This window comes from Aeromonas sp. DNP9, from assembly GCF_001728955.1.
Taxonomy (GTDB): Bacteria; Pseudomonadota; Gammaproteobacteria; order Enterobacterales; family Aeromonadaceae; genus Aeromonas; species Aeromonas veronii.
Genome location: NZ_LYSQ01000008.1, coordinates 57,672 through 160,762, shown reverse-complemented (window position 1 = coordinate 160,762; position 103,091 = coordinate 57,672). Strand labels below are relative to the sequence as shown.

General features: G+C 54.6%; 87 protein-coding genes and 1 pseudogene (1 of these 88 only partly in view). 61 read left to right on the top strand and 27 right to left on the bottom strand.

The window, feature by feature from the left end; translation table 11 throughout:
• Positions 1–247 precede the first annotated feature (247 nt).
• Positions 248–475: a helix-turn-helix transcriptional regulator gene (locus tag A9G06_RS07635; protein WP_081043428.1), complete on the bottom strand. Its 228-nt coding sequence runs from the start codon at positions 473–475 to the stop codon at positions 248–250.
• Positions 476–585: 110 nt separating this feature from the next.
• Here A9G06_RS07635 and A9G06_RS07630 point away from each other — a divergent pair, with 110 nt between their 5' ends.
• The 4 genes and pseudogenes from A9G06_RS07630 (at position 586) to A9G06_RS07620 (ending at position 3,436) form a co-directional block, all read left to right on the top strand.
• Positions 586–825, top strand: coding sequence for a hypothetical protein (locus tag A9G06_RS07630; protein ID WP_042024897.1), 240 nt, complete (start codon positions 586–588; stop codon positions 823–825).
• Positions 826–887: 62 nt separating this feature from the next.
• Positions 888–1,004, top strand: a pseudogene (locus A9G06_RS21895) (IS630 family transposase); the annotation flags it as partial.
• 33 nt (positions 1,005–1,037) lie between these two features.
• Entirely contained in the window at positions 1,038–1,340 is a 303-nt protein-coding gene (locus A9G06_RS07625; protein WP_069554798.1) for a hypothetical protein, read from the top strand.
• A gap of 971 nt (positions 1,341–2,311) precedes the next feature.
• The gene (locus A9G06_RS07620) at positions 2,312–3,436 is read left to right on the top strand and encodes an HD domain-containing phosphohydrolase (protein WP_069554797.1); all 1,125 of its coding nucleotides are present in this window, start codon (positions 2,312–2,314) and stop codon (positions 3,434–3,436) included.
• A 165-nt stretch (positions 3,437–3,601) separates the two neighbouring features.
• Here A9G06_RS07620 and A9G06_RS07615 read toward each other — a convergent pair whose 3' ends face one another.
• The 6 genes from A9G06_RS07615 to A9G06_RS07590 form a co-directional block, all read right to left on the bottom strand.
• Entirely contained in the window at positions 3,602–3,787 is a 186-nt protein-coding gene (locus A9G06_RS07615) for a hypothetical protein (protein WP_069554796.1), read from the bottom strand.
• A gap of 42 nt (positions 3,788–3,829) precedes the next feature.
• A complete protein-coding gene (locus tag A9G06_RS07610) occupies positions 3,830–4,402 on the bottom strand; it encodes a NifB/NifX family molybdenum-iron cluster-binding protein (RefSeq protein ID WP_069554795.1) in 573 nt (190 codons plus the stop codon).
• Positions 4,399–4,713, bottom strand: a complete 315-nt coding sequence (locus A9G06_RS07605; RefSeq protein ID WP_069527472.1) for a DUF134 domain-containing protein — start codon at positions 4,711–4,713, stop codon at positions 4,399–4,401. Before A9G06_RS07605 ends, A9G06_RS07610 begins: the two co-directional genes overlap by 4 nt.
• Positions 4,714–4,927: 214 nt before the next feature.
• On the bottom strand, positions 4,928–6,109 hold the full coding sequence (locus tag A9G06_RS07600) for a dicarboxylate/amino acid:cation symporter (RefSeq protein ID WP_069527471.1): 1,182 nt from the start codon (positions 6,107–6,109) through the stop codon (positions 4,928–4,930).
• A 192-nt stretch (positions 6,110–6,301) separates the two neighbouring features.
• Positions 6,302–6,853, bottom strand: a complete 552-nt coding sequence (locus tag A9G06_RS07595) for a hypothetical protein (protein ID WP_069527469.1) — start codon at positions 6,851–6,853, stop codon at positions 6,302–6,304.
• A 105-nt stretch (positions 6,854–6,958) separates the two neighbouring features.
• Positions 6,959–7,597, bottom strand: coding sequence for a TetR family transcriptional regulator (locus A9G06_RS07590; RefSeq protein ID WP_005359187.1), 639 nt, complete (start codon positions 7,595–7,597; stop codon positions 6,959–6,961).
• Between the two features lie 140 nt (positions 7,598–7,737).
• On the opposite strand from A9G06_RS07590, the gene A9G06_RS07585 reads away from it, so the two are divergent.
• From A9G06_RS07585 to A9G06_RS07445, 34 genes are all read left to right on the top strand, one after another.
• Positions 7,738–8,931: an efflux RND transporter periplasmic adaptor subunit gene (locus tag A9G06_RS07585; protein WP_069554794.1), complete on the top strand. Its 1,194-nt coding sequence runs from the start codon at positions 7,738–7,740 to the stop codon at positions 8,929–8,931.
• 17 nt (positions 8,932–8,948) lie between these two features.
• Positions 8,949–12,098 (top strand): efflux RND transporter permease subunit, encoded by a 3,150-nt coding sequence (locus tag A9G06_RS07580; RefSeq protein WP_069554793.1) that lies wholly within the window; start codon positions 8,949–8,951, stop codon positions 12,096–12,098.
• Positions 12,099–12,675: 577 nt separating this feature from the next.
• On the top strand, positions 12,676–13,761 hold the full coding sequence (rfbB, locus tag A9G06_RS07575) for a dTDP-glucose 4,6-dehydratase (RefSeq protein ID WP_069554792.1): 1,086 nt from the start codon (positions 12,676–12,678) through the stop codon (positions 13,759–13,761).
• Positions 13,761–14,648, top strand: coding sequence for a dTDP-4-dehydrorhamnose reductase (gene rfbD / locus A9G06_RS07570; protein ID WP_069554791.1), 888 nt, complete (start codon positions 13,761–13,763; stop codon positions 14,646–14,648). The genes rfbB and rfbD overlap by 1 nt, the downstream gene beginning before the upstream one ends.
• 112 nt (positions 14,649–14,760) lie before the next feature.
• Positions 14,761–15,639, top strand: a complete 879-nt coding sequence (gene rfbA / locus A9G06_RS07565) for a glucose-1-phosphate thymidylyltransferase RfbA (RefSeq protein WP_069554790.1) — start codon at positions 14,761–14,763, stop codon at positions 15,637–15,639.
• A 61-nt stretch (positions 15,640–15,700) separates the two neighbouring features.
• Entirely contained in the window at positions 15,701–16,249 is a 549-nt protein-coding gene (gene rfbC / locus A9G06_RS07560; protein WP_069554789.1) for a dTDP-4-dehydrorhamnose 3,5-epimerase, read from the top strand.
• Positions 16,249–17,067 (top strand): ABC transporter permease, encoded by an 819-nt coding sequence (locus A9G06_RS21415; protein WP_083243750.1) that lies wholly within the window; start codon positions 16,249–16,251, stop codon positions 17,065–17,067. Before rfbC ends, A9G06_RS21415 begins: the two co-directional genes overlap by 1 nt.
• Positions 17,057–18,397 carry an ABC transporter ATP-binding protein gene (locus tag A9G06_RS07555; RefSeq protein WP_069554788.1) on the top strand — a complete coding sequence of 447 codons (1,341 nt, stop codon included), beginning with the start codon at positions 17,057–17,059 and terminating at the stop codon, positions 18,395–18,397. The genes A9G06_RS21415 and A9G06_RS07555 overlap by 11 nt, the downstream gene beginning before the upstream one ends.
• A complete protein-coding gene (locus A9G06_RS07550; protein ID WP_069554787.1) occupies positions 18,394–20,382 on the top strand; it encodes a methyltransferase in 1,989 nt (662 codons plus the stop codon). Before A9G06_RS07555 ends, A9G06_RS07550 begins: the two co-directional genes overlap by 4 nt.
• Positions 20,383–20,397: 15 nt before the next feature.
• Positions 20,398–22,488 carry a glycosyltransferase gene (locus A9G06_RS21410; RefSeq protein ID WP_083243749.1) on the top strand — a complete coding sequence of 697 codons (2,091 nt, stop codon included), beginning with the start codon at positions 20,398–20,400 and terminating at the stop codon, positions 22,486–22,488.
• A 1-nt stretch (position 22,489) separates the two neighbouring features.
• Entirely contained in the window at positions 22,490–23,584 is a 1,095-nt protein-coding gene (locus A9G06_RS07540; protein WP_069554786.1) for a glycosyltransferase, read from the top strand.
• 304 nt (positions 23,585–23,888) lie between these two features.
• On the top strand, positions 23,889–25,286 hold the full coding sequence (locus tag A9G06_RS21405) for a hypothetical protein (RefSeq protein ID WP_083243748.1): 1,398 nt from the start codon (positions 23,889–23,891) through the stop codon (positions 25,284–25,286).
• A complete protein-coding gene (locus tag A9G06_RS21400; protein WP_083243747.1) occupies positions 25,273–26,373 on the top strand; it encodes an acyltransferase in 1,101 nt (366 codons plus the stop codon). The genes A9G06_RS21405 and A9G06_RS21400 overlap by 14 nt, the downstream gene beginning before the upstream one ends.
• A gap of 46 nt (positions 26,374–26,419) precedes the next feature.
• Positions 26,420–27,559 carry a non-hydrolyzing UDP-N-acetylglucosamine 2-epimerase gene (wecB, locus tag A9G06_RS07535; protein WP_069554785.1) on the top strand — a complete coding sequence of 380 codons (1,140 nt, stop codon included), beginning with the start codon at positions 26,420–26,422 and terminating at the stop codon, positions 27,557–27,559.
• 154 nt (positions 27,560–27,713) lie between these two features.
• Complete coding sequence (locus A9G06_RS07530; protein WP_069554784.1) at positions 27,714–28,520, top strand: glycosyltransferase; 807 nt, start codon at positions 27,714–27,716, stop codon at positions 28,518–28,520.
• Positions 28,520–29,476: an SDR family oxidoreductase gene (locus tag A9G06_RS07525; protein WP_069554783.1), complete on the top strand. Its 957-nt coding sequence runs from the start codon at positions 28,520–28,522 to the stop codon at positions 29,474–29,476. Before A9G06_RS07530 ends, A9G06_RS07525 begins: the two co-directional genes overlap by 1 nt.
• Positions 29,476–30,501, top strand: coding sequence for a glycosyltransferase family 4 protein (locus A9G06_RS07520; RefSeq protein WP_069554782.1), 1,026 nt, complete (start codon positions 29,476–29,478; stop codon positions 30,499–30,501). The genes A9G06_RS07525 and A9G06_RS07520 overlap by 1 nt, the downstream gene beginning before the upstream one ends.
• Complete coding sequence (locus A9G06_RS07515; RefSeq protein ID WP_069554781.1) at positions 30,498–32,483, top strand: nucleoside-diphosphate sugar epimerase/dehydratase; 1,986 nt, start codon at positions 30,498–30,500, stop codon at positions 32,481–32,483. Before A9G06_RS07520 ends, A9G06_RS07515 begins: the two co-directional genes overlap by 4 nt.
• A gap of 771 nt (positions 32,484–33,254) precedes the next feature.
• Positions 33,255–34,277, top strand: coding sequence for an exopolysaccharide biosynthesis polyprenyl glycosylphosphotransferase (locus tag A9G06_RS07510; protein WP_227016188.1), 1,023 nt, complete (start codon positions 33,255–33,257; stop codon positions 34,275–34,277).
• Positions 34,278–34,312: 35 nt separating this feature from the next.
• The gene (locus A9G06_RS21890) at positions 34,313–35,566 is read left to right on the top strand and encodes a hypothetical protein (protein WP_171903381.1); all 1,254 of its coding nucleotides are present in this window, start codon (positions 34,313–34,315) and stop codon (positions 35,564–35,566) included.
• The gene (locus tag A9G06_RS07500; protein ID WP_069554779.1) at positions 35,567–36,397 is read left to right on the top strand and encodes a glycosyltransferase; all 831 of its coding nucleotides are present in this window, start codon (positions 35,567–35,569) and stop codon (positions 36,395–36,397) included. It abuts the gene before it with no gap.
• A 184-nt stretch (positions 36,398–36,581) separates the two neighbouring features.
• The gene (locus A9G06_RS21395; protein WP_216093211.1) at positions 36,582–37,694 is read left to right on the top strand and encodes a hypothetical protein; all 1,113 of its coding nucleotides are present in this window, start codon (positions 36,582–36,584) and stop codon (positions 37,692–37,694) included.
• A 72-nt stretch (positions 37,695–37,766) separates the two neighbouring features.
• Positions 37,767–38,522 carry a glycosyltransferase gene (locus tag A9G06_RS21390; RefSeq protein ID WP_083243745.1) on the top strand — a complete coding sequence of 252 codons (756 nt, stop codon included), beginning with the start codon at positions 37,767–37,769 and terminating at the stop codon, positions 38,520–38,522.
• Between the two features lie 24 nt (positions 38,523–38,546).
• On the top strand, positions 38,547–39,308 hold the full coding sequence (locus A9G06_RS07495; protein WP_253182315.1) for a glycosyltransferase family 2 protein: 762 nt from the start codon (positions 38,547–38,549) through the stop codon (positions 39,306–39,308).
• A 5-nt stretch (positions 39,309–39,313) separates the two neighbouring features.
• Positions 39,314–40,480: a nucleotide sugar dehydrogenase gene (locus A9G06_RS07490; RefSeq protein WP_069554778.1), complete on the top strand. Its 1,167-nt coding sequence runs from the start codon at positions 39,314–39,316 to the stop codon at positions 40,478–40,480.
• Positions 40,481–40,801: 321 nt separating this feature from the next.
• The gene (locus A9G06_RS07485) at positions 40,802–41,917 is read left to right on the top strand and encodes a polysaccharide export protein (protein WP_139126181.1); all 1,116 of its coding nucleotides are present in this window, start codon (positions 40,802–40,804) and stop codon (positions 41,915–41,917) included.
• 235 nt (positions 41,918–42,152) lie between these two features.
• The gene (locus tag A9G06_RS07480; protein ID WP_069554776.1) at positions 42,153–42,581 is read left to right on the top strand and encodes a protein tyrosine phosphatase; all 429 of its coding nucleotides are present in this window, start codon (positions 42,153–42,155) and stop codon (positions 42,579–42,581) included.
• Positions 42,582–42,643: 62 nt separating this feature from the next.
• A complete protein-coding gene (locus A9G06_RS07475) occupies positions 42,644–44,818 on the top strand; it encodes a polysaccharide biosynthesis tyrosine autokinase (RefSeq protein ID WP_069554775.1) in 2,175 nt (724 codons plus the stop codon).
• A 280-nt stretch (positions 44,819–45,098) separates the two neighbouring features.
• Positions 45,099–45,359 (top strand): hypothetical protein, encoded by a 261-nt coding sequence (locus tag A9G06_RS07470; protein WP_069554774.1) that lies wholly within the window; start codon positions 45,099–45,101, stop codon positions 45,357–45,359.
• 57 nt (positions 45,360–45,416) lie between these two features.
• A complete protein-coding gene (locus A9G06_RS07465) occupies positions 45,417–46,061 on the top strand; it encodes a YjbF family lipoprotein (protein ID WP_069554773.1) in 645 nt (214 codons plus the stop codon).
• On the top strand, positions 46,058–46,804 hold the full coding sequence (locus A9G06_RS07460) for a capsule biosynthesis GfcC family protein (protein ID WP_069554772.1): 747 nt from the start codon (positions 46,058–46,060) through the stop codon (positions 46,802–46,804). Before A9G06_RS07465 ends, A9G06_RS07460 begins: the two co-directional genes overlap by 4 nt.
• Positions 46,804–48,915, top strand: coding sequence for a YjbH domain-containing protein (locus A9G06_RS07455; protein WP_069554771.1), 2,112 nt, complete (start codon positions 46,804–46,806; stop codon positions 48,913–48,915). The genes A9G06_RS07460 and A9G06_RS07455 overlap by 1 nt, the downstream gene beginning before the upstream one ends.
• Positions 48,916–49,093: 178 nt before the next feature.
• Positions 49,094–50,749, top strand: coding sequence for a PglL family O-oligosaccharyltransferase (locus A9G06_RS07450; protein ID WP_069554770.1), 1,656 nt, complete (start codon positions 49,094–49,096; stop codon positions 50,747–50,749).
• 557 nt (positions 50,750–51,306) lie between these two features.
• Complete coding sequence (locus A9G06_RS07445; RefSeq protein ID WP_005344269.1) at positions 51,307–51,717, top strand: H-NS family nucleoid-associated regulatory protein; 411 nt, start codon at positions 51,307–51,309, stop codon at positions 51,715–51,717.
• Positions 51,718–52,254: 537 nt separating this feature from the next.
• Here A9G06_RS07445 and A9G06_RS07440 read toward each other — a convergent pair.
• The 6 genes from A9G06_RS07440 to nadK form a co-directional block, all read right to left on the bottom strand.
• Positions 52,255–53,619, bottom strand: coding sequence for an efflux transporter outer membrane subunit (locus tag A9G06_RS07440; RefSeq protein WP_069554769.1), 1,365 nt, complete (start codon positions 53,617–53,619; stop codon positions 52,255–52,257).
• A 1-nt stretch (position 53,620) separates the two neighbouring features.
• Complete coding sequence (locus A9G06_RS07435; RefSeq protein WP_069554768.1) at positions 53,621–55,594, bottom strand: MacB family efflux pump subunit; 1,974 nt, start codon at positions 55,592–55,594, stop codon at positions 53,621–53,623.
• Positions 55,591–56,754 carry a macrolide transporter subunit MacA gene (gene macA / locus A9G06_RS07430; RefSeq protein WP_069554767.1) on the bottom strand — a complete coding sequence of 388 codons (1,164 nt, stop codon included), beginning with the start codon at positions 56,752–56,754 and terminating at the stop codon, positions 55,591–55,593. The genes A9G06_RS07435 and macA overlap by 4 nt, the downstream gene beginning before the upstream one ends.
• Before the next feature lie 248 nt (positions 56,755–57,002).
• Positions 57,003–57,893: a manganese-dependent inorganic pyrophosphatase gene (locus tag A9G06_RS07425; protein WP_069554766.1), complete on the bottom strand. Its 891-nt coding sequence runs from the start codon at positions 57,891–57,893 to the stop codon at positions 57,003–57,005.
• A gap of 328 nt (positions 57,894–58,221) precedes the next feature.
• Positions 58,222–59,886: a DNA repair protein RecN gene (recN, locus tag A9G06_RS07420; RefSeq protein WP_069554765.1), complete on the bottom strand. Its 1,665-nt coding sequence runs from the start codon at positions 59,884–59,886 to the stop codon at positions 58,222–58,224.
• A 250-nt stretch (positions 59,887–60,136) separates the two neighbouring features.
• Entirely contained in the window at positions 60,137–61,021 is an 885-nt protein-coding gene (gene nadK / locus A9G06_RS07415; protein WP_069554764.1) for an NAD(+) kinase, read from the bottom strand.
• Positions 61,022–61,312: 291 nt separating this feature from the next.
• Here nadK and grpE point away from each other — a divergent pair, with 291 nt between their 5' ends.
• The 8 genes from grpE (at position 61,313) to A9G06_RS07375 (ending at position 72,100) form a co-directional block, all read left to right on the top strand.
• The gene (gene grpE, locus A9G06_RS07410) at positions 61,313–61,888 is read left to right on the top strand and encodes a nucleotide exchange factor GrpE (RefSeq protein WP_005338036.1); all 576 of its coding nucleotides are present in this window, start codon (positions 61,313–61,315) and stop codon (positions 61,886–61,888) included.
• Positions 61,889–62,186: 298 nt separating this feature from the next.
• On the top strand, positions 62,187–64,115 hold the full coding sequence (dnaK, locus tag A9G06_RS07405; RefSeq protein WP_005338034.1) for a molecular chaperone DnaK: 1,929 nt from the start codon (positions 62,187–62,189) through the stop codon (positions 64,113–64,115).
• A gap of 101 nt (positions 64,116–64,216) precedes the next feature.
• Positions 64,217–65,359: a molecular chaperone DnaJ gene (dnaJ, locus tag A9G06_RS07400; protein ID WP_005338032.1), complete on the top strand. Its 1,143-nt coding sequence runs from the start codon at positions 64,217–64,219 to the stop codon at positions 65,357–65,359.
• A 262-nt stretch (positions 65,360–65,621) separates the two neighbouring features.
• A complete protein-coding gene (locus tag A9G06_RS07395) occupies positions 65,622–67,127 on the top strand; it encodes a carbohydrate porin (RefSeq protein ID WP_139126179.1) in 1,506 nt (501 codons plus the stop codon).
• A gap of 115 nt (positions 67,128–67,242) precedes the next feature.
• A complete protein-coding gene (locus A9G06_RS07390; protein ID WP_083243751.1) occupies positions 67,243–68,199 on the top strand; it encodes an aminoimidazole riboside kinase in 957 nt (318 codons plus the stop codon).
• An 83-nt stretch (positions 68,200–68,282) separates the two neighbouring features.
• Positions 68,283–69,647: a sucrose-specific PTS transporter subunit IIBC gene (locus tag A9G06_RS07385; protein ID WP_069554762.1), complete on the top strand. Its 1,365-nt coding sequence runs from the start codon at positions 68,283–68,285 to the stop codon at positions 69,645–69,647.
• A complete protein-coding gene (locus A9G06_RS07380; protein WP_069554761.1) occupies positions 69,647–71,062 on the top strand; it encodes a sucrose-6-phosphate hydrolase in 1,416 nt (471 codons plus the stop codon). The genes A9G06_RS07385 and A9G06_RS07380 overlap by 1 nt, the downstream gene beginning before the upstream one ends.
• A gap of 27 nt (positions 71,063–71,089) precedes the next feature.
• Positions 71,090–72,100, top strand: a complete 1,011-nt coding sequence (locus A9G06_RS07375; protein WP_069554760.1) for a LacI family DNA-binding transcriptional regulator — start codon at positions 71,090–71,092, stop codon at positions 72,098–72,100.
• 91 nt (positions 72,101–72,191) lie between these two features.
• On the opposite strand, the gene A9G06_RS07370 is transcribed toward A9G06_RS07375, so the two are convergent.
• The 4 genes from A9G06_RS07370 to A9G06_RS07355 all read right to left on the bottom strand — a co-directional run bounded on the left by A9G06_RS07370 (position 72,192) and on the right by A9G06_RS07355 (position 75,435).
• Positions 72,192–72,920 carry an MgtC/SapB family protein gene (locus A9G06_RS07370; protein ID WP_042080322.1) on the bottom strand — a complete coding sequence of 243 codons (729 nt, stop codon included), beginning with the start codon at positions 72,918–72,920 and terminating at the stop codon, positions 72,192–72,194.
• Between the two features lie 217 nt (positions 72,921–73,137).
• Positions 73,138–73,542: a hypothetical protein gene (locus A9G06_RS07365; RefSeq protein WP_069554759.1), complete on the bottom strand. Its 405-nt coding sequence runs from the start codon at positions 73,540–73,542 to the stop codon at positions 73,138–73,140.
• A 380-nt stretch (positions 73,543–73,922) separates the two neighbouring features.
• Positions 73,923–75,194, bottom strand: a complete 1,272-nt coding sequence (locus A9G06_RS07360; RefSeq protein WP_069554758.1) for an FAD/NAD(P)-binding oxidoreductase — start codon at positions 75,192–75,194, stop codon at positions 73,923–73,925.
• Positions 75,195–75,249: 55 nt separating this feature from the next.
• Complete coding sequence (locus A9G06_RS07355; protein WP_005344304.1) at positions 75,250–75,435, bottom strand: DUF2892 domain-containing protein; 186 nt, start codon at positions 75,433–75,435, stop codon at positions 75,250–75,252.
• A gap of 88 nt (positions 75,436–75,523) precedes the next feature.
• On the opposite strand from A9G06_RS07355, the gene A9G06_RS07350 reads away from it, so the two are divergent.
• The 9 genes from A9G06_RS07350 to A9G06_RS07310 are packed head-to-tail and all read left to right on the top strand — an operon-like array spanning position 75,524 to position 85,249.
• Positions 75,524–75,838: a helix-turn-helix transcriptional regulator gene (locus A9G06_RS07350; RefSeq protein WP_005338008.1), complete on the top strand. Its 315-nt coding sequence runs from the start codon at positions 75,524–75,526 to the stop codon at positions 75,836–75,838.
• Entirely contained in the window at positions 75,838–76,251 is a 414-nt protein-coding gene (locus A9G06_RS07345; RefSeq protein WP_069554757.1) for a YeeE/YedE family protein, read from the top strand. The genes A9G06_RS07350 and A9G06_RS07345 overlap by 1 nt, the downstream gene beginning before the upstream one ends.
• A 13-nt stretch (positions 76,252–76,264) precedes the next feature.
• Positions 76,265–76,735, top strand: a complete 471-nt coding sequence (locus tag A9G06_RS07340; protein WP_069554756.1) for a YeeE/YedE family protein — start codon at positions 76,265–76,267, stop codon at positions 76,733–76,735.
• A 41-nt stretch (positions 76,736–76,776) separates the two neighbouring features.
• Complete coding sequence (locus A9G06_RS07335; protein WP_069554755.1) at positions 76,777–77,817, top strand: efflux RND transporter periplasmic adaptor subunit; 1,041 nt, start codon at positions 76,777–76,779, stop codon at positions 77,815–77,817.
• Positions 77,810–80,986, top strand: coding sequence for an efflux RND transporter permease subunit (locus tag A9G06_RS07330; RefSeq protein WP_069554754.1), 3,177 nt, complete (start codon positions 77,810–77,812; stop codon positions 80,984–80,986). The genes A9G06_RS07335 and A9G06_RS07330 overlap by 8 nt, the downstream gene beginning before the upstream one ends.
• A gap of 27 nt (positions 80,987–81,013) precedes the next feature.
• Positions 81,014–82,153, top strand: coding sequence for an efflux RND transporter periplasmic adaptor subunit (locus tag A9G06_RS07325; RefSeq protein ID WP_069554753.1), 1,140 nt, complete (start codon positions 81,014–81,016; stop codon positions 82,151–82,153).
• On the top strand, positions 82,146–82,835 hold the full coding sequence (locus tag A9G06_RS07320) for an ABC transporter ATP-binding protein (RefSeq protein WP_069554752.1): 690 nt from the start codon (positions 82,146–82,148) through the stop codon (positions 82,833–82,835). Before A9G06_RS07325 ends, A9G06_RS07320 begins: the two co-directional genes overlap by 8 nt.
• Positions 82,836–84,050 (top strand): ABC transporter permease, encoded by a 1,215-nt coding sequence (locus tag A9G06_RS07315; protein WP_069554751.1) that lies wholly within the window; start codon positions 82,836–82,838, stop codon positions 84,048–84,050.
• Positions 84,050–85,249 carry an ABC transporter permease gene (locus A9G06_RS07310; protein ID WP_069554750.1) on the top strand — a complete coding sequence of 400 codons (1,200 nt, stop codon included), beginning with the start codon at positions 84,050–84,052 and terminating at the stop codon, positions 85,247–85,249. The genes A9G06_RS07315 and A9G06_RS07310 overlap by 1 nt, the downstream gene beginning before the upstream one ends.
• A 51-nt stretch (positions 85,250–85,300) precedes the next feature.
• Here A9G06_RS07310 and A9G06_RS07305 read toward each other — a convergent pair whose 3' ends face one another.
• On the bottom strand, positions 85,301–87,763 hold the full coding sequence (locus A9G06_RS07305) for a diguanylate cyclase (RefSeq protein WP_069554749.1): 2,463 nt from the start codon (positions 87,761–87,763) through the stop codon (positions 85,301–85,303).
• Between the two features lie 430 nt (positions 87,764–88,193).
• Here A9G06_RS07305 and A9G06_RS07300 point away from each other — a divergent pair, with 430 nt between their 5' ends.
• Both A9G06_RS07300 and A9G06_RS07295 read left to right on the top strand, forming a co-directional pair.
• Complete coding sequence (locus A9G06_RS07300) at positions 88,194–89,210, top strand: lipoate--protein ligase A (protein ID WP_069554748.1); 1,017 nt, start codon at positions 88,194–88,196, stop codon at positions 89,208–89,210.
• A gap of 218 nt (positions 89,211–89,428) precedes the next feature.
• Positions 89,429–91,123 carry a pyridoxal-dependent decarboxylase gene (locus A9G06_RS07295; RefSeq protein WP_069554747.1) on the top strand — a complete coding sequence of 565 codons (1,695 nt, stop codon included), beginning with the start codon at positions 89,429–89,431 and terminating at the stop codon, positions 91,121–91,123.
• Positions 91,124–91,267: 144 nt separating this feature from the next.
• On the opposite strand, the gene A9G06_RS07290 is transcribed toward A9G06_RS07295, so the two are convergent.
• The 3 genes from A9G06_RS07290 to yiaY all read right to left on the bottom strand — a co-directional run bounded on the left by A9G06_RS07290 (position 91,268) and on the right by yiaY (position 93,695).
• A complete protein-coding gene (locus A9G06_RS07290; RefSeq protein WP_069554746.1) occupies positions 91,268–91,897 on the bottom strand; it encodes an NAD(P)H-binding protein in 630 nt (209 codons plus the stop codon).
• 171 nt (positions 91,898–92,068) lie between these two features.
• The gene (bamE, locus tag A9G06_RS07285) at positions 92,069–92,407 is read right to left on the bottom strand and encodes an outer membrane protein assembly factor BamE (protein WP_069554745.1); all 339 of its coding nucleotides are present in this window, start codon (positions 92,405–92,407) and stop codon (positions 92,069–92,071) included.
• A 136-nt stretch (positions 92,408–92,543) separates the two neighbouring features.
• A complete protein-coding gene (yiaY, locus tag A9G06_RS07280; RefSeq protein WP_069554744.1) occupies positions 92,544–93,695 on the bottom strand; it encodes an L-threonine dehydrogenase in 1,152 nt (383 codons plus the stop codon).
• Between the two features lie 382 nt (positions 93,696–94,077).
• On the opposite strand from yiaY, the gene udp reads away from it, so the two are divergent.
• Complete coding sequence (gene udp, locus A9G06_RS07275; RefSeq protein WP_005337975.1) at positions 94,078–94,833, top strand: uridine phosphorylase; 756 nt, start codon at positions 94,078–94,080, stop codon at positions 94,831–94,833.
• 159 nt (positions 94,834–94,992) lie between these two features.
• On the opposite strand, the gene A9G06_RS07270 is transcribed toward udp, so the two are convergent.
• The gene (locus A9G06_RS07270) at positions 94,993–95,721 is read right to left on the bottom strand and encodes an RluA family pseudouridine synthase (RefSeq protein ID WP_083243742.1); all 729 of its coding nucleotides are present in this window, start codon (positions 95,719–95,721) and stop codon (positions 94,993–94,995) included.
• A 222-nt stretch (positions 95,722–95,943) separates the two neighbouring features.
• Here A9G06_RS07270 and rihA point away from each other — a divergent pair, with 222 nt between their 5' ends.
• Both rihA and A9G06_RS07260 read left to right on the top strand, forming a co-directional pair.
• Positions 95,944–96,879: a pyrimidine-specific ribonucleoside hydrolase RihA gene (gene rihA / locus A9G06_RS07265; RefSeq protein ID WP_069554742.1), complete on the top strand. Its 936-nt coding sequence runs from the start codon at positions 95,944–95,946 to the stop codon at positions 96,877–96,879.
• A gap of 33 nt (positions 96,880–96,912) precedes the next feature.
• On the top strand, positions 96,913–97,380 hold the full coding sequence (locus A9G06_RS07260) for a hypothetical protein (protein ID WP_069554741.1): 468 nt from the start codon (positions 96,913–96,915) through the stop codon (positions 97,378–97,380).
• Positions 97,381–97,481: 101 nt separating this feature from the next.
• On the opposite strand, the gene A9G06_RS07255 is transcribed toward A9G06_RS07260, so the two are convergent.
• From A9G06_RS07255 to A9G06_RS07245, 3 genes are all read right to left on the bottom strand, one after another.
• A complete protein-coding gene (locus A9G06_RS07255; RefSeq protein WP_005344341.1) occupies positions 97,482–97,778 on the bottom strand; it encodes a helix-turn-helix domain-containing protein in 297 nt (98 codons plus the stop codon).
• On the bottom strand, positions 97,775–98,305 hold the full coding sequence (locus A9G06_RS07250) for a DUF1523 family protein (RefSeq protein ID WP_005350438.1): 531 nt from the start codon (positions 98,303–98,305) through the stop codon (positions 97,775–97,777). The genes A9G06_RS07255 and A9G06_RS07250 overlap by 4 nt, the downstream gene beginning before the upstream one ends.
• Before the next feature lie 175 nt (positions 98,306–98,480).
• Positions 98,481–100,103, bottom strand: coding sequence for a methyl-accepting chemotaxis protein (locus tag A9G06_RS07245; RefSeq protein ID WP_069554740.1), 1,623 nt, complete (start codon positions 100,101–100,103; stop codon positions 98,481–98,483).
• Positions 100,104–100,335: 232 nt separating this feature from the next.
• Between A9G06_RS07245 and A9G06_RS07240 the strand changes: the two genes are divergently transcribed.
• On the top strand, positions 100,336–100,968 hold the full coding sequence (locus A9G06_RS07240) for a LysE family translocator (protein ID WP_069554739.1): 633 nt from the start codon (positions 100,336–100,338) through the stop codon (positions 100,966–100,968).
• A gap of 73 nt (positions 100,969–101,041) precedes the next feature.
• On the opposite strand, the gene A9G06_RS07235 is transcribed toward A9G06_RS07240, so the two are convergent.
• Together A9G06_RS07235 and A9G06_RS07230 are read right to left on the bottom strand one after the other, a co-directional pair.
• A complete protein-coding gene (locus A9G06_RS07235) occupies positions 101,042–102,250 on the bottom strand; it encodes a cation:proton antiporter (RefSeq protein ID WP_069554738.1) in 1,209 nt (402 codons plus the stop codon).
• Between the two features lie 32 nt (positions 102,251–102,282).
• On the bottom strand, positions 102,283–103,091 hold the 3' portion of the coding sequence (locus tag A9G06_RS07230; protein ID WP_069554737.1) for a beta-N-acetylglucosaminidase domain-containing protein. The gene runs 295 nt beyond the window's last position; only the last 809 of its 1,104 coding nucleotides appear in the window; its start codon lies beyond the right edge, outside the window — the gene reads right to left on this strand; the stop codon is at positions 102,283–102,285.

The following is a 103,091-nucleotide window of genomic DNA, read 5'->3' as shown; positions in this document are numbered from 1 at the left end:
ACTCTGTGAGGGTCGACGGAGCAACGGATGTAGCGTTTGTGGGCAAACTTCTGGCCGAATGTGACGCATCTCCCTGATGCGTCCGATGACAACGAGTGTGGTTTCGCCTGGCACTGGCTGGAGCTGAAACTGTACCAAACCAGCTCAGGGCGGTTTGTATGCAGTGATAAGGTGAGGTGTTTGGTGTGTTCGAGTTTATTGCAAATCCAGGGCGAGCCATTGGGTAAGAGCAACAGCCATGCTATGGCTATGGCAGCAATGATGCAGGCGAGACCCCAAGGGCCTTTGCGATCAAATAAACTTTTTCAAGGGTTACCCTAGTCTCCCCACGTTCGATTTTTCCCATATGACCACGGTCTATACCAGCAATTAGCGCTAGTTTTTCCTGTTGCATACCTCGTGCAGACCGCAGCTCTCGTACATTTTTACCGAATGCAGTTGCGAGCATCGCCAGCTCAAACTCGTCAGAATCCATTTTATCTCCTCACTAGAGGATCTATGGTCTACGTTATACGGCGTACTGTACACGGCTGTTAGTACACGCATATAATGACACTGCATATAAGCATCATTTCGAGGTGTAAAATGTCCAATCAGCAGATCGTTCTGAGCCAGAATCAAAAAAGTGGCACAGTGACACTAACCTTTCAAGATGCGGATTTCCTAGCCGCAGTAGGAGATTCTTTGAGAGTGGAGTCATTCGTACATGTCACTATCAATCAATCCGTATATGATGAATTTGTTAAGAGCATTATGGTTTCGTTTGTTGCTGAATTTATGGATTTTAAGCAGCAATGGCCGATACCTCAGGAGCTAAGAAAGTGAACAAGTCTCTGACATGATGGAGGGCATTCGGGTCTTTCTCTCAGGGCCATCATTAGTCATGCCTGCTATTCAAGCCAGTCTATAGCCCTTGGGTGAATCATATAGAGCGGCAGTGGCAGACCATCACGCGTAATCATCAATGCAGAGGAGTGGTCAACCTGCGGACTCGATGCAGTTGATTCGCAGATGCTGCATGAATGGAGTAATAAGAGATGAAAATCATGACCAAAAAAGAGGTCGAGGTAATCAGCGATATTCGCTGTGATGTTTGTGAAGAGAGTTGTCAAACAGAAGGGGGTGTTAGCAACATCGAGTTTGGCACATTGAGTGCCCACTGGGGTTATGGAACTCAGCACGATGGCGAAAGGTACGAAGTTCACCTGTGCGAGAGCTGTTTTTTTCAGGCCATAGCAAATCTGAAAGAGCAGCGGCGAGGTGCGCTGATGTTTTCAGAGAAAGGCTATGAACCAGTCGCTGATTTTGGATTGATTAACCGGCACCTTGAACTTATCTGAACAGATTCGATATTGATCTTTGTATACAGTAGAAGCCTGAACAAATCTGGGGGCGTTGAGCCACCCAGCATGCTCATCCCCAAAATATGTACTTTAACGTGGCAAACAACACGATTGCGCCCTCCCAAAAGAGGTTGTTTGTGAGCCAAGTTGCTTCAGCCCTGATGTCTGCCAACGGAAGACCACCGTTCTTCGCTCATCGTGGTTTGCTGTATTTGTGGACTTATTTGTCGCTCATCCTCGTAAAGTAATGCCAACGTAGCCTCAGCTTCTTTGGATTATAACCGGCGCCAATCAGCGTTTTCATCGCCTTATGGGTCTCCATAGAGACGGACGTCATTAAGCACCTTTTTAATATCGGTAAACCCAACATAACATCCTAGCCTAAGCGTTCAGTCAGGATCCCATGCTCGATGCGGCTGAGGAGGTCGAGCACAGCCTGAGCGAGTTCGGGCGTATCCTGATGGCTGAACGGACGAACACCTCCTAGGTAACGGGATATATGATCCTGTGTTGAGAAACATGTCAGTACTACAGCTTGCAGCTCCGGCACCGGTACAGTGATGGGAGCCCGCCAGCACAAGCCTTACTGACAGTATTAGTCATGGATTGGTCTTGTTGCTTTGGGGCAACCCAAGGAGACGAATCCTACTTTGGGGGCCTGTTTTGTGTTGGACATCGCTCAATCACTCTTAGGTGGCTCTTCTTTAAGGGCGCGGATTTTACCGGAATGGTTAACCAAAAACTATACAGCCAGCATGGCAGAACCGAACAATATCTCCGACCAGGCAAGATTGGGTTGCACCAGCAGTCGCTGATGACGCGCCCTTGGTAGGGCTATTGCCTCTGCCATGCAGGCTTGTTGTGGGGAAGCTGCTTTGTTGATTTTTCTGTCAATTTTGACTCTGTGGCGGGGAGAGCGTCAAAGGGAGTCACTATACTTCCATCATGGGGTCCCGTTGGAGAAGGCGATGGAAAGTTCATTTGGCGAAAAAATGCAGAGCGTACATGCCACGCTCAGGCAGCGCTTTGACAAGCTGAGTCGGGTAGCCATCGCGATTTACGATCCCCATACCGATCAGCTCAAGACCTTTGCTCACAGCACCGAGGGGCCCTCGCCACTGGTGCAGTATGAGGTGAAGCTGAGCGATGTCCCCTCCTTGAGTTATCTGGCGGAGCACAAGCAGCCCCGGGTGCTCGGCAATCTGGATGCCCTGCGTGGCTCGGCGTCGGAGCACAGCCGCAAGGTGCTGGAGGCGGGTTATGCCTCCAGCTATACCGAGCCGCTGCTGTTCAACAGCAAGCTGTTTGGCTTTCTGTTTTGCGATGCCATGGAGCCGGGATACTTCGAGGAGCCGATCCGCAGCGAGCTGTCGGCCTATGCCCAGGCGCTGTCGGCCATCATTGCGGTGGAGTTTTTCTCCATCCAGACCCTCGGCGGCGCGCTGACCACGGCGCGGGAGTTCAGCCGTTATCGGGATGAGGAGACCGCCAACCATTTGCACCGAATGTCGGCCTACTCCCGGCTGATCGCCAAGACGCTGGCCCCGACCAGCGGGCTGAGCGATGAGGAGGTGGAGTTTATCTACCTCTTCTCCGAGCTGCACGACATCGGCAAGATCGCGGTGCCGGATGCCATTTTGCTCAAGCCGGGCAAGCTGACTCCGGAAGAGTTCGAGATCATGAAGATCCACCCCGGCAAGGGGCGGGAGATGATCAGCCTGATGATCAACGAGTTTGGTCTCGATGGCATTCATCATACCGACATGCTGACCAATATCATCGCCAGCCATCACGAACGCTTCGACGGCACCGGCTATCCGCTGGGGCTGGCGGGGGAGGCGATCCCGCTGGCGGCGCGCATCGTGACGGTGGCCGATGTGTTTGATGCTCTGACCAGCGAGCGCCCCTACAAGAAGGCATGGCCGTTCGAGACGGCGTTTGCCTATCTGGAGGAGCATGCCGGCAGCCAGTTCGATCCCGCCTGCGTTGCCGCAGCCCTGCAGAACAAGGCCGAGTTTTATGCCATCTATCAGCAGTATCAGGATCCGGCCTGCTCTGCGAGTGTGGCGCCCAGCGGCGCCGAGCCGGGTTGAGCGCGTGTGATGAGCATAAGGGGGAAAGAGGCGGTTCAAGCATGACGAGGAATAAATATAGAGAGGGGGCACCAACAGGTGCCCCCTCTCTTTTATGCGCCTCTCGATTCCACGCGCCCTTATTTTGCCGACCTTCTATCTGTGGCTAGGGCGGCTGCGGTCAGGTTACTTTTTGGGCGTCGGCTCGCTGATCTGGTAGAGGTGATCCGCGCAGGCGCTGGAGCAGCCACAGGGGCGCACCTCTTTATCTTCCCGCTTCTGGGCAAGCTGGTATTGGCGCCACCAGATGATGGTGCCCATGGCCAGGATCAGCACAAACGAGGCGAGCAGGCTAAACAACCAGATGGACATGATCTCTTCTCCTTGATGGTGATGACATGCACGGCGATGGCATCAGTGATGATGGCAGCAACCGCCCTGCTGGTTGGCGCCTTCACTGCCGTGGCAACAAGTATGGCCTTGTCGTGAGCTCTCTGCCTGATTGCCACCACTGGCGCAACAGTGATCGGAGCCACTGTTGCAACCACCATGACAATGGCTATGACTCTGGCCTGCGCCGACGGGCTGGATGGCACGGATAGTCGCCTTGCTCTGATGACGACGAGATGGGCGGCCCTGACTGGCCTCGGTGAGAGGTTGCAGATTGGCGGGGGCCAGCAGCGCGGGCAGCGGCAGGCGGGCAGAGCGGCACTGCAGCACCCGGATATTGGCCGCCAGCAGGCGACTCAGCATCCGCTCGCCGATATTGCGCACCACCACCTGACCCACCTGATAGTGGGCGAGGGCGTCGAGCAGCGCTTGCTTGCCGTGGCAGCCTTCGGCTGCGGCCGGATTGGCCAGGGTGGCGATGACGTTCCCTTCGGGGTTAAGAATTTGCAGCTGCTCGGCACGGGTAAAGTGGCCAGCCAGCAACCCCTGACTCAGCATCAGGGCGCTGTTGCAGGGGATGTTTGTGACAGGATTCATTTCGGCTCTTCTCCACTGGTTGGGTGGTCGGGCTCGGCGGGTTGCATCATCAATGCCTTGCCCAGACTCAGACACTCCACCACCTTGTAGCGCCCTTTTTTCAGGATATTGGCCAGGGTCTGGCGGGAGACCCCCATCACCAGGGCGGCCTCCTGCTGCTGCATTCCTTGAAGGTCGACGAGGCGCAGTGCCTCGAACTCGTCAGGGGCCAGCGTGACCTGTTCCAGCTGATGCATGGGGCGGCCGTTGGGTTTGAAGCAGCTGTTGGCGGGGCGGCCACAGATCTGGCGGGCAATCTTGGGTCTTGGCATGGTGGCTCCTTATTGGCATAAGCCATTTATACGCTCATATGTAGCATATGCCAATAATTTTGTCTGATGCAGAGGGTAGCGCCAGTGCTGTTTACGGCAGAGGGGGGTAAAGAGAAAGACATACAAAAGCAGTGAAGGTGGCAGAAACGACGCAGGCCCGAACATGGTTCGGGCCTGCGGTTTTGCAGAGGATGGTCGGGCAATCCCGGCGAGTTTACGCCTGTTCGGCCTCGGCCACAGGAGCTGCGCTCTCGCTACCGTTGGCGAAGCGATCCGCCCACAGGGCAATCACGCCGTCACCGGTGACGTTGCAGGCGGTGCCGAAGCTGTCTTGCGCCAGATAGAGGGCGATCATCAGGGCGATGGAGGCTTCACCGAAACCGAGCATGGAGGTGAGCAGGCCCAGCGCCGACATCACGCCACCACCCGGGGCGCCCGGGGCGGCGATCATGATCACCCCCAGCATCATGATGAAGGGGAGCATGGTCTCGATGCCCGGAACGGCCAGATGCTCGGAGAGGAACATCACCGCGGTGGCACAGGTGACCAGGGTAATGGTGGAGCCACAGAGGTGAATGGTGGCGCACAGGGGCACAGTAAAGTTGGCGATGCCGTCGCTCACCCCGTTGTTCTTGCTCGATTGCAGGGCGACCGGAATGGTAGCGGCGCTCGACATGGTCCCCAGCGCGGTAAAGTAGGCGGGCAGCATGTTCTTGATGAGCTGGGTCGGTGAGCGGCCAAGGGCCAGACCGGTACCCACGAACAGCACGGATAGCCAGACCCAGTGCATCAGGATCGCCATCACCAGTACCACGCCGAAGGTTTTCAGGGTGGCGAATACGGTGCCTTCTACCGTCATCTCGACAAAGACCCCGGCGATGTAGAACGGCAGCAGCGGGATGATCACCTTGGCCAGCAGGCGGTCGATGATGTCACGACCCTGATCGGCGACCCGGCGCAGATCGGTGGCCTGGGTGGCGCTGATGCCGATGCCGAACACGAAGGCGGCGGCCAGTGCCGACATCACGCCAAACAGCGGCGGGATCTCCAGATTGACGTAGGAGGCGAGTTTGATGGCCGTGGCCGTGGTGGGCTCGGCGGCGGTGGTGAACTGCGGGATCAGGTGGCTAGCCACGGTAAAGGCGAATAGCCCTGCCAGAATGGTGGAGCAGTAGGAGAGGGCCACGGTTTTTCCCAGCAGCTTGCCGGAGTTTTTCGGCAGGCTGGCGATGCCGCTCATGATAAAGAACAGAATGATGAGCGGAATGGTGAAGGTGATCAGCTGACCTATCACTGTCTTGGCCGTAAACAGCACGCGCGCCACCCACTCAGGGGCGTAGAGACCGAGCAAGAGACCGGCAAGGATGCCAGCAATGAGTTTCAGGACAAGTTTCATAAGGAAATCCGGAGTTGGTTGTATTGTCTGTTTTGTTATTAAAATTTGATATTAATCACACCTTTTAACACGTAAGCCGTGTTATGTCTGCCTTTTCTGCGTTAACGCCGAGTTAAATATTGTCGAAAGCCAATATCGCCGACTAGCTGTCGGCTTGGCGTTGAACGGGAAAATCCGTGATGAATTAGCCCGTTAGGTGGCCTGATGATCGCCACGCAGCAACATGACGTACTGGGTGGCGTGTTGACTTGTGCATGATGGCGTGTTGGTCGAGGCGGTTTCCATCGGCGCCAGTTGCAGCGCTATCCCGGATGTGGTGATCAGTTGCTGTAGCTGAGCGTGACTTATCTTGCCGCTTGGCTGCAGGGGGAAGCAGAGCGGAGCGCCCGCTTTGAGCAGGGTCGCCAGCTGTTGCAACAGGGGGACAAGAGTGGCCACGTCGCTATCAAGCGGGCGGCTCAGCCAGATGCCATCGTAAGGGAGCACCGAGTGCATCTTCGCCAGCGGGCAGACCCGCACCGCTTGTCCGGATTGCTGTGAGGCTACTTTGGCGTCAGCCAGTACCGCTTCACAGGCGGTGACCACATACCCTTCTGCACGCAGCCAGCACAGATCCTCCCCCATACCGCACTGACCATTGAGCAGGTGAGCATCGGGTTTGAGGTGCGCCACAAAGGCAGCTCGAACGTGGGCGTGCTGGTCGTTAAATGGCCGGGAAGCGGGGATGGCGTCAGAGTGTGGCACAGGGGTTACCTCAAGCAGGGGGCGCACAGGGTAACAAATCGGGGCCTGACTGCCAAAACGCGCGGTCAGGCCCCGATTTGGATGGGTGAGAGTTGCCGGAGCCGGTTAGCGGCCGCAGGCAGGCCCGTGGGGCTGGGCCAGCATGGTGAACATGCTCTCTATCATAAAGGCGGATTCGCCCTGCAGGTCGATCCGCCCCGGAAAGTGGAGCCAGTTGATGATATAGCCATCCAGAGTGCAGTGGAGCAGGGTGGCGGCGCGCTGCAGGTTGAGGTTGGCGGGCAGTTGGCCCCGCCGTACCGCATTGGCCAGGGTGGTCTCCAGGTCCCGAAAGAAGTTGGCGGACTGGCTTCGGATATGCTCGCGCAGTGAGATGGCTTCCCCCTCCAGCGATTCGAGATTGAACAGGATGGTGAACATCTGCCGCTGGGCCGGATTGTGAATGAAGCTGTGGAGTACCCCTTCGAAGAAGAGGCGCAGTTGCCCCAGCGGATCCGGCTCATCTGGATTGAGGCAGGCATCGAGCTGGTGGGCGAGGGGGCTGCAGAGTTCCTGCCAGAGCGAAATGAAGAGTTCATCCTTGTTCTTGAAGTGCCAATAGATGGCCCCGCGGGTCAGGTCTGCCGCTCTGGCGATGTCGGTCAGGCTGGTCTTGGCCAGGCCCTGAGAGCAGAACAGATCCAGCGCCGTGCTCATGATGTGGCAGCGGGTTTGCTGCGCCTCTTCTTTGGTTCGTCTGGCCATCGAAATTTGTACCTCATGCAAGCAAAAAGTCACTTACATACATTTATGAATGTATGTATATTGCCTCATCTTTCGACTATTTACCAACAGGGCCCATGTGGCCCTGATTGTTCATTGACTGGCAAAGGCTCAGGTGTTTCATGCATAAACATATTCTTGCTCGTTCAGTTGGTCTTGCCTTGCTGGCTACAGGCTTGCTGGCAGGTTGTGGTGACAAGGGGGGCGCCCCCCAGGGACAGGGCGACATGCCCCCCGCGGCGGTCAACGTAGTGACCCTGCAGAGCGGTCCGCTGATGTTGACCACCGAGTTGACCGGCCGCAGCGCCCCGTTGCGGGTGGCTGAAGTGCGTCCGCAGGTGAGCGGCATCATCCTCAAGCGCCTCTTTACCGAGGGGAGCGATGTGAAGGCGGGCGATCTGCTCTATCAGATCGACCCGGCTGTCTATCAGGCGGCAGTCGCCAGCGCCAAGGCCAATCTGGCCAAGGCCGAGGCCAACGAGCAGAGTGCCCGCCTCAAGGCGCAGCGCTATCAGGAGCTGCTCAAGGTCAAATCCATCAGCCGTCAGGACTATGACGACGCCGACGCCAGCTGGAAGCAGGCCAAGGCGGAGATCATGGCGAGTAAGGCGGCTTTGCGTACTGCCGAGATCAATCTCGGTTACACCCGCATCACCGCCCCTATCAGTGGCCGCATCGGTAAATCCGCGGTGACCGAGGGGGCGCTGGTGACAGCCCAGCAAGCTGACAGCCTGACCGCCATCCAGCAGCTCGATCCCATGTATGTAGATGTGCGTCAGTCCACCGCCGATCTGCTGCGCCTCAAGCGACTGGTCGCCGAGGGCAAGCTGACCCAGGACGAGCAGAAGGGGGCCAGGGTGACCTTCCAGCTGGAAGATGGCAGTACCTATGGCGAAGAGGGCTCGTTGCAGTTCTCCGATGTGACCGTGGATGAGACCTCCGGCATGGTGACCCTGCGGGTGATTGTGCCCAACCCTCACCAACTGCTGCTGCCCGGCATGTTTATGCGCGCCACCCTGCAAGAGGGTGAGCGAGCGCAAGGGCTGCTGGTGCCGCAAACTGCCGTGACTCGCACCCCCAATGGTGGCGCCACCGTGATGGTGGTGACGGCTGACAACAAGGTGGAGCTGCGCAACGTGCAGCTGAGCCGGGTCGTTGGCAGCAACTGGGTGGTTGAGTCAGGGCTCACCTCCGGCGAGCGGGTGATCGTGGCTGGCTTGCAGAAAGTACGACCGGGCGCCGTGGTCAAGCCCGCCGAGCAGGGTGCTGATGTAGCGTCTGCTCAAGCTGCGTCCAACACCCCGGCCAACAAGTAGGATGGAGTAGTCGCTTCATGGCTCGATTTTTTATAGACAGACCCATTTTTGCCTGGGTGATCGCACTGGTGATCATGCTGGCGGGCAGCTTGGCCATCATCAAATTGCCGGTCGCCCAGTATCCGAGCATTGCGCCGCCCGCTGTCGGTATTTCCGCCAGCTATCCGGGCGCCTCCGCCAAAACGGTAGAAGACTCGGTGACCCAGATCATCGAACAGAACATGACCGGGCTGGATCACCTGCTCTACATGTCCTCCCAGTCTGACTCCGCGGGGCGGGTGTCGGTGACCCTCACCTTCCAGCCGGGAACCGATCCCGATATCGCCCAGGTACAGGTGCAGAACAAGCTGCAACAAGCGATGTCGCTGCTGCCGCAAGAGGTGCAGCAGCAGGGGATCCGGGTACAGAAGACCTCCAGCAGCTTCCTGATGGTCGCGGCCTTCATCTCCAGCGATGGCTCGATGAACAACGACGATCTGGCGGACTATGTGGTCTCCAATATCAAGGAGCCCCTGAGCCGTCTGGACGGGGTAGGGGATATCACCTTGTTCGGCAGCCAGTATTCCATGCGGGTGTGGCTCGATCCCAACAAACTCAATCGGGTGCAAATGACTCCTGGTGATGTGCAGGCAGCCATCAAGGCGCAGAACGCCCAGGTGGCGTTCGGCAAGCTGGGTGGCACCCCGTCGGTGGAAGATCAGCAGTTCACCGCCACCATCATGGGGCAGACCCGTCTCTCTACCGTGGAGCAGTTCAACGACATCCTGCTGCGGGTGAATCAGGATGGCTCCAAGGTGCGGCTGAAAGATGTGGCCCGGGTCGAGCTGGCAGGCGAAAGCTATGACGCCGATGCGCTCTACAACGGCCAGTCTACCGCCGCGGTCGCCATCAAGCTGGCCACCGGCGCCAACGCGCTGGATACCGCCGAGAAGGTGCGTGCCAAGCTCAATGAGCTGTCGGATTACTTCCCGGCCAACATGGAGATTGTCTACCCCTACGACACCACGCCGTTTGTGAAGATCTCCATTGAGGAGGTGGTGCAGACCCTGATCGAGGCGATCTTCCTGGTGTTCTGCGTCATGTATCTGTTCCTGCAGAACTTCCGCGCCACCCTGATCCCGACTATTGCGGTGCCTGTGGTGCTGCTCGGTACCTTCGGGGTGATGGCGGCATTCGGCTTCTCCATCAATACCCTTACCATGTTCGGTATGGTGCTGGCCATCGGCCTCTTGGTGGATGACGCCATCGTGGTGGTGGAAAACGTGGAGCGGCTGATGAGCGAGGAGGATCTCTCCCCGCTGGAAGCGACCCGCAAGTCGATGACCCAGATCACCGGCGCGCTGGTGGGGATCGCCCTGGTGCTCTCCGCCGTGTTCGTGCCGATGGCCTTCTTCGGCGGCTCGACCGGTGCCATCTATCGCCAGTTCTCACTGACCATCGTCTCGGCCATGGTGCTGTCGGTGCTGGTGGCGTTGATCCTGACACCGGCCCTTTGTGCCACCCTGCTCAAGCCGATGAAACATGGCGAGTTTGGTGCCAAGCGCGGCTTCTTTGGCTGGTTCAACCGCGCCTTTGATGCCGGTACCAACCGCTATCAGAGCGGTGTGCGCAAGGTGATCAAGCAGGGCGTGCGCTACAGCCTGATCTACGGTGCCATGCTGGCGGTGTTGGCAGTGCTCTTTATGCGGATGCCCACCTCCTTCCTGCCGGAAGAGGATCAGGGGGTCATCATGTCCATGGTGCAACTGCCGGTGGGGGCCACCAAGCAGCGCACCGAGGTGGTGCTGGCGGACATGCGCGACTACTTCCTGAAAAACGAGAAGGATAATGTCGACTCCGTACTGACCGTATCCGGCTTCAGCTTCGCCGGTAGTGGCCAGAACGCGGGTATGGCCTTTATCAAGCTCAAGGACTGGAGCGAGCGCAAGAGCCCGGATCGCAGCGCCAATGCCATCATCGGCCGCGCCATGGGCTATCTCTTCAGCATCAAGGAGGCGCAAGTGTTCGCCTTTAACCTGCCTCCGATCCCGGAGCTGGGGACGGCGACCGGTTTTGACTTCTTCCTGCAGGATCGCGGCGGTATCGGTCACGACAAGCTGATGGCGGCGCGTAATCAGCTGCTCGGCATGGCGGCGCAGGATCCCACCTTGGTGCGGGTGCGCCCGAACGGGATGGAAGACACCCCCCAGCTCGATATCAAGATCGACTACGAGAAGGCGCTGGCGCAGGGGCTCTCCATCGCGGATATCAACAACACCCTGGCTACCGCTTGGGGTTCGTTCTACGTCAATGACTTCGTCGACCGTGGCCGGATCAAGAAGGTCTACATGCAGGCGGATGCCCCCTTCCGGATGAACCCGGAAGATCTGAAACTCTGGTATGTGCGCAACAGTGCCGGTCAGATGGTGCCCTTCTCCGCCTTTGCCAGCACCGAGTGGAGCTTCGGCTCACCGCGTCTGGAGCGTTACAACGGCGTACCGGCGATGGAGATCGTCGGTGAGGCGGCGCCCGGCAAGAGTACCGGTGATGCGATGGCCGCTATCGAACAGATGGTGAAACAGCTGCCGGAAGGGGTGGGCATCGAGTGGACCGGGCTCTCCTTCCAGGAGCGGCAGGCCGGTTCACAGGCACCTGCGCTCTACGCCATCTCCTTGTTGGTGGTGTTCCTCTGTCTGGCGGCCCTCTACGAGAGCTGGAGCATTCCGTTCTCGGTGATGCTGGTGGTGCCGCTCGGGGTACTGGGGGCCATTGTGGCTGCCACCCTGCGCGGGTTGGAGAACGATGTCTACTTCCAGGTGGGCTTGCTCACCACCATCGGCTTGTCGGCGAAGAACGCGATTCTGATCGTGGAATTTGCCAAAGAGCTCTATGACAAGGGGATGGGCTTGGGTGAGGCCGTGGTGGAGGCGGCACGTCTGCGTCTGCGTCCGATCCTGATGACCTCGCTTGCCTTTATCCTCGGGGTGCTGCCGCTGGTGATCAGCTCCGGCGCCGGTGCCAGCAGCCGTAACGCCATCGGTACTGGCGTGATGGGGGGGATGATCAGCGCCACCGTGCTGGCCATCTTCTTCGTGCCGCTCTTCTTTGTGTTGGTGATGCGCTACTTCACTAGCCACAAGAGTAAAGAGTCGCGCATGGCTGCAGCAGTTGAGTCAAAAGGTGACTGATGGCATGCAGGTTTAGCTAATTTGAACAGAGTTCAATAAATCGCCAGCCAGCTTTGGTCTGGCTGACAATCAAACAGGGCAACCCCATGGGTTGCCCTGTTTTTTGTGAAAAATGTAAGCAAAAATTGCGTGGTTGTAATAGAGAAAGCGAGGTATGAGTAGGCATTTCGCGCTCTTGATGTTGTGATGAGCCTCAAGTTGCACCCATCACAAATTACTTTCAACTGTTCATCCTTGGGAAAAACGGGATAGAATTCCCTATAAATCGGGCTGGTGCAGTGTGCCAACTTGCGGTGTGTCCGTGAGAAAGGTTGCGATCAACGCTGCCAAGACATAACGATGCTGGAGGTATGATGACCAAAGGCGTGAGCAATATGGTAAAAAGCAGCAAGCTGGGGGCTGTAACTCAGGGGCGGTAGCTATGATGTTTGTCTGTCATCGGTGCAAATATTGCGTTTAAAAATATCAAGTCTCGGATGTTGATCGAGTTTCAAGCATTGTTTTAATTCTTCAGCGTTTTACTCCATTTCAGTCCGCACCTATCACATATCAACTCTTCGCAAGAGATAACCTATCTATGAAAATTCTCGTTACCGGTGGCGCAGGCTTTATCGGCTCTGCTGTTGTGCGCCATATTATCCGTGATACCCAAGATTCCGTTATTAATCTCGATAAACTCACCTATGCCGGCAATCTGGAATCCTTGGTCGATGTCTCGTCAAGTGAGCGTTATGCCTTCGAACAAGTAGATATTTGCAATCGCGCCGAGCTGGATCGGGTCTTTGCTCTGCACCAGCCGGATGCCGTGATGCATCTGGCCGCCGAGAGTCATGTTGACCGCTCCATCACAGGGCCGGCTGACTTTATCGAGACCAATATCGTCGGCACCTATATGTTGCTGGAAGCGGCTCGCGCTTACTGGAACGGTCTGGACGAGGTACGCAAGGCGGCCTTCCGTTTTCACCATATCTCCACTGACGAAGTATATGGTGATCTGCCCCATCCGGATGAAGTAGCCATCGGTGAACCATTGTCGCTCTTTACCGAGACCACCCCCTACGCCCCCAGCAGTCCCTATTCTGCCTCCAAGGCCTCCAGCGACCATCTGGTTCGCGCCTGGCGCCGTACTTACGGCCTGCCCACCATCGTCACCAACTGCTCCAACAACTACGGCCCGTACCACTTCCCCGAGAAGCTGATCCCGCTGGTCATTCTTAACGCGCTGGATGGCAAGCCGTTACCTATCTATGGCAAGGGCGACCAGATCCGTGACTGGCTCTATGTGGAGGACCACGCGCGTGCGCTCTACAAGGTGGTGACCACGGGCTTGGTGGGGGAGACCTACAACATCGGCGGTCATAACGAGAAGCAGAATCTGGAAGTGGTACACACCATCTGCGATTTGCTTGACGAGATGGTGCCGAAAGTGGGCTCTTACCGCGATCAAATCACCTATGTGGCGGATCGCCCCGGTCACGATCGCCGCTATGCCATTGATGCGACCAAGATGAGCAGTGAGCTTGCTTGGCAACCGCAAGAGACATTTGAATCCGGTATTCGCAAAACCGTGCAGTGGTATCTGGATAACCAGCAGTGGGTGAATAACGTCAAGAGCGGTGCCTACCAATCCTGGATTGAGCAGAATTACGTGGAGCGTATCTGATGCATATTCTGCTTTTTGGCAAAAACGGCCAGGTAGGCTGGGAGCTGCAACGAGCACTGGCACCGCTGGGCCGCATCACGGCCGTTGATTTTGACTCCACCGACTATTGCGGTGACTTTAGTAACCCTGCAGGGGTGGCCGAAACAGTGCGTCTGGTCAAGCCGGATGTGATTGTTAACGCAGCGGCCCATACTGCAGTCGACAAAGCAGAGAGCGAGCGGGAGTTTGCCGAACTGCTCAATGCCACCAGCGTGGCGGCGATTGCCAAAGAAGCGCAAATCTTGGGTGCCTGGTTGGTTCACTACTCCACCGACTATGTGTTCGATGGCAGCGGCGAGCGCCCCTGGGTGGAAACTGATGCGACCGCCCCACTCAACGTCTATGGCGAAACCAAGCTGGCAGGGGAACAAGGCGCCGCTCTCTGCGCTCGTCATTTGATCTTCCGTACCAGTTGGGTCTACGCCGCACGGGGGGCCAATTTTGCCAAAACCATGCTGCGCTTTGGCAAAGAGCGTAGCGAGATGTCGGTTATCAATGACCAGTTCGGCGCTCCGACCGGGGCCGAGTTGCTGGCCGATTGTACTGCCCATGCTCTCCGCGTGGCGCAGCGCAAACCCGAGGTCGCCGGGCTGTACCATCTGATTGCCTCCGGTACCACCACCTGGTTTGACTACGCCCAGCTGGTGTTTGCCAAAGCCAGAGAGGCTGGTGTTGAACTGGCGGTCACGCAACTCAATGCAGTGCCGACCAGTGCCTTCCCGACGCCGGCCAAACGCCCCCATAACTCCCGCCTTGATACCGGCAAATTCCAGCGCACCTTTGATCTGGTGCTGCCAGAGTGGACCGTCGGTGTAGAGCGGATGTTGACCGAGATCCTCGGCAAGTAAATTACTGGCCAGGGATGGAGTGACTGCCTCCATGGCTGGCAGGGATAAAACGTAAAGGCGAGGCCACAAGCCACCCTTTTCTTTTGCAATTTAAAAATAAGAAACAAGCATCATGACAAAACGTAAAGGCATTATTCTGGCCGGTGGCTCAGGCACCCGTCTTTATCCTGTGACCATGGCAGTGAGCAAGCAGCTGCTGCCCATCTATGACAAGCCGATGATCTACTACCCGCTCAGCACCCTGATGCTGGCCGGTATTCGCGATATTTTGATCATCAGCACGCCGCAAGATACCCCCCGCTTTGAGCAATTGCTGGGTGACGGCAGCCAGTGGGGTCTGAACTTGCAATACAAGGTACAACCAAGCCCAGACGGGTTGGCACAAGCCTTTATTCTGGGTGAAGAGTTTATCGGGTCAGACCCCTGTGCCCTTGTGCTCGGCGACAACATCTTCTACGGCCACGATCTGCAGAAACAGTTGGCAGCAGCATCGGCCAAGGAGAGCGGTGCTACCGTCTTTGCTTACCATGTACACGACCCCGAGCGTTATGGGGTGGTGGAATTTGATAAAGAGGGCTCCGCTATTTCTCTGGAAGAGAAGCCACTGGTGCCCAAAAGCAACTATGCGGTGACCGGCCTCTATTTCTATGACAACAGCGTGGTGACGCTCGCCAAGAGCCTGAAGCCGTCGCCCCGTGGTGAGCTGGAGATTACCGATGTGAACCGTATCTATCTGGAGCAAGGCAATCTGTCGGTGGCCATGATGGGCCGTGGTTATGCCTGGCTGGATACCGGTACTCATGAAAGCCTGATTGAAGCGAGCAACTTTATTCAGACCATCGAGACCCGTCAGGGGTTGAAGGTGGCCTGTCCGGAAGAGATTGCCTATCGCCAGAAGTTTATTACTGCCGAGCAGATCCGTGAACTTGCTGCGCCGTTGGCAAAGAATGCGTATGGTCAATATTTGCTAAAAATGGTTGCTAAAGCCTGATGTGATATGTGAGAGGCAAGATGCTCCCCCCATAAAGATTGAATTAAATGTGGATAGACAGATGAATGTAATCAAGACAGCGATCCCTGACGTACTTATTTTTGAGCCAAAGGTATTTGGTGACGAGCGTGGTTTTTTCTTTGAAAGTTTCAACCACAAGTTGTTTGAAGAAGCGGTAGGATATCCGGTGACTTTTGTGCAGGATAATCACTCCAAATCGTCGAAAGGGGTGTTGCGTGGGTTGCACTATCAGTTGCCGCCCCATGCGCAGGGCAAGTTGGTGCGTTGTGTGGCCGGTGAAGTGTTTGATGTTGCGGTAGATATCCGCAAAAGCTCACCGACCTTCGGCCAGTGGGTTGGGGTTCACCTGTCAGGAGAAAATAAGCGACAGTTGTGGATCCCGGAAGGGTTTGCCCATGGATTTATTACATTGAGTGAAACTGCTGAATTTTTATATAAAACAACGAATTATTATGCACCTGCGTATGAACGTTGTATCGTATGGAATGACATCACAATTGATATTGATTGGGTTTCAGAGCTATTACCGCAACTATCTCTTAAAGATCAAAGCGGAATAGAATTTAAAAATGCGGAGATATTTGATTAATGAAGCATTTTCCTTCCTCACCCAAAGCAATGTTTACTGTATTATGGTGCAACAAGGCTCTAATAAAAGCATTTGTAAAGCGTGATATTTTAGGACGGTATAGAGGTTCTATACTCGGCATGTTGTGGTCGTTTTTTAATCCACTTTTTATGTTGGCAGTGTATACTTTTGTGTTCAGTGAGGTATTTAATGCTCGATGGGGTGTGGGAACTGGATCCAAAGCAGAGTTTGCACTAATCCTATTCGCTGGCATGTTAATGTTCAATCTTTTTTCAGAAACAATTAATCAGGCGCCAAACATAATATTGTCCAATACTAATTATGTAAAAAAAGTCGTTTTCCCTTTAGAGATATTACCAGTTGTTAATTTGCTATCGAGTTTATTTCATGCTGGCATTAGTTTGATTGTATGGATTCTGGCATATAGTATTTTGATTGGAATTCCACACGCATCGTCTTTATTTATCCCATTTATAATAATCCCCTATATATTTTTCATTTTAGGGTTGAGTTGGATTATTTCTTCATTAGGTGTTTATCTACGAGATGTATCACAGATCATTGGGGTGCTAACTACTGTATTGATGTTCATGAGTGGTGTTTTTTATCCGATTTCATCATTGCCAGAACATTACAGGTCTATTCTATATTTAAATCCCCTTGTGCCATTTATAGAGCAAGCAAGGGATGTATTATATTTTGGTAAGTCACCTGACTTACTGATGAATGGAATTATTTTCATCATGTCACTACTTATTGCATGGGTAGGATTTGCTTGGTTCCAGAATACACGTAAAGGTTTTTCTGATGTCATCTGATGTTGCTATAAAAATTGAGAATGTTTCGAAGTGCTATCATATATATGAAAAACCTCGAGACAGATTAAAGCAATTTATATTTCCACGTGTTCAAAAATTATTTCATCTCACACAGAAAAAATATTTCAGAGAGTATTGGGCTGTTAAAGACATTACTTTTGAAGTAAAAAGAGGGGAAACAGTTGGTATTATTGGGCGCAATGGTAGTGGAAAGTCTACATTATTACAGATGATTTGCGGCACTTTAAATCAAACTACAGGTAAAATACATACACACGGAAGAATTGCGGCACTACTTGAGTTAGGGTCTGGGTTTAATCCTGAATTTACAGGTAGAGAAAACGTCTATTTGAATGCCGCCATCCTTGGTTTAAGCCGTGAGGAGATCGATGAGCGATTTCAAGATATATTAGAATTTGCCGATATAGGGGAGTTTATAGATCAACCAGTAAAAACCTACTCTAGCGGAATGATGGTGAGATTGGCCTTTGCTGTCCAGGCTCAATCTAGCCCTGACATCCTTATCGTAGACGAGGCACTTGCTGTTGGAGATGCAAAGTTCCAAGCAAAATGTTTCGATAGGTTAAAACAGCTAAAAGAGAATGGAACCAGTATTCTGCTGGTTACTCATTCAAGCGAGCAGATTGTTACGCACTGCTCTCATGCTGTGTTGATCGATAAAGGGAACGTGATAGAACAAGGTCACCCAAATACTGTAATAAATAGATATATGGATTTGCTCTTTGGAAAAGAGGAAATAGTTAACAATGATATGCCTCAATTGGACGATAATAAGGTTGAGCAGCTGAAAAAACATGTGCAAGTAAACTGCACTGCAGACGTATATGCAACACGTCCAGGTTACAATCCATATGAGTATCGATGGGGTGATGGGGCTGCGAAAATTTTAGACTTTTATCTTTCAGCTGATGATGTTATTTATCCTTCTGCTATTAGTACAGGCCAAAAAGTTTCTTTAACTCTAGCTGTTCAATTTATAAAAGCAGTAGTTTGCCCTATTATTGGGATAACGATAAAAACCAAAGAAGGGGTTACCGTCTATGGAGTTAATAGTGAAAGTCTTAATTTTAATGAGTTTAGACAGTATGGAAGGCCTGGCGAAGTTGCAGTTATAAATGCTAAATTCGAATGCAAATTATCTCCCGGTGATTATTTTGTATCCGTCGGCATAGCGACAAAAAATGGAGAGGAAGTAGTGCCACATGATCGTCGCTATGACTCCATACATCTACAGGTAAAACCAGATTGCACCTTCTTTGGATTAGTTGATTTGGGGTTAGAGTGGAACGTTGAGGGTGTTAATACATGAGTATTAAAAATTTTTTAGTCGGATATTCATTCGATGAAAAAAACAAGATTTGGTGTAAATCTAGTTATACGAGTATCGCATATAATGATGGAGATGATGTTGAAAGTAGAATTATAGAGATTCTTAAAAATTGTAATGATGTAGATGTCTACTCTAGAGAACTTAAAGAGCACTGTACAAACTGGCCTCAAACATATCACTTTTCACCAGAGAGATCTAATATCTTAAGACCTTTTGGTGAGCAATTTGGGGGTAAGGATGTATTAGAAATCGGTGGTGGTTGTGGTGCTATATCAAGGTACATTGGCGAATGTGGTGCGAACTTACTTACACTTGAAGGTTCCATAAGACGAGCTACAATTGCAAGAGAACGTACAAGAGATCTTGAGAATGTAACAATAGTGGCCGATTCTTTTGAGGGATTTGAAGTAGAGAAGAAATTCGATTTCGTAACATTAATTGGTGTATTAGAGTACGCTAACGTTTTCAGCTCTGATGAGAATCCAATTAAATATATGTTGGAGAAGGCCAAGTCTTTTCTAAAGCCAGATGGAAAAATAATAATTGCGATTGAAAATAGACTGGGACTTAAATATTTTGCTGGTGCAGGGGAGGATCATCTTGGAACACCCATGTATGGCATCGAGGGTAGATATAGGTCTAATGAAGCAATTACCTTTGGTAAGATTGAATTAAAGAATCATCTTTCTGCTTCTGGATTTGAAAGTATTGAGTTCCTTGCGCCTTTTCCTGACTACAAGTTTCCGAGTTTTATTTTAACTGAAAGGGCACTTGAGCTAAGCCGATTCGATAGCAAAATTTTCCCTATATTAAGCTCTCGAAGGGATTCTCTTCTACCAAGAATTACTAATTTCAATATAGAGAGAGTTTGGGAATATATAGATGCAAATGGATTAACACTAGATCTCTCTAACTCTTTCCTTTGTATCGGTAGTTTAGAGCTAACGAAAGATGATTATGATGCCCCTATTGCATATAGTTATTCAACGAATAGAGAAAAGAAATTTTGTAAAGAAAGACAGTTCTTCTGTAATGATAGCGAAGAAATATTCACAACCGTGAAATTCCCATTTTATGATGGGAAATATAAAAGTCAAAGTTGTGTAGTTGACCTAATAACTGTTGAAGGCCCAGAATACAAAAATGGGGACTTGCTAGCTCTTGAATTTATAAAGATTGTGACAGATAGCCATTTTTGTAAAGAGATGTTAGCTTCATTTTTCAAAAAATATATTAACATTATTAGCATAGAGAGTGGCATTCCTTATGTTGATATGAATATTGATACATTATTGCCCGGTTATTTGTTAGATGCAATTCCACAAAATATTATGGTCATTGAAAATAATGAATACGCTATCATCGATAGAGAATGGGTTTATAGATCTGAGTTAGAGCTTGGCTATCTTATTTTCCGTTCACTTATTTCCATTATTAATATTGTAACTAAAATAGGTCAGCCTGAAGGGGGGCGTATACGTACTCTTCGTGACTTTATATTCTATTCTTTTGAGTCTATGGGATTGCCAATAGATGAAGAAAAATATAATTCATATGTGTCGCGAGAAGAGGATCTGCGTCAGTCTGTTACTGGATGTAATAAATTTACTTTTTCTGATGAAATACAGCTAGTATTCAAAAATTCTAATGATATCGTGTTTGAAAACAGTGTGTATGAGCATCATAATCTTTTTGACATTATCGATAAGTGTAGATTGGAAACTGATAATTTAAAAACTCAAGTAGAGAGCCTTAAGCTATCGAATGATGCTATTATCAATAAATGTAGATTAGAAAATGATGATTTAAAATCTCAAATAGAGAGTCTTAAATTATCAAATTATACAATTAATCAAGAACGAGCCCTTTATTTGACAAGCATTGAAAGAATTACAGGATCTCTTTCTTGGAAAATTACTATGCCACTTAGAAAAATAAAGTCTTTTATCTCTAATAAATCATAGTATTTAGGACAAAAAATGAAACATATCATTAAGAAACCATTAAGAAAAATTTATTACTCATTGAGTCCTAAATATAGAACACTTGCCCTATCCACCTATCAACGAACTTGTGTTTATTTGAAGTCAAGGCAAAAGAATATATGTGTAAGTGCTATGGTTAATGAGTCATCGGTGTCATCGGTGCCATCTGAGTCATCAGTTGCTGGTGAATTATCCTATTTGCATGAATTTAATGGAGTTAATAAACTTATATTCTTACTTCCGGTTATTGATTGGAATTTCAGAATACAGCGACCCCAACACCTATGTAAGCAGCTTGCAGAGTTAGGCAATGGGGTAGTTTACTTTTCGACAACGTTTAATATATCAAATCACCCAGGTTTTACAATTCTCGAATCTCCAGCGAAGAATGTAATTTGCTGTAGATTAAATATGAATGCTAATGTAAATATCTACAGAGATAGCCTGAGTGATGAGCAATCAACTTTTTTAGCAAAAAGTCTTCTTGTTGTGAGCAGGGCATTTGGAAAGGCTGATGTTTACTCAATATTAAATCTCCCCTTTTGGCATAGCGCCGTTAAAAAATTGCCTAGAAATAAAATAGTATATGATTGTATGGATCATCATGCTGGTTTCTCTACTAACAGTTCTGAAATGTTGGAACAAGAGAATGCTTTACTGAAAGAAGCCGATCTTGTAATTACTACTGCAGAGTTGCTATCTCAGAATATATCTGAAATTCGCGAAAATGTAATAATACGAAATGGTGCAGAAATTGAATTTTTTAAAGAAAAGCCAACTGAGAAATTGTTGGAAAAAAATAGACCAATGGTAGGTTATTACGGAGCTATTGCCGAATGGTTTGACGTTGACTTATTACTTAAAACTTCTCAGTTATTGCCACAGTACGATTTTGTTTTAATAGGAAATGTTACTACAGATGTTTCTTGTTTGAAGAATCGACAAAATATAAAACTGTTGGGTGAAGTTCCGTATAAAGATTTAACAAAGTATTTAGTGTCATTTGATGTTTGTACAATTCCTTTTATCATTAATGATCTTACCTTGTGCACGAATCCAGTCAAAGTCTATGAATACTTGGCAGCAGGGAAGCCTGTTGTTGCTTCTGCTATGCCGGAAGTTGTTTTGATAGAAGATAAGGTGCTTATTGCTTCAGATGCAGAAAATTTCTCCTTATGTATCGAAGAGGCTATGAAGGCGAGAGACGATGCAGAATTAGTTGCTGACAGAAAGAAATGGGCAGAAAGTCATGATTGGATGGAAAGGGCGAAACATCTGGAACGTGAATTGGAATTGTTAACTAATAGAAATAAAGTACCAAAGGTTAGTATAGTAGTCCTAACTTTCAACAACTTGAAACTCACAAAGGACTGCTTGGAGAGCATAGAACGTAATACCACATATAGTAATTTTGAGGTTATACTTGTTGATAACGCATCAACGGATGGGACCATTGATTATCTTGAAAAGTATTGTTCTCTGAGGGATAACTACCTGTTCATACCTAACGCCAAAAATCTGGGATTTGCAAAAGGAAATAATGTAGGATTGGATGCTGCGACGGGCGAGATTCTCGTTGTATTAAATAATGATACATATGTAGGCCCTTATTGGTTAGAAGGCTTGGTCGGTGCTTTGGAAAATAATCCAGAGCTTGGTGTAGTCGGCCCAGTAACGAATAACATAGGGAATGAGGCGAAAATTAATATTTCCTATGATAACTGGCTTCAGCTAAATGATTCTGCAATCAACTATATTATCGAAAACAGAAACAAGCTATATCCAGTTGAATGTCTTGCATTTTTCTGTGTTGCAATCCCACGAGGTGTCTACGAATTAGTTGGGCCGATATCTGAAGATTATGGGCTTGGATTTTTCGAAGATGATGACTATTGCAAAGCTGTAGCAAAAGCTGGCTTCAAAATGGCTGTTGTCGAAGACTCTTTTGTGCATCATCATCTTTCAGCAAGTTTTAACAAGTTGAAGAATAATCATAAAGAAGAGCTGATGAAAAAAAATAAAGCGATCTTTGAAGCTAAGTGGGGGGAATGGAAACCTCATAGTTATCGGAAAGGTGTCTATTAATATGCGTTTGGTCTATTTATCTCCAGTATCTTGGAATAGTGTTGCACAACGCCCTCATTTCTTTGCTAAAGCTGCTCTTCGGAGCGGCTTTAGCTCTATATTGTGGGTTGAACCAACACCATCTAGGCTTCCACAGGTGAAAGATTTTTGGACCAAGTTGTTTTCGGTTGAGGCAGATAGTTTTAGTAAGCCGGAAGCTATCGAGATCTTGAAATTAAGGTCTATTCCTGTTGAGCCTTTTGGGGGATTATATGACTTTGTTAACCGTCAGGCGATAGTTGGGGCTTTGAAAAGCATTCAGCAGTTCAGTGTGAATGGCGAAAGTACAGTTCTCGTAATTGGCAAGCCGAGCAGATTTTCTCTAAAAGTTATATCTTGTATAAAGTTCCATAAAATAATTTTCGATGTCATGGATGATTTCCCACATTTTTTCCATGGTATATCAGCTAGGCGCATGGAAATAACTCTTCGCCGAGTTATTCATAATGTAGATATTTGCTTGTTCTCTTCTCACAGCCTCCAAGAAAAATATGGATGTCTGGCTAAACGCTCTGAGCTTGTTCTAAATGCATGTGATGAGGCGCTCCTAGGTGAGTGTCAGTCCCTGTCACATGAAAGAAATTTGAGAACTATTGGCCATAGAACATTTGGATATGTAGGGAGTATCGCAGAATGGTTTGACTGGGATAGCGTAATTCAACTGGCAAAAGACAACCCGATGGATAAAGTGGTCATTGTTGGACCTAATTACTCCAGAAGTACCCCTGAACTTCCCGAAAATATAGAGTTACGGAAGGCGGTACAACATTGCGAAATACCCAAGCTACTTTCTTCTTTTGATTTTGGGTTGATTCCATTCAAGCTGAATGAGCTAACCAATTCAGTGGATCCGGTGAAATATTATGAGTATGTGGCGGCTGGATTATGTGTTATAACCACTGAGTTTGGCGAAATGAAATTTAGAGTTGCTAATGGGAGGGCTGTAAGTTTTCTCCAGTTTAAAGAAGGAGTAACTTCTACTTTAGATTATAGTATCACATGGGATGAACGGTTTTATCGTGTTTTTGAGGCGCTACAACATGCGGGAAAAAATTAGTGTACACCGTAATTTTAATTATAAATATTCTTAGTGTTACACAGACCACATTTGGCAAAAAGGTGGAGGTATATTTTTTTAGTTCATAATTTAGAGCTAACTCCAATGACACACTTCATGGATATCATGTCTCCTTTTCCCTGAAAGTAGCTATATCTTATCAAAGATGTAGTACTATTAGGAAAAATCATTCATATATGTATGTTCCAGTGCTTTTGGGAAGAGTTAATAGTATTTATATAATACTTAAAAGCATAGCCAAATAAACCTCTCCCGATAAATACTTAAAATACGGAAATAAATAATGATTAGTGTGAACAGAATTTGGCTGATATTCCTTATTGGATTGATTATGAGTCTTGGGCTATTTATAAATCCTGGTTATTTTAGCCATGATGAAATTGGATGGGGAGTAAAGGCAACATCTGTGGGCGCATTGTCAGACATTAAGTATTACAGTATTTTCCATTATAATGAATTTCATTATAGACCTCTTAATTTTAATCTGTGGCTTTTGACATCCTATTATTTATTTGAACACCCTCAATTATACCACCTATTAGTTGTCTTTTTCGGTTTGGTAAATGCAAGCTTGGTGTATTATTTCTTAAAGAAAGAGGCTGGATGTAAAATTGCATTTATTACTGCCTTAACATCAACCGTTATGCCTACAATTGTATTTGTCAATGGTTGGATAGGAACTATGGCAGATGTATTTTGGTTTATGTTTTGTTGTGTCTCCTTAATTATACATCAAGTAAATAGAAAACAAAATGTTTTAAATCCTTACCTGTTGGTTTTATCACTTTTATTTTATTTAATGTCTTTGATGTTCAAAGAAACGGCGGTTGTTTTTCCGGGGATTCTGTTTATTTATATTTTATATTCTAGATATTATGAGCATAGAGATTTTAGAGTATATAAAAATAAAGCTGACATTTCATTGTTCTTATTGACTTCATTGCTTTTTTTATCGTATCTGATGGTTAGATATGATTTTTTGTTCCCGAGTAATGGTGGTGGTTACGGGACGTCTATTCATAATATTCCGGTTAGACTTCTCGAATATATGATATATCCATTTTTAATTAATAATATAGAAATACATGGGCTATTCACACAACATTCATTGTTTGAATTGTCCTTTGCATTGCTTATCCATATAGTGTTTATAGTAATTCTCTGTGGAAAGTGCTTCTCTAAATACTTACTATATTTTAGCTGTTATTTTATATCTGCCGTTCCTGTGCTCATTTTAGACATGAGTTTACCCCACTATATTTATTCATCAGGGTTTGTTATGGCATTTGGTTTGTCAGCGCTATTTTTAAGTCATTGTTATAAGAAAAAAGCAATAAGTGTTGTTCTTTTTTTTATGCTTGCTCTACATGGAATAAATGTTCAAAAAAATTATATTTTTACCGGTGAATATCAAAATAATTTTGTTAGTACACTATATTCAATAATTAAAAGCAACGACAAGAACTCCTTATACATTATCAACCCTGAGTTTGGTAGTGCTTCTTGGATTGCAATTCGATCCATTGCTTTTAGGGATAGTATTGATAATGTAAAAATAAGAAACAGAGTGTATTTTAATGGAGAGCAAGTTCCTAATTCAAATGTCGGTATCAAACGTAATTTGTCTTTAGATACCAAGGGGCGCGTTTTCTTGGTGGAGGATAGTAATGACGTTCAATAATGTTTATTTTTTAAATAAGCTCTGGAAGACAACAACATTATCAGGTGCCGTGAATAACAAAAAAGATTTGTTTTCTTTATTTAGATTGATTGCTGCTTTTTTAGTTTTATATGCGCACTCTTACCATATATATGGATTGGGTGCAGACCCATTAACTTCACAGACAGGTATATACACAGGAACATTAGCTGTTTATGTTTTTTTTACTATTAGTGGTTTTTTCATAATAAAAAGTGCGATGGAGAGGAATATACCTCAATATGTACTTGCTAGGATTCTCAGGATATATCCTGCTTTAATTGTATGTAATGTGGTTACCATTGCCATTATCATTCCCATTTCTATGGATTTAGACTGGCATTCGTTTGTTTTATCTAGTGAGGCAAAGGAGTATTTCAAAACAAACTCTATACTTGATACTCTTAAATTCACGATTGTAGGCGTATTTGATAATAATCCAGATAAAACAATTAATGGTTCCTTGTGGACGCTACCTGTTGAGGTTAGAGCATACTTTATTGCAATGCTTATCGTAATGTCTGGTATGGCAAATAGAAAGTCAGTATTCAATGCTTTATTCTTTATCGCTATATTCATTCACTTCAAATTCCCTGACTTTTATAGTGTCATATTTCCAATACCAAATTCTACAACTTTATTGTTCTACTTCCTTTTAGGAAGCTTTTTATATGTTAATAGAGAGGTCATTCCATTATCTCCGATTCTTGTTGTTATTACTTCAATAGTAATAGCTAAATATCGATTTGCGTTGCCTCCAATAGTTTTGTCAATTTTGATATCATATCTTGTTGTTTCTTCTGGATATGTAGCAAGAGATTTCTTAAATATAAGTTTAAGAAATGATTATTCATATGGATGCTATCTATATGCATATCCAGTCTCTCAACTATCATATATTCTTTTCTCTGAGTATGGATTTTATTACTATCTAACATTTATAGTCATACTTACAATGACATTATCTTATGTGTCTTGGCATTTAATTGAAAAAACTATCAACAAATTGGCTAGAAAAAAAATATTCCCAAAAATAGATAGCTTTATTTCAAGTGCTGCTGTCAAATAAAAACATTTAAATCTTAAATGAAGAAATTATTTATAAGGGGGGTGCAATGGTTAAGGTGAAGGTGTTGTCAGTTTTTGGAACTCGCCCAGAAGCCATCAAGATGGCTCCGGTCGTGGAGCAACTTAAAAATGATAATCGTTTTGAAAGTAAAGTATGCGTAACCGGTCAACATCGCCAGATGCTTGACCAAGTCCTAGAGCTTTTTAATATAAAGCCAGACTTTGATTTAAATATTATGAAAGCGGGTCAGGATCTGACTGATGTGACGTCTTCTATCCTGCTTGGGTTGCGTAGCGTGTTTAATGAGTTTAAACCAGATTATGTGTTGGTACATGGAGATACGGCGACAACGTTGTCTACTACCTTGGCTGCATACTTCCAGCAAATTAAGGTTGGTCACGTTGAAGCTGGGTTGAGGACAAATAATATTTACTCTCCATGGCCTGAAGAGGGAAATCGCAAAGTTACTGGTTGTTTGGCGAATTTGCATTTCGCACCAACTCATACTTCCAAAAATAATTTGTTGATGGAGAATATATCGGAAGATACTGTCGTTGTTACAGGAAACACAGTTATCGATGCGTTATTTATGGTTCGTGATAGGCTAAGTTATGATCAGGCCCTAAGAGCTAATTTAGATTTTCGGTTTGATTTTTTAAATTCAGAGCGTAAAGTTGTGTTGATTACTGGTCATCGTAGAGAGAGTTTCGGTGGCGGCTTTGAGCGTATATGCCAAGCGGTATCCGAGCTGGCTGATAAGTTTAGTAATGTGGACTTTGTTTACCCTGTTCACCTTAATCCAAACGTTCGAGAGCCGGTTAACCGTTTTTTATCTGAACGTTCAAATATTTTTTTGATTGAACCCCAGGACTATCTCCCATTTGTATATCTCATGGGGCGTGCTCATGTGATTTTAACCGACTCCGGAGGTATTCAAGAGGAAGCGCCTTCTTTGGGTAAACCAGTTCTTGTTATGCGTGATACTACTGAGCGTCCTGAAGCTGTTGAGGCGGGAACGGTTAAGTTAGTTGGTACTGATGTTGATAAAATAGTTGGTGAAGTCACAACATTGCTGACTGATGAGCATGCATATTGCTCCATGAGTATGGCGCACAACCCTTACGGTGATGGAAAAGCTTCTATTCGTATTTTAAATTCGATATTTGAAACATGCAGTCTAATTTAATATGTATATCTTAATGTAAAGTAAGTAACTAGTGTTTTAGTTGGCCCTTATCCCATTACACTGAACGTTAGTTACAGTGTAATGGGGGAGGGGTAATGCCTGCTTATGCATCTATTATTTTAATCCAGACTCTCGTTTAATTAGGTTCGCTTGGGTGAAAGAAAATACTCTCTCGGTGTCTATTGTTAATTACCGACCTAATTTGAGCATGCTAAAAAAAACGATATCAACGTTAAATGTAGCTGTTCATGTTAGTAAATTAAGTTCCTTTTTGTATGTGGTGGAACATTCTCCTTCGTTGGCAGAAATGTTAAAAATGGAGGATATGTTACCATGTTGGTCTGCGCCTTATAAGTCAATAGTTGATGCAACCAATCCTGGTTTTGGAGCGGGTCATAATCAAGCATTGCAGACGGATGCCAAATACCACCTTATCCTTAACCCTGATCTTGAAGTTGCTCCAGATGCACTGAAAAATGCACTCGAGTTTATGGAGCAACATCCGGATTGCGGATTATTGACGCCTTTCGCTACGTGGGAAGATGGTGAGGTACAGCGGCTTTGCAAACGCTATCCAACCGTATTTGATTTATTGCTGCGTGGATTTGCTCCTGCGAGTGTGAAGAAGTTATTCCGGACGCGCTTGGCAAAATATGAGATGGCAGATCAGCTTAATAATCATGACGTGCTGTGGGACCCACCCATTGTCAGTGGTTGTTTTATGCTGTTTCGCTCAGATGTTCTGCAGCAGCTCGGAGGGTTTGACCCTCGCTTCTTCCTCTATTTTGAAGATTTTGACATCAGTTTGCGGGCAGGAAAGATCAGCCGGATTGCTTATGTCCCTCAGGTGAAGGTCGTTCATCACGGTGGGCATGCATCCCGCAAAGGCTGGCGCCATATCTGGATGTTTGGGCGCTCCATGGTGACTTTCTTCAATATTCATGGTTGGCGTTGGTGGTAATGATAGATATCAAAAGTACAGTCTTGGTCACAGGTGCCAACGGATTTGTAGGCAAGGCGGTCTGTGAACACTTGCTGGCGCTGGGGGCGAATGTTAAAGGAGCGGTGCGAAGTCACTCGCTGGCTTCTTACCATGTTCAGGCTCCCTCTCTGACTGCGGATGCCAACTGGACTGCCCAATTGCAACAGGTGGATGTGGTTGTTCACTGTGCTGCCAGGGTGCATGTGATGTCGGATACCGCGACAGATCCCCTGGCTGCGTTTCGAGCGGTGAATACAGAGGGCTCCCTCGCTCTTGCCCGGCAGGCTGCTGAGGCAGGAGTAAAGCGCTTCATCTTTATCAGTTCGATCAAAGTGAATGGCGAGCAGACCGAGCCTGGCAAGCCATTTGATGAGAATGTGCAAAGTCCGCCAGAAGATCCCTATGGACGCTCGAAGTATGACGCGGAACAGGGGCTGATGGCACTCGCGAAAGAGTGTGGTATGGCTGTAACCATCATCCGTCCTCCTCTTATTTACGGGGAAGGGGTGAAGGCTAACTTTGCCAGTATGATGACCTGGGTGCGCAAAGGGATCCCGCTCCCGTTTGCCCGTTTGACCAATGTGCGTAGCCTGTTGGCGTTACCTAATCTGTGTGACTTCATTGCCCATGCGATGGCGCACCCTGCTGCAGTGAATCAGGTCTTTTTAGTCGCAGATCCTGTCGCAGTGTCGACGTCGCAGTTATTGGCGGCGATTGCAGAAGCAGAAGGAGTGCGCTGTCGGCTCTTTTATCTCCCACCAAGAGTAATAAGAGTGCTTGGACGCTGTTTGGGGATTGATGCCAAGCTACAACGGATTTATGGCTCTCTGGAAATGGATACCCGCAAGGCTCAGAGCCGATTACAATGGTCGGCACCCTATTCGCTCTCTCAGACCCTATCTCTGATGGCGTCAATCCATAGTGAGTCGTCTTGATGCTGGCATTTGTTTTGTTGTCGATATTTTGTCTTTTTCTTTCAATCACCATGACCGGCCTGCTCAGGCGCTACGCACAGACCCGCTTGCTTGACCAACCCAATCATCGCAGTTCGCATCAGGTGCCGACCCCGAGAGGCGGTGGCATGGCTATCGTGGCGACCTTTCTGCTGGCAGCCCCGTTGTTTGTCACCCTGCTCCCACTGCCCGCCGGCATATCCCAGAGCAGCTTTGCATTGATATGGGCTGCGGCGCTGGGAATTGCCTTGGTTGGTTTTATCGATGACCACATCTCTCTCAAGCCCCGAACCCGCCTGATTGTGCAGAGCATGGCGGCAGCTTTGGTGGTTTCTGCGGTTGATGGTTTGCCAGCGCTGACCTTCTTTGGTTGGCAGCTCGATCTGGCCTGGTTTGGTTACCTGCTGGCCTGGCTGGGGGTGATCTGGTTTATCAACCTGTACAACTTTATGGATGGCATCGATGGCTTGGCTGCAGGTGAAGCCGTTGTCGTCTGCCTGTTCATGGCGTTATTTCACTATCTGGTTGGGGGGGAGTGGTCGTCTGCCAGTTTGATCCTGCTACTGGGGATTTCGGCGGCGGGCTTCTTGTGCTGGAATTTTCCGCCCGCCAGGATCTTTATGGGGGATGGTGGCAGTGGATTTCTTGGCTTGATGCTGGCTTCCCTGATGCTGTTGGATGCTGCATCTGCACCTCAATTCCTGTGGGCATGGCTCGTCATGCTCGGAGTCTTTGTGGTTGATGCGACCTGGACGTTGCTGAATCGCTTTCGCCTGAAATGCCGTCTGAGCCAGGCTCATCGTACTCATGGCTATCAATATCTGGCGAGACGTTGGCAAAGTCATCGAAACGTGACCTTGGCTGTGCTTCTTATAAATAGCCTCTGGCTTGCGCCGATCGCTGTCATGATTGTATTGGGCCAGCTCGATGGTGTGAGCGGTCTGGTCATTGCCTACTTGCCGTTAGCTTTTCTTGCGTATCACCTGAATGCAGGAGTACCAGAATGAGAAATGAGCTTTTACCCGGTGGGAGCTGGCTACTGACTTGCCTAGGCTCCCTGTCACGAGCCAGCAAGCGTGCCATCTCTGTCACCGTTGATATGATCCTGATCACCATGACCTATTGGGGGGCGTACTGGATCCGGCTTGAACATAACTGGCCAATCGATAGCCCGCATCACTGGGCACTGCTTGGCGCAATTATCATTGTCAGCATCAGTTTGTTTGTACGGCTGGGGCTGTATCGCGCAGTGCTCCGATATGTCAGCTTCCGGGTGTTATGGACAATCTCGCTAGGGGCATTTCTTTCAACCTGTTTCTTTGTTCTCTCTGCGTTTTACTTCGATATCTTTCTGCCGAGAACGGTCTCGGTTATCTATCTCTCCTTTTTGGTATTACTGGTTGGCGGTGTGCGGCTGTTTTTCCGGGCGCTCCTTAATACCACCCGTTTGGCTCGCACCCAGGTGTTGATCTACGGCGCGGGCTCTTCAGGCCGACAACTGCAAATGGCTTTGTTGCAAGGCAATGAGTTCTATCCCGTCGCCTTTATTGATGACGATCCCGCCAAACAGGGATGCGTGATCCAGGGCTGTACCGTCTATCACAGTGCTCAGTTGCCAGCCTTGATTGACCACCATGGGGTGCAGAAGATCTTGCTGGCTATGCCGAGCAGCACCAGGGCTCGTCGTCAGGAGGTGATCAATTCACTTGAGCCCCTCTCTTGCGAAGTGCTCTCTATCCCGGGGATGGCCGATCTGGTCAATGGCTCGGCCCGCATAGATCAGCTCAATGAGGTCTCCATCGACGATCTGTTGGGCAGAGATCCGGTAGAGCCGGTGACCACCTTGATGGAAGCCAATATCAAGGGCAAAGCGGTCATGGTGACAGGAGCCGGTGGCTCTATTGGTTCTGAGCTTTGTCGCCAAATCTTGCGGTGCCGGCCATCCACTCTGGTTCTGTTCGAACTATCCGAATACGCCCTATATGTCCTGCACAAGAACCTGCGGGAGCAGTGTCAGCGTGAAGAAATCGAAACGGATCTGGTGCCGTTACTGGGGTCAGTGCAGCGCCAGCATCGTCTCAAGACGGTGATGCAGAGCTTCAGGATCCAGACCGTCTACCATACCGCGGCTTACAAACATGTCCCGCTGGTTGAGTTCAACATCATTGAAGGGGTACGTAACAACGTATTCGGCACTCTTTATGCGGCACAGGCGGCCATTGAGGCAGGGGTAGAAACATTCGTGCTGATCTCTACCGATAAAGCCGTGCGGCCAACCAACACCATGGGGGCCAGCAAGCGTCTGGCCGAGTTGATCTTGCAAGCCTTGACCCGCGAGAAGCACAGCACCCGTTTTTGTATGGTGCGTTTTGGCAATGTTCTCGGATCTTCCGGCTCAGTGGTGCCGTTATTCAGACAGCAGATAGATAAAGGTGGGCCTATCACCCTGACTCACCCCGATATCATCCGTTACTTTATGACGATACCTGAAGCTGCCCAGCTGGTGATCCAGGCAGGTGCCATGGGGGAGGGGGGAGACGTCTTTGTGCTCGATATGGGTCAACCGGTACGGATCATGGAGCTGGCCAAACGCATGATACGCCTCAGCGGCCTGACACTGCGTGATGAGCAGCGGCCCGATGGGGATATCGCCATCGAGGTGACGGGTTTGCGGCCGGGTGAAAAGCTCTACGAAGAGTTACTGATTGGTGATGATGCCAGAGGAACCGAGCATCCCCGGATCATGGTGGCACAAGAGAGCTGGCTGCCCTGGTCGCGACTGCGCCCCTTGCTGGCCTCGCTTGATGATGCCTGTCACCGTTTTGATCAACAGCAAGTGCGCGATATCCTGATGCATGCACCGGCAGCATTCGAACCGACGGATGGTATTTGTGATCTGGTGTGGCTGGCCAAGCAGCAGCTACCACCAAGTGATAATGTTGTTAAATTACCCTCACATAACATAGATTTTTTGCTTGCCAATCACTGAATTTTTATATGAGCGCCCATTATTGGGCGCTTTTTTTTGCTCCCCTGCTTTTATTGTTTGTTTTTTAATCGATCGAGCCAGTCGTGGACTAGATTGGCTACTCATTTCGATGAACCATAGGTACAATCCACCCCCGCCATTTCGGAGTTTTCCTACATTTTTGCGTGGAGTATTGGTGCAAAATGGAGGGTTATATTGCGAATAGCTGGCGTGGCGACTGGTTTTGTCGCCCCTCTTGCCAGAGGTTGGTGATTGTAAATTACAACACCACTTACTAATTCTTTTAACAATATAAAAAGACTGCATGCACACTGGGAGCTGTAACTCAGGGGCGGTAGCCATTATTTTTTTTATAGATTGGATTGTTTTTTAGTCCGTTACTGGCTTCTTTGTAGTCAATTCGGCGCTTTAGTGATAGCGATGATATCGATACAAGAGGGACCGTCAGTAGTCCCCAGATACATGGCACGGGATAGAGAGTGTGACAACGCCGGAGTGTGATCATTCGGGTGTCTGTCACTGGTTGGCAATCGATTGTAATTGAAATGTTTTTACTGCCGGACTCGTCAACTCGACGAGTTTGCCGAGTTCCTCCTGTCCAGCCCTTCGCTTTCAAATAAAAATCAATCTTTTTTCTTTGTTCGTTTCTTGCTGCGGCTCGTTTCGACAAGCTGCCGGAGGGAAACACAAAATCTACGTGACGTGGCAGTCAAATGCCGATGAGACAAACCTCGATGGTTGTTTCTCTGGGTATAGACATGAAGAGAGCTTATGGGAATGCATAATAAAATAGACAGTAGTGCAGCCTTCGGGATTGCTGCGAATGAACAGTTGACGGCCGAGAGCCATTCGCTGGATATTGGTAATCTGGTGTATGAGCTTAAGCGGGTTCACATGAAAAGTGATGAGCTTTATGTTTACTGCAGTGACAATGACAAAAAGCTTATCGAACGGGTGCTTGCTGATTATCCGTTCACATTGAACTTCAATGTGACAGACCTCTCGGCCCTGAAAGGTAAAACCCTTGTGCATTACAAGAGTGGTGACCTTCCCGATGAACTGGCCGCAATGCTGGTGCTGGCCACCAAATATGGCGCCTACGTTGAACCGCTGGTCAGTTATTTGGACCGTCGCTTCGGCCGCACTGAAGTGGAGTTGCTGCACAGCGGCTACTTCCTGCACATGAAATCTTTCTCCATCCTCTCCCGTCCATCCAATCGCATTGTCAAGCGTGCGCTGGATCTGGTCTCTGCCATTGCGCTCAGTCTGGTTGCCATTCCCATTGGCTTGCTTGCTGCGCTGGCTATCAAACTGGAATCACCTGGTCCCATCTTTTATCGTCAAGCCCGGGTTGGCCTGTTCAACCAGGAATTCGACGTAATCAAATTCCGCTCTATGCGAAACGATGCCGAAAAAAATGGTGCTCAATGGGCAAGCAAGAACGACGCCCGAGTCACTCGTGTTGGCCGTTTCATTCGCAAGACCCGTATTGATGAACTGCCGCAACTGATCAACGTCTTTAAAGGCGAAATGTCTCTGGTTGGCCCAAGACCCGAGCGGGAAGTATTTATCAAAGAGCTGGAAGCCGTTATCCCGTACTATCGCTTCCGTCATGCGGTCAAGCCCGGCATTACCGGTCTGGCCCAGGTCAAATACCCCTACGGAGCATCTATTGAAGATGCCGTGTGGAAGCATAAATACGATATCTTCTATATCAAGCATCAAAGCCTGATGTTGGATATCAAGATCCTGCTGCTGACAGTCAAGACTGTGCTGTTTGGGATGGGGCGATAGCCATTGCTATCATCGTGAGTAACAAGATTTAATTCATGCATAATTTTATAATCAGAAACAGATCCGCATTATATTCTATCTGTTCATTATTTCTTAAACTGATGAGCGGACCATTAGCGGTTCTTTTGGTTGCAACTAAGCTAACCCCCGAAGTTCAGGGGGTTTATTATACCTTCATTTCAATATCGACCATTCAATGGATATTTGAAATTGGCTTTTCAACTGCTATTGTACAGCACTTATCTGCTACAAAAGTAAAAAGTCATTTTAATAGTTATGTGAGAGTTGCGGTATGTTTTTTTACTGTAATGTCACTATTAGTATTGTTAAGTTCACACTTGTATGCCCAATGGGTCTTTGCGGATACGAGTAAATCAATATGGCTAATGCCTTGGCTATTGTACTCCCTACTGTTTTGTTTAAACATACTAAATAACATTGTCCCACTTGTTGAAGAAGGTAGAATTAACGCTGAAAAAGTCTACTTATCAAAACTAATTAGTGGTGTAGCATACTCAGTCAGCTTGATAATATCATTATGGCTAGGTGCTGGTTTATACTCATTGTTTATTTCGCAGTTGTCTATGTTTTTGGCAAATGTGGTCTTGTTCAAGAGTGACTACTCCACTATATTTTATGAGTATAAAAGCAGCTCTGTAAAAAGATCCATTGCTGTAGCCAAGAGCATGTTGTCATTTCAGTATAAGTTATCCTTGGTTTGGATTGTTGGATACTTCTATTGGAATATATATTCTGTTTATTTTTATAAATACGTCGATGCTGTTTTTGCTGGTCAGTATGGCGCAACAAATTCAATCATTAATGCTCTTGCTATCGCCATGACAGCATGGATTCAGACAAAGAGATCTCATTTAGGAAACTTGGTTGCGGGAAATAAAGTTTCAGATACAGTACCCATATTAAAGCAAGCGTTATATTTTGGTTTATTTGGCTACATCATTATTGCATCCATATTTATATTGTTTCTTAAACTAGATGTTCTTAATTTACAGCACAGATTTCTTGTGACTGGATTGGTATTGCAGATCGCAATAATGAGGCTTGCAATTTTGGCACATGAAATAGTTTTTATGTATTTTAGAACATTCAAAGATGAACCGTTTTATCGTCTATCAATTTTAAATTATATAATCACTCCTCTGGTCGTTATTTTTGCTCACCGATATGGCGCTATTGAATATTGCTTTATAGCTGCGATAGCAATACAGTATCTATTGATTGTACCTATTTATATCAAGTCGAAAGAAATAATTATGGGACGAATTTAAATGATCAGTGTTATCATGCCAATTTATAATGGTGAACAATATTTGAGAGATGCTGTTGAGAGCATACTGGCTCAAAGTTACACTAACTTTGAACTTATTTGTATCGATGATGGTTCCACTGATGGTACACTTAATATTTTAAAAGAATATGCTGCCATTGACTCTCGCCTAGTAATAATTAGCAGAGAAAACAAGGGTTTAATTGCGACATTAAACGAAGGTATTGTACGCGCTAAATATAACTACATTGCAAGAATGGATGCAGATGACATATCTCATGTGGATAGGTTTATGTTGCAAGTTGAATATTTAAATACTCATCCTGATGTGGCTGTAGTTGGCTGCGCATACGAATACATTAATGAAAGTGGTGCTTATATAAGCACGAGGAAGACTTATAATTCTGATTTTATGTTGAAGACCATTTGTCTACTTGGTTCGCCATTTGCACACCCCAGTGTAATGATAAATAGAAGCATTTTGAATGATGACTTGTATTATGATCAGAGATATAAGCACTCCGAGGATTATGAACTATGGGTTCGACTTTCTCAAAAATATAAATTCGGAGGGATAAATAAAGTTCTACTGAAATATCGAGTCTTAAATAGTAGCGTATCTAGACAAAATTTCGTCGAACAGAAGATGAATATGGCAAAGGCTGCCAGAAATCATCTTTTCAAAAACAGACTCTCTGATGCTGAAGTTAATACGTTGAGTGCATTATATATTGAAGGTCGCTTTGGATATCAAACTGCATTAACTATATTAAAACAAAGGAAAAAAATGGCAGCAATAATTCAGTTGGGATATCTGTTTATAAAAAGATGAAACCATTTCATGACAATGTCAATAAATATATAGCAAGCGTCAGGCAGGAGCAATGAAAACATTATATTGTACATTGATTGTATTTCTTTTTTTGTTCTCTTTTCCCGTACCATTTTTTTATAACTCCCTATGTATTGCGTTATTGTTATCGATTCCATTGTGCGATAATAAAGTGATCAATATCATGTGGTCTTTTATTAAAACACGCCATGTAATATATGGGATGCTGCTTTTGCTTACTTCACTGTTATATTATTCATTGTCAACAATATTGTCTGGGGCTTATGACTACTCACTCATGAAAATATATGTTGGAATGTTAATATATGGAGGTAGTGGAGCATTTGTCGCAGCGGTTATTTATACCAATGCTGGACGGAATTCTTTACCAACAATAATTTTACTTTGTTTGGTGGTACAAGCTTCAATTATCTTAGCCTCATTTGCTAGCCCTGCCTTCAAAAGTGCACTTGATATATTTCGAACTACAAATAGTGTTGATATCGCCGAGCAATATTATGGGGGAGGGATTCGAGGTTTAGCTTTATCTGGTAGCCAATTCTTTGGATTAGCAGTTCTTCTTGCATCTATGACATATATATGTTACGTGATGGAACATCAATTCAGTAACAGGGCGTGGGTTTATATACTATTACTAGTATGTTCAATTATTTTTCTGTCCGTCGGGCGTACTGTAATCTTCGGTGTTGTATTTGGCTTTGTATTTTTTTTGGTAAACATAAGTTCAACAGCTGGGATGATTTTAAAAAAGGTATTTTTAATTTTCATACTATCAGCCATACTGATAAATTTTCTTCCATATCTTGCACCATCATTAAAAGAAAAAATAGATTCATTCATGTATTTTGCTTTTGAAGCAATTTATAATTATATTCAGTATGGTGAAGTTAGAACAAGCTCTACAGATGTGCTAGCTCAGATGTATTACCCGTTATCCACAAGCACATTGCTTCATGGTGATGGACAGTATTTAAATTTAGATGGTACATACTATGGGCATACTGATGCGGGCTATATGAGGGATGTTCTTGCTCTTGGTGTGCCATTTACTGTTGTTATAATAATTTCTTTCTTTCTAGTGATGATGCCTTCCAGAGAAATAATAAATTCTAAAATTAGAAAGTCTGCATCTATTATTTTCATAAGCATGATGTTACTGCTACATTACAAGGGAGAGGTATTCTGGACGCTATTATGCCAAGTTGGCCTTATATTCTTTATTTCAGCATATGGTCATGCATATAAAAAATATAGCTCGAGTTGTTTGGTGAATTAGTGATTGATAAAATGACATTATGTGGGCTATTATCTAGCTCTATTATATAACGCGATGGTAGAGTTTTGAAAAATGTTAACAATTGCTATATCCACCTTTGGTGATAGAATTGATTTCATAAATGAATATACCTTTGATAAAAGGGTCCTTTATATAATACTTTGGCAGTCATCTAGTGATGCTGATATGGAGCTACCAAGTAATGTTAAGTTAATAAAGTTAAGTAGTATTGGTGTTACACATAGCCGTAATACTGCTATTGAGTTATGTGACACTGAATGGCTTTGGTTTATGGATGATGATGTGCATATAACTGAAGATGTTATAAGTTATTTACTCAATACTTTAGAGCATAGAGATAAAAATAGAGTTATTATATCATCAGTTATTGATGAAGATGGCTTTTCGATGAAAGCTTATAATAAAAAAAGTTCTGATTCTATATTAGATGTCTTAAATGTCGGGACTATACAAATCATACTTAACAATAATGTGATTAAAGATGAAGGGGTTCGTTTCCCTATATATATGGGGGCTGGCAACAAATATCCAGCTTGCGATGAGCCTATTTTTTTATCGAGACTTCTTAAAGCTAAATTAATATCTGGCTTTGTGTTTGATGATAGGCTCATTGTTTCTCACCCCAAATATAGCTCAGGAATGAACTTATCTGGAAAGGGACAGCTTATATCGAGAGCTATTTTATTTAGAGAGGCTTTTGGATTTCCTCTTTGTATCATGGCTAGCTTTTATTTTTTTATAAAAAATTTTTCTCTTATAGGCTCTAAATCTAGATTTCTATTTTACTTCTGGAAAAATGGTGGGTGAACTCATGTTTTTATTGAGGGTTTTATGATGCTTAAAGAATATATGCCACCCTTAATCTCTATTATAATGCCTTCGTATAACTCCAGCTTGACTATATCTGATTCTATTGACAGTGTTTTAAAACAAACATATCAAAATTGGGAGCTGATTATCACCGACGATTGCTCGAGTGATAACACGTTGGAGATTCTTAGAGAATATGCCTGTACGGATTCCAGGATTAAATTTACCCGTAATGAAACTAATTCTGGTGCTGGTTTTTCAAGAAATAGATCCATCGATATTGCCAAGGGAAAATATATAGCATTTTTGGATGCTGATGATCTCTGGCTTGAGAATAAACTCTCCAATCAGATCTCTTTTATGGAGAAAAATGGATACTTGTTCTCATTTTCATCCTATCAAAAGTTTTCGAAAGATGGTGACGGTGGCGTCGTTGTGGCACCAAGCTCAGTTACATATCAGCAACTTCTTTATGGTAACGTCATCGGCTGCCTTACTGCTGTGTATAATGCTGAGGTTTTGGGAAAAAAGAAAATGCCACTTATTAGAAAGCGGCAAGATATGGGACTCTGGCTTACCTTGTTGAAAGAGTGTGAGGCTGCATATAGTCTACCGGATGTATTAGCTAAATATCGCACGGATACTGGTATGACACAGAATAAGATAAATACAGCAAAGTATCAGTGGGAATTTTACAGAACGGTTGTTCAGTTGAATTTATTTAAATCCAGTTGGTATTTCTGCTGGTATGCATTAAATGGTTTGTTAAAACATAGAGTATAAATAATATGAAAATTGCTATTGCTGGCACGGGATATGTCGGTTTATCAAATGCTGTTTTACTTGCGCAACACCATGAAGTGGTGGCCGTCGATGTGATTGCCAGCAAGGTTGAGCTGATCAATCAGCGCCGCTCCCCCATCGTCGATAAAGAGATTGAAAGCTATCTGGCCAGCCGTGATCTGCATCTGCGAGCCACCCTTAATAAAGAAGAGGCTTATCAAGGGGCAGACTTCGTTATTATTGCGACGCCTACCGATTACGATCCCGAAACCAACTACTTCAATACCAGCACGGTTGAGTCTGTGGTCAAGGATGTTATGGCTATTAATCCAGATGCGGTGATGGTGATCAAATCCACCATTCCGGTTGGCTTTACCGCTCGGCTGCGTGAAGAGTTGGGGTGTGACAATCTTATTTTCTCGCCGGAGTTTTTGCGTGAAGGTCGCGCCCTTTACGACAACCTGCACCCGTCTCGCATTGTAGTGGGTGAGCGTTCCGAGCGGGCTCACGTGTTCGCCAATTTGCTATTGGAAGGGGCGATCAAGAAAGATGTGCCTGTGTTGTTTACCGACAGCACAGAAGCCGAGGCGATCAAGCTGTTTGCCAATACCTATCTGGCCATGCGGGTTGCCTTTTTTAATGAGCTCGATACCTATGCCCAATTGCATGGTCTCGATAGTCGCCAGGTTATTGATGGTATCGGTCTCGATCCCCGTATTGGTAGCCACTACAATAATCCGTCATTTGGCTATGGTGGTTACTGCTTGCCGAAAGATACCAAGCAGCTGCTGGCAAATTACAACCAGGTACCGAATAACCTGATCCGAGCGATTGTGGATTCCAATACCACCCGTAAGGATTTCGTAGCTGACTCGGTGATCCGCAAGAATCCAAAACGAGTGGGTATCTATCGACTGGTGATGAAGGCGGGGTCAGATAACTTCCGAGCGTCTGCCATTCAAGGGGTCATGAAGCGGATCAAGGCAAAAGGGATTGAAGTGGTCATTTATGAACCCACCTTGAGTGAGCCCGAGTTTTTCCGCTCCAAAGTCATTACCGATCTGGCGCAATTCAAAGAGAGTTGTGATGTGATATTGGCCAACCGTATGGTTGAAGAGTTGAGCGATGTAACAGACAAGGTATATACCCGCGATCTGTTTGGTAGTGACTAATATGTCGACAGCGGTTCCCTCAAGCTGAGGGAATCGCATTTTTTTGTAAAAAAGTCGTTAAATATTACGTTGGTGCGATTCAATCACATATCTGGTTCAACCTGTTGGCAAATCAAGGCTGATTTTAATATCAGCACCGAAGATAGTGTGCTTGAAGATGGGCATATATCCATTGAATTGTCAGTGTTCTGCTTATATTGAGCGGTTCCGTTGTTGCTGTGATTTTATCCGTAAATTTATCTCAGAATTCTCCGTGTTTTCCGCTATCATACGGCGATTTTTCCGTTCAGTTCTTGATGGCAAGCTTAATAAGGTGTGGTAGTGAAAAGGATTCAGCTCATTCCTCTGTTGTCGGCCGTGGCCCTGCTCAGTGCATGCACTGTGGTGCCCGGTACCAATCTTTCCACCAGTGGCAAAACCGAGGTGGCTACGGGTTCCGTTGATGTTGATCAGCTGGCAGATGTCTATCCGGTTACACCTGCGTTGATCAGCCAGTTGCGCAAGGCGCCGGTGGTGGGCAAGGCCAACCCCGAGCTCAATAGCGAGATCAGCCGTTACGAGTACCGGATTGGTGTGGGCGACATCCTCAATGTCACTGTGTGGGATCACCCCGAGTTGACCATTCCGGCCGGTTCTTACCGCAGTGCCAGCGAAGCGGGCAACTGGGTGCATGCCGATGGCACCATCTTCTACCCCTATATCGGCAAGGTGGACGTGGTGGGGAAAACTGTCGCACAGATCCGTACCGATATCGCCAAGCGTCTGGCCCAGTTTATCGAGAGCCCACAGGTGGATGTGAGCATTGCTGCTTTCCGCTCCCAGAAGGTTTATATCTCCGGTGAGGTGACCAAGCCGGGCGCCCAGCCCATCACCAATGTGCCGATGACTCTGCTTGATGCCTTCAATCTGGCTGGCGGGCTGACCCCGACCGCGGATTGGCACCATGTGGTGTTGACCCGCCAGGGCAAGGAGTTCCCGCTCTCCATGCAGGATCTGTTGCAGTATGGGGATCTCTCTCACAATCAGTTGATGCGTGACGGCGACATGCTCTACGTGCCGCGCAACGATGCCCAGAAAGTTTTTGTGATGGGTGAGGTCAACAAGGCATCGACTCTGACCATTGGTCGTGAGGGGATGAGCCTGACAGAAGCACTGAGCAGTGCCGAGGGCCTTAACCAGAATGCCGCCAATGCGACCGGCATTTTCGTATTGCGCCCCGCTGCCAAAGCCCAAGAGAAAGCCGCCATTTATCAGCTCGACCTGAGTGATGCCACCGCGCTGGTGATGGGGACCGAGTTTGCATTGCAACCTTACGACGTGGTCTATGTCACCACGGCGCCGGTGACGCGCTGGAATCGTGTGTTGAGTCAGCTGGTGCCCTCCATCAACGGCTTTAACGAGCTGACAGAAGGCATGCTGCGGGTTCGCAACTGGTAAGGCCGTGATGTTGCTTAACCTCTCCCGCTGGATTGACGTGTAGCCGCACTCCCTCAGGGAGACGGCATTGAGGGGGGCTGATGCCTCCCTTATCTCCGGTTGTTTGTTGCCTTGATACGGTGACATACGGGGAGGATAGGGCAGGGGGCTATGCCCTCTACCCGCCTTGCTTCAGGAAGATGCACGTAGTGAGGGGCGGTGGCTGCAGATTTTATTTTTTAAGAGCGACAGCGATATGTTTGAAAAAATTCTTGTGGTGTGTGTGGGCAATATTTGCCGCTCCCCAACCGGTGAACGACTGCTTCGCGAGCGTTTGCCCGGCCGTCAGGTCAGTTCTGCCGGGGTCAGTGCCCTGGTTGACAAGCCGGCCGACAAGGTCGCGAGCGAGGTGGCACAGCTGCATGGGCTTTCCCTTGAGGGACACTCGGCGCGCCAACTGACCCGCGAGCTCTGTCAGGATGCCGATCTGATCCTGGTGATGGAGAAAGGGCATATCTCTGCCGTCACGGCTATCGACCCGGGGGCTCGTGGCAAAACCATGCTGTTTGGCCACTGGCAGGGGGAGAGTGAAGTGCCCGATCCCTATCGTCTGAGCCGGGAAGCTTACGAACATGTTTACCAGCTGTTGGTGCGTAGCGCCGATGGGTGGGTGAAAAAACTGTAACGACATCCGCAGCGTCTGGTGGTGTTTGGGTTGTATCTGACTATAAAAATGGATTGTGTTTAATGACGACTTCTTCTGTTTCGTCCCGGCAGAGCAGTGCCGCGGTGGAGAATGACGAGATCGATCTGGGGCGCCTGCTGGGTTACCTGATCGATGGCCGTTGGTGGATTGTGACGATCACCGCTCTGTTTATGGTTCTTGGCGTTGCATACGCTCTGTTGGCGACCCCGGTCTTCAAGGCAAACGCCTTGCTGCAGGTGGAGAAAAAAGCCAGTGGTGCCGCGCTGCTCGGGGATATGGCTGATGTATTGGGCGGTGAACAGCCCGATGCCGCTGCCGAAATTGAGCTGTTGACTTCTCGTATGGTGCTTGGCCGTACGGTACAAGAGCTTCATCTCGACACCGTCGCGACTCCTAATTTCTTCCCGCTGGTTGGCCGTGGTCTGTCACGGCTGATGGGGCACCCCTATCCCAAGATGGCGGTAAGCCGTTTTGAAGTTGCGCCTGAACTGTTGGATGTACCGATCACATTGACCCTGGGTGAAGACAAGCACTTTACCCTTGAGGTTGAGGGGCGGGTGCTGGAAGGTCAGGTAGGCAAGCTGCTTGAAAAAGAGGATGTCACCCTGCTGTTGTCTGATGTGGCAGCCGATGAGGGGCAGGTCTTCACGCTGGTCAAACAACCGGTACTGGATGTGATTGCCGAGTTGCAGCGTGATCTTCAGGTCAGTGAAAAGGGCAAAAATACCGGGATCATCTCGCTGGCGCTGGAAGGGGAAGACAAGGGCCGCATTCGTGCGGTGCTCGACAACATCAGCCAGAACTATCTGCAGCAGAATGTGGTACGCAAGACCGAAGAGGCCCAGAAGAGCCTGGATTTCTTGCAGACGCATCTGCCTCAGGTTAAAGAGGAGCTGAATCGTTCTGAAGAGCAGTTGAATGTTTATCGCCAGCAGAATGAGTCGGTCGATCTGTCGCTGGAAGCGAAAGCCGCACTGGATACCATGGTGGGTCTTGAGAAGCAGCTCAATGAGTTGACCTTCCGGGAAGCGGAGTTGCAGCAACTCTATACCCGCCAGCACCCCGCTTACATCGCCCTGATGGAAAAGCGCCAGACCTTGATGAATACCAAAAATGCGATCAACAAGTCGATCAAGCGTCTGCCAAAAACCCAGCAGGAGATTTTGCGTCTGACCCGTGATGTACAGGTCGGTCAGGAGATCTTCGTCCAGCTGCTCAACAAGCAGCAGGAGCTCAATATCATGAAGGCGGGCACTATCGGCAATGTGCGGATCATCGATGATGCCGCCGTTGAAACCCGTGCCGTCAAGCCGAAGAAGCCGCTGATCGTGGTACTGGCGACACTGCTGGGTGGCATGCTGTCAGTGGGGTTGATCCTGGTGCGCGCTGCCTTCCACCGTGGTGTGGAAAGCCCGGAACAGTTGGAAGAGATGGGGCTGTCGGTCTATGCCACGATCCCCTACTCCTCTGAGCAGGCCACCATCGAGCAGCAGCAGAAGAAGCGGCGGCAGGTCATGCCTCTCAACGAGGCCTTGCTGGCTGCGCGCAATCCGGCCGATTTGGCGATGGAGTCACTGCGTAGTCTGCGAACCAGTCTTCACTTCGCCATGATGGAAGCCAAAAACAACATAGTGATGATCTCGGGCCCCGGCCCGGGCCTTGGCAAAACCTTCGTGTCGACCAACTTCGCTGCCACCTTGGCTCTGGGCGGCAAGAAGGTGCTGGTTATCGATGCCGACTTGCGCAAAGGCTATATGCAGAAGGTTATGGGGCAGGAGATGGGCGCTGGCCTGAGTGCCTATCTGGCGGGTCAGACAGAGCTGGCACAGGTTGTGAGCCAGACCGGGTTTGATGGCCTTGATTTTGTCTGTCGTGGGGCTGTGCCACCCAACCCTTCCGAGCTGTTGATGCACCCTCGTTTCAAAGCGCTGCTGGATTGGGCGAGCGAGCACTACGATTTTGTCATCGTTGACTCCCCTCCCATCCTGGCGGTCACTGATGCGGCCATCGTTGGTCAGCATGTGGGAGCATCCTTGCTGGTTGCCCGCTTCGCCAAGACTGCGGTCAAAGAGGTCGAGGTGGCCATTCGCCGCTTCGAGCAAAACGGGGTCGCTATCAAGGGGATCTTGCTCAACGCGGTCGAGAAGAAGGCGAGCAGTTATTACGGTAACTACGGATATTATCAATACAGTTATGGCAGCAAGGAAAAAGCCTGACATTCTGTTTGGATAACCGCAATAGGTGAATGCAGGGTGCGTCTTCATGGCGCACCTTTTTTATGACCACCATAAAATAGTTTTCGAATGCAACCTGTATTTCAGTGCAATAATAGCGTCCCGATGGTATGCTATATTTGCAATTATCTATGTTTACAATGAGTTACTTAACTTTTTGTGAACATGGCAATGCGCTGGTAAAGGGATATATGGTAATAGCATTGTTGTCATGCCATATTTTCTCCGAGCCACAAGTAGACAATAAACAAGGAAAGATGAAATGAAAAAAACCGCCCTGATTCTGGCTGCTGCCATGGCATTCTCTCATGGTGTGATGGCTGCTGAAGAAGCTGCTGCTACTGCATCCACCGGTTCTGCCGGTGCCGCAGGTGCTGGTGCTGCTAGTGCTGCAGCCATCGGGACTGGCACCATTGTTGCCGTCGGTGTAGGTGCTGCGGTTGTTGCTGGTGTTGCCATTGCAAATGCCAACTCCAACGATGATGCCGGCCGTGGTACCGGAACCACAACCAGTACTCGTTAATATGATATAGGGCTGCTTTGGCAGCCTTATTTTTTTATTTGTCACTGTGGTCACTCTATGTCTTTATCGCGCAATCTTGTTTTTCTTGGTTTGTTATCTCTCACCGGTTGTTCAAATACTGCTTCTGTGACGAGCGAAACTATCAAATATGCCGTGTTGGGGGCTGATGATGTGACCGTCAGTGCCGAGCATGTCAATAAACTGCCTTATGCAAGCGCTTATCTGAAAATCGGTGATAACCCGCGGATCTTCGTGGTATTGGCTTATGTCAATGGAGATGAACTCTCCTGGCTGACAGCCGATCGGGTCATGATTATTACCCGCCACGGTCGTGTCATTAAAACTGTCGGTATGGAAAATGACCTGGTCATGAGCGAGAGTGGTTCTGCCGACCCACTGTCGATGGCTGCTACCTCATCAGCCAACTGGAGTGCCTTGTCAGAGTGGGAACAGCGCTATCTCAGCGGCTACCGTCTTGAAGGGAAGATGGTCCGTGCCGCACAGGATGAGCTGGATCTGGTCACGCGCCGAGTTTCAGCTACGCGTTTTGAAGAGACGGTTTCAATGTTCCCGGGGGGGAAATCCTGGACCAACGTTTTCTGGCGAGATCCGGTTAATGGACAGGTAGTGAAAACCCAGCAACACCTCGGCCCTGATCTGCCGGTCATTGAACTCACCATTTTGAAGCCATTCTCGTCATGAAAAAACTGACCCTATCTCTTTTATTGCTGTCCGGTGCTTGCTTCGCGGATACCAGTGTCAGCATTTACTATCAGGGGCGTCTTCAAGATCCCATCACCTTGAGTGAAGGGGCACGCCTTGACGCCTTGCTGAGAAACAAGCTGCTGCCATCACCCATCTATTGGCGCTCTGCCCAGATTACGACGCCGGCCCGTCAACATGAGTTTGAGCTCAAGCAAGCGGCGGTGATCCGTGAGTTGGAGAGTCTGGTGAGCATATGGCGTAGTGAAGGTGAGGCTCAACGAGCCTCTTCTGCGGCTCGTCTTGCACATCAACTCGAAGGCATCACCGTTACCGGCCGCTTGCCTGTGATAGTTGATCCTGACAATGCCCAGCGCTCCCCGCAGGATAACCCTCGCCTGGAAGGCAACTACCGACTGTTTGTTGCTGCCCGCCAGCCTCAGGTTGCCATGTTTGGCTTGATGGAAGCACTCCCCACGCTGCCTCTGATACCCGGTGCCGGTGTCGATGAATATTGGAAGCGTGATGCGCTGCTGGAGGGGGCCGACTCGGCTCATCTGCTGTTGATCCAGCCAACCGGTGATATCGAGATGGTCTCCGTTGCCGTCTGGAACAAGCTTCATCGTGAACCCATGGCGGGGGCTGCACTGCTGGTCGGGTTTGATCCTGACCTGTTGCCCTCTTCATTTACCGGAATAAATCAGCGGATCGCCGAGATAATTGCAAACAGGGTGCCTCATTAATGATTCCAAAACTTTCATATATTGCCCTGGCCGTCTCGACCGTTTGTGTTGCTGCACCCGGGGCGAATGATCCCTATGGCCCATCGCAAAGTGATTTCGGTGGGGCAGGTCTGCTGCAGATGCCCAGCGCCAGAATGGCCGCAGAAGGCGAGTTCAGTTTCAACTACATGGATAACGAAGAGTATCGACGCTGGTCGATCTCCATGCAGCCCTTTGACTGGTTTGAGGCCACGCTGCGTTATACCGATGTCAGAACTCGCCTGTATAGCCCTTACGAGCAGTTCAGCGGGGATCAGACTTATAAAGACAAGTCGATGGATTTTAAATTCCGACTTTGGCAAGAGTCTGATTATTTACCCCAAGTATCATTGGGCTTCAGAGACTTGATGGGTACTGGCCTGTTCGATAGTGAGTACGTTGTTGCCAGTAAACGTTATGGCCCGTTTGATTTCACCCTTGGAATGGGCTGGGGGAATATGGCCGAGAGCGGCAATATCAAGAACCCCTTCTGTGAATACAAAGAGAGTTGGTGCCAGCGTAATGATGGTTATGCGGGCAATGGCGGCAAATTTGAGGTCGATAGTCTGTTCCACGGCCCAGCGGCCTTGTTTGGCGGTATCGAGTATCAGACGCCATGGCGCCCCTTGCGTCTGAAGCTGGAATATGACGGTAATGATTACAGCCGCGAGTATGCGGCCCGTAACAGCAAAGGCGGCTATGGAGCCTTGCCGCATAGCTCACCTGTCAACATCGGTGCCGTGTATCGTATTTTCGATAATATGGATACTCATCTCAGCTATCAGCGTGGCAATACCCTGATGTGGGGTATTACTATGCGCACCAACTTTAATGAGTTGCAGCAGGCTCATCTGGATGAGCCCCGGCCCGAGTATCAACCGGAAAAGAGTCCGGCCCAACTGGATGATGTCGATTGGGCTGCACTCAGTGCGCAGACGAAAAGCAATGCCGGATATCGTGATCTGGTCTGGTATGGCACGGACGATCGTGTTTTTGTCAGCGGTGAGCAGCTGAAGTATCGCAAGCCAGATGAAGCCGAAGATCGAATGTCATTATTGGCCGCGAATGCGTTGCCCGCTTCGGTTCACTCTCTGCATATCGTTGAGCAGAAGAAAGGGCTCGATATCCGTGAGACTGTAGTGGACATGGACTCTGTACGGTTGGCAAACAGTGACCTCCCATTGGGACAAGAGACTACTTATAAGTCGGATGTCATCGCAGCCAATGCACCGTCGGCACCAGTTCGCCATGAAAGTCGCAGCTCGGCGCTGAGTTACAGCGTGGATCCGGTGTTGAACCAGTCTGTTGGGGGGCCGGAGTCTTTCTACATGTATCAGCTTGGTCTCAACTTCAATGGTGATTGGCGGGTGACCGAGAAGAACTGGCTGGGGGGCACGGTATTTGTGAACCTGGCCAATAACTACGACAAGTTCAATTACAAGAATCCACCGCTGGACGGGAATGCTTTGCCCAGGGTGAGAACCTGGATCCGGGAATATGTCAGCTCCTCCGATGTATTGCTTAACAACCTGCAAGCGACCCATTTCGAGCAGTTCTCACCTGAGTGGTATGGTCAGGCTTATGCCGGTTATCTGGAGATGATGTACGCCGGTGGTGGTGCCGAACTGCTGTATCGTCCTTTTGGTCGTTCATGGGCGATTGCGGCTGATGTGAACTGGGTCAAGCAACGGGATTGGAACAATACCTTGCGGATGGCCGATTACGATGTGGCAACAGGCCATGTGACCGGTTATTGGCAACTGCCCTATGTTGATGATGTGACTGCCCAGCTCTCTATTGGTCGTTATCTGGCAGGGGATGTCGGGGCGACACTGGATCTCTCCAAACGATTCTCATCCGGCGTGGTGGCAGGGGTGTTTGCAACGCTGACTGATGTGTCTGCTGATGAGTATGGAGAGGGGAGTTTCACTAAAGGTATCTATGTGACGATTCCCTTCGACTTGATGTTGCTGCGCCCGACAACCAGCAAAGGCTCAATTGGCTGGATGCCATTGACCAGAGATGGGGGGCAGATGCTGGCTAGAAAATACAGTCTTTACAGTTTGAGTAGCAACGCGTCATTTCCTGACTAATTAATGCTATAGCTTGAGTAAAGCGCTCTGAATATGGTTGTATGAAACACCATTTTTTCAGAGCGCTTTTTTTATGCCTACATTTCCGTCCACCGGGTCATCAGTGCTATCAGCCCATCGGGAAAAGCGAGTATTTTTTCTCTTTTGGGGGATAAGCATACTTTGGCTGGGACTTGGAATGCATTTTTTCATGCATAACCCGGGTGGGGCTGGTCTCTATCTTCCTTTCAACGCATGGGGATGGATATTCGCTTCTTTGATGATCTGTCTGGGGTTGTGGCATATCACCTCGAAAGGCGAATTGGTGTCCAGCACGCTCTTGCAAGTTTGGGGGGGCGCTATTGTATTGATGTTGCTACCCATGACGTGGTCTGACGCCTCTTTGCGTGATTACGCCCTTCCTCGCCTCGGTGGTCTTGTCGGCGGCGGATTATTCCTTTTCTCACTCTATCAGTTCCGTCTTGCACAGAAGGCTCGTCAACAGCTATTGACGCTTATGCTGGTCGCGATAGCTATCGAAATGACTTTGGGCCTGGTGCAGTATTACCTGCTAACACCGGGCAATTGGCTTGGCTATGACACCAAAGCAAATCGTCCTTATGGCATTTTTCAGCAACCCAATGTGATGGCCAGCTTTATGGCAACCGGTTTGGCTCTGGCTACTTGGCTAAATACCCTCAACCAACATCGATGGCTGAAAGCCCTACAGGGTTACGTGATCGTTGGCTCTGTGGTGTTGCTGATTGTTCTTCAATCCAGAGTTGGGCAACTGGGTGGAATATTGGCTTTGCTGATGATGCTTCCCTGGTTGAAGAGAAACCACACTTTGAAGATGACTCTTTCATGCATCCTATTGGGCGTGCTGTTCGGACTTGCATCTCTGTATGGTGTGGAAGGGGTCAAGCGCGGTCTTTCTGTTTATCAGTCGGGGGGATATCGTACGATTTATTGGTCGTATGCATGGCACCTGCTGGCACAACATCCTTTTACCGGATGGGGGTATGGTTCTTTCGAATCTGTATTCCTGCATAACTATATGGCAGACAAGTTATTGAATCCGGCAATGCCACAGATTGAGTACAACCTTGATCATCCTCATAATGAGTTGCTCTATTGGGCTGTTGAAGGCGGTATCTTGCCTGTCATCGGGCTCTTGGTGATGGGGGCCGCTGTGATATGGCGTGTAGCGGGTCAATCCTGGTCGCATGGATTGGCCTTATTGGCATTAGTCGTACCCATTACACTTCATACCCTGGTCGAATATCCCCTCTATCACTCCATTGCTCACTGGATTTTTTTATTGATGTTGGTCTGGTATATCGATGAAACCTGTGGGGCAGACGCTGCCAGAGGGATAGCCGTATACCGTTACCCCCATAAGTTGTTGTTACGCTTTCTGGCGGTTTCCATCCCCTTGTTTATCGTACCATTCATGTTGACTGCGCTTCATACTGCCTGGGTCGTCACCAAATACGAACGGGGTGGGTATAAGGAGCCATCATTGTTGCTGGATATTATTAATCCAATGGCTTGGTTGACGCGGGTTGAGTTTGATGTAAATGCGGTACGATTGATGGTGGGTTTACAGACTCAGAATAAGACCGAACTGGAGGCTTACCTGGCATGGGGGCAAGATTTTGTTCGCCATACACCCAGAGCAAATATCTACGCGAACATGGTTGTTGCATTGAATGCGTTGGGGCGCCCTGACGAGGCTCGTAATTTAAGAGCCGAAGCGCTCCGTTGGTATCCAAAAGAACCATTGCTGATTGAGGCAACCTCTAAACCAATGGTCAGTGGTGTGGATACGTTACCTACTGGAGCAGCCAACTAAGGCTTGGAAAATGGGATATGAGGCAATCATAGCGGCTTGTCTCAATCCCGTTATAGCTGTAGGAATGAACCTGTGGTTTCCGTGCAAAAGGTAAGGTAGAGAGGAAACACACCTTTAGTCGCGCGCCTTTTTTATGTTCATCGGATTGGCTTTAACTTGTTGTTTCTAAACGATTTTAATACATGTCGCGATCGATTGGGTAATATGACGCATGGTCTTAATCTGCTCATGATGCGAGCAGGCATCGTTCTATTTTTTTATGCAGGTACTGCTCAGGAATCGTTTGACGCACCAGTTGCATTCTCTGAAAAATGTTGATGGCAATTACCCTGAACCTCATATTAATAGTTTCAGATGTGTATGTTCGATTTGGTGGTGATATCAAAAGAGATGTCTAGGCGAGATAGGTTTAATGGGTGAAAGCGTGAGTTTGTTGGCAAGTTTATTTTCATATTCTTTCCAAGTATGCCCTGATAGTAAAAATTGCATGTAGTTATGAATTGTCCATGCTATTCTGAAACAGTTATCCCTGTAACCGACTTTTTTGTGAGGAAATAATGAACGAGTTTCTGAAAGTTCTGCTGAACATTCGCAGTCTGCGTGCGGCTATTCGTGAACTGCCGTTTGAGCAACTGCTGGAAGCTAAAGAGAAGTTTGACCTGGTTTACCAAGAGCGCGCCGATTCTGTTGAACAGGAGCGTGCTGAACAGGAAGAGCGTCAGCGCAAGCTGAATGAATTCACCGAAATGCTGCAGCAGGCTGGTATTGATCCTCGCGAGCTGTTGGCGACTGCCGCTGCTCCGGCTGCTGCGACTGGCGCTGCCAAGAGCAAGCGTGCTCCGCGTCCGGCTAAATACAAGTACGAAGAAGATGGCCAGGAAAAAACCTGGACCGGTCAAGGCCGTATGCCGAAAGCCATTGCTGCTCAAGTAGCACTGGGTAAAGACCTGAACGATTTCCTGATCTAATTCGTCAGGTTCAGAGATTGAATAATGCCGCCCTTGGGCGGCATTATTTTTTGCCTTTTTACTCGTCGTTATCCAATCCGCCTTCTGCCGCTCTGCTCTCTACATCCTCGCTTGTATCCTTTTTAGCGTCGTTTCACCGCACTGTCACTTTGCTCAATATCACTCTTTGTTTGCGATTAATTTCGTCGTGCAGGATTAACTACGTGATATCACTATTTGTATGCGTCGTGCAGATATGCGCTTCGGATATGTCTCTCACGATTCACGGGGCGCCGCTCGGCAAGATCCAAGCTCTCTGCTGATTGAATATCCGGTAATCGTTATCTCCGTTCAGGGAGCGTGAGGGATAGAGAGAGTCGCAAAGTATGGCCGGGATATTCTGAGTCGCCGATGCATGTAATTGGCTGCGCTGCCATAACCGCCCCCTGATGATGAGCAATGGCGTTCGTCTGCCGTGTGGGCGAGGGAATTCGGTGCGGTCTATGGCGATGGTATTCCCCACTCTGTAGGCAGAGTGGGGAATAGCCAGATGAAGCGCTATCGGGGCGCCACGCTATCGCTGCCACCCAGGGCACGATAAATTTTGGCGGTGGTGGTGAGCTGCTCTTTTTGCTGGGCCAGCAGGCTCTGCTGGGCATCCCACAGCCGGTTCTGCTCATCAAGCCAGGCTTGCACGCCAGTCGCACCCGCCTGGAAGCGAGCCTTGGCCAGTCGTTCGGCCTCCTGGGCATAACTCAGTTGTTCCTGCAGATAATCGAGTCGCTGCTGGCCATAGTGGCGTGCGGCCAGATTGTCTTCCACCTCCACCAGTGCGGTGTAGAGCTGTTTGCGAAACTCGGTTTCAGCGATCTGGTAATCCAGCTCTGAGCTTTCGATGGCGAGCTGGGTGCGGTTGTATTCAAGGAAGGGGAGGGCGAGGCTGGCCCCCAGCGTACCAACCGGATTTTGCAGTACCTGCGCCAATCTATCGGATGCGGTGCTGGCACTGCCGGTCAGGGTCAGGCTGGGGTAGAAGCTGGTGCGGATCTCGTCCCCTTTTGCCAGCGTCTTGCGCAGCCGCAATTCGGCCGCTTTGACATCGGGGCGGCGAGCCAGCACATCGGCCGGAATACCCACCGCAAGTTCAGGAATAGTCTGCTTTGCAAGGGAAGCGGGTGCATACTCCAGCGGCCCGCTGCTGCGGCCCAGCAACAGACGCAGGGCATTGCGGGCCTGCTCCTGCTGCGCCTTGAGGGAGGCCAGCTCAGCCTGTTTTCCGGCCAACAGTTGGCGTGCCTGTGCCAGATCGAGTCGAGTGATGGCTCCGGCCTTGTATTTGGCCTGTGTCAGTTGCTCGGTGCGGGCCAGGTTGGCCAGCTGTTGCTCGCTCAAGGTAATGGCCGAGGCGAGATAGCCAAGCTGCCAATATTGCTCAAGGCTATTGCCGATCAGCAGCAGACGGGTGCTGGCAAGATCCTGCTCGCTGGCAGCAGCTTCCCAGCTTGCCTGATCCCGCGCCGATGCCAGCTTGCCCCACAGATCCACTTCATAGCTCAGGCCAAGTGATGGCCCCATACTGCTGGTTGATTTACCGCTCTTCAGATCCTTGTTGCTACTCGCGTCCAGGCTGCCATTGACCGAGGGGGTAAGATTGGTATCGGCCTGATCAGCACCCAGCCGGGCGCTCTTGAGCTTGAGGGCGGCAATGCGCATGTCCGGGTTGGCGGCCAACACAGCCTCAACCAGCTGGTTGAGCTGCGGGTCGTGAAAGGCTTGCCACCAGGGGCCAGCCTGGGTGGCAAGCTGTTCGCTGTTCGCCTGCTGCCAGACGGGAGCGATGGCGAGATCTTGCCGGTGATAGGTGCTCTGCTGGCTGCAGCCACCAAGGGCGATGCAGAGGGCCAGCCAAGATAATTTGTACATGTTATTCCCTCGCCAGCGCGACCACGGGGTCGAGCCTTGCCGCGTTGCGCGCTGGCAGATAACCAAACAGGATCCCGATGAGTGACGAGCAGCCAAAGGCCATCAGGATAGAGAAGAGCGAGAACTGCATCTTGATGCTGTCGACCAGCAGGGAGAAGAGCATGCCGATCCCGAGGGAGAGGCCAACCCCGCAAATCCCGCCAAGCAGGCTCACCATCACAGCCTCAATCAGGAATTGCTGCAATATGTCGGACTGACGGGCACCGACCGCCATGCGGATGCCGATCTCGCGGGTTCGCTCCACCACCGACACCAGCATGATGTTCATTACCCCGACGCCGCCGACGATCAGCGAGATCAGCGCGATGGCCGAGACCATCAGGGTCATGGTGGCGGTCGTTTTCTCCACTGACTTGATGATGCTGTCGCTGCTGAAAGTGAAGAAGTCCTTCACGCCGTGGCGTTTGGTCAACAGCTCGATCACCGCCTGCTCCGCCAGTGCCGGCTGTATGCCATCCTTGACCCGGATGGTGAGCTGGCTGAAGTGATGCTGCGAAATCAGGCGGCTCATCACCGCACTGTAGGGGAGCCAGACATTGACCGACTGGCTGGTGGGGCCAAAGCCGGTCTCCTGCGAAACCACCCCGACAATCCGCACCGGCAAGGTGCCGACCAGTACTACCTTGCCGACAGGATCCTCCTTGCCAAGCAGGCTGGTGATGCTCTTCTTGTCCACCACGGCAACGGCGGCACGCTGCTGGATATCCTGCCACTCCAGTAAGCGACCACTGACCAGCGTCATCCCCTTCACCTTGAAATAGTCGTTACCAACCCCGGTCACGTTGCCGCTGTTGGTCTTGTTGCGATAGCGCAACTGGCCGGAGCTGCCGATCTCGGGGCTGGCGCCCGCAAGATAGGGTTGCCCCAGCAGAGCATCGAGATCCCCCTTGTTGAGGGTCTGGATGCTGGCCATCTTCTCATCGCCCCATCCTTTACCCGGGAAGATTTCGATGGTGTTGGTGCCCATCGCATTGATCTGGTCGATCACCTTGGCGCGCGCCCCTTGCCCCAGCGCCACCACGCTCACTACGGCGGCGATGCCGATGATGATGCCGAGCATGGTGAGGAAGGTGCGCATCCGGTGGGCGAGCATAGCATGCATCGCCATCCGTCCCGCTTCCCGATAACGATCCCAATCGTGACCCATGGCGCCTTTAGTGGGCACTATTTTTTGAGGGGCTACGGCGGTGGCTGGAGCCAACACGGCCGTTTGGCAGGGGCCGCTATCTTGTTCAATCCGACCATCCTTGAGAGTGATGATCCGGTCGGCATGGCTGGCCACGTTCATATCGTGGGTGACCAGAATGATGGTGTGGCCCTGAGCGTGCAGCTCCTTGAGGATCGCCATCACCTCCTTGCCACTCTGGCTATCCAGTGCGCCGGTCGGTTCATCGGCGAGGATCACTTCGCCGCCATTGGCCAGCGCCCGGGCGATACTGACCCGCTGCTGCTGACCGCCAGAGAGTTGGCCTGGGGTATGGTGGCTGCGATCGGCCAGCCCGAGTCTGCTCAGTAGCTGATGCGCGCGCGCCTGGCGATCCGGGCGGCTGGTGCCGGCATAGACAGCTGGGATCTCCACGTTGGCGGTGGCATCGAGGTGGGGCAGCAGGTGGTAGCGCTGAAAGATAAAGCCGAAGTGGTGGCAGCGCAGCCGGGCCAGCGCCAACGCATCCATGGTGGCGGTGTCCTGACCGCGAAACAGGTACTGGCCGCTGCTTGGGCTATCGAGACAACCCAGCAGGTTCATCAGGGTCGACTTACCAGAGCCGGACGCGCCGACAATGGCGATCATCTCTCCTGCCGTGATGGTGAGGTCAAGAGGGTGGAGTACGGTGACTTCGCTGTCGCCGCTCTGGTAGCGTCGCTCGACCCCTTTCAGCTGGATCAACGGCAGCTGGTTCAGGGACTCACTCATAGCATTACCGCCATCTCATCATTGTCGGCGGGGGCACCGTGATTGAGCTGCACCTCCTCCTTCTCGCTCAGCCCGCTGATCACCTCAATCCGGATCTCATCCTTCATACCGGTTTTGATATGACGGGTTTCGGTCGTCTCATCGTTCTTGATCACGGTGACTTCATACTCGTTATCACCCAGCGACTTGCCGAGGGCAGTTTGCGGCACAGTGAGCACCTGCTTGCGCTCGCCGAGCACTATGGTCACCTGGGTGGTCATTGCGACCCGCAGGGTATGGTCGGGATTGGGTACATCGAACAGGGCGTAGTAGTAGACAGCCGCATTGCTGGTGGTGGTACCAGTGGTGGCCTGATCGTTGATGTTGGTAGGCGCTAACTCCACGGCGCGAAGGGTACCCTGATAGCGGGTATCCGGATCGCCGATCAAGGTGAAATAGACCGGCATGCCGGCTTTGACCTTGGTGACATCGGCTTCGGAGATCTGAGCCTTGACTGTCATGGTCTCGAGGTTGGCCAGCTTGAGCACGGTCGGCACCGTCTGGCTGGCTGCCAGGGTCTGGCCCTGACGGGTCACAATGCTGATGACGGTGCCATCCATCGGCGCCAGGATCTTGGTGTAGCCCAGCTCGGTCTTGGCCCGATCAACCTTGATCAGGGCATTGTCGATATTGGCCTGGCTATTTTGCAGTTCGGCGCGGGTGACCGCCAGCAGGGCCTCGGCACTCTCCAGATCGGCCCGTGAGCTCGCCTCCTGCTTGAACATCTGCTGCTGGCGCCGCCAGGCGAGCTCGTTCTGTTTGAGTTGTGCCTGCTTGATCTTGAGCTGGGCGCGGTTGCTGGCAAGTTCCGCCTCGGCCGTCTTGAGGTTGTTCTGGGCAATCAGGGGATCGATCTCGGCCAGCAGGTCTCCCTGCTTGACCTGATCACCTGCCTCGACGGCCAGCTTGGTGACTTGACCGGAGACCTGGGCCCCCACATCCACCTGCTCTACGGCCTGTAGCACACCACTGGCCAGCACGGTCTGGGCAATATCCTCGCGGGTCACCTGAGCGGTCAGCATCGCCTTGGGTGGTTGACTGGGCCAGAGCAGCCAGCCGAGGAGCACCACGGCGATCAGCATGGTGATGGCCAGTGTTCTCTGCTTGGGGGTTATGTTCATCGATCACCTGAATGGAAACGGAAAAGGTTGTGCGCGGCGATTATCCTGCAGCAAAGCCCTGATAAATAACAGCCGCAAATATGTAAGCAAAGTTATGGCGTTAACTGTCAATAAGCCGAGAAAGGAGTAAGCGAGAGGCCGCAGTCGTGAGCAACATGATCAGCAAGAGGGGGGAGTGCGGCTGGCGGTGGCGATGAAAAAGCCCTGCGCAGAGGCAGGGCTTTGGAATAGGTGATGGCGAGGGAAGATCAGGCCTTGGCCAGCAGATCCATCACCCAGGGCAGCCCCTGCTTCTTGCGGCTGACAAAGCCCGGGTGGTAGCTGGACTCTGCCGGTACTTTGGCGTGCTCGGTAAAGTAGATACGGCTGGCAGCCGCAGTCAGGTCAGTCACCATCAACACGAAGAAGTCGAGCCCTTCGCTCGCCACGCGCTGGGCCATCTCCTGCTGCAGGGCTGGCAGGTGCTCGGCCAGTTGCTGTTCGCTGCCCACTTCAATCTGGCTCATGATGAAGTTCAACCCTTCGGCTTGGAATGCCTTCTCATCCTGCTGCAGCAGTTGAGCTGGAGTCAGGCCGCTCAGGTCGGTTTTCGCCATCAGCAGCTGTTGGCCGAATTCGGCCAGCGATACTTCGGCCTGCGGTGCCAGACGCTCACAAGCGATCTTGTCCTGCTCGGTGGTGGTCGGCGAGGTGAGACAGAGGGTGTCGCTCATGATGGCACCCAGCATTAGGCGAGCCTGGCTGCGGGTCACGGTACCTTGCTGGCTCAGCAGATCGAAGGCGATGGTGCAGGTGCAGCCGACGGCACGGATCCAGGCATCCAGCGGAGACTGGGTGACCAGGGTACCGAGACGGTGGTGATCCACCAGACCCAGTACATTGGCTTGTGCCAGTGTGGCAGGACCCTGTTCCAGATCACTGAAATCCACCAGCCAGACATCTTCACCGGTCAGATCTTTGGTCAGCAACTCGGGTTCGCTGACGCCTGCCTGCTCCAGAATAAAACGGGTTTCGGTGCGCAGGTCACCCTGACGCCATGGGGTGGCCTGACGGCCCTGGCCATTGAGCCAGTCGGTGATAACCAGCGCACTGCAGATACTGTCACTATCAGGATTCTTGTGACCAAAAACGTGGATCATAGACAAAGCCTCACAATTGGATACCCATAAAGGGGGGCAACACTATGCGAAATCCGCCACATGAAGGCAACCGGATCCACGCCCATGTTGCTGCCAGCTTCGCCTAACTCGCCATTTTATTGATCTGGGTCGGTAATCCTGACGCGAGTTCGGTTCTCACAGTTGGCTATTGGCTATTGGCTATTGGCTATTGGCTATTGGCTATTGGCTATTGGCTATTGGCTATTGCTGACTGTGCAGGCCATGGCACTCGTCCATGCCTGCGCAGTCAGCATATTTGGCCAGTTCTATCAGTCGCCATCGCTGCAAATCGGCTTTATTGCCAGATTCAACGACGCAGCAGCTCGCGGGCATTGGCCAGGGTGTTGTCGGTGATCTGGTCGCCACCGAGCAGGCGTGCCAGCTCGTTGAGACGGGCGGCCTCATCAAGGGCACTCATTTGGGTTTCGGTGGTTTTGCCATCGGTATGCTTGTTCACCACCATATGCTGGTGGCCGTTGCCTGCTACCTGAGGCAAGTGAGTGACCACCATCACCTGAGTGGACTCGCCGAGCTGGCGCAGCAGGCGACCCACCACGGCGGCAGTCGGGCCGCTGATCCCCACATCCACTTCGTCGAAAATCAGGGTTGGGGTTGAGATCTTGCGAGCACTGATCACCACGATGGCGAGGCTGATACGTGACAGTTCACCGCCTGAGGCCACCTTGCCAAGCGGCTGGATCGGTTGGCCCGGGTTGGTGGTGACCATAAATTCCACCCGATCTATACCCAGCGGAGAGAGGCTGCTATGGGCATCGGGTCGTACCTCGATGGCAAAACGGCCATCGGGCATCGCCAGTTCGTGCATGCTGCTGGTCACCTTGGCGCCCAGCTCTTGGGCGTAACGCTGACGGCTCTGGCTCAGGGCCTCGGCGGCTTGGACAAAAGCCTGACGAGCCTCGGCCAGCTCATCTTCCATCCCCTCTAACCGCTCCTCATCGGAGTTGAGGCGAGCGAGATCAGAGGCCAACTCCTGATGGTACTGAGCCAGATCGGCCGGTTTGACGTGGTGCTTGCGGGCCAGATTGATCGCCCTGGAGAGGCGGGCCTCCAGCTCGTTGAAACGTTCGGGTTCCAGCTCCAGTCGGTCGAGGTAGCTGCGCAGTTCGCTGTGACTCTCCTGCACCCCGATCAGGGCTTCGTTCAGCATCTCTAGTACCGGAGTGAGGCGGCTGTCCATGCTGACCAGCCCCTCGGCCCGATCGACGGCTGATTGCAGCAGCCCTGCGATAGTGGTCTCTTCGTTGTCATAGAGCAGATCGAGGCAAGCCCCACACTCTTGCATCAGCTCTGTGCCGTTGGCGAGACGCTGGTGCTCTTCCTCGATCTCTTCGAACTCCCCCGGTTGCAGGGCAAATTCGTCCAGCTCCTGCACCTGGTACTCGATAAGCTGACGGCGCGCTTCCCGCTGCTGCTGCTCGGCCTTGAGCCGGTTCAGTTCGTTTTGCAGTTGGCGCCACTGCTGATAGTGCTGGCGCACCTCGTCGAGCAACAGATAGTGACCGGCATAGCCATCGAGCAGAGCGAGCTGGTAGTCGGGTTTGAGCAGCATCTGGTGGGCATGCTGACCGTGTACGTTGACCAGCAGCTGGCCCAGATTCTTGAGTTGGGTGAGGGGGACAGGCACGCCGTTGATATAGCTGCGGGAGCGACCCTCGGCGGAGATGACTCGCCGGACGATACACTCACCTTCGTTTTCCAGTTCGTTGGTGGCGAGCCAGGCGCGGGCGGCCGGGTTGTTGTCCAGCAGGAAGCGGGCGCTGACCTCGCTTTTGTCGCTATCGGGTCGCACCATGCCGGCTTCTGCCCGCTCTCCGAGGCAGAGACCGAGAGCATCGATGGCGATGGATTTACCGGCACCGGTCTCACCTGTGATGCAGGTCATCCCCGGTTGCAGATCGAGTTCGAGAAACTTGACGATGGCGAAGTTGTTGACGGTCAGCTGGGTCAGCATGGTCTCATCCTGTATAGGTCAACATTACTGTGTATGCATCCAGTATATACTGGTCTTATATACAGTAAAGAGGGCGCCGTCATTTTTAACGCAGGAAAGCCGCGCCAGTGCGGTATCGCTATGAAAATGCGGTACTGACTATTGGTACGCGGTACGGGTATGAGAGTGCAGGGGACGTTGCCACGACAGAAAAGAGAAGGGCGCCAATTCAGGCGCCCTCTCTGGCAATGCCGTTGTCGGTCAGCGCCGATTAAAACAGCTTGCTGCCCCAGCCGAGCTTGTTGCGCAGCACGTGGAAGTAGCTGTAGTCGAGCGGATGCACCAGATGAAGCTGATGGTGGCTCTTCTTGATAAGGATCTCGTCCCCCGGGTGGACCGCCAGGGTCACCTGACCGTCACAGCTGATCTGCATGGCATCGTCCTGATTGTCTGGCGAGACCAGCAGGCGCACTTCGCTGTCGGCATCGAGCACGATGGGGCGGCTGCTCAGGGTGTGCGGGAACATGGGCACCAGCGTGATGGCGTTGAGCTTGGGAGTGAGGATGGCGCCACCTGCTGACAGGGAGTAGGCGGTCGAGCCGGTCGGGGTGGCCACTATGATGCCGTCCGAACGCTGGCTATACATAAAGCTGCCATCGATATAGACCTCGAACTCGATCATGTGGGCGATCTTGCCCGGGTGCAGCACCGCCTCGTTGACCGCCAGATTGCTCGACTTGCGCTCGCCGTGGCGATAGACCGAGGCTTCCAGCAGGAAGCGGTGTTCGCTCTTGTAGTGGCCGGAGAGCACCTGCTCCAGCGGCAGCAGATAATCCTGCGGCGAGAGATCAGTCAGAAAGCCGAGGTTGCCCCGGTTGACCCCGATCACCGCCACATCGAAACGCGACAGTACCCGCGCCGCCCCCAGCATGTTGCCGTCACCGCCGACCACGATGGCCAGATCGGCCTGCTGGCCGAGCTGGACCAGATCCATGACGTTTTCATCGAGGATGCTCAGGGTCTGGGCAACCCGGCTCTCGACCAGTACCCGGAAACCGCGTGAGGTCAGGTATTGATGCAGGCCGGTCAGCGTCTGGTTGGCCCCCTCATGGTGGGGTTTGCCAATCAGGGCGATGGTTTTGAACGGAGAATCCATAGTCAGTCAGATTTGGGATGGGTATTGCGGGCCAGTATACAGTGCTTTGCTCCGCTTGTGACGCTCTCCCGTGTGACGGTGCCGGCTATCCCCTTGAGGCTACTGGTTAAACGGTGAGCGGTAACCCGGATAAACCGACGGTTGCGGCTATTCAGCAACCCTGATTGCCCTTTACCCCTTGAAAGCCGGGGATGCATCCCCATAATAGCGCCAACATAGTCGGTCTGTTGTCGTCCGGTCGCTCAACCAGACGTCAGGGCCCTCATAAGTAACCCCGGAATTGGAGATGTCATGAACCACGAAGAGCAAAAGGTTGAAGCGATGGAGCAAGTGGAAGCCCAGCCAGTCGAGCCGACCGATGTAGACAGTGAAGTGACAGCCGAGCAGGCCCGTATTGCCGAACTGGAAGCGCAGCTGGAAACCGCCATCCAAAAAGCGGCGGAAGAACGTGAACGCGCCCTGCGTACCGCCGCCGAGATGGAGAACCTGCGCCGTCGTACCGAGCTGGATGTGGAGAAGGCGCACAAATTCGCGCTGGAGAAGTTCGCCAACGAACTGCTGCCGGTGCTGGACAACCTTGAGCGTGCCATCGAACTGGCCGACAAGGAGAACGAAGCCCTCAAGCCGATGATCGAAGGTGTCGAGCTGACCCTGAAATCCATGCAGAGCGGCGTGGCCAAGTTTGGTCTGGTGGCGCTCGACCCGATCAACCAGCCGTTTGACCCCAACGCCCATCAGGCGATGAGCATGGTGCCGAGTGCCGATGTGGCCCCGAACACCGTCATTGCAGTGATGCAGAAGGGCTATGACCTCAACGGTCGGGTGATCCGTCCGGCCATGGTGATGATCGCCAAAGCGGTCGATTGATTGGCTGTGGGTGCCCGAGCCCGCCCCGTGGCGGGCTTTTTGTTTCGCAGTGCAGCACCTGTTCATCTTGCCCGGTTTTACGGCTCAACGTGACCGCGCAACCATGACAAAGGGTGTGGTTTTTTAGGGTTGGGGCTTGAAGCTGCGTCTGGCGACCCCATATAGGTAGCAAGGCCGCGGCGGCACAAAAAATTTGATGCCGGGAGCTTGAAAGCCAGATTGGCAGCCCCCACCTAGCCGTTAACGCATTAAGGCGAGTTCCTCGCCAGTTTATTCAAAGTATTTGGAGATTCGTCAAATGGGTAAAATCATCGGTATTGACCTGGGTACTACCAACTCCTGCGTCGCTATTTTGGATGGCGACACTGCTCGCGTGATCGAGAACGCAGAAGGCGATCGTACTACTCCGTCCATCATTGCCTATGCCGATGATGGCGAGATCCTGGTTGGTCAGCCGGCCAAGCGTCAGGCCATCACCAACCCGAAAAACACCCTGTTCGCCATCAAGCGTCTGATCGGTCGTCGTTTTGAAGATGAAGAAGTGCAGCGTGACCTGAAAATCATGCCGTACGCCATCGCCAAAGCTGACAACGGCGACGCCTGGGTTGAAGTGAAGGGCAAGAAAATGGCACCGCCGCAGATCTCTGCCGAAGTGCTGAAAAAGATGAAAAAGACCGCCGAAGACTATCTGGGTGAGCCGGTAACCGAAGCCGTTATCACTGTTCCGGCCTACTTCAACGACGCCCAGCGTCAGGCTACCAAGGATGCCGGTCGCATCGCCGGTCTGGATGTAAAACGCATCATCAACGAACCGACTGCAGCAGCTTTCGCTTACGGCGTGAACAAGGTCAAGGGCGAGCGCAAGGTTGCCGTATATGACCTGGGTGGCGGTACTTTCGATATCTCCATCATCGAGATCGACGAAGTTGAAGGCGAAACCACCTTCGAAGTACTGGCGACCAACGGTAACACCCACTTGGGTGGTGAAGACTTCGACAACCGCGTCATCAACTATCTGGTAGACGAGTTCAAGCGTGAGCAGGGCATCGACCTGCGCAACGACCAGCTGGCTCTGCAGCGTCTGAAAGATGCCGCCGAGAAAGCCAAGATCGAGCTCTCTTCTGCCCAGCAGACCGACGTCAACCTGCCGTACATCACTGCAGATGCCACCGGTCCGAAGCACATGAACATCAAGGTGACCCGCGCCAAGCTGGAATCCCTGGTAGAAGACATGGTGAAGGACTCTCTGGAGCCGGTTCGTGTCGCCCTGAAAGACTCCGGTCTGGCTGTTGGCGAGATCGACGACGTAATTTTGGTTGGTGGTCAGACCCGTATGCCGCTGGTTCAGAAGACCGTTGCCGAGTTCTTTGGCAAAGAGCCGCGTAAAGACGTCAACCCGGACGAAGCCGTGGCCATGGGTGCTGCCATCCAGGGCGCCGTACTGTCCGGTGACAAGACCGACGTACTGCTGCTGGACGTCACCCCGCTCTCCCTGGGTATCGAAACCATGGGTAGCGTGATGACTGCGCTGATCGAGAAGAACACCACCATCCCGACCAAGAAGTCCCAGGTGTTCTCGACTGCCGAAGACAACCAGTCTGCCGTGACCATTCACGTGCTGCAGGGTGAGCGCAAGCGCGCCAGCGACAACAAGTCTCTGGGCCAGTTCAACCTGGAAGGCATCCGTCCGGCACCGCGCGGTCTGCCGCAGATCGAAGTGACCTTCGACATCGATGCCAACGGTATCCTGCACGTCTCTGCAAAAGACAAAGAGACCAACAAAGAGCAGAAGATCACCATCCAGGCCTCCTCTGGTCTGTCTGATGACGAGATCGAGCGCATGGTACGCGAAGCCGAAGCCAACGCGGCCGAGGACAAGAAGTTTGAAGAGCTGGTACAGGCTCGCAACCAGGCTGATGGTCTGGTCCACTCCGTACGCAAGCAGATCACCGAAGCCGGTGAAGCCCTGCCTGCCGACGACAAGACCAAGATCGAAGCTGCTCTGAGCGAGCTGGAAGCGGCCATCAAGGGTGACGACAAGGCTGCTATCGAAGCCAAACAGCAGGCTCTGCTGGAAGCGTCCCAGAAGCTGATGGAAATTGCCCAGCAGCAGGCTCAGGCCCAGGGTGCAGCCGGTGCTGATGCCGGTCAGTCCTCCTCTTCTGCCAAGGCTGACGACGACGTAGTCGACGCCGAGTTCGAAGAAGTGAAAGACGACAAGAAGTAAGCCCTACCCAGATGGGCGAAGTCCGCTTCGCCCATCGGCTTGGTCAATGAATTCACGGGCGTTGGGTAACCAACGCCCGTCTGCGTAACCACAGGATGAGTATGTCGAAGCGCGATTTCTACGAAGTACTGGGTGTGGCGAAAGATGCCGACGATCGCGAGATCAAGAAGGCGTACAAGCGCCTGGCCATGAAGTATCACCCGGATCGTAATCAGGGTGATGCCGCATCCGAAGAGAAGTTCAAAGAGGTCAAGGAAGCCTACGAGGTTCTGACCGATGCCAACCTGCGTGCCCGTTACGACCAGTACGGCCATGCCGGTGTCGACCCGAGCCAGGGTGGCGGTGGCCACGGTGGCTTTGGCGGCGGTGCCGACTTCGCCGACATGTTTGGTGACGTATTCGGTGACATCTTCGGCGGTGGCCGTGGTGGTGCCCGTCGTGGCCCGGCCCGTGGCTCTGACCTGCGTTACACCATGGAGCTGACGCTGGAAGAGGCGGTACGCGGGGTCTCCAAGGAGATCAAGGTGCCGACTCTGGTTCACTGCGAAGTCTGTAACGGCTCCGGTGCCCACACCGGCAGCAGTGCCCAGACCTGCCCGACCTGCCACGGCTCCGGCCAGGTGCAGATGCGTCAGGGCTTCTTCGCGGTGCAGCAGGCATGTCCGCACTGTCACGGTCGCGGCAAGATCATCAAGGATCCGTGCCGCAAGTGTCACGGTGAAGGTCGCTACCAGCGCACCAAGACCCTGTCGGTGAAAATTCCGGCGGGCGTCGATACTGGTGATCGCATCCGTCTCTCCGGCGAAGGGGAAGCGGGGGAAGCAGGGGCACCGGCAGGGGATCTCTACGTACAGGTGCACGTCAAAGAGCACGAGATCTTCGTGCGTGACGGCAACAACCTCTACTGCGAAGTGCCCATCAGCTTCACCGCAGCTGCCCTGGGTGGCGAGATTGAAGTGCCGACCCTGGATGGCCGCGTCAAGCTCAAGGTCACTCCGGAGACCCAGACCGGCAAGATGTTCCGCATGCGCGGCAAGGGCGTGAAGTCCGTGCGCTCCGGCCAGGTAGGGGACCTGATGTGCAAGGTGGTGATCGAGACGCCGGTCAACCTCACCGAGCAGCAGAAAGAGCTGCTGCGCCAGCTGGACGAGTCGTTCAGCGGTGCCGCTGCCAAGACCCACAAGCCGAAATCGGAAGGCTTCTTCGAAGGGGTGAAACGCTTCTTCGACGATCTGACCAGCTGATTTCAGCGACCCGAATAAACAGAGCCGGCCTTGTGCCGGCTCTTTTTTGCCCGTATTTCGCCAGGATCCGCCTTATTGAGTGGATCCTGATGAGGGATCCTCCTCACAACTCCCGCCAATTCCTGCTGTACAAATGTTATCCCGCTCACACTGTTGCTGAAACGGTTTAGTTACTGTATTGAGTTAGCTAAAGCGGTTTAGCTATGCTCTGGCTGTCGATAACAACAGCGCCCGTCCGGGCCACAGATGACAGGTGAGGAAGATGATGATGTTCAAGAGCAAGTTGGCGCTGGCGGTAGCGCTGGGACTGGGGATGAGCAGCCCGCTGTGGGCGGCGCAGGCGAGTATCACAGGTGAAAGTGTCGAGGCCCGTCTGGCGGCGCTGGAGGCGCGGGTACAGGCGGCCGAAGCGAGAGCCGAGGTGGCAGAGAGTCGTGCCAGTCAGGCGGAAGTGAAGGCGAGCGCCGCCAGCGAGCAGGCGCAGGTGGCCGACAACCGCAGCCAGAAGGTGGATGAGAAGACAGCCGGTGCCCAGGGCTTCGAGTTTCACGGTTACGCTCGCTCGGGCCTCTTGGTCAACAGCAATGGCAATGGCGGGCGCGGTGGTCCCTACATCACCCCGGCCGGTTCGGTGGGCGGGGCCGTCGGTCGCCTTGGCAACGAGGATGACACCTACATGGAGGCCAATCTGCTGAAAACCCAGACCTTTGAGGATGGCAGCTGGGCCCGCTACAAGCTGATGCTGGCGGACGGGGTGGAGACCAGCAACGACTGGACCGCCAGCGATTCGAGCCTCAATACCCGTCAGGTGTTTGCCGAGATCGGCAATCTGGCGAGCTTCGACGGCCCCTTCAAGAATGCGGTGCTCTGGGCGGGCAAGCGCTTTGACCGCGACAACTTCGACATCCACTGGCTCGATTCTGACGTGGTGTTCCTGGCCGGTACCGGCGGCGGCGTCTACGACGTGCAACTGGCCGACAGCTGGAAGGCCAACTTCTCCCTCTATGGCCGCGATTACGGCGACATCAGCGCCAGCGGTCTTTCCGATATCGAGAGCTATATCCTCACCATGAACAACCGCGTCGGTAACTGGCAGTGGATGGTGAACGGCCTCTCGGCCAAGGACAATGACGCCCGCATCAATGACAAGGGGGCGGGCAGCGAGGCTGCGGACAAGGGGGCACACACCCTGCTGGCTTACCACGGCGAGAGCTTCTTCGGCATCAACCCAGGTTTTGCCAAGGCGGCGGTGCTGTACGGTCATGGGCTGGGGGCCGAGCTCAAGGGGCTGGGCTCTGACAGCGAGCTGCTGCCGGATGCCGATGCAGTACGGGTCGCCGTGTTTGGCGCCACCGATCTCAACTCGCGCTGGCGTTTTGCCCCGGCCCTGCTGGCCGAGCAGAGTCAGGATCGCTACGTGAAAGGGGACGAGTACCGCTGGCTCACCGTCAATACCCGGGTGGCGCAGGTGCTGAGCCAGAACGTCGAGCTGGTCTACGAGGCAGCCTGGCAGTACATGGATCTCGATCCCAAGGGCTACAAAGGTCGCCAGGCGGTGAACGGCAACTTCACCAAGCTCACCTTCGCCCCCACCTTCAAGGCGCAGACCGCCGGTTTCTTCGAGCGGCCTGAGCTTAGGGTGTTCGCCAGCTGGATGGACTGGTCCTCCGAGCTCGACAACTACGCCAGTGACGATGCCATGGGCCAGAGCAACTTCACCGCCGGTGGCGAGTGGAACTTTGGCGTACAGATGGAAACCTGGTTCTAGTTCGTTATCCCGATCACAAAAATGGCAGCCGGTGCCGAGATCTGTTGGTTGGCTAAAACGGTTTAGCTGATAATGCTAACCAACAAAACAGAGTCCGGGTTTGGCAGTCGATCCGATGCAGCAGTGGAGTAGCAAGGTGACGAATCGTGTGTGGGTAATGGGGGATGCGGTGGTGGACTTGATCCCGGAAGGGGCGTTGCACTACCTCAAGTGTCCGGGTGGCGCGCCCGCCAATGTGGCGGTTGGTGTGGCACGGCTGGGTGGCGATGCGGCCTTTATCGGCCGGGTTGGTGCCGATCCGTTCGGCCGCTTTATGGCCGGCACCCTGAGCGGGGAGGGGGTGGATATCGCCGCGCTGCGGCTCGATCCAGACCATCGCACCTCTACCGTGCTGGTAGAACTGGATGACGAGGGGGAGCGCAGCTTCACCTTTATGGTGCGTCCCAGCGCCGACCAGTTCCTCACCCCGGATGAGTTGCCCCGCTTCGATGCCGGTCAGTGGCTGCTGACCTGCTCCATCGCGCTCGCCAACGAGCCGGTACGCACCAGCTGCCTGCAGGCCATGGCGGCCATCAAGGCGGCTGGCGGGCGAGTCTGCTTCGACCCCAACCTGCGCCCCGAGGTGTGGGGCAACCCCGCCGAGATGCTGCCGCTGGTGCGTCAGGCTATTGCGCTGGCGGATGTGGTCAAGCTCTCCATTGAGGAGCTGCAACTGCTGAGCGGCGAGGATGAACTGGTCGCCGGGCTTGCCACTCTCTCTGGCCCGGCGCTGGTGCTGGTGACCAGAGGGGCGGCCGGGGTAGTGGCTCGCCTTGATGGCGAGTTGCTGGAGTGGGTAGGGCAGAAAGTGACGCCCATCGACACCACGGGGGCGGGGGATGCCTTTGTCGCCGGTCTGCTGGCGGCGCTGGCCGGGCGCTCGTCGCTGCCGACGCTGGCCGAGTTGCCCACCATTCTGGCTCAGGCTCACGGCTGCGGGGCGCTCGCCACCACCGCCAAGGGGGCCATGACGGCGCTGCCTACCCGCTCCGAACTGAATGCCTTTTTGCGATCAGGCGCAAGCGGCTGTTGAGCTGCGGCTAGAAGCCCGGCTCGACAGCCCCTACTCTCATGTGACAAGAGCCCGCCAGCGTGGCGGGTCATAAGAGGAAGAATATGAATATCAGTGCGATAGCCAAGGATCTGGTGCCCCTGCTCGGGGGCAAGGAGAATATCGTCAGTGCTGCCCACTGCGCCACCCGGCTGCGGTTGGTGCTGGCCGATGACAGCAAGGTGAACAAGGCCGCCATCGACAAGCTGGAGGGGGTCAAGGGGTGCTTTAGCAACGCGGGCCAAATTCAGGTGATCTTCGGCACCGGTCTGGTCAACAAGGTCTATGCGGAGTTTGTGGCGCTGACCGGTACCGGCACCGCCAGCAAGGCGGAACTGACCGACATGGCGGCGGCCAAGCTCAACGTGGCCCAGCGGTTGGCGCGAACCCTCTCCAACATCTTCGTACCGATCATTCCGGCCATCGTCGCTTCGGGCTTGCTGATGGGGCTGCTCGGCATGGTGCGTACCTACGGCTGGGTCAATGCCGACAGCGCCCTGTTTGTGATGCTCGACATGTTCAGCTCGGCGGCCTTTATCATATTGCCGATCCTCATCGGCTTTACGGCAGCACGTGAGTTTGGTGGCAATCCGTACCTCGGGGCGACCCTTGGCGGCATCCTCACCCACCCGGCGTTGACCAACGCCTGGGGCGTGGCCGGTGGCTTCAAGACCATGGATTTCTTCGGGCTCGATGTCGCCATGATCGGCTATCAGGGCACCGTCTTCCCGGTGCTCTTGGCGGTCTGGTTTATGTCCCATCTGGAGAAACTGCTGCGCAAGCGCATTCCGGATGCGCTGGATCTGATCCTCACCCCGTTTCTCACCGTCATCATCACCGGCTTCGTGGCGCTGCTCTTTATCGGCCCGGCTGGGCGGGTGCTGGGGGATGGCATCTCGTTCGGTCTGAGCGCCCTCTATGAGCAGGCTGGCTGGTTGGCGGGGCTGGTGTTTGGCGGCACTTACTCGCTGATCGTCATCACCGGCATTCATCACAGCTTCCATGCCATCGAGGCGGGGCTGCTGGCCAATCCGCAAATTGGCGTCAACTTCCTGCTGCCCATCTGGGCCATGGCCAACGTGGCACAGGGTGGGGCTTGTCTCGCGGTCTACTTCAAGACTCGTGATGTGAAGATCAAGGCGATTACCGTGCCGGCTGCCATGTCCTGCCTGCTGGGCATCACGGAAGCGGCGATCTTTGGGGTGAACTTGCGCTATATCAAACCCTTCCTCGCCGGTCTGTTTGGCGGGGCCTGCGGCGGCGCCTACGTGGTGGCGGCCAAGGTGGGGATGACTGCGGTGGGGCTGACCGGTATTCCCGGCATGGCCATCGTCCAGCCCATGAGCCTCATTCACTACATCATCGGGCTGGTGCTTGCCTTTGGCACTGCCTTCGCCGCCTCCTTCCTGCTCAAGTACAAGGTGGAGTGATGAAGGAAAGCGATCTTCTCAACCAGATTGTCCGGTCGTTGCTGGCCGGACAGCTCAAGGCGGCGGCCGATCCCCATCGGCCCCGCTGGCATCTGGCCGCCCCGGTGGGGCTGCTTAACGATCCCAACGGTTTTATCGAGCACAACGGGCGCTACCACCTCTTCTACCAGTGGAATCCGCTCGGCTGCGAGCACCGCAACAAGGGCTGGGGCCATGTCACCTCCACCGATCTGCTGCACTGGCAGCACGAGCCGGTGGCGCTGTTGCCCACCGAAGCCTATGAGAGCCACGGCTGCTATTCGGGCTCTGCGGTGAGCGACGAGCAGGGGCGTCTGACCCTCATCTACACCGGCAATGTCAAATACCCGGATGGCAGTCGTACCGCCTATCAGTGTCTGGCCCGCGCCGATGGTGAGGGAGGCTTCGAGAAACTGGGGCCTGTGCTGGATCTGCCCGCAGGCTACAGCGGCCATGTGCGCGACCCCAAGGTGTGGCACGACGGCCAGCAGTGGTTGATGGTGTTGGGGGCCCGCACCCTGCACGACAAGGGTGAAGTGCTGCTCTATCGCGGCGACACCCTGCAAAGCTGGCAGCCGGTAGGCCCCATCGCTGGCAGCGGGCGCGGGGGGCTGGGGGAGTTTGGCTATATGTGGGAGTGCCCGGATCTCTTCCCGCTAGGGGATCGCCATGTGCTGATCAGTTGCCCGCAGGGGATTGCCCCTGCAGGCGAGGATTATCGCAACCTCTACCAGTGCGGCTGGCTTTCGGGCGATTTCGACGGCGAGCGCTTCGAGCACGGAGCTTTCCACGAGCTGGATCGAGGCTTCGAGTTCTATGCGCCGCAAACCACCCGAGACAGTCAGGGTCGCCGCCTCTTGTTTGGTTGGCTGGGGCTGCCGGAGGAGAGCGAGATGAGCCAACCCACTATCCCCTATGGCTGGATCCATCAGATGAGCTGCCCGCGGGAGCTGTTCTGGCAGGATGAGTGGCTCTGCCAGCGGCCGGTGGCGGAGCTTGCGGCATTGAAGGGAGAGTTGACCCGCTTCGAGGGGACGCTCGGCGAATTTCCGGGGCTGGCCATCGACTCGGCCTGGCTCGATCTGGATCTCTGCGGTGAGGGGAGTCTCTGGTTCGGCGCCGTGGCCGAGCTGGTGTGGCAGCCGGGGCACATCACCTTGCGGCGCCAGAACTGGCAGAGCGGAGCGTGGGAGACCCGCAGCAGCCCATGGGCTGGCGGGCGGATCACCGTGCTATGCGATCGCTCCAGTCTGGAGTGCTTCATCGATGAGGGTCGCCACAGCCTGTCGGCGCGCTATTTTCCCGGGGACAAGCCGCAACTTTCATCAGGTAACGGCGATGATGGCTGCAAAATTTGCCTCAATCACTGGCCGCTGTCGGCGTGCCTAGTACAATAGCCCGGTTCTAGTCAGCCGGGAGGCCAGGTGGAGAAGAAGAAACGGATCACGATTGCCCAGATCGCCGAACTGGCGGGGGTGTCCAAGGCGACTGCCAGTCTGGTGCTCAACGGGAAGAGTGCGGAGTACCGGATTGCCGACGATACCCGCAAGCGCATTCAGGCGGTGGCGGAGGAGTGTCACTACCTGCCGAGCTTTCACGCCCGCTCCCTGCGCGAGACCCGCAGCTACACCTGGGGGCTGGTGATCCCCGATCTCACCAACTTCGGTTTTGCCCGCATTGCCCGCGCCCTCGAGGCCCACTGCCGGGAGGCGGGCATCCAGTTGCTGATCGCCTGCTCCGAGGATGATCCCGCCCTCGAGCAACGGGTGGTGGACAACCTCATCAGCCGTCAGGTGGATGGGTTGATTGTCGCCTCCAGCGGCCACAGCGATGACATCTATGCCCGTATTCACGACCGCCTGCCGGTGGTGCAGCTCGACCGCCATATCGGCGAGTCGCGCCTGCCCATGGTGATCTCCGATGCCTGCAAGGCCACCGCCGAGCTGGTGCGGGATATGGCCAGTGAGTGCGGCGAGGAGATCTACTACTTCGGCGGTTTGCTGGATCTCTCCCCCAGCCGTCACCGGCTGGCGGGCTATGAGCTGGGGCTCCATCGCGCCGGTTTTGAAGCCGATGCCGCCCGGGTGCGCCATCGCGACTACCAGCCGAGCTCCGGTTATCAGCTGATGGCCGAGCTGGTGGCCGAGCTGGGGGTGCCCCCCAGGGGGCTCTTTACCGCCTCCTTCACCCTGCTGGAGGGGGTGCTGCGCTATCTAAATGAAGCGGGGTTGATGGAGACGGGCATGCGCCTCTGTACCTTCGACGATCACGACCTGCTCGACTGCATTCCCATGCGCATCGACTCGGTGGCGCAGGATTGTCCGGCGCTGGCCCTCGCCGCCTTCGAGCTGATGCAGCAACTGATAGCGGGCAATCCTCCCGCGCAGACCGCCCAGGTGATCACCCCCAGGGTGCGCTGGCGCAGTCGCCGCTAGCCACTCTTCGCCCATCCATATGAGAAAGCCCCGCCATTGCTGGCGGGGCTTTTTGCTGTTGGCGGATGGAGCCATGACTCTGGCCGACAGCTCAGTCGGTGGTACTGGTGCGCCAGAACACCTGCTTGATATGGGGGTGGATGCCGAGTTTCACCATCAGGGCATCCAGCTCGTCGCCATCGATGGAGGTAGCCAGCAGCACCGCCGAGATCTCCAGATCCCCCTCGCCAAACGGCTCGATGTCGAGCTCGCTCAGGGGGTAATTGGCCTGCTCCAGCATCTCCTCGAGCCAGTGCAGCACCTCTTTTTGATGCTCGCGCGGGGTCAGCGCCGTCACCTTGTAGGTCACTTCGGTGTCGGTATTGTCCACCGGACGGCGGTTGATCTGATTGACCAGCGGCCGCAGCAGGGTGTTGGCGGCCAGCACGAACAGGGCGCCCAGAATTGCCTCCATGGCCAGTCCGGCGCCACAGGCGGCGCCGACCGCTGCTACGCCCCATAGGGTGGCGGCGGTGTTGATGCCGCGGATATTGCCCGACTCGCGCATGATGACGCCGGCGCCGAGAAAGCCGATGCCGGAGACAATATAGGCCACCACATGGACCACGTTGTAGTTGCCGCCGTGCAGGTCATAGATGCGCTGGGCCAGACTGACGAACAGGGCGGCCCCTACGGCGACCAGCACGTTGGTGCGAAGACCCGCGGTACGTTGGCGGTACTGGCGCTCCAGCCCGACCAGACTGCCAAGCACAAAGGCGAGCAGCAGGCTGGCCAGGGTGTCGAGCAGGGAGATCATGTCAATTTGTTGCCACATCTTCATGGCGTACTCCTTCTGATAAGCGCTGGCTTGGCGCAATCCATGATGAAACGCCGGGAGGCGGATGGATCAGGGGATGATTGCGCGGATGGCCAGCAGACAAACAAAACGCGGCGTCCTGGGGCGCGAGCATCATCAGATGCCCTGACGCTCGGAGAGGACGCAACAAGCGGGGCCAGCGTGGCTGGCCCCTTTCACAGTGGTTAACGCAGGTGTGCGGTCAGTTGAGTTCGGGATCGCAGTCGATGCGCGGGCGCAGTTGCCAGCGCACCGGATGTGCTACTCCGACCTGATGAACGAACTGCACCAGATAGCGTCGCTGGGGCGGGGTGCACTGCAGGTTGAGCACCAGCTCTCGCCCGCCGCCGCGACCCGGCTTCATCGATTGCATCGGTTGCAGCCCGGCCGGTTGCAACGTGTGGTTCACCATATCCAGCACCTGCTCCATATCGGCGCGATCCTCACAGCGGATCTGCAGCCGGTAGTGGTGCTGACGCTGTTTGCCGCCCAGCCAGCGTGGCAGTATGCCACGGCCGAGCCGGCTCAACAGGGGGTAAGCCCGGGTAGCAACAGAACCTGTTGCGACCGCGCGATCTGCAGCCGGTTTGATTGAGATAAAACGCATAGCAGCCTCCTTGTGGGAAGCAGAAACTATGCAGGCATGGCGACCGTGGCGGTTGGCCACTGGTTGCCAGACGTCAAGTGTAAAAAGGGAGAAGAGGGGAGTGGATTTCCGCTTCTCGCAGGGTTGCGAGTTGCGGCAGAGAAAGACCTGCGGCTAGCTCGCGACCTTGGTACCGACGATGAGGGTCGGTCTACAACTGTCACTTGATGAGTTGCCCACTGATGGTCTCCGCTATTGATAAGAGGCTCGAATGATAGCCGAGGCGGCGGGCAGGGTAAACCCCGCGCCGCCCGCAGCAACATCTTGAAACATAATCGAAAGCCCCGTTTTGCCACGCAGGGCCGTAAAAAGCAGACCCGGCGAGGGCCGGGTCTGCGGGGTCATTCGGTCTTGTCGATGCCGAGGTATTTGAGCATCAGTTTCTCGTAGATGGGCTCGGTATCCCCCACCTGCATCTTGTGCAGAAAGTACTTCTCGAAGGCGATCTTGGCCAGATGGACCCACTTTCCTTTCTTGAACCAGGCGACGTTGCGCGGCGGGATCTGCGGCATGGCGACGAAGGCGGCACCTGTGTCCCCCATGTCCGCCAGACAGATGGCATTCCATACTGCCTTGGTCATCGGCGGCTGGCCGCTGAGCTCCGCCTTGATGTTGTGGCTCAGGGTGCGCACCATCGCCTCAATCATGTAGCCGGTCTTGGGCACCCCGGTTGGTACCGGCGTCTTGTGCGGCGGTGCAATGGCGATGCAGACTCCGGCGGCGTAAATCTGCGGGAAGGCGGGGTTACGCTGGTGCTCGTCGACGATGACAAAGCCGCGGGGATTGACCAGCCCCTCGATGCCCCGCAGCGGTGCAATGCCGACAAAGGCGGGCAGCATCATGGCGTGTTTGTAGGGCAGAGTGTGGGTGCGTTTGATGTTGCCCTCATCGTCCAGCTCCTCCACCGTCATCTGGCCATCTTGCGCCGCCACGGTGCGGGCATTGCAGATCCACTGCACGTCGCGCATCCGCAGTTCGCTCTCCAGCATCCCCTTGGAGTCGCCCACGCCGTTGAGACCAAGATGGCCGATGTAGGGCTCGCTGGTGACAAAGGTCATGGGCACATTTTTCCTCACCTTCTTGTCGCGCAGGTGGCGATCGAGGATGAACGCATACTCGTAGGCGGGGCCGAAGCAGGAGGCGCCCGGCATGGCACCGACAATCACAGGACCGGGCTCATCGACCAGGGCGCTGACGCTGTGACGGCACTCTTCGGCGTGGGAGAGGGTGCAGACGCTGGTGGTGCCACCGGATTCGGGGCCAGCCCCCGCCACCTCGTCAAAGGCGAGGGCCGGGCCGGTGCAGATCGCCAGAAAGTCGTAACGCAGGGTCTGGCCATCGGAGAGGGTGAGCTGCTGCGCCGCCGGTTGCAGCTCGGTCAGGGCGGCATGGATAAAGCGGATCCCCTTTTTCTTCACATGGGGTTCGATGGGGATCGAGGTCTCCTTGCGCTCCCGCCACTGGACGGCAATCCAGGGGTTGGAGGGGGTGAATTCAAAGTCCGGCTTGTCATTGATGAGGATCACCTCATGCTGCTTGCCCAGTTCGGCCTTGAGTTCGTAGGCGGCAGACATGCCCCCGAGACCCGCGCCGATGACGATTACCGTTGCCATGTTCAGCCTCCTGCGTTTATTACACGCTCATATGAGCCTAGGTCATCCGACCCTGTTATTTAAATCCTATCCGTTTGAGGATCATCGCTGCCGGGCAGAAACCGGTGAATGCGCTCTGGATCAGGTTGACCCCGACAAAGGCACTCAACCAGACAAAGCCCGGATGAACCCAGGTGGTAAGGATCAGCGAGAGCAGCAACATGCAACCCGCGACGATTCTGACTCCGTTATCTACTGTCATGGTCTTTCTCCTCATCTACTTTAGATGTTGCTAATTTAGTGTTGTTTTATACAATAGAACAAATATCAGCAATTGCTAATTTACTCTTATGAGCCAATTCGACGAGATGAACAGACATGCGACAGCCGCCGCCTCCCTGCTCAAGGCGTTGGCTCATCCCGAACGCCTGATGGTGCTCTGCCAGCTGGTGGAGGGGGAGAAGGGGGTCGGGGAGCTGCTGGCCCATAGCCAACTCGGGCAGTCGGCCTTCTCCCAGCAACTGTCGGTATTGAAGCGCTACGGCTTGATCCGTTCGCGCAAGGTTTCCCAGCAGATCTACTACTCGCTGGTGAGCGAGGCGGCCGCCGATGTGTTGGGGGCGCTGCAAACCCATTTTTGTCACTCAGAAAATAAGGAATCTTGATGATGGAAAGCCAATGGCTGCTCTCTTTGGGCGGCGGCATGCTGGCGGGGCTGTCGGCCCTGATCCTGATGTTGTTCAACGGCCGGGTGGCCGGGATCAGCGGCATTCTGGCCGGTGCGCTGCAACACCGTGCGCCGTGGCGGGTGCTGTTTCTGCTGGGGCTCGGGGCGGGCGCCTGGCTGGCGCTGACCCTGGGCTGGGCCACCATGCCCGCATTCACCACGCTGCCCGGGTGGCCGGTTGTGCTGCTGGCCGGTCTGCTGGTCGGGGTCGGTACCCGTCTTGGCAATGGCTGCACCAGCGGTCACGGCATCTGTGGCATGGGGCGGCTCTCCCTGCGCTCCATCGTCGCCACCCTGACCTTTATGGCGGCAGGCTTTATCACCGTCTTCGTCACTCATCATCTGCTGTAAGGGGCTGATCGCCATGAAGTTGCTGACAAGTTTGTTTGCGGGTGTGTTGTTCGGACTGGGGATGGCCATCTCCGGCATGATGGATCCCGCCCGGGTCACCGGTTTTCTCGATCTGGCCGGGGCCTGGGATCCCAGCCTCGCCTTCGTGATGGGAGGGGCTCTGCTGGTCTTTATGCCGGGTTATTTTCTGCTGGTGAAACCCCGTCGCCAGAGTGTGCTGGGGGAGCCCATCGTTGCCGTAGCAGCCCCCAGGCTGGAGCGCCGGCTGATCGGCGGGGCCGCGCTGTTTGGCATCGGCTGGGGATTGGTGGGCATCTGTCCGGGGCCTGCTCTGAGTCTCATTTCCAGCGGGCAGCCCATGATAATGTTGTTTATAGCGGCCATGGTGGCCGGGATCTTGCTGTTTGACAGAGGGCTGGCCAGGTTGCTGACCAAGGCGCCAGCTCGGGGAGTGGATAAGGTGCGCCAGTCCCATACCGCCTGATCCCGTGAAGTGACAGATTACGCCAGGGAAGGAGAGTAATGATGGAAAAGATCCGGTTGCTGGGGATCACCTTATTGGTGATGACATCGCAGGCCATGACATCCACCCAGGCCATGGCTACAGACGGGGAGCCAGAGCCCTTGTTGACAGTGGCGCCACAGCCGGTGACCGACTGGCTGACGCTGGATGGCACCGTCAGTGCCATCAATCAGGGGACGGTGGCGGCCCAGACCAGCGGCCGGGTCTCCCGCATGCTGGTGGATGTGAACGATCAGGTGCAGGCGGGGCAGCCGCTGCTGGAGATCAGCGGCAAGGAGCAGTTTGCCGCCGTCACGGGTGCGGAGGCGCGGCTGGCGCGGGCGCAGGCTCAGCAAGTGGAAGCCGAGCGCCAGCTCGCCCGCTTTCAGGCGCTGATTGCCAAGGGGGTGATCACCCGCGCCCAACTCGATAATGCCCAGGCGACGGATCGCGCCGCCCGCGCCGAGGTGAACGCTGCCGATGCGGCTCTCACTCAAGCCCGCGAGGCCTACGGTTATACCCGCATTCTGGCCCCTTACGCCGGAGTGGTGACCAAACGGCTGGTGGAGTTGGGGGAGACTGTCGCCCCCGGTACCCCGCTGCTCTCCGGCTTCTCCCTCGACACCTTGCGGGTGGAGGTGGAGTTGCCCCAATCCGCCCTGACGCTGGCTCGTGAGCCTGCGGATGTGCAGGTGCTGCTGCCCGATGGCAAGTCTGTTACCCCGGTCAAATTGACCCGCTTTAACTATGCCGACAGCCAGAGCCACGCCTTCAGGTTGCGCCTCGACTTGCCGCCGCAAACCGCCGGGGTATTGCCCGGCATGTGGCTCAAGGTGCAGCTCAAACAGGGTGAACGTCAGGTGTTGCAGGTGCCGGATCGCGCCCTGCTGCGGCAAGGGGAGTTCAACGGCGTCTATCTGCAGCAACCCGCTGGCTGGGCCCTTACACCGGTGCGGGTCGGCCATTGCTTTGAAGGGCAGTGCGAGATCCTGGCCGGGCTGCAAGCCGGTGACAAGCTGGCTCCCGATGCCTGGGCGCAGCAGCAGGAGGTGGCCCATGAGTAGCGAGCTGAACGGCAACAAGGAGAGGCTGGGGCCTGCCGGTCGGCTGGCTGCGCTGTTTCAGGGCTCGGCCATCACGCCGCTGCTGGCGCTGGTGGGGCTGTTGCTCGGCCTGTTTGCAGTGCTGGTGACCCCCAAGGAGGAGGAGCCGCAGATCGATGTCACCTTCGCCGATGTCTACATTCCCTTCCCGGGAGCCAGCCCGGCTGAAGTGGCCTCTCTCGTCACCACCCCTGCCGAGCAGGTGGTCTCCCAGATAAAGGGGATTGATACCCTCTACTCTTTTTCCCAACCCGATGGCGCCCTGCTGGTGGTGGTGTTCAAGGTGGGGGTGAGCCGCGAGCAGGCCATCGTCGATCTCAACAACCAGCTCGACTCCAACCGCGATTGGCTGCCACAGGGGATCGGAGTCGGTCAGCCACTGGTAAAACCCCGGGGGATAGATGATGTCCCCATCGTCAGTCTGACCTTATGGAGCAAAGAGTGGAGCAAAGAGGGGAGCAAGCAACTGGGCGCTCCCGAACTGACCCGGGTCGCCCATGAGCTGGAGACCGAACTTAAGCGCATTCCCGGTACCCGCGATATTTACACGCTGGGCAGCCAGAGCGCCGTGTTGCGGGTGATGCCGGATCCGGCGGCCCTCAGCGCCCACGGCATCAGCTGGGGCGAGTTGAGCCAGCGCCTTTCGGCCGCCAATCAGGTAGGCACCACACAGGCTATCGAGCAGAACAACAGTGAGATCAAGGTGCAGGTGGGGCAGTTCCTGCAAAACGAGCAGGAGGCTAGAGAACTGGTGGTGGGGCTGCACGACGGCAAGCCGGTCTATCTGGGGGATGTGGCCAGGGTCTCTCTGGGTCAGGAGACCCCGACCAAACGCAGCTGGATGGGGCAAGGGCAGGCCAGTTATCCGGCGGTGACCCTGGCTATCGGCAAGCAGCCGGGTCAGAACGCGGTCGATGTGGCCAAGCGGGTGGAGGCGCGGGTTGAGAGTTTGCAGAATCGGCTTATCCCTGCCGGGGTCGAGGTGACGGTGACCCGGGACTACGGCGTCACCGCCGAGACCAAATCCAACACCCTCATCGGCAAGCTCATTTTTGCCACCACGGCGGTGGTGCTGCTGGTGCTGGTGAGCATGGGTTGGCGCGAGGCGCTGGTGGTGGGGGTTGCCATCGTCATCACCCTGGCGCTGACCCTGTTTGCCAGCTGGGCTTGGGGCTTTACCCTCAACCGGGTGTCGCTGTTTGCGCTGATCTTCTCCATCGGCATTCTGGTGGATGACGCCATAGTTGTGGTGGAGAATATCCACCGCCATCGCGGTTTGGGCAAGGGGGCGCTCAAGGATCTGATTCCGGGGGCGGTGGACGAGGTGGGGGGGCCGACCATACTGGCGACCCTGACCGTTATCGCGGCCCTGCTGCCGATGGCCTTTGTCAGCGGGTTGATGGGCCCTTACATGAGCCCCATCCCCATCAATGCCAGCATGGGGATGCTCATCTCCCTGCTGGTGGCCTTTATCTTCTCCCCCTGGCTGGCGAGCCATTTGCTCAAGGGTGAGGCGCACGGTGCCCACGGTGAAGCCAAGGCGGGTCTCTTTCACCGGCTGATGACCCCTTTTCTGATCGGTGATGGCGCCAAGCGTGCCAGACGCAAACTCTGGCTGGCGGTGTTGCTGCTGGTCGGGGCCGCCACCACCATGCCGGTGGTGCAGTGGGTGGTGCTCAAGATGCTCCCCTTCGACAACAAGTCGGAGTTCCAGCTGGTGCTCGATATGCCGGAGGGGGCGACCCTGGAGCAGACCGAGCGCACCCTGCTGGCGGTCGGGCGAGAGCTTGCCAAGGTGGAGGAGGTGAAGGATTACCAGATATACGCCGGCACCGCGGCCCCCATCAATTTCAATGGCCTGGTGCGCCACTACTTTATCCGCAGCGGCGCCAACGTGGGGGATATTCAGGTCAATCTGGTGGACAAGCATGAGCGTGATCGCAGCAGTCACCAGATTGCCCAGTCGGTTCGGGAGCCGCTGCAGGCCATCGCCAGTGCGGCAGGGGGCAACCTGAAAGTCGTTGAGGTGCCGCCCGGCCCGCCGGTCTGGTCTCCCATCGTTGCCGAGATCTATGGCCCGACTCCTGCCGCCCGTGAAGCGGCGGCACGCGCCGTACAGGCCCGTTTTGTGGCCACGGCGGATCTGGTGGACGTGGATATCTATCTGACCGACCCGCAGCCCAAGTGGCGGCTGGTGGTGGATCGCAGCAAGGCGGCCCTGCTCGGGGTCGATCTCGGGGATCTGGTGAACACCCTCAATGGCGGGGTGGGTTATCAGGATGCCAGCTGGCTGCAGGGGCACGGCGCCAAGTATCCGGTGCCGATCCGCATCGAACTGGCTCCCGGTGACAAACGGGATCTGGCGGGCGTACTGGCCCTCAAGGTGCGCAGCCAGAGCGGCCAGCTGGTGCGGGTCTCCGAGCTGGTGAGCCGCCGTGATGAGGTGGCCCCCAGCTATATCATGCACAAGAACATGCAGCCCATGGTGATGGTGGTGGCCGACATGGGCGGCCACACCGACAGCCCGCTCTACGGCATGTTTGCCGCCGGTGCCGATATCGACCTGCCCCAATATTACGTGCAGCAGCCCGACAAGCTGGGGGAGGTGGCGCTGTTGTGGGACGGGGAGTGGAAGATCACCTACGAGACCTTCCGCGACATGGGTATCGCCTACGGAGTTGGGATGATTCTCATCTATCTGCTGGTGGTGGCCCAGTTCCGCTCCTATCTGGTGCCACTCATCATCATGGCTCCCATTCCGCTCACCATCATAGGGGTGATGCCGGGCCACGCCCTGCTGGGAGCCCAGTTTACCGCCACCTCGATGATTGGGATGATCGCCCTGGCCGGGATCATCGTACGCAACAGCATCCTGCTGGTGGACTTTATCGAGCAGCAGCGCAGCGCCGGAGTGGCGTTCGAGCAGGCGGTCATCGAAGCGGCGCAGGTGCGGGCCAAACCCATCATGCTGACGGCGCTGGCGGCGATGATCGGAGCCCTGTTTATCCTCGATGATCCCATCTTCAACGGACTGGCCATCAGCCTGATTTTCGGGATCCTGGTCTCCACCTTGCTCACCCTGGTGGTGATACCCTTGCTCTATTATGCCCTACTCTCCCGACGCTCATGACGGGAGTCACTAGCGAAAGGATGCGCGATGAAGAGAGGTTGGCTGTGGTGGGGAAGTGGCGCCGTGGTAGCGGCGGCTGCTCTGGCATGGTGGTGGCGACCGCAGCCGACGCCGATCAGGCTGGCTGAGGTCGGGCGGGGGGATGTGCTGGTCACCGTGGTCAACACCCGGGCTGGCACCATCAAGTCGTGTCAGCGGGCCGGGCTCAGTCTGCCCGGTGGCGGCGTGGTGGAGCAGATCGCCGTCAAGGCCGGGGAGCGGGTGGCGCAGGGAGATCTGCTGCTGACCCTCTGGAGTGACGACATTCACGCCGATCTTGCCCGTGCCCGTGCCCAGCAGGCCCTTGGCAAGACCCAGCGCGAGGAGCGTTGCAGCGAGGCGGCCTACTACGAGCGGGAGGCCAACCGGCTGGCCACCTTGCTGGCCAAAAACCTCACCTCCCGCACCCTCGCCGAGCAGGCCCAGAATCTGGCCGATACCCGCCGCTATGTCTGTCAGGCATCCCGTCAGCAGGAACGGGTCGACGAGGCGCAGGTCGCTCAGGTGGAGGCTCGCTTGAGCGAGCGCCGCCTGCTGGCGCCGTTTGCCGGTGTGGTGGCGGAGGTCAACAGCAAGCTGGGCGAATACATGACCCCCTCACCGCCCGGAGTGGCCATGCCTCCGGTGATCGATCTCATCGACGATCGCTGTCTGTATGTCTCAGCCCCCATCGATGAGGTGGATGCCGCCCGCCTCAAGGTGGGCCAGTCTGCCCGGGTACTGCTCGATGCCATGCCCGGGCGCGATTTTGCCGCCACCGTCACCCGCATCGCCCCCTATGTGAAGGAGCTGGAGAAGCAGGCCCGCACCGTGGAGGTGGAGGCGGCGCTCACTGCCCTGCCTACCGATGTCCCCCTGCTTATTGGCTACAGTGCCGACCTTGAGGTCGAGGTGACCCGCGCCACCGATGTGCTGCGGGTAGCGGCCAGCAGCCGGGCCGACGATGGCAGCGTGCTGCGGCTGGAAGGGGATAAGCTGGTACGGGTGGTGCCCCGTTGGGGCGTGGAGAACTGGAACTGGATTGAGGTGGCCGAGGGGCTCGCTGCCGGTGATCGGCTGGCGGCCCAGCCCGGACAGATTGTCGGGGAGGGCCCTTTCAGCGCCGCCACGGAGCAGCCGGATGAGTGATCTCATTCGCCTTGATGCCGTCAGCCGTCGTTTCACTCTGGGGGGGAGCGAAGTGGCCGCCCTCGATCGCGTATCCCTGCGGGTTGCCGAGGGGGAGTATCTGGCGGTGATGGGCCCCTCGGGCTCCGGCAAATCGACCCTGCTCAATGTGCTGGGGCTGCTGGATCGGCCCGACGAGGGGCGTTACTGGCTGGGAGGGGAGGATACCGCCACCCTGTCAGAGCCGGCGCTGGCCCAGCTGCGCGGTCATCGCATCGGCTTTGTGTTCCAGTCGTTTCACCTTATCTCCCGCCTCACCGCCCGTGAAAACGTCGAGCTGCCGCTGATGCTGTGCGGGATCGCCCCCGCCGAGCGCCATCGCCGAAGCCAGCAGTTGCTGGGAGAGCTGGGGCTGGAGAACCGTGCCGGACACCGCCCTGCTGAGCTCTCCGGCGGTCAGCGTCAGCGGGTAGCCATCGCCCGGGCCATGGCAATGGCGCCGCGGCTGATCCTGGCCGACGAACCCACCGGCAATCTCGACTCCCGCTCCGGGGAGGAGGTGATTACCCTGCTGGAGGAGCTCAACCGGGAGCAGGGGATCACGCTGGTGGTGGTAACCCACGACCCGCGCCTCGGTGATCGGGCGGGCAGGCGGATCCTGATGAACGATGGCCGCATCAACATTGATAGCGGCGGTGGCTGAATGCGGCGCCCCGATGTGATCCGCTTTGCCGCCGTGGCCCTGCTGCGCCAGCGCTCACGGGCGCTGGTCTTGATCCTGGCGGTGAGTCTGAGCGTCACCTCGGTGCTGCTGCTCACCGCGCTGGGGGAGGGGGCGAGGCGCTATGTGGCCGACCAGTTCAGTTCCCTTGGCAAGGATCTGCTGGTGATGTTCCCGGGCCGCAAGGAGACCACCGGCGGGCTGCCGCCGGTCACCGGAAACAGTCTGCGGCAGATCACTCTCGATGATATGCACTACCTTGGCCAGCACCAGCCAAACGTGCGGCTGGTGCCGCTGGTGATGGGCTTTGCCGAGGCCAAGCAGGGGGCGCGGCTGCGCCAGACCATGCTGCTTGGCAGCAGCAACGGGCTGCGCGATACCCACGGGCTGGAGCTGCTCTCCGGCCGCTGGCTGCCGGGGGATGCTGCAGAGGATCGACCGGCCGTTCTGCTCGGGGTCAAGGTGGCCCGTGAGCTGTTCGGTCAGGTCGATCCGGTCGGCCAGTGGCTGCGTTTTGACAATCGCCGCTTTCGGGTGGTGGGGGTCTTCACCAGCCAGAGCAGTAATCTGGGGATGGATATGGCCGAGGCCGCGCTGATCCCGGTCGGTAGCGCCATGCGGCTGTTCAACACCGAGGGGCTGTTTCGGCTGCTGATCCAGCCGCTGGCGGGGCAAGCGGTGCCCCCGCTGGTCAAGCAACTGGAGCAGCTGATGCAGGCGCGCCACGGGGTGCTCGATGTGACAGTGGTGCGCCGCGACGCCATGCTGGCCACCTTCTCCACCATTCTCTCGACCCTCACCCTGGCAGTTGCCGGCATCGGCGCCATCAGCCTGCTGGTCTCCGGCATCATGATGATGAATCTGGCGCTGATCAGCACCCGCCAGCGCACCGGCGAGATCGGCCTGCTCAAGGCGCTGGGGGCCGACAGTCGCCAGATCCGCCAGCTGTTTTTGTGGGAGGCGCTGTTGCTGAGCGGCAGTGGCGCGCTGTTTGGCACGGTCTTGGGCTATGCCCTTGTTGCCCTCGCCGGAGTGATTTGGCCCGGATTTCCGGCGGCGGTCCCCTTGCTCGCTACTTTCTGCACCATACCGGCGGCCCTGCTGACCGGGCTGTTTTTTAGCTGGCTGCCCGCCTCCCGGGCGGCACGGCAAGATCCGGTCAGCAGCCTGCGCAGCGGGCAGTGGAGCGGTGGCTGATGCGCGCCGCTGATCTGCTGTTCTGGCTCTGGCGCGCCTTGCTGGCGGGGCGCAGTCGCAGCCTGCTGTCGGCGCTCGGCATCGCCATCGGGATCGCCTCGGTGACCCTGCTCACCGGCATCGGCGAGGGGCTCAGGCTCTATCTGCTCGACAGCTTCTCCCAATTTGGTACCCGGCTGATCGCCGTAACCCCGGGCAAGACCGAAACCGCCGGCGGCCCGCCCGGCATCCTCTCCAGCAGCCGTCCCCTGCTGCTGGAGGATGCCGATGCCCTCGCCAGATTGGCAGGGGTAGAGGCGGCGCTCCCTGTGGTGCAGGGGCAGGGGGAGGTGCGCAGCCGCGGCTTGACCCGCAGCACCGCCATTCTGGGCACAGGTCCGGCTGCGCTCTCCGGCTGGCGGCTCACCCTGGTGCAGGGGCGTTTTCTGCCTGCGGATGACAGTGCCATGCCCCGCGCCTATGCGGTGCTGGGTGCCAAGGTGGCAGCTGAGCTGTTCCCCGGTGGCGATGCACCGGGGAACCTGCTGCGCGCCGGTGATCGCCGTTTTCGGGTGGCTGGGGTGCTGGCCCCCAAGGGGCAATTTCTCGGCTTTGATCTGGACGACATGATCTATCTGCCAGCCGCTCACGCCCAGGCGCTCTTCAACAAGGAGGGGCTGCAGGAGATCGACGTCATCTATCGCTCCGGACAGGCGGAAGCCGATATCACCGCCCAGATCCGGCGGGCGCTGATCGCCCGCCACGGCGCCGAGGACTTCACCCTCACCTCCCAGCAGGACATGCTGAGCAGCCTCGACAAGATACTCTCCATCATCAAGCTGGCGGTTGGCGGGCTCGGCATTATCTCGCTGCTGATCGGGGCGGTCGGCATCTTCAGCATCATGAGCATCGCCCAGCAGGAGCGGATCCCCGAGGTGGGCTTGCTGATGGCGTTGGGTTGTCCACGGCGGCGCACTCTATTGCTGTTCCTGCTCGAAGCCGTGGTGCTGGCGCTGCTGGGCGGAGCCATGGGGCTGGCCCTGCTCGGCGGGCTCAAGCTGCTGCTCACCCTGCTGGCGGCTGGCTTACCGCTCACCCTCCATCCTCTCTATCTGCTGCTGGCGCTCGGTTGCAGCGCTCTGGTGGGTCTGCTGGCCGGGGTCGCTCCTGCACTGCGGGCAGTGCGTCTCGACCCCGTGGTAGCCCTGCGCGGTGACTAGGCCGCCCCTTTCGCAAGAGGCGCGTTACGCTCGGGTCTGAACAGGGGGGAACTAGGCGACCACCTCCGCAACCGACAGGCTGCGCTCAGATCTGAACAGGGGGAAGTAGCGGCGATCCGCCTGACTCATGTGGCCGACCACCAGCTCCTGAATGATGAAGTTGAGCAACTCGTCGTTGCCCAGTGTTCCAGCTTTGGCGGCGTGCAGCAGCTGGCTCGCCTTGTTGAGCAGGCGTTGGTGATCCTGACGGTGGTTGACGAGTTCCTGATAGTCGATCTCCGCCAGCATCTGCTCTTCAAAGGCGAAGTGATGGCGGGCCATGTCGAACAGGCTCTCCAGACTCTCCAGAAACGGGGCCGGATCTTCATGCTGATCTTTCATCCGCTCCAGCAGCCGGTTGGTCAATACGAAGAGCTGGCGATGCTCGGCATCGATACGGGGGTGACCGCACTCGTGGCCGGGTTGCCACAGCAGCGCGCCCTGCTCGGGATCAAGGCCTTCGGTATAGAGGCAGACCCGGCCGCGGCCGCGATTCTTCGCCTGATACATGGCCTGATCGGCGTGGTGCATCAGCGTCTTGGCATCCTCTCCGTGCTCGGGATAGAGCGCCAGCCCGATACTGCTGGAGATAAGCAGCTCCTGCCCCTCCAGCTGGAACGGATGGCGCAGCTGCTGGTGCAGCTTGTCGGCCACCGCCAGCACTTCGTCGCCACTCTCCGGCAGCAAGATAACGAACTCGTCGCCCCCCAGCCGTGCCACCAGATCCTGTTTGCGCACGCAGTGGCTCATCCGCTCGGCCACCATATTGAGCAGAATATCCCCGGTCTCATGACCGAAGGTGTCGTTGATCGGCTTGAAGTGATCGAGATCGATAAACATCAATGCCAGCGGACGGGGCGTCTCCTGCTCCATCAGCTCCTTGAGCCGTTGCTGCAGCAAGCGGCGATTGGGCAGCCCGGTGAGGGGGTCGTAGAAGGCGAGGCGGCGCATCATCTCCTCTCGCGCTGCCCGCTCGGTGATATCCCGGGTGACCCCTAGGATCGCCTCCGGCTGGGCATTGTGGTTGCCATGGAGGGTGGTGATGGTCTCGGTCGCCACCAGATGGCCATCCTTGTGGCGCAGCTGGGTGCGAATGACCCGGCGAGTCTGGTCATGCTCCCCCCGCTGCCAGGCCTCCAGGGTGGCGGAGATCTCCTCGCGCAGCAGTTGCCTTGAGGCATCCGGCAGCAGCTGTTTGAGAGGGAGGGCAAACAGCTCTGGAGCCTCGTAGCCGCTTAGAGGAGTGATGGCCGGGCTGACATAGCGAAAGCGCAAGCTGGCGGCATCCATGGTCCAGATCACATCGGCGCTGTTCTCCGCCACGAAGCGGTAGTGCTGTTCGCTCTGGGCCAGTTCACGGGTCAGCCGCTGGCGATCCCGCGCCTCTTCACGCAGGCGCAAATAGAGGTGCAAGAAGATGCCGAGCAGGGTCATCAGGGTAAAGGTGATAAGCATGGCGACCGCCACGCTCTTGTCGAGCAGCAGCCGTTGCTGGCGCAGCCGCTCCTGCGCCGGGTCGTAGATAAAGCGGTCGAGGTTGGGCAATACCGTGAGCATGCCCGCCTCCAGATAGGTTTTGGCGATCTGCAGCCAGCGCTCCTGCTGCATGTAGCCAGGTTCGATCAGATCCGGCTGCATCAGCTCTCTGGTTTCGCGAGCCTCGAACTCCAGCTGTTCACGGCCAGCCCCGGTCGGGTACTGCTCCATGATGAGGTTGATCATCTCTTCGGGGTGGTCCATCGCATAGCGCCACCCCTTGAGGCTGGCCTGCTGGAAGGCGTAGACCCGATCCTGTCGGGTGATCAGCTCCCGCTCGGAGGTAAACAGGTTATCGCCGTAGAAGTCGAAGTCGATGGTGCGCGGGCTGAAGACCCGATAGGGGATACCTCTTTGCTGCAGATAGAAGGGCTCGGTAGTGCTGTAGGCACTGATGGCATCCACCTTGCCCGCCAGCAGTGCCTGTATCCCCTGTTTGTATGGGAGGGTGACCCAGTTGCGGCTGCGGGTCTGGTGAGAAAGGTAGGTCAGCAGCTCGTTGGAGCCAGGCTCCAGCATCAGTCGCTTGTTGGCCAGATCGGCCGGGTTGCGAATATCTGGCCTATCCAGCGTGAGCAGAACCAGCGGCGAGTGCTGCAGCAGGGCGGCGAGCACCACCACCGGACGACCGGCAGCCCGATCCAGCAGCAGATCACTGCCGCTGATGCCAAAATGGGCCTTTCCCGAGAGCACCTCGCTGACCACATCGGTGCGGGAGTCCGCTTCGCGCAGGGTGACGTGCAGACCGGCCTCCCGATAAAACCCTTTGGCGATGGCCGCGTAGTAACCGGCAAACTGGAACTGGTGTTGCCACGGCAACTGGACGATGACCTGCTCGCCGGCTCGCACGGGGGGAGAGGTCAGGGTCGCGATGACCATACTGACCAGCATTGGCAGAAACCAGCTGAGGGGCTGGCGGGGGGCTGCGTTCTCCGTCATACAACGTTTCTCTCGGGAGCGGTGTCTAGGCTAGATTCAAGCAATTTTGTGTAACCTGCAAGGGGAGAAAAGGCGTTTGCAATGGGGTATAGGGGGATTGGAAAGTCATTTTTGTGTCGTTCATCACACGGGATGGATACATGCCGTTTTTTTGCAAGTTATGTGACCAATAAGAGAGTCATATGGCCTATCGAAGTGGTCGCATTCTAGCCACTTTTTCCCGTCTTTATTGTTATCATTGTGGCTAAACTGCATTTTTCCCGTGGTTGCACGTCAAGCTGTGTCGTTATATCAATAGATACTTTTATGGGGCGGTCAGGTGTGACGCAAATGTATCGCGGCTGCTGCGCACCGGTTAATGTGCGATGGCTCAGTGATGGTACTCCGTCAGTGTTATCATGCTGCCCCCAGTTCCGGATAAGGTCTTTTTATGTCCCGCTTGCGTCTGCTTGTCTCCGACTCTCACGATCCCCTGTTCAATCTGGCCGTTGAGGAGTGCATCTTCCGCCAGATGGACCCCGGCCAGCGGGTGCTGTTCCTCTGGCGCAATGCCAATACCGTGGTGATTGGCCGTGCCCAGAATCCGTGGAAGGAGTGCAATACCCGCCGCATGGAAGAGGACGGGGTGACCCTGGCGCGTCGCAGCAGCGGTGGTGGCGCCGTGTTCCACGACCTTGGCAACAGCTGCTTTACCTTCATGGCGGGCAAGCCGGAGTATGACAAGAGCGTCTCCACCGCCATCGTGCTGGACGGGCTCAAGCGATTGGGGATCGAGGCGTTTGCCTCCGGTCGCAACGATCTGCTGGTGGCCACCCCGGACGGGGAGCGCAAGGTATCGGGGGCGGCCTATCGGGAGACTCTGGATCGCGGGTTCCACCACGGCACCCTGCTGCTGGATGCCGATCTCGGCCGCCTTGCCAACTACCTCAACCCCGACCCCAAGAAGCTGGCGGCCAAGGGGATCACCTCGGTGCGCAGCCGGGTGGCCAATCTGTGCGAACTGTTGCCGGGGCTCGACCATCAACAGGTGAGCGAGGCGCTGCAGGAGGCCTTCTTCCACCATTACGGTGCGCGAGTTGAGCCCGAGCATATCTCCCCGGAGCAGATGCCGGATCTGCCGGGCTTTGCCGAGACCTTCGCCCGTCAGCGCAGTTGGGAGTGGAACTATGGTCATGCCCCGGCGTTCAGCCATCTGCTGGAGGAGCGGTTCAGCTGGGGCGGGGTGGAGCTGCACTTTGATGTGGAGAAAGGGGTCATCACCCGGGCGCAGCTCTTCAGCGATACTCTGGAGCCGGCCCCGTTTGATCTGCTGGCGGCCGAACTGGCGGGCTGTGGCTATCGACCGGACGCTGTCACCGCGCGTCTGCAGCCCTGGTTGGCGGCTTTCCCGCAGCAGCAGAGCGAGTTGACGGAGTTTGCCCGGTGGCTGTTGGCCTCCCTGCGTTGAGGGCTGCGCTGATGGCGATCCGGTAGTGAGGGCGCTGTCAGCCAGGATGAGAGCAAGATCACGAAATATAAAGAGGCGCCTCAAAGGCGCCTTTTTGCCAGCCCTTGTGATGGCTGATACATGACAAAAAGTAGGGTAGGCCATTAGATATTGTCACTGTCGGCCCCGCTGGCACAGGGGTATAACGGCCGCACATTTGCTGTACTAATGGTATAAAAATGAGTGACTTAGTTTATCTTCAAGACGAAAGCGTCAATGCCGTCCACCCCGATTTCTCCGCCCGTTTCGCCACAGTCAAAGCCAACTTTTTCTCGCGCAATCCAGATCTCTGGCCCGTTTTTCGCGAACCCGGATTTGCCACCCTCAACGAATTTCGGGCCCGTGGTCTGGCGCCGGATGCCCGCCTGAACGCCTGGCCTGATGGCCGTGCCCGCTTGGCCGATCTCTGCGAGACCATGCCGGTGCCCGCCACCATGCGCACCCCGGGCGAGCCCATGGCCGAGCTGCTGTTTGCCGCCGCGCTGTCGAAAGATTGGGAGAACCCCTCCAGTGTCGAGAACGTCATCACCATGTCGGCGGATCCCGCTATCTACGGCGCCCAGCTGGGTATTCTGGCCAACCCCAATCTGGTCTACTCCGAATACGCCGGAGTGGCCGAGGAGCTGGAGAAGAAGGTAGTGCGCCAGATTGCCCTGTTGGCGGGCTATGACCCGGAGCGGGCCACCGGCATCTTCACCCAGGGGGGGACCTTCTGTAACCTCTACGGCTACCTGCTCGGCATTCGCAAAACCTTGCCGGAGGCCAAGCACAAGGGACTAGGCCACTATCAGGATTACCGCATCATCAACTCCCAGGGCGGTCACTACTCCAATATCACCAACCTCTCCCTGCTCGGGGTCGACATCGAAAACAAGACTATCCGCATTCAGGTGGGGGAGAATAACGATATCGATCTCGACCACCTCGAGCGCACCCTGACCGCCTGTTTTGCCCTGAAACACGTGGTGCCCACCATCATGCTCACCATGGGTACCACCGACACCTTCGGGGTGGATCAGGTGAAACCCGTGTTCGAGCTGCGCAATCGCTTGTGCGAGCAGTTCGAAGTGGCGGTCAAACCTCACATCCACGTCGATGCAGCCATCGGCTGGTCGATGATCTTCTTCCTGGGTTACGACTTTGCCGCCAACCCGCTCGCCATCAACAGCGCGACTCTGGCGGGGATCGAGCGCAACGTGGCGCGCTTTGCCGAGCTGAAATATGCCGACTCCTTCACCGTTGACTTCCAGAAGTGGGGCTATGTGCCCTACACCTCCAGCCTGGTAATGATTAAAGAGCAGGACGATCTCAAGGCGATGGAGAATGACCCGGAGAACTTCTCCTACTTCGAGCGGGACATTCAGGGCCAGACCCACCTGCAATCCACCATCGAGTGCTCCCGCGGCGCGAGCGGCCTGTTCGGTGCCTATGCGGCGCTCAACTACATGGGGGTGGAGGGGTATCGCACCGTGCTGGCCCACTGCCTGCAAAATGCCAACTACTTCCGCTTCCGGTTAAGCCAGCTGGGCAACGTCATGCTGGTGGCGCAGGAGAATCAGGGGCCGAGTGTCGGCTTCAAGATCTACAATCCCGAGTGGGTGAGCGATCCGGAGGCCGAATTCGCCTTCGAGCTGGCCCGCTCCAGCGATCCTGCCTACAAGGCGCGCTTGCAGCGCAACACCGATTACCACCGCAGCCTATTCAAGGGGCGCGGCAAGGTGGGGCTCTACACCAACTGGGTGGAGGCGGTGGCCCACTCCGACTATGACGCCCGCGGCAAGTACTCCTACATCGCCGGGGAGAAGGCGGTATTTATGAACCCTGCCTGCACTCGCGAGCAGATCGACGCCTTTATCGACCATATTCGCGGTTGATGGATGTTGCCCTGACAGTCGAGCGCGGCCTGTGATGGCAAGAGGCGGTCAGGGTACCTCGCCAACAGATAAACAAAGGGCAAGCCAATTGGCTTGCTCTTTTGTTTTTGCAGCACTGTGCGTAAGTAGTGGGGAAGGCCGGGTTCAGAGGGTCAGCAACTGCTCGTTCTCGACAATCTCGCACCCGGCGGGCAGTTTCGAGAGGGCGATCATGGCGCGGGCCACCTGACTGGCCTCGATGGCGCGCCAGCGGGCGAGCTTGCCCACCAGCAGCGGCCGAAACAGCGGGTAGATGGTCTGAAAGATCTGCTCGGAGAGGCGCGGTGGCTGGCGATCTCCGAGCAGCATGGCGGGCCGCACGATGGCGAGCCGTGGCCAGGATTGGGCCAGCAGGGCCTGCTCCATCTCCCCCTTGGTACGCGGATAGAGAGCCGGGGACGATGCACTGGCCCCCATGCTTGAGACCACGATGAGCCGTTGACAACCGTGGCGGCGGGCCAGCTCGGCAAAGGCGACCACATAGTCGAGATCGACCCGGCGAAACGCCTCGGCAGAGCCCGCTTCCTTGCGGGTGGTACCGAGGGCACAGAAGGCGATATCCACCGGGCGGGAGAGGGTGACGCTGGCCAGATCATCAAAATTGACTGGTAGCCAGTGGTGCGCATCCTTGCCCGGCTTGCGACAGAGCAGGGTCAGTTCATGTTCGGCAGGCAGTTGCTGCAGCAGTTCGCGACCGATCAGGCCGCTGGCTCCGGCAATCAGGATCCGGCTCATGGGGATTCTCCCTGTGTCATTCGATGGTGTTGATGCCATGGTGGCTGCTCATCAGCATCAGGCAATTTGCGAGCAGCTGCAATGGGGAGGAATGACTCAGTGTTGTCGGGCAGGATGAATTACGCGGGGCTGGATAAAACAAAACCGGCGCGAGGCCGGTTTTGCGGGATATCAGAGCGGGGTATTGAAGGCTGCTGGCAGCGGGAAGTCACCCGTCACTGTGGTCAGCCTGTCGTTGGCGAAGGTGACAGTGAGCTCTTTGCGCTCCTTGTCGCCGTAGCCCGGCTGGAATTCATAGAGGTAGTACCAGGTGTTGGGGTCAAAGCCGTCACGCAGCATGGGGGTCCCCAGTACATAGCTGACCTGCTCGCGGGTCATCCCCTGGCGCAGTTTGTCGACCTGTTTTTGTTCCACATAGTTGCCCTGGGGAATATCGATACGATAGACCAGGCTGCAACCGGAGAGGGTGAGGGCGGTCAAAGCCGCGGCAATCAGGTGTTTCATCCGCATATCGAGTTCAGATCATCCATACAGTCTTTTTGGCTCGGCAAATCATACCGACTCCCTCCACGGAAGTAAAAAGCCATTGATCCATCAGCCAATAAAAAGGGTCGCACTGCGACCCTTTCTGGCAATCCGGCAGCCGTTACATGGCGGCGCGGAAGATGGCGACGATCTCTTCGTGGCTCGCCTGTTTCGGGTTGGTGAAGCCGCAGGCATCTTTCAGGGCGTTGCTGGCCAGGGTATCGAAGTCATCGGCCTTGACGCCGAGCTGCTCCAGACCGGCCGGGATCTTCACATCCAGCGCCAGCTGCTTGATGGCGGCAATGGCAGCGGCAGCGCCCTGCTCGTCGCTCATGGCGCTCACGTCCACCCCCATGTAGCGGGCCACATCCTTCAGACGAGCCGCGCTCACCTGGGCGTTGAACGCCTGAACGTGGGGCAGCAGCACGGCGTTGCAGACACCGTGGGGCAGGTCGTAGAAACCGCCCAGCTGGTGGGCCATGGCGTGCACATAGCCCAGGCTTGCGTTGTTGAAGGCCATGCCGGCCAGGAACTGGGCGTAGGCCATCTGCTTGCGGGCATGCAGGTCATCGCCATGGTGAACGGCGGTGCGCAGGTGCTTGGCAATCAGCTCGATGGCCATCACGGCGCTGGCATCGGTCACCGGGGTGGCGATGGTGGAGACATAGGCCTCGATGGCGTGAGTCAGGGCATCCATACCGGTGGCGGCGGTGAGACCAGCTGGCTTGGCCAGCATCAGCTCGGGGTCGTTGACCGACATCAGCGGGGTAACGTGCTTGTCGATGATGGCCATTTTCACGTGGCGCGCTTCGTCGGTGATGATGCAGAAGCGGGTCATCTCGGAAGCGGTACCGGCGGTGGTGTTGATGGCGATAAGCGGCAACTGCGGCTTGGCGGAGCGATCCACCCCTTCGTAATCCTTGATGCTGCCACCGTTGGCGGCGACCAGCGCGATGCCCTTGGCGCAGTCGTGGGGCGAGCCGCCACCCAGCGAGATGACGCAATCGCAGCCGTTGGCCTTGATCATGGCCAGACCCGCTTCGACGTTGCTGGTAGTGGGGTTGGGTTTGGTCTCATCGAAAACAGCGCTTTCAATGCCATGTTCAGCCAACAGGGTGGTGAGCTTGGCGACCACGCCGATCTGGTTGAGGATTTTGTCGGTGACGATCAGCGCCTTGCGATAGCCGTAACCCTTGATATCGGCGGCGGCCTCTTGCAGACAGCCGGCACCCATCAGGTTGATAGCGGGAATATAGAATTTGAATGTAGCCATGATGGACTTCCTATAGTTAGCCATTAAGTGGTAGTTGAGAGCTAGGCTACCATCTAGAAAGGGATACAAAAGCATCTTGTTTACAACTTTACGGGGTCGATCACGAGTCGTTAATTAAGCGCTGAACCAGGCTTGACTTTCCCGCATCTGACTTGATTTGTAGAAAAACGTTTGTCAATTATTTCATTGAGTTAGCAAACGTTTTGCGCAATGTTTGTCACTGTCAATGCGTGGAAGTGTGAGGCGCTTCAAGGAATTGGAAAGCGCTTTCGACCATAGTTGGCGCCTCCCCGAAGAGGGGGGTAAAGGCTTGAAAGTATCATAAAGAATCATCTTAACTTGTGCCCTGACCATGCTGGCAGGGGGCAACCAGGAGTCCAATATGTCTGATGTATTTCACTTGGGTTTGAAGAAAGCGGATCTGCAAGGCGCCACCCTGGCGATCGTCCCCGGTGACCCCGAGCGCGTGAAGCGTATCGCAGAGCTGTTGGATAACCCGGTGCACCTGGCCAGCCATCGTGAATTCACTACCTGGCGCGGCGAGATGGACGGCAAGGCCGTGATCATCTGCTCTACCGGTATCGGTGGCCCGTCCACCTCCATCGCGGTAGAAGAGCTGGCCCAGCTGGGTATCCGCACCTTCCTGCGTATCGGCACCACCGGCGCCATCCAGCCGCACCTGAACGTGGGTGATGTGATCGTGACCACCGGTTCCGTGCGCCTCGACGGTGCCAGCCTGCACTTTGCACCGATGGAGTTCCCGGCTGTTGCCGACTTCGACTGCACCACCGCGCTGGTGAACACCGCCAAAGAGATGGGCTCCAAGCTGCACATCGGTGTGACTGCCTCCTCCGACACCTTCTACCCGGGTCAGGAGCGTTACGACACCGTATCCGGCCGCGTAGTGAGCCGTTTCCAGGGTTCCATGAAAGAGTGGCAAGCCATGGGCGTGCTGAACTATGAGATGGAGTCCGCAACCCTGCTGACCATGTGCTCCAGCCAGGGCCTGCGTGCCGGTATGGTGGCTGGCGTTATCGTCAACCGTACCCAGCAAGAGATCCCGAACGCCGAGACCATGGCGAAGACCGAATCTGATGCCATCAAGATCGTACTGGGCGCTGCCCGCAAGCTGATCTGATAGCACCACAAAGAGTGGGGGGTGGGGGCCGTTGCGAAAGCGCGGCCCCTATCTTTATCCGCCATTTGTCCCTTTTCTTCTCGCGTCACGCCACGCCTTTCTCTATTCCCGCCGCACTCGCGTCTATTGCCATCTACTGACGGCCTCTACTGATTGCTCCTAAAAAGGCGCGGCACAGCGGATCTGCATCGGCTCGCCGCTCACCGGATGAGCAAAATCCAGCTCGCTGGCATGCAGCATTAGCCGCGGCGCCTGTTCGCAGCCGGGTTGCAGCAGGCCGCCATAGAGATCGCAGCCGAGGATGGGGTGGCCCAGCAGCTGACTGTGGATCCGTAGCTGATGGGTGCGGCCGGTCTCCGGCACCAGTCGTACCCGGGTCAAAGGCACGGTCTGCCCCTGCATCTGCTGCTCCAGCCGCTCAATCACCTGATAGCGGGAGCGGGCGGGTTTGCCGCTGGTGGCGCAGATCTTCATCAGCGGGAAAATGGCCGGATCCTTGGCGATGGGGGCATCGATAAGCCCTTCATCACTAGCCAGATGACTGCACAGCAGGGCACTGTAGGCTTTGCTCACCGCCCGCTGGCTGAACTGCTGGCAGAGCAGGGCATTGATGGCCTTGTTTCTGGCCACCACCATGATGCCTGAGGTGCCAAAATCTAGGCGATGCACCAGGGTGCAGCCTGGGAAATCCTGCACCAGTCGATAGTGAACCGAGTCGAGGTTCTGCGGGTTCTTGCCTGACAGACTCAGCAGGCCGCTCGGCTTGTTGATGAGCAGCAGGTGCTTATCTTCGAACAGGATCTCGATGGCGGCACTGCAGGGCGGGGCGATAAAGGTGTCGACGATAACGGACATAGGTGGCACAGGCTGGAAACGGGGTGCGATCATACCCGAACCGGCGCTGCCGGGCGAATGGGCGGTGCGCTGCCTCGGAAAATGAACGGCATGACGCCATGCAACCTTTTGATAATGAGCCGTGTTGAGCGGGGCGGTGTGCCGTGCAAACCGCCCAGGTCAGCAACAAGGCCCCGTTTTGTGACCCCTTCCCGAGTTCATCCGAGGCTTGCTTGTTAAGGTATGGCTCCCTGTTATGTTGTAAGGACTCATCCCATGGCACTGCCCGTTATTCTCGATTGTGATCCCGGCCACGACGACGCCATCTCCCTCATTCTGGCGCTGGCCAGCCCTGAACTTGACGTGTTGGCAGTTACCACCAGCGCGGGCAACCAGACCCCGGACAAGACCCTCAACAATGCCCTGCGCATCCTCACCTTGCTGGGGCGCAACGATATTCCGGTAGCGGCGGGTGCGCCGAAACCGCTGGCCCGGGAGCTGATCATCGCCGACAACGTCCATGGCGAATCGGGTCTCGATGGCCCCAAACTGCCGGATCCCGCCTTTGCCCCGCAGGGGATGACGGGGATTGAGCTGATGGCCAAGTGCCTGCGCGAGAGCCCGCAGCCCGTGACCCTGGTGCCGACCGGCCCGCTCACCAATATCGCCCTGCTGCTGGCGGCTCACCCCGAGCTAAAGATCAAGATCGCCCGCATCGTGCTGATGGGGGGCGCCGCAGGGGCTGGCAACTGGACGCCGGCGGCGGAATTCAATATTTATGTGGACCCGGAAGCGGCCGATATGGTTTTCAAGTCGGGCATCCCCATCACCATGTGCGGCCTCGATGTGACTCATGAGGCGCAGGTGATGGACGAGGATATCGAGCGGGTGCGCGCCATCACCAATCCGGTGGCCCAGTGCGTGGCCGGGCTGCTCGACTTTTTCATGATCTACCATCGGGATCCCAAGTGGGGATTTGCTGGTGCACCGCTCCACGACCCCTGTACCATTGCCTGGTTGCTGGCTCCCCAGCTGTTCCACGGGGTCGAGTGCCGGGTCGATATCGAGACCAGTGGGGAGCATACCGTGGGGATGACGGTGGTGGATCGTTATGGTCTAACCGGCAAGCCAGCCAATGCGCTGGTATTGTTGGGGCTGGATCGTCCGGGCTTTATCGATCTGCTGGTGACGCGGCTGCGGGCGTTTGACTGAGCGCCGGTTCATTTTTGCAAGAAGGGGCGGGGAATGTGGAAGAGAGGCTTGGTGCTGCTGGCCGGGTTGCAACTGACAGGCTGTGCGACGCCATTTGAGCGGATGTGGCAGGGGTTGGCGACCTGTGAATTTACCGATCTCTATGTTGATGAGACGGGCAAGCCCGCCAATCTACAACTGGCCAACTACACCCCCTACAAGGTGAGTGACGGCTTTGCCTGGTACAAGGTGCACGAGGAGCTGCACGGCTTGCCGGTGGTCGGCTTTATCGTGCCCGCTTCCAGCTTCGAAGTGCATGCCCTCTTTGTCGATACCCCCATCGCCAACGCCCGCCGCTTGACCCATAACGCCTACGGCAGCGAGTTTGGCGACGAGCAGAAGCATGACGAGGGCTTAGCCCCTCTGCTTTTGCGCGATCCCAACAACCCCAAGCGCTCCATCATCGACTGCACCCGCGGTGAGTCAGACGGGGAGCTTGAGGATTCGGCCATGCCCGAGTAGAGCCACCTGTCACGCCATCGGCCTGAAAAAAGAGGGGCCAGCCTTGCCGGCTGGCCCCTCTTTAATTTAAAGCAGAGTGTGATTGCAGAGCGGTTCTCGGATCAGGGATAGCTCAACGTCTCTTTGATAAGCGGCAGTTGAGCCTTGATCCACGCCGGATTGATGGGACCCCAGTCGCTGATGCGGTAGTGTCCCTGCAGGTGGCGAGCCCCCTCGGTCTGCTCGAAGGCGCAGCTGATATCGAGTTCGGCTAGCGCGCTCAGGGTATCTTGCGCGGTGCGGCGCGGCATGCCGGTTGCCTCCATGATGGCGGGCACCGTATCTGTGCCCTGGCTGATCAGCCAGGCCACGTAGAGCCGCCGGTAGAAGCTGGTGCGGGTCTTGCTCGGCTCGCTCATAGCTCGTCCTCAAGACGATCGAAGTAGCGCCAGGTTGCGATGGCTGCCTTGCCCATCACCAGTGCCCAGAGGCCGAACCAGAACCAGCGGAAGAAGCTCCAGGTGGAGGCGTCAGGCTCGGTGCTCTCAATCTTGGTGACGTTGGGGAACATGGAGAACATGTTCACGCGCCAGCCGTAGGAGGTAATGATGGCCAGGCGTTTCTCGAACTCCATCGACTTGGCCTTGGCCTGGACGTCGGCGGCGTTGAATTTGAAGTAGAAGGGCCAGCCCCACTCGGTATCTTCATTGCGAAACACCCGGATCTTCTCGCCGGGGCGCTCGGTGTAGATGTAATAGACGTCGGTGGTGGGGCCGTCAGCCGGGTTCTTCTGGCTGATAGGGCCATCCTTGTCGGTACGCTTCACCTCGACCCCGGTGATGGTGGCGATGGTGTGCTCCGGCAGGTAGTAGTCGAGCCAAGCGGCGGAAATGAGGGCGATGAGCCCCAAGGCGATAAAAGCGGGTTTCTTGAATCTCAGGCTCATGGTGTGCTCACGTGAGGGGGAGTGACGTGCCTCTACCATACTCACATTTGCCCCCTCAGCCCAGCCCCTTATGGCACCAACGGCCAAAAAATGGCGTTTAAAACAGAGACAAAGCCATTGCTCCATCAACAAGAAAGGCCCTTGCGGGCCTTTTTGTCTGGTTCACTTTGTGCGCTTACAGCTGGAATTGGGCCAGCTGTTTGCGTTGCTGCTCGGCGAGCTGGGAGAGTTCGTTGCTGGCACTGGCGCTCTGGCTGATGCCAGCGGAGCTCTGGCTCACGATCTCGTGAATATTGGTGATGTTGCGGTTGATGTCGGCGGTAACGCAGGACTGCTCCTCGGCGGCGGTAGCGACCTGGGCGTTGGCGTCGTTGATCTGGCGCACGGCACCGGTAATGCCGCTTAGCAGATCCTGCACCTGAGCCGACAAGCGCTGGTTATGGCTGAGGATCTCCAGAGTCTCCTGTACGCCGTTGTTGGCGGATTGGGACTGGCTCTGCAGCCGCTCGATGATGGCCTGGATCTCCTTGGTGGAGTCCTGGGTACGGGCTGCCAGCATTCTCACTTCGTCGGCCACCACCGCAAAACCACGACCCGTTTCACCGGCACGGGCCGCTTCGATGGCGGCATTGAGCGCCAGCAGGTTGGTCTGCTCGGAGATCCCCTGGATCACTTCAATTACCTTGCCGATCTGCTCGGACTGGGATTTGAGCTGAGCCACGATGGCGGCGGCATCTTCCAGACTGCCCGCCATCCGGCTGTTGGCGGCGATGCTTTCGGTAAAGAGGGCGAGCCCCTGTTCGACCCGGCCATTGGCATCCCGCGCCAGCTCGTCGGCGATGGCGGCGTTGTGGTTGACGTTGTCAGCGGTGCTGGAGAGTTCGGTCACGGCGGAGGCGACCTGTTCGATCTCGCTGTGCTGCTGCTTTGCATTGGCCTCGGACTGGGTCATCACGGCGGCCAGCTCGGTGGCGGCGGAGGCGACGCTGTTGCTGATCCCGGTCAGGTTCTCGATGGTGCTACGAAGTTGCCCCAGAGTGAGGTTGATATCTTTGGCCAGACGGGTCAGCTCGTTGTTGCCCTCCGCTTTGGCGCGCACGTTGAAGCGCCCTTGCGCCACGGCGTGCATCACCTCTTGTAGCTGACTGATGGGGCTGACGATGCGCCCGGAGAGGACCCAGCCACAGATCAGCGCCGCCAGCAGGGTACCGGCGGTGAGCAGCAGGGTACGCAGCAGGGTGGCGTCGTAGTGGGCCTGCTCTTCGGCCAGCTCTTGCTGGATCAGCTGGTTGATGTGGGCGGACATGCTGTCGATCTGCTTGATCAGCTGTTCACCCAGCTCGCGGAAATGGAGTCGAGCCGCCTCGTAGGCGACCGGATCGCCGCCACCCTGATGTTTTTGCGCCAGCAGCGGCAGCATGTTGCTGCGGGTATGGCTGAGGTAGGCCTGCAGGGCGGCAGCGACCTGACGGTTATCCTGCTCGGCACCGGGGAGCACCAGACGGCCGAGGATGGCGTTGATCTCCTGCTCGGCGCTGTTGAGGTTTGCGGGCAGAGCGGCAAACAGCTTGGCATCGTAGAGGCCATAGATGGCGCTGGTGCGTAGCCGGTAGGTGGCGTGGATCAGTTTGGCAATATCGTCCTTGTGCTGGACCACGCTCTGGGTCGTCTCATCTATGTCATTGATGGCTTCATCCAAACCCTGTTTGCTGATGGCGATCATCACCATCATCAGCAGGCTGGCCAGCAGCAAAGGTATCAAGACCTGGACACGTATTGATAGATTATTCAATGACATAAATGGCTCTAATCCGGAATTGGAGGAGCCGACATCTTACACATGCACGTCAGGAGCTGTCACAGGCTTTTATTGCTGAAATGTGCTGAAGAAAAGGTTTTTTCTTGTGAGAAAGGAGCCATTTAGGCATGATTGAGCGCTTTATCCCCTGAATATGTGGTACAACTGGTTGGGTTGTGTCAATCCTGTCCCGTTTTCGTGATTTCCCGCTCTCGTCATATGGAGGTGTGTTGTGTCCAGCTGGATCGATCCGGCCATTCTGGCTCTGTTTATCCCGACCTTTTTCTTTGTCTCGGTGACCCCCGGCATGTGCATGACCCTGTCGATGACCCTGGGGATGAGCCTGGGGGTGCGCCGTACCCTGCACATGATGTGGGGGGAGCTGATTGGTGTCGGGCTGGTCTCGGTGCTGTCGGTGATCGGGGTGGCAGCCATCATGCTCAACTATCCGGGGATCTTCGCCGCCTTCAAATATGTGGGGGGTGCCTATCTGGTGTGGCTTGGCATCCAGATGTGGCAGGCCAAAGGAAAGATGGCTATTCCGGCGGATCTCTCGGCCGGTCAACAGACCAGCGCCATGGGGCTGGCGGTGCAGGGCTTTGTCACCGCCATCGCCAACCCCAAAGGGTGGGCTTTCATGATCTCCTTGCTGCCCCCCTTTATCTCTGCCGACAAACCGATGGCGCCGCAGATCAGCGCGCTGGTGGCGCTGATCCTGGTTATCGAGTTCTCCTGCCTGCTGCTCTATGCCAGCGGTGGCCGTACTCTGCGCCACTTCCTCGCCAAGAGCGGCAACGTCACCCTGATGAACCGCATCGCCGGTACTTTGATGCTGGGGGTGGGGGTCTGGCTGGCGCTCGGTTAAGAGCCGTCTGTGACCCACACCACGAAAGAAAAATGCCACCGGTCGGTGGCATTTTTAATGGGCGCCGGGTGGCTCAGCGCGGCTTGAAACGCTCGACCCAGGGGTTGGCGGTGAGGCCGTGCAGAATGACGCTCAATATGATGGTGCAGAGTACGGTGGCGATGATGGGGCGCTGACCAATCAGGGCTGGCTGGTTTTGCTGCACCATTACCGCAAAGACGATGCTGGCAAGGCCCCGTGGCCCAAACCAGCCGATAAAGAGCTTGAGCTCCGGCTTGAGGCCGGTGCCGATGAGGCTCAGCCAGACCGGTACCATCCGCAGCAGGGTGAGGCTGGCGACGGCATAGATCCAGTATTGCCAGTGCAGCAGCTCCGGCAGAATGGGCATCAGGGTGGCGCCAAACACCATCCAGATCACCACGGAGAGCAGATCGCCGTACCCTTCGCAGCTGTCCATATAGGCGTGCTTGTGCTCGCCGAGGCGGTGGCCGATAAAGAGGCCGCCGACAAAGGCGGCGATAAAGCCGCTCCCCCCGAGAGTCTGGGCCAGCGCAAAGCAGAGCAGCGCCAGCCCCGGCATGGTGAGCTGACGCCAGAGCGGCAGTTGCCAGCCATTGAGATAGGAGATTTTCAGCAGCCGGACGGTGAGGGCGGTCAGCACAAAGGCGACCAGCAGGCCAATGCCGATCTCCTCCAGCATCAGGGTGATGGCAAGAGTGGCGGTGCCTGCGTGCTGCTCTGTGGGGGCGATAAGAGCCAGCAGCAGAAGCAGTACCGGTACGCAGATGCCGTCGTTGAGGCCGCTCTCCTGATTGAGCCCTTCGCGCACCGGTGCCGGCACCGCGGGGTTGCTGACCACTGCCTTGCCGAGCGCCGCATCGGTGGGGGCAAGAATGGTGGAGAGGATCGCCATCTCCAGCAGTGGCAAGTCGGGGAAAATCCAGTGGCCAAACAGGGCGCCACAGAGCAGGGTTAGGGGCAGGCCAATCAGCAAAAGCCGGATGGGGAGCTGGCGGTTGGCCAGCAATACCTGCCAGTTGGTGTTGGCGGCATCGTTGAACAGCACGATGACCAGCGTCAGCTCGGCCAGCAGCTTGATGCCTGCGCTGTCGATAGAGAGGGAGAGCAGCTCCAGCCCGCCCGGCCCCAGCAGCCAGCCAGTCAGCAGAAATAGCAGGGGGCCGTTTACCAGCTTTGATTCAAAGCGCCCCGCGATCAGGCTGTAGATCAGCAAGAAGGCGGCGATCACCGCCAGATTCTGGTAAAGCAGGTGTGCATCCATACAACCTCCTTTCTGCCCCCCGCAGGGGTGGTTTAATCGGTCAGGCAGTCGGGGTCGAACACATACTCGCCGTCCAGCCAGCGCACGATTTCGTCTACGCAGGATTGGTCACGAAACGGCAGGTAACGCGCCTTGAGGGCGGCAATCTGCTCGGGAGTTAGTCGGGCCAGCCCCAGATCCTGAAACAGCGGCAGGTCGGCCTCGATCATTGCCGAGATCTGCGGGCCGCAGGTGGCGTTGAGGGCGGCATGCAGCGCCTTGTCGGGGTCGTACTGTTTGCCGAGCCGGTAGCTCATTGGCAGGGTGGCGAGGGGCAAGGCCGACAGCGCCGCCTGTTTCATCGGGTTGACCGCGTGGCCAGAGACCAGATCCGCCAGCTCGGCAGGGCGGTTCTCGAAGGCGCGCAGGTGGAGGTAGCTGCTCGCCTTGCTGCCATCGTTGACCGGGTAGTTGTCCCACAGGAAGGGCTTGCGGCCGAGCAGTTCGGTCACCTGTTTGAGGTGGCTGGCCGGATATTCGCTGGAGCAGACCTTGGGGCCGGTCCAGAAGATCTCGAAGCGGCGGTCGAGCTGCTCGCCAAGCTCCTCCAGATAGCGGGGAGGCATGGCGCCGAACACCTTCTCCAGCACCGGATCGGTCGAGTAGTAGCTGGGGCAGAAGATGAGGCGGGTCGCCTTGCTGTGGGCCACGATGTCGTGGGCGATGGTGAGCTGGTGCCGGGCCAGGTCCGGGGTATCCCCCTTCATGTCGTCAAACAGCACTGCCAGAATGTCAGGCTGGAGCATCTCGTCGATGAGGCGCACTTTCTCAAGCAGCGCCGAGCGCTTGCGATCGTAGTCAT

Excerpts from the sequence above, each read along its gene's own strand:
- A9G06_RS07310 (WP_069554750.1), top strand. The coding sequence starts at position 84,050 with ATGCGCGCCGCTGATCTGCTGTTCTGGCTCTGGCGCGCCTTGCTGGCG.
- A9G06_RS07300 (WP_069554748.1), top strand. The coding sequence starts at position 88,194 with ATGTCCCGCTTGCGTCTGCTTGTCTCCGACTCTCACGATCCCCTGTTC.
- A9G06_RS07525 (WP_069554783.1), top strand. The coding sequence starts at position 28,520 with ATGATAGATATCAAAAGTACAGTCTTGGTCACAGGTGCCAACGGATTT.
- A9G06_RS07255 (WP_005344341.1), bottom strand. The coding sequence starts at position 97,778 with ATGAGCGAGCCGAGCAAGACCCGCACCAGCTTCTACCGGCGGCTCTAC.
- A9G06_RS07585 (WP_069554794.1), top strand. The coding sequence starts at position 7,738 with ATGCATAAACATATTCTTGCTCGTTCAGTTGGTCTTGCCTTGCTGGCT.
- A9G06_RS07615 (WP_069554796.1), bottom strand. The coding sequence starts at position 3,787 with ATGTCCATCTGGTTGTTTAGCCTGCTCGCCTCGTTTGTGCTGATCCTG.
- A9G06_RS07470 (WP_069554774.1), top strand. The coding sequence starts at position 45,099 with ATGAAAAAAACCGCCCTGATTCTGGCTGCTGCCATGGCATTCTCTCAT.
- A9G06_RS07290 (WP_069554746.1), bottom strand. The coding sequence starts at position 91,897 with ATGAGCCGGATCCTGATTGCCGGAGCCAGCGGCCTGATCGGTCGCGAA.
- rfbC (WP_069554789.1), top strand. The coding sequence starts at position 15,701 with ATGAATGTAATCAAGACAGCGATCCCTGACGTACTTATTTTTGAGCCA.
- A9G06_RS07360 (WP_069554758.1), bottom strand. The coding sequence starts at position 75,194 with ATGGCAACGGTAATCGTCATCGGCGCGGGTCTCGGGGGCATGTCTGCC.
- A9G06_RS07385 (WP_069554762.1), top strand. The coding sequence starts at position 68,283 with ATGAATATCAGTGCGATAGCCAAGGATCTGGTGCCCCTGCTCGGGGGC.
- A9G06_RS07520 (WP_069554782.1), top strand. The coding sequence starts at position 29,476 with ATGCTGGCATTTGTTTTGTTGTCGATATTTTGTCTTTTTCTTTCAATC.
- A9G06_RS07380 (WP_069554761.1), top strand. The coding sequence starts at position 69,647 with ATGAAGGAAAGCGATCTTCTCAACCAGATTGTCCGGTCGTTGCTGGCC.
- A9G06_RS07365 (WP_069554759.1), bottom strand. The coding sequence starts at position 73,542 with ATGCGTTTTATCTCAATCAAACCGGCTGCAGATCGCGCGGTCGCAACA.
- A9G06_RS07625 (WP_069554798.1), top strand. The coding sequence starts at position 1,038 with ATGAAAATCATGACCAAAAAAGAGGTCGAGGTAATCAGCGATATTCGC.
- A9G06_RS21395 (WP_216093211.1), top strand. The coding sequence starts at position 36,582 with ATGTGGTCTTTTATTAAAACACGCCATGTAATATATGGGATGCTGCTT.
- dnaK (WP_005338034.1), top strand. The coding sequence starts at position 62,187 with ATGGGTAAAATCATCGGTATTGACCTGGGTACTACCAACTCCTGCGTC.
- recN (WP_069554765.1), bottom strand. The coding sequence starts at position 59,886 with ATGCTGACCCAGCTGACCGTCAACAACTTCGCCATCGTCAAGTTTCTC.
- A9G06_RS07235 (WP_069554738.1), bottom strand. The coding sequence starts at position 102,250 with ATGGATGCACACCTGCTTTACCAGAATCTGGCGGTGATCGCCGCCTTC.
- A9G06_RS07490 (WP_069554778.1), top strand. The coding sequence starts at position 39,314 with ATGAAAATTGCTATTGCTGGCACGGGATATGTCGGTTTATCAAATGCT.
- rihA (WP_069554742.1), top strand. The coding sequence starts at position 95,944 with ATGGCACTGCCCGTTATTCTCGATTGTGATCCCGGCCACGACGACGCC.
- A9G06_RS07600 (WP_069527471.1), bottom strand. The coding sequence starts at position 6,109 with ATGAAACTTGTCCTGAAACTCATTGCTGGCATCCTTGCCGGTCTCTTG.
- rfbA (WP_069554790.1), top strand. The coding sequence starts at position 14,761 with ATGACAAAACGTAAAGGCATTATTCTGGCCGGTGGCTCAGGCACCCGT.
- A9G06_RS07245 (WP_069554740.1), bottom strand. The coding sequence starts at position 100,103 with ATGTCATTGAATAATCTATCAATACGTGTCCAGGTCTTGATACCTTTG.
- A9G06_RS07295 (WP_069554747.1), top strand. The coding sequence starts at position 89,429 with ATGAGTGACTTAGTTTATCTTCAAGACGAAAGCGTCAATGCCGTCCAC.
- A9G06_RS07425 (WP_069554766.1), bottom strand. The coding sequence starts at position 57,893 with ATGATCCACGTTTTTGGTCACAAGAATCCTGATAGTGACAGTATCTGC.
- A9G06_RS07345 (WP_069554757.1), top strand. The coding sequence starts at position 75,838 with ATGATGGAAAGCCAATGGCTGCTCTCTTTGGGCGGCGGCATGCTGGCG.
- A9G06_RS07450 (WP_069554770.1), top strand. The coding sequence starts at position 49,094 with ATGCATTTTTTCATGCATAACCCGGGTGGGGCTGGTCTCTATCTTCCT.
- grpE (WP_005338036.1), top strand. The coding sequence starts at position 61,313 with ATGAACCACGAAGAGCAAAAGGTTGAAGCGATGGAGCAAGTGGAAGCC.
- A9G06_RS07550 (WP_069554787.1), top strand. The coding sequence starts at position 18,394 with ATGAGTATTAAAAATTTTTTAGTCGGATATTCATTCGATGAAAAAAAC.
- A9G06_RS07270 (WP_083243742.1), bottom strand. The coding sequence starts at position 95,721 with ATGATCGCACCCCGTTTCCAGCCTGTGCCACCTATGTCCGTTATCGTC.
- A9G06_RS07325 (WP_069554753.1), top strand. The coding sequence starts at position 81,014 with ATGAAGAGAGGTTGGCTGTGGTGGGGAAGTGGCGCCGTGGTAGCGGCG.
- A9G06_RS07370 (WP_042080322.1), bottom strand. The coding sequence starts at position 72,920 with ATGAAGATGTGGCAACAAATTGACATGATCTCCCTGCTCGACACCCTG.
- A9G06_RS07610 (WP_069554795.1), bottom strand. The coding sequence starts at position 4,402 with ATGAATCCTGTCACAAACATCCCCTGCAACAGCGCCCTGATGCTGAGT.
- A9G06_RS07590 (WP_005359187.1), bottom strand. The coding sequence starts at position 7,597 with ATGGCCAGACGAACCAAAGAAGAGGCGCAGCAAACCCGCTGCCACATC.
- A9G06_RS21890 (WP_171903381.1), top strand. The coding sequence starts at position 34,313 with ATGCATAATTTTATAATCAGAAACAGATCCGCATTATATTCTATCTGT.
- A9G06_RS07540 (WP_069554786.1), top strand. The coding sequence starts at position 22,490 with ATGCGTTTGGTCTATTTATCTCCAGTATCTTGGAATAGTGTTGCACAA.
- A9G06_RS07305 (WP_069554749.1), bottom strand. The coding sequence starts at position 87,763 with ATGACGGAGAACGCAGCCCCCCGCCAGCCCCTCAGCTGGTTTCTGCCA.
- A9G06_RS07250 (WP_005350438.1), bottom strand. The coding sequence starts at position 98,305 with ATGAGCCTGAGATTCAAGAAACCCGCTTTTATCGCCTTGGGGCTCATC.
- A9G06_RS07580 (WP_069554793.1), top strand. The coding sequence starts at position 8,949 with ATGGCTCGATTTTTTATAGACAGACCCATTTTTGCCTGGGTGATCGCA.
- udp (WP_005337975.1), top strand. The coding sequence starts at position 94,078 with ATGTCTGATGTATTTCACTTGGGTTTGAAGAAAGCGGATCTGCAAGGC.
- A9G06_RS07635 (WP_081043428.1), bottom strand. The coding sequence starts at position 475 with ATGGATTCTGACGAGTTTGAGCTGGCGATGCTCGCAACTGCATTCGGT.
- A9G06_RS07460 (WP_069554772.1), top strand. The coding sequence starts at position 46,058 with ATGAAAAAACTGACCCTATCTCTTTTATTGCTGTCCGGTGCTTGCTTC.
- A9G06_RS07440 (WP_069554769.1), bottom strand. The coding sequence starts at position 53,619 with ATGTACAAATTATCTTGGCTGGCCCTCTGCATCGCCCTTGGTGGCTGC.
- A9G06_RS07510 (WP_227016188.1), top strand. The coding sequence starts at position 33,255 with ATGGGAATGCATAATAAAATAGACAGTAGTGCAGCCTTCGGGATTGCT.
- A9G06_RS07395 (WP_139126179.1), top strand. The coding sequence starts at position 65,622 with ATGATGATGTTCAAGAGCAAGTTGGCGCTGGCGGTAGCGCTGGGACTG.
- A9G06_RS21400 (WP_083243747.1), top strand. The coding sequence starts at position 25,273 with ATGACGTTCAATAATGTTTATTTTTTAAATAAGCTCTGGAAGACAACA.
- bamE (WP_069554745.1), bottom strand. The coding sequence starts at position 92,407 with ATGCGGATGAAACACCTGATTGCCGCGGCTTTGACCGCCCTCACCCTC.
- A9G06_RS07320 (WP_069554752.1), top strand. The coding sequence starts at position 82,146 with ATGAGTGATCTCATTCGCCTTGATGCCGTCAGCCGTCGTTTCACTCTG.
- A9G06_RS21405 (WP_083243748.1), top strand. The coding sequence starts at position 23,889 with ATGATTAGTGTGAACAGAATTTGGCTGATATTCCTTATTGGATTGATT.
- A9G06_RS07500 (WP_069554779.1), top strand. The coding sequence starts at position 35,567 with ATGATCAGTGTTATCATGCCAATTTATAATGGTGAACAATATTTGAGA.
- A9G06_RS21390 (WP_083243745.1), top strand. The coding sequence starts at position 37,767 with ATGTTAACAATTGCTATATCCACCTTTGGTGATAGAATTGATTTCATA.
- rfbD (WP_069554791.1), top strand. The coding sequence starts at position 13,761 with ATGCATATTCTGCTTTTTGGCAAAAACGGCCAGGTAGGCTGGGAGCTG.
- yiaY (WP_069554744.1), bottom strand. The coding sequence starts at position 93,695 with ATGGCTACATTCAAATTCTATATTCCCGCTATCAACCTGATGGGTGCC.
- A9G06_RS07340 (WP_069554756.1), top strand. The coding sequence starts at position 76,265 with ATGAAGTTGCTGACAAGTTTGTTTGCGGGTGTGTTGTTCGGACTGGGG.
- A9G06_RS07555 (WP_069554788.1), top strand. The coding sequence starts at position 17,057 with ATGTCATCTGATGTTGCTATAAAAATTGAGAATGTTTCGAAGTGCTAT.
- A9G06_RS07435 (WP_069554768.1), bottom strand. The coding sequence starts at position 55,594 with ATGAGTGAGTCCCTGAACCAGCTGCCGTTGATCCAGCTGAAAGGGGTC.
- dnaJ (WP_005338032.1), top strand. The coding sequence starts at position 64,217 with ATGTCGAAGCGCGATTTCTACGAAGTACTGGGTGTGGCGAAAGATGCC.
- A9G06_RS07495 (WP_253182315.1), top strand. The coding sequence starts at position 38,547 with ATGATGCTTAAAGAATATATGCCACCCTTAATCTCTATTATAATGCCT.
- A9G06_RS07350 (WP_005338008.1), top strand. The coding sequence starts at position 75,524 with ATGAGCCAATTCGACGAGATGAACAGACATGCGACAGCCGCCGCCTCC.
- A9G06_RS07445 (WP_005344269.1), top strand. The coding sequence starts at position 51,307 with ATGAACGAGTTTCTGAAAGTTCTGCTGAACATTCGCAGTCTGCGTGCG.
- A9G06_RS07315 (WP_069554751.1), top strand. The coding sequence starts at position 82,836 with ATGCGGCGCCCCGATGTGATCCGCTTTGCCGCCGTGGCCCTGCTGCGC.
- A9G06_RS07260 (WP_069554741.1), top strand. The coding sequence starts at position 96,913 with ATGTGGAAGAGAGGCTTGGTGCTGCTGGCCGGGTTGCAACTGACAGGC.
- A9G06_RS07355 (WP_005344304.1), bottom strand. The coding sequence starts at position 75,435 with ATGACAGTAGATAACGGAGTCAGAATCGTCGCGGGTTGCATGTTGCTG.
- nadK (WP_069554764.1), bottom strand. The coding sequence starts at position 61,021 with ATGGATTCTCCGTTCAAAACCATCGCCCTGATTGGCAAACCCCACCAT.
- A9G06_RS07605 (WP_069527472.1), bottom strand. The coding sequence starts at position 4,713 with ATGCCAAGACCCAAGATTGCCCGCCAGATCTGTGGCCGCCCCGCCAAC.
- A9G06_RS07630 (WP_042024897.1), top strand. The coding sequence starts at position 586 with ATGTCCAATCAGCAGATCGTTCTGAGCCAGAATCAAAAAAGTGGCACA.
- A9G06_RS07335 (WP_069554755.1), top strand. The coding sequence starts at position 76,777 with ATGGAAAAGATCCGGTTGCTGGGGATCACCTTATTGGTGATGACATCG.
- macA (WP_069554767.1), bottom strand. The coding sequence starts at position 56,754 with ATGAACATAACCCCCAAGCAGAGAACACTGGCCATCACCATGCTGATC.
- A9G06_RS07475 (WP_069554775.1), top strand. The coding sequence starts at position 42,644 with ATGACGACTTCTTCTGTTTCGTCCCGGCAGAGCAGTGCCGCGGTGGAG.
- wecB (WP_069554785.1), top strand. The coding sequence starts at position 26,420 with ATGGTTAAGGTGAAGGTGTTGTCAGTTTTTGGAACTCGCCCAGAAGCC.
- A9G06_RS07455 (WP_069554771.1), top strand. The coding sequence starts at position 46,804 with ATGATTCCAAAACTTTCATATATTGCCCTGGCCGTCTCGACCGTTTGT.
- A9G06_RS07330 (WP_069554754.1), top strand. The coding sequence starts at position 77,810 with ATGAGTAGCGAGCTGAACGGCAACAAGGAGAGGCTGGGGCCTGCCGGT.
- A9G06_RS07465 (WP_069554773.1), top strand. The coding sequence starts at position 45,417 with ATGTCTTTATCGCGCAATCTTGTTTTTCTTGGTTTGTTATCTCTCACC.
- rfbB (WP_069554792.1), top strand. The coding sequence starts at position 12,676 with ATGAAAATTCTCGTTACCGGTGGCGCAGGCTTTATCGGCTCTGCTGTT.
- A9G06_RS21410 (WP_083243749.1), top strand. The coding sequence starts at position 20,398 with ATGAAACATATCATTAAGAAACCATTAAGAAAAATTTATTACTCATTG.
- A9G06_RS07620 (WP_069554797.1), top strand. The coding sequence starts at position 2,312 with ATGGAAAGTTCATTTGGCGAAAAAATGCAGAGCGTACATGCCACGCTC.
- A9G06_RS07515 (WP_069554781.1), top strand. The coding sequence starts at position 30,498 with ATGAGAAATGAGCTTTTACCCGGTGGGAGCTGGCTACTGACTTGCCTA.
- A9G06_RS21415 (WP_083243750.1), top strand. The coding sequence starts at position 16,249 with ATGAAGCATTTTCCTTCCTCACCCAAAGCAATGTTTACTGTATTATGG.
- A9G06_RS07480 (WP_069554776.1), top strand. The coding sequence starts at position 42,153 with ATGTTTGAAAAAATTCTTGTGGTGTGTGTGGGCAATATTTGCCGCTCC.
- A9G06_RS07390 (WP_083243751.1), top strand. The coding sequence starts at position 67,243 with ATGCAGCAGTGGAGTAGCAAGGTGACGAATCGTGTGTGGGTAATGGGG.